Below are 109,799 nucleotides of genomic sequence, written 5' to 3'. Positions count from 1 at the left end.
ACACGCGATCCTTGGCGATGGCGGGAGCGGCGAAAGCGATGGTTGCAGCAGCGGCTGCGAGGAAGAGCTTAGTCACGATCTATCTCCTTCGGAAACTGGAAAGAGCCGGATCGGCATCCTTTGTTACGTCTTGTTCTGTTCTTGCGCATGAAAATGCTGCGCTGCATCAAATTGCGCAATCGCAAAGCGCGTCGGGTATGATTGCAATCGGTGCACGATTCACGACGAAGCGTGCAGATGACAAACTTCTGCGACATCTCGTGCGTATTTGCAGGGCAGGAGGTAATCGCATGGCGAAGGCAGGCATCGCGCTCAATCGCTTCGGCCTGGGTGGCCGCCCGGGCGACGCACCGGGGGCGGATCCCGCCCGCTGGCTGATGGCGCAGCTCGAGCGCTACGAAGCCCGGCCCGAGGTGATCGCAGCGCTCGCGCCCAGTAGCCAGATCGTCGGCGAACTTGCCGACTATCGCCGCGACCTGCGCGAGGCGCGCCGCGACATGCGGGCGATGCCCAGGCCCGAGGCGGATACCGAAGTAGCGATGCGTGGATCCGCAATGCCGCCGCGGCGCCGCGACCCCGACGATCCGACCGCGCAGGTCCGCCGGGACGCCCGTCTGCAGGCGCGTGACCATTATGCCGATGCGATTTCCGCGCGTGCGCTCACCGCGCTCAATTCGCCGGCGCCGTTCGTCGAGCGGCTGGTGCATTTCTGGGCCAACCACTTCGCGGTCTCCGCGGACAAGCTCGAGATGATCGGCCTGGCCGGCAGCTTCGAGTTCGAGGCGGTACGGCCGCACGTGCTGGGGAAATTCGGCGAGATGCTCCATGCGGTCGAGCGGCACCCGGCGATGCTGGTCTATCTCGACCAGGCGCAGTCGGTCGGGCCGAACAGTGCGTTGGGTCAGGCGGCGGGGCGGCGCGGCGGCAAAGCCGGGCTCAACGAGAACCTGGCGCGCGAAATCCTGGAGCTCCACACACTCGGCGTCCGTACCGGCTACAGTCAGGCCGACGTCACCGAATTCGCCCGTGCAATGACTGGTTGGAGCGTGGCCGGACTCGGCCGCGGGGGCGCCGATGACGGGCAGGGCGGCGGTTTCGCCTTCGCGCCGCGCCGCCATGAGCCGGGGACGCGCACGATCCTCGGCAAGAGCTGGCCGCAACAGGGCGAGGCCCAGGCGGCCGCAGTGCTCGACATGCTGGCCACGCACCCCGCCACCGCGCGCCATATCGCGACCAAGCTGGCGCGGCATTTCGCCGGCGACGATCCGCCGCCCGCGCTGGTCGGCAAGCTGGAAACTGCGTTTCTCAAATCGGGTGGCGACTTGCCCAGCGTCTATCGCGCGCTGGTCGAGGCGCCCGAATGCTGGGTGGCGCAGCCGGTCAAGTTCAAGTCGCCCTGGGAATGGACGATCTCCGCGTTGCGCGGTCTCGGCGCGGAGCAATTGCCGCCGATGGCGATGAACGGGCTGATGACCCAGCTCGGCCAGCCGGTATGGAAGCCGGGGTCTCCGGCAGGCTGGGACGATGTCGCCGGCAGCTGGGCCGGGCCCGACGCCGTGATGCGCCGGGTCGAGGCGGCCGAGCGGCTGGCCCAGCGCACCCGCGACACCGTCGATGCCCGCGCCCGCGCCGCCGAACTGTTTCCCGGCGCACTGAGCGAGAGCACCGCCCAGTCGATCGCGCGCGCCGAAAGTCCGGCGCAGGGCGTCGCGCTTCTGCTCGTCGCGCCCGAATTCCTGCGGAGATAGGCTATGCTCACTCGTCGCAATTTCGTCGCCCTCGGTGCCTCTGCGGTGGTCACGTCTGCGTTCGGCGCGCGGATGGCGCTGGCCCGCGCCGCTACCGAGCGCCGCTTCGTGTTCATCATCCAGCGCGGCGCTGCCGATGGGCTCGGCACGCTCGCCCCGGTCGGCGATCCGGCGTTTGCCGGCCAGCGCGGCGTGCTCGCGGAAGATTTCGCTGCGGCACCCAAGCTGGATGGCATGTTCGCGCTGCATCCGGCGATGACCAACACACTCGGCCTGTATCAGGCGAAGCAGGCGTTGTTCGTCCATGCGGTCGCCTCGCCCTATCGCGAGCGCTCGCATTTCGACGGGCAGAACGTGCTCGAGACCGGCGGAGCCTCGGCCTATGCGCAGAAGGACGGCTGGCTCAACCGGCTGCTCTCGCTGCTCCCCGCCGACGACAAGGCGATCGCGCTCGCCGCGACGATCCCGATGGCGCTGCGCGGGCCGGCCGAAGTGGCGAGCTACGCCCCCTCGTCGCTGCCCGACGCTTCGGACGACCTGCTCGCGCGCGTCTCGGCGATGTACCGCGAGGATGCCCAGCTCCACGCGATCTGGGAGCAGGCGACTGCGACGCGGATGCTGACCAGCGACTTGGCCGCCGACAATGGCCGCAACGCCGCGGCCACGGGCACGCTCGCCGCCAAGCTGCTCACTGCGCAAGGCGGCGCACGGATCGCGATGATCGAGACCGGCGGCTGGGACACCCACGCCCAGCAGCGCGGGCGGCTCACCGGGCAATTGAAGGGGCTCGACGCGATGGTTGGCGCGCTGCGCACCGGGTTGGGGCCGCTCTGGGCGAATACGATGGTGGTGGTCGCCACCGAGTTCGGCCGCACGGTCAAGGTCAACGGCACCCAGGGGACCGATCACGGCACCGGCGCGCTGGCGATGCTGATGGGCGGTGCGGTCAATGGCGGCCGCGTGGTCGCCGACTGGCCGGGGCTGGGCGACGCAGCGCTCTACGAGGCGCGCGACCTGCGCCCGACCGCGGGGCTCGATACGCTGCTCAACAGCGCAGTGGCGTCGCATTTCGATCTCCAGCCGGTGCGGACCGCGGCGAAGCTGTTTCCGGAGATGAAGAGTGCGGGGGTGGTGAAGGATCTGGTGCGGGCTTGAGTCGCGCCGGTCCGGGCGTTGGTCGGTTGACGAAGTTGACTCGATGGCGGGTTTCTCGGCGGAAGCGGCGGGTCTACGGCGGGGAAGCGTCTTAGACGCGGCTTGTACACGGCATCTGTGCGCAGGGGCGCGTGCCACTGGCGCTACGGTACGCGTCATCTGCGCGGCAGTAACGCGGCGACTACGCTGTACCCAGGCTGCGGCTACGCGGCGGGTAAGCGCCAGAAAGGCGACGCCGATGCGGCACGGCTGGGAGCGAGAGGCACGCTGATGTGGCATTAGTCTGAACAAAAGCAGAACAAACCCTACTTTACCACCGAAATTCCGATTTTGATTTCGCCCAAATCCCTCTCCGTTTGGGGAGGGAGTGATGGCGTCTAACGCCCCAGTTTCAGGCGTTCACGACCGTTTGACTGTTCCCTGCTTGCGGACACTCGAAGCAGCTGTAAGCTCAGCGAGTTTCAGGCGCCAGGTTGCATGATGGGGGGCTGAGTGAAAGGATGCCTACGCATTGTTGTTCCGATCATAGTCTTAATCACTGTGGCGATATATTGCGCTCTACCGCACCCTACTCTCGACCAAGGGCTAATGAAGGCAGTTGCGGCGGAATCTCAGCATCTCATGGCAACTTATCCGCTTAGCCCTTCAACGCAACGTGCTGACATCCCGAAAGGCAAATGGCCACCTGCTATCGCGCAGCTGAAGCCATATTCTGTGACCGTACTACAGGGGATGGTCGATATTACGACAAAACCATTCTTCGATGGTGGGTTGGGCTATGGCTACGCTCCCGACAAACAGGACCTGACGATGCTTGTCGAATGCTGGTCAGAACTGGGTCACAGCGTATATTGGCACGGCCCCTGCTGATCAGGGCTTCACCGAAGGTGCGCGGTTGCCAGTTGGAGCTCATCGGTGTCCGCCTTGGCCAGCTTTCGCTCCAATCCGGGCAGACCGCAAACCACCCAATAGCCGCCATCCTTTCAGCATCGCGTTCCCCACCCCAATTGTCCCCACGCGCCCCATCCGCTAAGGCGCGCGCTTCCGTTCGCTGTTGGAAGCCCGATGACTCTCTACGTCCGTTTTGCCGCGCACCTGGATGCCGCTCTCGATGCGCTCGTCGCCGCCGGCGACTTGCCCGCCGGGCTGGAGCGACGCGCGGTCACGGTCGAGCCGCCGCGCGATGCGTCGCATGGCGATCTGGCGACCAACGCCGCGATGGTGCTCGCCAAGCCGGCGGGGACCAATCCGCGCGCGCTCGCCGAGAAGATCGCCGCCGAGCTCGAGAAGCTCGACGCGGTCTCGGCGGTGTCGGTCGCGGGCCCGGGGTTCATCAACCTGACGCTGACCGACGACACCTGGCGCGGCGAGTTGACCGACATCCTCGCGGCCGAGGGCGATTACGGGCGCTCCTCGATCGGCGCGGGCGCGACGGTCAATGTCGAATATGTGTCGGCCAATCCGACAGGTCCGATGCACATGGGGCATTGCCGCGGTGCGGTGGTCGGCGACGCGCTTGCCGCCTTGCTCGAATATGCCGGGCACAAGGTGGTGCGCGAATATTATGTCAACGACGCGGGCGGACAGGTCGACGTGCTCGCGCGCTCGGCGCACCTGCGCTACCGCGAGGCGCTCGGCGAGACGATCGAGATCCCCGAGGGGCTCTATCCGGGCGAGTATCTCAAGCCGGTCGGCGAGAAGCTCGCGGCCGAGCATGGCGACGCCTTTGTTGGCAAGCCCGAAAGCGCGTGGCTCGCGCTGTTCCGCAAGGAAGCGGTCGCGTCGATGCTGGTGATGATCAAGGCGGACCTCGCCTTGCTCGGCATCCATCACGACCTGTTCTCGTCCGAGGCCGAGCTGCAGGCGGCCGGCAAGCCCGAGGCCGCCGAAGCGTGGCTGCGCGAACGCGATCTCGTCTATGACGGCGTGCTCGAAGCGCCCAAGGGCGAGACGCCCGAGGATTGGGAGCCGGTCGAGCTGCCGCTGTTCCGCTCGACCAAGTTCGGCGATGACCAAGACCGCCCGATCAAGAAGTCGAACGGACAATGGACCTATTTCGGTGCGGACCTGGCGTATCACTTCCAGAAGGCGCAATCGGCGGACCAGCTGATCGACATCTGGGGCGCGGATCACGCCGGTACGGTCAAGCGGATCGTCGCGGCAGTGGCGGCGCTGACCGACGGCAAGACCAAGTTCGACGTCAAGCTGGTCCAGATGGTGCGGCTGCTGCGCGCAGGCGAGCCGGTCAAAATGTCCAAGCGCTCGGGCAACTTCGTTACGCTTGCTGATGTCGTCAACGAAGTCGGCAAGGACGTGGTGCGCTTCACCATGCTGACTCGGAAGGCCGACGCGCAGATGGACTTCGACTTCGCCAAGGTGGTGGAGGCGTCGAAGGACAATCCGGTCTTCTATGTGAACTATGCCCATGCCCGGATCGCGTCGCTCCATCGCAAGGCCGCGGAGGCGGGAATCGACTGCCCAAGCGCCGATCTGTCCCTGCTTGATACGGAAGAGCTGGCGCTGGTGAAGCTCGCGGCGCAGTTTCCACGCACCGTGGAGGGCGCGGCACTGGCGCGCGAGCCGCATCGAATTGCCTTCTATCTCTATGACTTGGCGGCGGCTCTGCACGCCTTGTGGAATGTCGGCAACGACCGTCCAGACCGGCGCTTCCTCCTGCCCGAGCAGCCCGGGCTGACCTGTGCGCGGCTTTTCTTGGCGCGCGGCGTTGGACAGATTATCCGTAACGGGTTGGGTCTCATGGGTGTCGAGGCCGTGCAGGAGATGCACTGAGATGAATCTGCGTTCGGGCCAGGGCTATGACGAGGATCGCCTTCCCTGGCTGGAGACGGCCGAGGAGGATTATCCGCAGGACCATTCGGTCGCGCGCTTCATGCTGCTTGCAGTGCTGGCGCTCGCGGTGATCGGCACCGCGGCACTTGGCTGGTTCTGGTATCAGCGGACGCAGAATCCGGTGAACGGCAATGGCGAGCTGATCAAGGCGCCGCCGGGCGACTATAAGAGCAAGCCCGACGAGCCGGGCGGGATGAAGGTCGAAGGCGAGGGCGACACCGTGTTCGCCACCAGCCAGGGCGCGGCGAGCAATGCGAGCATCAATGTCGGCGCGGTCGCCGAGGCACCGGTGCAGGGCACCCGCGCCGCTGAGCCCGGCGCTGCTACGCCGGGCAGCAAGAACGTCAAGCTTTCGATCCCCGGGCCGACGATCGTCGATTCGAAGGCACCTGCGGCGAAGCCCGCGGCGGCGCGGCCGGGTTCGGGCTCGCTGATCCAGCTCGGTGCCTTCCCCAACGAGGGGGGCGCGAACACCGCCTGGGCGCGGCTGGCGAAGCGCTTTTCGTACTTGGCGCCGCTTGGCAAGTCGGTCGAGCGCGGCGATGCCGATGGCCGCACGGTCTGGCGGCTGCGCGTCAACGCGGGCAGCAACCCCCAGGCGCGCGAGTTGTGCGGCAAGCTCAAGGTCGCAGGCGAGAACTGCTTCATCGCGAATTGAGGATCGTCTAGAGCGGGCCCATGAAACCCGTCATCTTCGGCATCTCCGGTCACGAACTGACCAGCGACGAGCGCGCTTTCTTCAAGCAGGCCGATCCGCTCGGCTACATCCTGTTCAAGCGCAATTGCGGCGACCGCGCCCAGATGAAGGCGCTGACGGACAGTCTGCGTGACCTCTCGGGCCGTAGCGACGTGCCGATCCTGATCGACCAGGAGGGCGGGCGCGTCTCGCGGATGGTGCCGCCCGAATGGCCGGCGTTCCCGGCGGGGGCGGCATTCGACGCGCTGTACGAGCTCGCGCCGATCTCGGCGATCGAGGCGGCGCGCGCCAATGCGCAGGCGCTGGCGATGATGCTCGCCCAAGTGGGAGTGAATGTGAATTGCGCACCGTTGCTCGACGTGCGCCAGCCCGACGTGACCGCGGCGATCGGCGACCGGGCTTTCGGCGGCGATCCGATGCGTGTCGCGGCGCTGGGCAAGGCAATGCTCGAAGGCATGCGCCGCGGCGGTGTCGTGGGCGTGGTGAAGCACATGCCGGGGCACGGCCGCGCGCTGGTCGACAGTCACTATGACCTGCCGCACGTCAAGGTGGAGGACACCGCGCTCGAAGTCGATCTCGAGCCTTTCACCCGGCTCAGCGACGCGCCGATGGGGATGACCTGCCACGTCGTGTTCGAGGCTTGGGATGCCGCGAACCCGGCGACGCTCTCGGCGGGGGTGATTCGGGATGTGATTCGGGGTCGGATCGGTTTCGATGGACTGCTCATGACCGACGATATCGACATGAAGGCGCTGTCGGGTACCGCGGGCGAGAAGGCGGCGCAGGCGCTGGCGGCAGGGTGCGACGTGGTGCTCGATTGCTGGGCGCGGATGGACGAGATGGTGGAGATCGCCGGGCGGATCGGCGAGGCGACGCCGGAGTGCGTGGCCCGGCTGGAGCGGGCAATGGCGACGATCGCGGGAGGTACGCAAGATGCTGACTTTGATGCGTTAATTGCGAAGCGGGACGAATTGCTGGCGCTGGTCTGAGGGCTCTGCTTAACTCGTCGGCGATGAGCGAGGATGCGACACTCCAGATCGACATCGAGGGCTGGGAAGGACCGCTCGACCTGCTGCTGGCGCTTGCGCGGAACCAGAAGGTCGATCTGCGGGCGATCTCGATCCTCGAACTGGTCGAGCAGTATCTCGGCTATGTGAACCACGCACGGGCGCTGCGGCTGGAGCTGGCGGCGGACTATCTGGTGATGGCGGCGTGGCTCGCATACCTCAAGTCGGCGCTGCTGCTACCGCGCAACCCGGAGGAGACGCCGAGCCCCGAGGAACTGGCGCTGCGGCTCCAGCTCCGCCTGGAGCGACTCAATGCGATGCGCGAGGCCGGGGCGCGGCTGGTGGCGCGCGACCGGCTGGGACGCGACGTGTTTGTGCGCGGGGCGCCGGATGGGCTCAAAGTGGTCCGGAAAGGGCGATACGAGGCCGAAATATACGACCTTATCGCCGCTTATGGGCGGATCAGCGCACGGACGCGACCGGTGATGCACGTCGTCGCGCAGCGCGATGTGATGACGCTGGAGGAAGCGATCGACCGGGTCTCGGCGCTGATCGGCGCGCGGATCGAGTGGAGCACGATCGAGACCTTCCTGCCCGATGGCGCGAGCGGCACCTATCGGAAATCGGCGCTGGCATCGTCGTTCGTCGCCGCACTCGAACTGGCGCGGCAGGGACGGTTGGAATTGCGGCAGCAATCGGCGTTCGCGCCGCTCTATCTCAAGGCCACGGCATGAACCCGGACGACCTCGGCCGCGCCGTGGAGGCAGTGCTGTTCGCGTCCGAAAGCCCGATGACCGTGGACGAAATCAAGGCGCATATCGGGCCCGAGGCCGATGTGCGCGGTGCGCTGGCGCGGCTCGAAGCGCAGTATGCCGGGCGGGGGATCGAATTGGTCCGCCGCGGCGAGCGCTGGCACTTCCAGACCGCCGCCGATCTGGCGCACCTGCTGCGCCGCGACCGCGAGGAGAGCCGGAAGCTCAGCCGCGCGGGGATCGAGACGCTGGCGATCATTGCCTATCACGAGCCGGTCACCCGCGCCGAGATCGAGGCGATCCGCGGGGTGCAGATCTCCAAGGGGACGATCGACGTGCTGATGGAGGCGGGCTGGGTACGCCCGGCGGGACGCCGCGAAGTGCCGGGTAGGCCGCTGACCTATGCGACCACTGCGGGGTTCCTCAGCCAGTTCGGGCTCGCCAGCCGGCGCGACCTGCCCGGAATCGACGATTTGAAGGCGGCTGGACTGCTAGATCCGGTCGATCTTGCGTTCGAGACCGAGATGGAGACCGGGGCAAGCGAAACTGTCACGGAAGCCGAATAGGGCTCGCGCTCCGATTCATGGGGCAGGCCGTTGCCCCGGGCGCGCCACGCGCCTAGATAGACCCCGATACGAGGAGAGTTCCCATGGGTAGCATGAGCCTGATGCACTGGCTGATCGTCGGTGTCCTGGTCATTTTGTTGTTCGGCGGCAGCCGTTTTTCCAACATGATGGGCGACGTCGCGAAGGGCATCAAGCAGTTCAAGAAGGGCATGGCCGAGGATGACGAGGCCGAAACCCCCGCGAAGGCAACGCGCATCGAAGGCAAGCCCGCGCCGACGCCCGACGCCAGCTTCCAGACCGAAGCCGAGCGTACGCGCGAAGAGCGCTGAGCGACCCTTTTCCACCCGTTGATCCGCGCCCCGTTCCGAGGCGCGCCCGAGGCAGTGCCGAATGTTAGACGTAGCGCCGACCGAGTTGCTGCTTGTGGCCGTGGTGGCGCTGCTGGTGATCGGACCCAAGGATCTTCCCAAGGCAATGCGCTTCGTCGGCAAATGGGTCGGCAAGGCGCGCGGCGTCGCGCGGCAGTTCCGCTCGGGATTCGACGCGATGGTGCGCGAATCCGAGCTGGCCGAGATGGAGAAGCAATGGGCTGCGGAGAACGAGCGGATCATGCGCGAGCATCCGCCGACGCCCGCGCTCCCGGCACCCGAGGCCGATCTTGGCGGGCACGACGCGACCGCTTCTGATGCAAGCATGGCGGAGGCGGCGTTCCACGACCCGGCCGATGCCGCCCCAGTGATGGTCGAGCAGCCGGTGCTGTTTCCCGGCGATGCCGAAGCGCCGGCACCCGCCAAGCCCAAGCGGGTGCGAAAACCCAAGCCCGCATCCTCGGACGAGCCACAATCGTGAACGAGATCGACGACAGCCAGGCCCCCTTGCTCGACCATCTCATCGAGCTGCGGCGGCGTCTCCTCTGGTCGCTGGCGGCGCTGGTGCTTTGTTTCGGCGGGTGCCTGTATTTCGCGCGGACGATCTTCGCGTGGCTGGTCCATCCGCTCAAGGCGGCGGGACAGACGACGATCATCAACACCCAGGTGTTCGGCGGCTTCCTGGTCGAGATCAAGATCGCGTTCTTCGCCGCGCTGATGCTCGCCTTCCCGGTGATCGCCAACCAGCTTTGGCAATTCGTCGCGCCGGGGCTGTACCGCAAGGAAAAGAAGGCGCTGCTGCCTTTCCTGCTCGCCACCCCCGTGCTGTTCATCGCGGGCGCGTGCATGGCCTATTTCGTGGCGATCCCCGTGGCGCTCAAATTCCTGCTGAGCTTTCAGGGGCAGCTCGGCGATACCGGGGTGCAGCAACAGGCGCTGCCCGACGTCAACGACTATCTCAAGTTCGTGATGCAGTTCATCTTCGGCTTCGGGATCTCGTTCCTGCTTCCGGTGCTGCTGATGCTGCTCGAGCATGCCGGGATCGTCACGTACGAGCAATTGAAGGGCGCGTGGCGCTATGCGGTGGTCGGCGCATTCGCGCTGTCGGCGGTGCTGACGCCGCCCGATGTCGGATCGCAGCTGCTGCTCGCGGTGCCGCTTTGTGCGCTCTATTTCCTGGCGCTGGTGGCGATCCGGATCACGCACAAGCGGCGCGAGCGCGCGGCCGAGAGCGAAGAACCGGCGACTTGAACGGAAAAACCCCTCCCCGCGCGAGCGGGAAGGGGCCTCTCCTGTAACTTGTAGGGGACGATCTTACTTGGCGTCGTCCGCGGTCTTGGCGACGGTGTCGCCTGCCGACGATACGTCGCGGCCGACGCCCTCGACGGTGTTGCAGGCCGAGACGAGGACGGCAGCGGCAAGCGCGGCACAGGTGAAAATCTTGCGCATTGAAACTCTCCAGCTTGTGGGGCGGGGGAGAAATGCCCGGACAGGCGAAATCGTTCCGCGACAGGCATGAAACTGCCTGGGGGCGGGATCGGAGATTTTCGATGTCGGGAGAAAGTGTTAGGCCCGGAAGCGTCACCGGGGGGGGGGAGGGTTGACGCTTCCGGGCCCATGTCTTGGATAGCGAGAGCGGGGGGGCAAAAGGTCACTATCCGAATAGCAGAACGGTCATTGCGGTCCGGGGTTCCCGGGCTGGTACGTTTTTTTTTGAAATAATTTCGGACGGGTTTGGCGCTCCCTCCCCGGCTTCGCGCGGGGTGGCATCCGACCTCAATACGCTTGAGACCGGAATAGCCGGGTTTGCGCTCGGATGGTGTAGGTCCTCGAAAGCTTGGACGGTTCTCAACTAGCCGCCGCGCTGTTGCTGCGCCTGAACGGCCTCGACCGCGAGAGAGCGCTTGAGGATGCGCGACCACGGGTCGGCCACGACGTGCGCGTCGGCGGGAACGGGGATGGTCGCGGTGCCTCCTGGCATCGCTACGGTCCGCACCTCGCCGTCGACCTGGACTTCGAGCGGAAGCGGGAAGGGGCGGTCGCCCGGCGTCTTCCAGCGCAGCGTCAACCGGTCGCCGGTACGGGTCTCGAGCAGCTCGGGGAGCGCCGCTTCGCGCAGATAGACATCGAAGAACCAGGTCAGGTCCTTGCCCGTCACCTTGTTGACGATCCCGACATATTCGTTGGTGGTGGCGAAGCGCGGCTGGAAATTGCCCGGCTTCGGGTCGGGGCGGCCATAGACGAGGCGCGTGGTGACTTCCTTGAACGCCGCGTCGCCAATCAGATTGCGCAACGTGTGGAGCACCCAGGCGCCCTTGACGTAGATGTCGCCGCCGGGGCCGCCCTTGTCGGCCTCATACACCTCGTCGGAGGTGCGGACCTGGCCCGAGACGATCGGCGCCTGGTTGGTGATCTGGTTGCGGAACACCTCCATCATCGCCGCATAGCGCGCCTCGCCCTCGCGCCAGCGACCGTAGAGCGGCTGCATGTACTGGCCATAGCCCTCGTGGAGCCAGAAATCGTCCCAGTTCGAGGCCGACATCTGGTTGCCGAACCATTCGTGCGCGAGCTCGTGCTGGAACAGCCAGTCGAAGCCGTCGGGGGTCTTCTTGTAGTTGTTGCCATAGGCGTTGATCGTTTGGTGCTCCATGCCGAGATGCGGGGTCTCGGCGACGCCCAGTTTCTCGTCGCTCCACGGATACGGGCCGACATTGGCCTCGAAGAAATCGACGGTCGGGGCGAATTCGGCGAACAGCCCCTTGGCCTTCGCCTCGCGGCCCACGAGGTGCCAATAGGTCATCGGGAATTTGTTGCCGAAGCGGCTGGTGTAGGTCGCGGTGATCTCGCGATACGGCGCGATGTTGAGCGCGATCAGATAGGGGTTCGGACTGCGCGCCTTCCAGTGCCAGGTACTGCGGCCGTCGGGGAGCTTGTCGACCTTCTGGAGCACCCCGTTCGACGGCGCCGAGAGGCCGACGGGCACGGTGATGTGGAGATCGACGGTGGCCGGCTCGCCCGCGGGAAAATCGAGGCACGGCCAGAACAGGTCGCAGCCATAGCCCTGCGCGGTGGTGGCGATCCACGGCGCCCCGCCGGGGGTCTTGGCCCAGACCATGCCGTCGTCCCAGGGCGCGCGCACCGCGACGTGCGGCGTGCCGCCATAGACGATCTTGACCACCGCGCGGGCGCCCGCGGCGAGCGGCCTGGCAAGCGTGATCACCAGCCGCCCCTCGGGGTTGGTCCAGCTGGCGCGCGGCAGCGCGGCGCCGTCGACGCTGACCGCGCTGACCGGCAGGTTCTTGTCGAGATCGATCTGCAGCCGCTTCTGCGGCGATGCGGTGACCAGGGTGAGCGTCGCAGTGCCGGCGAGGCGCTGGGTGTCAGGGAACACTTCGATCGCGAGGTCGACATGCTCGAGCTTGAGGGCCGCGCGCTCGGCGTCGATCGGCCCGCCCGAGGCTTCGGTGAGCGGCGTGATCGGCGGCTCGCCCGGCTTGACCTGGGCAAGGGCGGGGGCGGTGCTCAGCGCGAGTGCGGAAGCGGCGATCAGAAAGCGCGTGGTGATGGGAACCTCCATAAGGCGCTGGCGGACAGGGATTTGCCAGTACGCGTATCGCCAAAGCGGCCGACGCGCCATGCCATGCGTTGCATCGGTCCACAGCCAATCATTCTGCGGAGATTGATGCGGCTGGCGCAGGCACCATATATAGTGGAAAGTGAGGGCCGCTCGGGCCCAGGAGTATCCATGAAGCAGTCCTATCCCGTCCTGCCGCTTCGCGACATCGTCGTCTTCCCGCACATGATCGTTCCGCTGTTCGTGGGTCGTGACAAGTCGGTCGCGGCGCTCGAAGCCGCGATGGCGGACGACAAGGAGATCTTCCTCGTCGCCCAGCTCGATCCCGCCGAGGACGATCCCGGCCGCGAAGACCTGTACGACACCGGCGTCTCGGCCGAAGTGCTGCAGCTCCTGAAGCTGCCCGACGGCACCGTGCGCGTGCTCGTCGCCGGCAAGGAGCGCGGCGCGCTCGACACGGTCGACGAATCGGGGGCGTTCCTTACCGCGACGGTCAGGCCGGTCGAGGAAGCCGAAGTCGAGGGCGCCGAGGTCCAGGCGCTGATGCGCTCGGTGGTCGACCAGTTCGAGAATTACGCCAAGCTCAACCGCAAGCTGCCCGCCGAGACCGCGGTCCAGCTCGCGGAGCTCGACGATGCGTCGCGCCTCGCCGACGCAGTGGCCGCCAATATCGCCGTCAAGGTTGCGGACAAGCAGTCGCTGCTCGTCGAGAAGGATCCTCAGAAGCGCCTCGAGATGGTGTTCGCCTTCATGGAGGGCGAACTGGGCGTGCTGCAGGTCGAGAAGAAGATCCGCAGCCGCGTCAAGCGCCAGATGGAGAAGACCCAGCGCGAATATTACCTCAACGAGCAGTTGAAGGCGATCCAGCGCGAGTTGGGCAATGAGGGCGACGAGGGCGACGGCGACGAGGTTGCCGAGCTCACCCAGAAGATCGCGACGCTCAAGCTGAGCAAGGAAGCACGCACCAAGGCGACGTCGGAGCTCAAGAAGCTCAAGACGATGGCGCCGATGTCGGCTGAAGCCACCGTGGTGCGCAATTATCTCGACGTGCTGCTGGGACTCCCCTGGGGCAAGAAGTCGAAGCTCAAGAAGGACATCGCCGAGGCGCAGGGCGTGCTCGACGAGGACCATTATGCGCTCGAGAAGGTCAAGGACCGGATCGTCGAGTATCTCGCGGTCCAGGCGCGCACCAACAAGTTGAAGGGGCCGATCCTGTGCCTCGTCGGGCCTCCCGGCGTCGGCAAGACCTCGCTCGGCAAGAGCATCGCGAAGGCGACCGGGCGCGAGTTCATCCGCCAGTCGCTGGGCGGCGTTCGTGACGAAGCCGAGATCCGCGGCCATCGCCGCACCTATATCGGCTCGCTGCCGGGCAAGATCGTCACCAATCTCCGCAAGACCGGAACGAGCAATCCGCTGTTCCTGCTCGACGAGATCGACAAGCTTGGCCAGGACTTCCGCGGCGATCCGGCCTCGGCGCTGCTCGAGGTGCTCGACCCCGAGCAGAACAACAAGTTCAACGACCATTATCTGGAGATCGACATCGATCTTTCGGACGTGATGTTCGTATGCACCGCGAACTCGCTCAACCTGCCCCAGCCGCTGCTCGATCGCATGGAGATCATCCGGCTCGAAGGCTATACCGAGGACGAGAAGGTCGAGATCGCCGAGCGGCACCTGGTCGACAAGCAGATCGAGGCGCATGGCCTGAAGGAAGGCGAGTTCACGCTGACCCAGGAAGGGCTGCGTGCGCTGATCCAGAAGTATACGCGCGAGGCGGGCGTCCGCACGCTCGAGCGCGAGATCGCCAAGCTGGCCCGGAAGGCGCTGCGGAAGATCCTCGAGGGCAAGGAGACTTCGGTCACCATCACGCCCGAGAACCTCCACGAATATGCCGGGGTCCAGAAGTACCGCCACGGGCTGGGCGAGGAGGAGAACCAGATCGGTGCGGTTACCGGGCTCGCCTGGACCGAGGTCGGCGGCGAGTTGCTGACGATCGAAAGCGTCACGGTGCAGGGCAAGGGCGCGATCAAGACGACCGGAAAGCTCGGCGACGTGATGAAGGAATCGGTCGAGGCCGCGTTCAGCTTCGTCAAGGCGCGCAGCCCGAGCTACGGGATCAAGCCGAGCCTGTTCGCGCGCAAGGACGTCCATGTCCACTTGCCCGAAGGCGCCGTCCCCAAGGATGGACCCTCGGCGGGCATCGGCCTCGTCACGGCGATCGTCTCGACGATGACCGGAGTGCCGGTGCGCCGCGACATCGCGATGACCGGTGAGGTCACGCTGCGGGGCAGGGTGCTGCCGATCGGCGGGCTCAAGGAGAAGCTGCTCGCGGCGCTGCGCGGCGGCATCAAGACCGTGCTTATCCCGCAGGAGAACGAGAAGGATCTCGCCGAGATCCCCGCGAACATCCGCGAGGGGCTCGAGATCATTCCGGTCAAGCATGTCGACGAGGTGCTGCATCGGGCGCTCACCGAGCCGCTCACCGCGATCGACTGGACCGATGCCGATGAGTTGGCCGCCCAGCCGCCGGTGCACGTCCCGGGGATCGGCGACGCCGTCCATCACTGATCGCGCGTAACTTTTTGATACGCAACCCGCCGCTAGGGGTTTGACAGCGGCGGGGGCTGCGTGCTGTCTGGCAGACCCGGCCTGTGCGCCGCGACTCAATTTTTCGACGTACTAAAAGGGGGAATCCATCAGCATGAACAAGCAAGAGCTGATCGCGACGGTCGCCGACACCTCGGGCCTCGGCAAGGGTGACGCCACCAAGGCCGTCGAAGCCGTGTTCGAAGCGATCTCGGCGTCGCTCAAGAAGGGCGACGAAGTGCGCCTGGTCGGCTTCGGCACCTTCTCGGTGAGCAAGCGCAAGGCTTCGACCGGCCGCAACCCGCGCACGGGCGAGGAGATGACGATCAAGGCGTCGAACCAGCCCAAGTTCAAGGCCGGCAAGGGCCTCAAGGATTCGGTCAACTGATCTGACCGAAAGCGGGGCCTGGGGGCTGGACAGCGCGTTCGCTGCCGCTTAAAGGCCCGCTTCCCATTTCCGCCGCAAGGCGAATGGGCGCGTAGCTCAGTGGTAGAGCACACCCTTCACACGGGTGGGGTCGCAAGTTCAATCCTTGCCGCGCCCACCATGTATTGAGCCCGCCGGTCCCGCGACCGGTGGGCTTTTTGCTGGCCGCAGTTTACCCTTGCTGCCCCGCCTGCTAGGCTTTGCCCGGCATGGCGACTGCATCCGATCCCGTGCGCTTCAGCGTTTTCGACGGCCTGGCCGGACGGTTCGTCCGGCCGTTGCGGCTGGCTGTGGTCGCGTGGCTGGCGGTGTTCACCGTGCTGGTCTGCGCGGTAGTGCCCGCCGGTCTGCCGCTGACTGCGGCGCAGGGTTCCGCGTTCAATCCCGCGACGACGGCCGTCGCGCTCCAGGTCAAGGCGCCGCAGACGCGGCTGCTGGTCAAGCGGTTGATCGAGCCCGATGGCGGCGACGCTCCGATTGCTGCCGTTCCCTACTCGGCCTCGATGTTCGCGGCGGGGCTGGTTGTCGCGCCGCCTGCGCGCGTTGGGTACTTCCACGGCGCGACCGATAGTGGCTCGCTCGCTGCGGCGGCGCTCGATGCGCTGCCCTGGGCACGGGGCCCGCCGGCCGCCTGAGCCGCCGGATGCGGCACGGGCAGCAACGCTCCGCCCGGCGCATCGTTATTTCTCTGACCGGGAAGCCGCGATTACGCGCTTCCGCAAGGAGATCGTCATGAAGAAGAAAAAAACGGGCAAGCGGCCACCCTGGTGGTTCCCGCTTGCCGTCTGGGGCGGGATCGCCGGCGCTGCCGGTCTTCTCGCCGCAGCCGTGGGGATGGCTTCGGCCTGATCCGCCCGGCGACGGGGCTGGTGGGCTCTCCCTCCTGCCGGCCCCGGCGCCATACCGCATTCTGGAGATTCGATGCTGCACCACACCCCGCTGATCGCCACTATCGTTGCAGGCCTTGTCGTCGCTTTCGTGATGGGCGCCATTGCCCATCGCCTGAGGGTGTCGCCGATCGCGGGCTATCTGCTGGCGGGGGTGTTGGTGGGGCCGTTCACGCCCGGCTTCGTCGCCAATGCCGGGCTCGCCAACGAACTGGCCGAGATCGGCGTGATCCTGCTGATGTTCGGCGTGGGCCTGCACTTTTCGCTGCGCGACCTGCTTGCGGTGCGCAACATCGCGGTGCCCGGCGCGATCGTCCAGATCACGGTGGCCACGCTGATGGGCATGGGGCTCGCCTGGCTGACCGGTTGGGGGCTGCTCGCCGGGTTCGTGTTCGGGCTGGCGCTGTCGGTCGCGAGTACGGTGGTGCTGCTGCGCGCGCTCCAGGGGCGCGACATCGTCCAGACCGAGCGCGGGCGGATCGCCGTCGGCTGGCTGATCGTCGAGGATCTGGTGATGGTGCTCGCGCTGGTGCTGCTGCCGGTGCTCGCGGGGATCATGTCGGGCGCCGCAGAATCGGGCAGCGCATCGATCCTCCAGCCGTTGCTCGCGACCTTCCTCAAGGTCGCCGGGTTCATCGCGCTGATGCTGATCGTCGGCCGCCGGGTGATCCCCTGGGCGCTGCAATGGGTGGTGGCGACCGGGTCGCGCGAGCTGTTCCGCCTCGCGGTGCTGGCGATCGCGCTCGGCGTCGCGTTCGGCGCGGCGCTCGCATTCGACGTGTCTTTCGCGCTCGGGGCGTTCTTCGCCGGCATGATCCTGGGCGAGACGTCGCTCAGCCGGCGCGCGACCGAGGAGACGCTGCCGCTGCGCGACGCATTCGCGGTGCTGTTCTTCGTGTCGGTCGGTATGCTGTTCAATCCGTCGGTAGTGGTGCAGCAGCCGCTGGCGCTGCTCGGCACAGTGGCGATCATCGTGTTCGGCAAGTCGCTCGCCGCCTATCTGATCGTCCATGCCTGGGGCTATCCGCGCCAGACTGGGCTCACCGTCGCCGCCAGCCTCGCGCAGATCGGCGAATTCTCGTTCATCCTGGCAAGTCTCGGCACCGAACTCGAGATCCTTCCCGCGGCGGCACGCGACGTGATCCTGGCAGGCGCGATGATCTCGATCTTCCTCAATCCCTTCCTGTTCTCGCTCACCGCCGGACGCCATGACGAGGCCGAACCCGAGCGCGGGCCGATCACGCCCGCGCAAATGCCGCCGGGGCACATCATCCTCGTCGGCTATGGCCGTGTCGGCAGCATGATCGGTGCCGAATTCCAGAAGCTCGGCAAGGCGTTCATCGTCATCGAGGACCAGGGCGACGTCGTCCGCCGCGCGCGCGAGGAAGGCGTTACGGTGATCGAAGGCAATGCGCTCGAGGCGCGGACGTTGGTGTCCGCCGGAATCGGCAGCGCGAGCAAGCTGCTCATCGCGATCCCCGCAGGGTTCGAGGGCGGGGCGATCCTCCAGCACGCGCGGCTGCTCAACGCTACGCTCCCGGTCATCGCCCGCGCGCATTCGCAGGACGAGGTCGAATATCTCACCCGCGCCGGCGTCGATCACGTCGTGATGGGCGAGCGCGAACTGGCCAATCGGATGATGCAACTCTCGGCGACGATGGCGCCGGCGAGCAATGTGAGCGACGCCCCCGGAGCGACTGTCACACCGACGTAACGAAAGCGTCTCGAAAGATTCTCCGTTCTCCAACACTCCCGTCATGCAGCCCGCCTAGCGCGGCGCTGCGGCGACGGGGGTTAAGCCGAGTCGATCCCGCACAAGTTTCGAACCGCGCAACCCGGCATTCCGCCGGAACGGAGACCTTATGGCCAGCTACAATCGCCTCAGCCTCGCCCTCATGACCAGCTGCGCCGCGCTCAGCCTCGCAGCCTGCGATGGCGCGAGCAGCGTCGCCTCGCCCGGCGAAGGCGCTTTCCCGCCGTCCACTCCGGCGCCGACACCGGCTCCCGCAACGCCGACGCCGACCCCCGGCACCGCCGCCGCGGCATGCCCCACCGGCACCGGCCAGGCGCTCACCGACGCGGGCGTGATCGGCGCGTATCGCATCTGCCGCATCCCGACGCTGGTCACCAACCTGTCGCTGCCGAGCAAGGCCGCTGCGCCGGGCGTCGCTTATGAGATCAACGGCCGCGTCGACGTCGGCACCGATCGCGGTTCGCAGGGCCTGATCGGCACTGCAGGCACGCTGAGCATCGGCGCCGGCGCGGTGCTGTTCGCCAACACCACCAACGCCGACAACGATTTCCTGATCGTCAATCGCGGCTCGACGATCAACGCGCAGGGCACCGCCACCGCGCCGATCATCTTCACCGCCGAGCAGAACCTGCGCGGCACCACCACCGAGGACAGCCAGGGCCTGTGGGGCGGCGTGATCCTCGCCGGCCGCTCGCCGGTGGCGAACTGCATCGCCGGCTCGAACGACGCGAACGGCACCAGCACGACCTGCGAAAGCGTCGTCGAGGGTACCGGCAACGCGCTGTATGGCGGCAATGCGCCCGGCGACAGCTCGGGCGTGTTCCAGTATGTCCAGATCCGCTACTCGGGCACCGTCATCAGCCCGAACAACGAGCTGCAGGGCCTGACTCTCGCGGGCACCGGTTCGGGCACCACGATCGATCACGTCCAGGTCCACAACAGCTCGGACGACGGCATCGAGGTGTTCGGCGGCACCGTCAACCTGCGTCACCTGGCGATCACCGGCGCCGATGACGACGGCTTCGATTTCGATGTGGGTTGGCGTGGTCTCGTCCAGTTCCTGATTACTGCGCAGAAGCCGGGCTTGGCTACCACCGACACCTATTCGCTCGAGATCGACTCGAGCCAGAGCACGGCGGGCGCCAACCCCGAAGACGCGCTGCCGCGCACCTGGGGCCGTATCGCCAACGCGACGCTGATCCAGACCAACACCAGCCTCACCAACCCGTTCGCCGCGATCCGCCTGCGCGGTTCGGCCGACCTGACGCTGGTCAACTCGATCCTCGTCACGCCGGGCAACTGCCTCCTCACCGAAGCCGGCACGGCTGCACGCGGCACCGTCCGCGCCGCCGATGCGGCGCTGCAGGACCAGGGTCCGCCGCGCTTCAACTCGGTCTACTTCGCCTGCGGCACTGCGCTGGCGACGCAGAACGCGGTCAACGGCCAGACGATCACCACTGCCGAGCAGGAAGCGTTCTTCACCTCGGGGGGCAGCGCCAACAACATCGTCAACGGCACCGCCGCCGCGGCGCTGGTCAACGGCATCTACCCGGGCACCGGCCCGCAGGCGTTCACGGCGGCCAACGTGTTCAACAACACCCAGCTCAACCCGTCGGGTTCGGCGTTCCTGGTCGCCACCAACTATATCGGTGCGGTCAGCGGCACGACCGACACCTGGTTCCAGGGTTGGACCTGCAACTCGAACCGGGCGAACTTCGGCACCACCAGCGGCGCCTGCACTGGCCTCTAAGACCGGGAATACGGGCAGCGGGGGCGGCGGCATGGCCGCCGTCCCCGGGCCTTTTCCGATGCCCATACCCCAACAGCGGATGTCCCGATGAAAACTCAGCTCGCCTTCGCCAGCCTCCTGGCCCTTACGACCAGCCTCGCTGCACCGGCCGCGCTTGCGCAGACGGCGGGCGCGTCGCCGCCGCCGCCAGCACAGTCCGCGCCGCAGACGGACGAGACCACAGGCGAGCCGGCCGAGCAGGACGTCGAGATCTCCGCACCCGGCGCCGGCGGCGAGAATGAGGACATCGTCGTCATTGGCCGCAACATTCCCAACGTCGTGCGCAGCACCCCGCAGGTGGTCTCGGTGCTCTCCGCCGAAGATATCGCGCGGACGGGCGAGGGCGACATCGCCGGCGCGCTCCAGCGCGTCACCGGCCTCAGCGTCGTCGGCAACGGTTTCGTCTACGTCCGCGGCCTCGGCGACCGCTATTCGCTGTCGCTGCTCAACGGCCTGCCGCTGCCGAGCCCGGAGCCGCTGCGCCGCGTCGTGCCGCTCGACATCTTCCCGACGAGCGTGATCGCTTCGTCGCTGGTCCAAAAGACCTTCTCGGCCAACTATCCCGGCGAGTTCGGCGGCGGCGTGATCAACCTCACGACCAAGGCAGTTCCCGAAAAGTCGTTCTTCGCGATCGGCGGTTCGGTCGGCTTCGATACGGAGACGACCAGCGAGCTCGGCTACACCTATGACGGCGGCAAGCACGACTGGCTGGGCTACGATTCGGGTGAGCGCAAGGTGCCCGGCTTCGTGAAGCAGGCCGGTATCGACCGCACCACGATCCCGACCAGCCAGGCGATCAACCTGACCAACGCCGAGACCTCGGTGCTGTTCGAGAATTATCACATCCCGCCCAATTTCTCGGGCGAGGCCAGCATGGGCACGTCGGTCGATATCGGCGGCACCCGCCTTGGCGTCATCGCAGGCGGTGGGATCAGCAACACCTGGCGCACCCGCGACGCGGTCGCTGGCATCCGCAACATCCCTGCGACCACCTTCCGCCGCGTCACCACCGATCACCGCGCGCTGGTCAACGGCCTGCTCGGCCTGGGCGCCGAGTTCGGCGAGCACCGCATCCGGCTGACCAACCTCTATATCCACGACACGCTCAAGCAGGGCCGCCTCGGCGCGGGCACCGGCGAGAACTTCGAATCGCCGATCGAGGGCAAGGCCCCGATCATGGAGCAGAACACCAACTGGTTCGAACGCCAGCTGTTCACCAGCCAGTTGGTCGGCGAATTCGATTTCGGCGACCTCGATGTCGATGTGCGTGGCGCCTATGCCAACACCAAGCGCAAGTCGCCCTATGAGCGCGCCTTCCGCTACCTCTATGACGCTTCGATCCACGACTATCGCAACACGCTCAACGGTGGCTCCTCGGCCACCATCGCGTTCAGCGATCTCAACGAGAACCTCTGGGCCGGCGGCATCGACCTCGCCTACGATCTCAACCTGGGGCGGCCGTTCACCATCCAGGCCGGGTACGCTTATCAGGACACCGACCGATCGTCGTACCGCTATACCTTCGATTACGTCATGCCGGGTGGCACTGCGCTTCCGAACCCGTTCTCGCAGATGCGCCCCGACTTCCTGCTCTCGGACTATACGCTGCAGACCAACGGCATCGTGCTGCGTCCCTCGACGACCAGCCAGGGCGCGCGCGCCTATGACGCCGAACTGACGATCCACGCCGGCTATGCCCAGCTCGAAGGCGAAATCGCCGACGGCCTGCGCGCCACCGCCGGCGTGCGCTACGAAACCGCCGACCAGTCGGTCATCCCGACGGACAACCAGCCCGCCACCGTGCTCAGCAACGATTACTGGCTGCCCGCGGCGACACTGACCTGGAACTTCGCCCCCGACATGCAGTGGCGCCTCAACGCCTCGAAGACGATCGCGCGTCCGCAGTTCCGCGAACTCGCGCCGCAGCTCTATCTCGATTTCGACTCGGATCGCGTGTTCTTCGGCAACCCGTTCCTCAAGGACAGCAAGCTCACCAACCTCGAGGCGCGCTATGAGTGGTTCTTCGCCAAGGACCAGCGGATAACCGCGGCGGGCTTCTTCAAGAAGATCAAGGATCCGATCGAGACGGTGAGCTTCCAGGTTGCCGGCAGCAACGCCACCCAGCTCAACTTCGCCAACGCTCCCGAGGCGCATCTCTACGGCGGCGAAGTCGAGCTCCAGAAGTACGTCCCGCTCGATTTCATCAACAACGAGCTGTTCACGACGCGCCGCCTCGTGCTCATCGCCAACTACACCTACAGCCATTCGGAAGTGTTCGCGGGCAATCAGCTGATCCGCGATCCGATCAACCCCGCGTCGGTGACGCGTCCGGCCAACCAGGTGTTCACTTCGGGCCAGCCGCTGGTCGGCCAGTCGGACCATCTGGTAAACCTGCAGCTCGGCATCGAGGACACGACCAAGCTCTCGCAGCTCACCTTCCTGTTCAACTATGCGAGCGAGCGCAACGTCGCGCGGGGACTGCTCTCGGGCGGCGGGCTGCCGCCGATCGTCGAGAAGCCGGGCGTCCGCCTCGATTTCGTGCTGCGCCAGGGCTTCGACGTGCTCGGCGGCCAGTGGGAGATCAAGCTCGAAGGGCGGAACCTCACCGGCACGCGCTTCATCGAATATCAGGATTTCGGTGGCGACATCGGCATCGCCGATACCAACACCTTCGATCTCGGCCGCACTTTCTCGATCGGGCTCAGCACCCGGTTCTGATCCCGTCTAAAAGGGGGATCGGGCCTCGGCGGGGTACAACCTGCCGGGGCCCTTTCTATGTCACCAGCCCCAGGGGCGTTCGCGGAACCACTGGGTGATGACATATTTGGTGCCCGCGCGGACCTTCATCGCGTGGTGCAGCGTCGAGGGGTTGGGCGTGCCGTTGGCGCGTAGATTGTTCCAGGCGAGCACCTTGCCGACCTCGGGCTCGACCATCTTGTCGATCGCCTTGAAGCGCGTCACGCCGCCGGCCTCGACCTCGTTGAGATAGAGCATCACCGTCCAGGTGCGCTGGCCCGAGACGCTGCAATATTTTTCGTAGTCGGCGCCGCTGGGCTCGAAATAATCGGTGTGCGCCTTGAACTCCTGACCGACTTCGTAGCGCTGGCCCTGCATCGGCTCGGCATGCGCGGGATCGATGCCCGTGAGCGCGATGATCCGGCGCTTGAGCTCGATCGTCAGGGGATCGTCGGGATCGAGATCGCAGGTCTCGCTGGTCCGGAAGGCGTAGTCGCCGTTGGAGTCGGCGAGGGTCGAGGGGCGGCGCTTGGCGTCGATCTGCTGGATGAGCGACTGGCAGAGTGCGGGCTCGAGGAACTTCTTGCCGATGAACATCGCCACCTTGGGGTTCGGCACGCGCTGGATGCCGGGCTGGTGGAGCATGTGCGCGATCACGGGTTCGGAAGGATTACCGGACCCGAAATTGGGCGGCGCGGGCGCGGGAGCGGTGGCGGTCTGCATCGCGGGCGATTTTGCCAAAGCGCGCCCGATTCCGCCAGTCCGGCGTGGTAAAACGGCAATCGTAACAAAAGTGCAGGCAAGTCGTCACATTGCGCGGGCAGGCGAAAGGGATGGCCGTCGATACCCGGATCGAAGCCGCATCCCCGCCGCCGGCGGGCGCCGATGCCTTGGACCTGCTGGGCCTGCCGGCGCGGCTCGCCGCGGCGATCGCGAGTGCCGCCGAACGCCCGACGGGGCTGATCGCGATTGCCGGGCGCGGTGCGGCGGAGACGGCGACGATCCTGCACCGCCGCCTCGCAATTCCCTATGCCGGCGGGATCACCGATCGGGTCGCCGCCAATCTGGCGGTCGAGGCCGCCGATCGCGGGCTGGTGCTCGCCTGCTTCGATAGCGGCGACGTGGTCTCGACGATCCTGGCGCTGCGCAACCTCGCGACCGACCGCTTCGCGCTCGCCGCGGCGCTGCGGCTGGTGATAGCGCAACGAATCGCACCCGGGCTGTGCGCCAACTGCCGGCGGCCGGTGCAGGCATTCGGATCGACTGCGGCGTTGCTCGGGCTCGATCCGGGGGCGATTCTATGGTCGGCGCCGGGATGCGAATCCTGCGGCGGGCGCGGGCAGGGACCCGAGGTGCGAATCTTCGAGGGAATCGAAGTCGATCCGGCGATGCGGCGGCTGATCTATGACGGTGCCGACGCGCCGATGCTCGCGCGCCACGCCTTTCTGACCGCGCCCAATTTTGCCTCGGCGGCGCGGGCTTTGGCGCGCGACGGCGGGATCGCGCCCGAAGATGCGGTCGCGGCCTCACGCAATGATCTTGCGCTTCGCGAAAGCCCCCGCTAAGCGGCCCTTCGTTCGTGGCGACCGTAGTTCAATTGGTTAGAGCGTCGGCTTGTGATGCCGGAAGTTGCGGGTTCAAGTCCCGTCGGTCGCCCCATTTCCCAACGACCGCTCGCGCCGGACGACGGGCGGCATCGCCGCAGGAAACCGACGCGTGATCACCGACTGGGGCTTCCCCGATTTCGACGACCATGAGGGCGTCCACCTCTTCAGCGACCGCGAATCGGGGCTGAGCGCGATCATCGCGATCCACTCCTCCAAGCTGGGCCCGGCCGCGGGCGGCGTGCGCTTCTGGCACTATGCCGACCACCGTGCCGCGATCACCGATGCGCTGCGCCTGTCGCGGGGGATGAGCTACAAGAACGCGATGGCCAATTTGCCGCTCGGCGGCGGCAAGGGCGTGATCCTGGCCAGCGAACCGGGCGCGACGGTGACCACGGCGCAGCTCGAGGCCTTCGGCCGCGCGGTCGAATCGCTTGGCGGCAAGTATGTCACCGCCGAGGATGTCGGCATGTCCGAAGAGCGGATGAAGGTCGTCGCGACCCAGACGCGCCACGTCTCGGGGCTGCCGGTGGCCGAAGGCGGCGCGGGCGGCGATCCCGGGCCGATCACTGCGCGCGGCGTTTATCTCGGCGTCAAGGCGGCAGCGAAGCGTGGGCTCGGCGCGGACGACATGCGCGGTGTTCGGGTTGCAATTCAGGGTGTCGGCTCGGTCGGCGGGGGGGTCGCGCGGTTGCTCGCGAAGGACGGGGCGAAGCTGGTGCTCGCCGACGTCAACGCCGAGCGCGCCAAGGCGCTCGCGGCCGAGCTGGGCGCCGAGGCAGTGGATGCCGGGGCGATCCTGACGCTCGACACCGACTTGTTCAGCCCGAACGCGCTGGGCGCGATCCTGACCGAACAGTCGATCCCGGCGATCAAGGCCAAGGTGATCGCCGGCGGGGCGAACAACCAGCTGGCGACGCGGGCCGACGGCGCGCGGCTGCACGACCGCGGCATCCTTTATGCCCCCGACTACGTCATCAACGCGGGCGGGATCATCAATGTCGGGCTCGAATATCTCGGCCAGGGCAACATGGCCGAGGTCCAGAGCCGGGTCGACAAGATCCCCGATCGGCTGATCGAAGTGTGGGACGAGAGCGCCCGCACCGGCGATCCCGAGAGCGAAGTCGCCGATCGCATCGCCCAGCGGCTGATCGGGCGCGGCTAGGCAGTTGCCGCCGCGGCGGACCGATCGTAGATCGCCCGATAGCGCGTACAGGAGCGATCGAGGCCGAATGCCTGGACACGGCGGCGCGCGGCGGCTCCCATAGCCTGGCTGCGCGCGGGATCGGCGACGAGCGTCGCGATAGCTTCGGCGATCTTCTTCGGACGCCGTCTCGGCACCCAGAGCGCCGCCTCGCCCAATGCCGCGGGCGTGCCGCCCACGGCAGTGGCGATGCAGGGCAGGCCGCTTGCCGCCGCTTCGAGCAGCGCCAATGGCGTGCCTTCATGATCGGAGGGCAGCAGGAACGCGTCGAGCCCCGCGAGCCAGCGCGGCATATCGGCGACAGGGCCGTCGAAGCGGACGTCGAGGCCGTACGCCGCTGCACGCAATTCGGTGTCGAGCGCGCCTTCCCCGGCGATCCGCAGCCGACAGGGCATGCCCCGCGCCGCCAGTAGCCGCAGCGCGGCGATCGCATCGTGGTGGCGCTTCACCGGATGGAGCCGTGCGGCGATGCCAAGCGTGAAGGCCGTGTCCCGCCCCCGTGCCACGTCGAAGCGCGCGAGATCGAGGCCGGGGAGAACCGTCTCGATGCGCCGGCCGGCAACGAACCGGAAGCGTCGCGCGAGGTCGTCGGACACTGCGGTCAATTGTCGCGCCACGCGCAGTCCGCGGCGGATCGCCGGCAGCCAGCGCCACCCGCTCCCGAGCGCGACATGCAGGGTCGCGACCATCGGCACCGGGATGCCTGCCGCAAGGGCGGCCGGGACATGCCCCTGCGCATGCAGCACGTCGATCCGCTCCGCCGCGACGAGCGCGTTCAGCCGTCCGGGGAGATCGGGCAGGTTCCGGTCGAGCGGATGCACCGGCACGTCCACTGCGATCCGCTGCCCTTCGGCATGCGGATCATAGGCGATCACCTGGGCATCGATCCCGAAATCGGCCGCTCGCGCGCAAAGGTCCGCGACCATGCGCTCGCGACCGCCGGCGAGCAGGTTCGGCACCAGATGCGCGACGCGCAGCATGCTCAGCGCGTCAGGCGCTCGGCGGCCTCTCGCGCATATTTGCGGAACGACGGCGCGTGCTTCTCGACGCGCGCGGCCGACTCGCAGTGGCAGTTCGGGCAATTGAGCAGGAATGCGTCGCGCGCCGCCTGGTGGTGCGTCTCGGTGTAGAGAATCTCGCTCAGCCTCTTCTCGTGGAGGTTCCCGAGCGGGAAGGTGACGTAGCAAAGCATAACCGATCCGTCGGCGCCGATCCACAGCAGCTTCCGGGCGTCGCAGGGGATGCGCATGTCCTCTTGCTTGAGCGCCCAGTCGCCGATCGAGGCGAGCGCGACCGGGCTCGCGGTGAGCAGGTCGGGACGCTTGATCTTGGTTTCGAGCAGATGGTCCACGACGCGGTCGATCGCTGGCTTGTCCTCCGGGCGGAACTGGAGCTCGCGCTCGGGACCTTCCTGGAAATAGGGCAGCGAGTAGTGCAGCACATCGACCTGCACCTGGCCCTGGAAGCGATCGGCAAAGGCGATCATCTCGTCTACTGCCGCGACGCTTGCCGAGCGGCGGCTCAGGAGGAAATTAAACTGGAGCGGCAGCTTGTCGGGGCCGAAGCGGGCGCGGGTATTGGTCAGGCTCTCGACCAGTCGCTCGTAGCGGCCGGGGCGTTGGACATAATCGTCGAACGCGCCGTCCTGGCCGTAATAGCCGATCGTCACCTTGGACAGGCCGGCGCCGTGCAGCGCGTCGATCTTGCGGTCGAGGATCAGCGCGTTGGTGGTCATGTACGCGCCGACGCTATTGGTAGTGGCGATCTCTACCATCTCGACGACGTCGGGGTGGAGCAGCGGCTCGCCGCCATAGAGGCGCACCGCGGGCACCTTCGCCGCGGCGGCGTCCTCGAGCAGCCCGCGAACGATCTCTAGCGGGAGCTGCGCACCGGGCATGAAGTCGCGCCCGTATTTGCAGCCGCGGCAGCGCAAATTGCAATGCGCAGTGATCGCAATGGTGATCTTCTCGGTCCGCGCGCGGATCAGCGAGGGCCAGTGCCCCGCCATCGTGCTCATCATCCGCTCGCTCGCGCGATAGCCGGCCTTGAGCGCAGGTGCCGTCGCAGGAACCGCGCGGGCCAGCGAGCGTGCAACGCTTTCGATCGTCATGAAATGCCCTCCGAGCAACAGGATAGGCAGAGGCCGGTTAAGGAAAGATGCGGAGGCGTGCAGATGCGCGCGAAAAGCGCCCCAGGGAATGGCCTAGCGCCCCGCGGGCACCCAGGGAGCATCGTAGTTCAGCGTCCGCACCGGGCGCGCCGCCAGTTCGCCGAGCTTCTGCCGATCGAGGATCGTCATGTGCTGGCCCTGCTGGGCAATCAGTCCGCGGGCGCGCAGGTCGCGCAGGGTTCGGTTGATATGCACGCTGGTGAGCCCGGTGATGTCGCCGAGCTGCTCCTGGGTCAACGGAAGTCGATACATGCCGTTGCTGGCGAGCCCGATCGCCTCGAGCCGTTCCAGCAGGTCGATCAGCAGCGACGCCACGCGTGCCTCCGCCGAGGTCCGGCCCACCGATGCGAGCTGGTCCATCAGTGCCACGCGCTCGAGCTGGCTGGTCAGCATGAATTGGGCGGCGATACGCGGATGGTCCTCGAACAGCTTTCCGAACCGTTCGAATGGAACCTCGGACACGAAAACCGGGGTGATCGCGGTAAGGATCTCCACCGTCCGGGTGACGCACATGCTGGGCGTGCCGAGCGCATCGCCGGGCAGGTGCACCTTGACGATCTGGCGGCTCCCATCGGGCAGGATGATCGACGCCTTGGCCCAGCCTTCGAGCAGCAGGAAGAAGCTGGTGGGGACGATCCCCTCCGGCCGGATCGTGGCGCGCTTCTCGAACGCGAGCGCGGGGTTCCCGAGTGCGACGATCGCGCGCAGCTCGGTCTGGCTGAGCGCGCCGAATTCCTGGAATCGATTCAATGGCAGACGGTCGGTCAAGCGTATCCTCTCCACCGATACGCTAGCGGTCCGACCCTGGCGCGACCTTAACCTGAATCAGGTTCCGAGCGCTAAGGACTTGGGATCAATTGATGTCCTGGCGCCTGAAGGCGAACAGGCAAAGCGCGCCCAGGCCGACGATCCACAGAGTCAGGGCGACGAGCGAGGTCGTCTGCGAATAGGAAACGATCGTGCCGCTTGCGAGCTTGAGCTGGTAGCCGGTGCCATCGCGCAACCAGCTCGTCCAATTGTCGAGGTGATAGCTCGGCAGGACGCGATAGGGCACTGCCAGCCATTCCACCCCGAAATTGCTGAGCCCGCCGACGATCTTGCCGAGCAGCTCGTCGAGCGTGACGAAAACCAGCGAGATCAGGAACGCGGCGAGCGTCGAGCGAGTGAGCACCGCCATCACGCTGGCATAAGCGGCGGTAATCAGCAGCGGCGCGATGCCGAGCAGCACCAGCTTGCCGTGCGCGGCGAGGATCGCGGCAAGCGTGACGCCCTGGGGGATGGATTCGCCCGCAATGCCGAACTTGGTGAACTGGAGCAGGGCCGCGATCGCCGCAGCGCCAATCCAGGCGAGATAGAGCAGGCCGGTCGCCACCAGATATTTGGCGCCGATCAGCTTCCAGCGCGCCGCGTGCGGCACGACGAGCTTCCAAGTGTTCCAGCCATATTCGCCGGCGAAGACCAAGGCGAAATAGGCGGCGACCAGATAGCGGCCAAGGCTGATCATCGGCACGTACCAGATCGGCGTGGTCTGCTCGATCCATGTCTTTGCGGTGATTGCCGTGGCGGGATCGCGGCTGGCGAGCTTCACGCCGATCGTAATCGCCATGATCAGCCCGACGGCGATCGGATAGAGCCAGACCAGCAGCCAGGTGCCGCGATGCGGGAGCAGCTTGGTCCATTCGGCGGAGACGATGTTACGCATGTCCGGTCTCCGCCTGGCTGGTGATCGCGAGAAAGGCTTCTTCGAGCGAGCGCTGATGAGGGGCGAGGGTAAACACGTCGACCTGCGCGGCGACGAGGCGGCGGAGGATCTCGGGCGCGGCGGCACTGGGCGCGCGGACCTGCAGCGCGTTGCCGGCGATCGTGCAGGGCCAGTCCGGGGCGAGCGCGGCCTGGGCCTTGTCGAGCGGGGTGGCGACGATGCGCAGGCTCTCTTCGGCCTGGAGCAGCCCGGCGACGCTGTCCTCGCGGATCAGCGTGCCGCGATCGATGATCCCGATGCGGTCGCAGACTTGCTGGACTTCGTTGAGCAGGTGGCTCGACAGGAACACGGTCTTGCCGTGCTCGGTCGCGAGCGAGCGGATCAGCGTGCGCATCTCCTGGATGCCCGCGGCGTCGAGGCCGTTGGCAGGCTCGTCGAGGATCACCAGGTCTGGATCGTTGAGCAATGCCGCGGCGACGCCAAGGCGCTGGCGCATGCCGGTCGAATAGCCCTTCACTTTGCGATTGGCGGAACCTGTGAGCCCGACCTGGTCGAGCAGCGCGTCGATCCGCCCGGCGCCGAGGCTCTGGGTGCGTGCGAGCACGTCGAGGTTCCGGCGGCCGGTGAGGAAGGGATAGAAGGCGCCGCCGTCGACGAGCGAGCCGACCTTCCGGGGCGGCTGGCCGTGAGTCACGTCCTGCCCGAACAGCCTGATCGAGCCCGCGCTGGGCGAGATCAGCCCGAGCAGCATCCGGATCGTGGTGCTCTTGCCCGCGCCGTTCGCGCCGAGAAAACCGTATACCTCGCCGGCGCCGACGGTGAGCGACACGTCCTGCACGGCGCGCACGCCGCCGGCGCGCCTGCCGTAGGTCTTGCTGAGTGCTGCAATCTCCAGCACCGGATTGTCACGCATGATCAGGCCCCCGATCTTAGTCGCGCGGTCGGGCGACTGTTATATATTGCTAATACACTTCGGGCGCGGCCGTCAACCCGGCGATGCGAGGTGCGGCTATTGGAGCGAAGGGCGCGCGGCCGCCTCCGCCGCGTCGAGCTGCGCGCAGGTCAGCTCGGCCTTGACGCGCTGGAGCTGGGCGCGGACCTGGTCGATCGTCGCCATCAGCTCGGCGAGGTCGAGCTGCATCGCGGTGATCGCGGCGGCGCTGCGCGGATCCTGGCCTTGGGTCATGCGATGCTCCTTCACGCGTATAACGCCCGTGCGCCACGCTGGATGCGTCGCGGCGCGCTGTCCAGCGGCGTCTGGGCGGTTAACGTTCTTAATGGGATTGACGGACGCATAACCGCACGGTTATGAAAACGCATAACCAGTGAGTTATGAGTCTTATGATGCCGTTGGGTGCCGATATGCTGTTCAAGACGCTTGCCGATCCGACGCGGCGCGCGCTGTTCGAGCGGCTGTGCCGTGAAGGCGAGCAGACCGTGGGGGCGCTGACTGCGCGTGCCGGCGTGTCGCAGCCGGCGGTGTCGAAGCATCTCGGCGTGCTGCGCGAGGCGGGGCTCGTGGTCGATCGGCAGGCGGGGCGGCAGACGCATTACACCGCGCAGCCGGGGGCGCTGGCGCCGCTGATCGACTGGACCGGGCAGATGGCCGGCTTCTGGGAGCGAAAATTCGACGATCTCGAGGATCTGCTGAGGAGGATGGACCAGTGAGCGACAACCAGTGAGCGACAGGCGCAGCGTGGTGATCGAGCGTGAGTTCGCGCATCCGCCCGAGCGGCTGTGGCGCGCGCTGACCCAGCCGCATCTGATCGCCGAATGGCTGATGGCGAACGATTTCGTGCCCGCCGTGGGGCACCAGTTCAAGCTGCGCGGCGACTGGGGCGGGGTGCTCGACTGCGAAGTGCTCGAAGTCGAGCCGTTGCGGACGCTGTCCTATACCTGGAACTTCGCGCACGACGACCCGGCCTATGCGCTGGAAAGCGTCGTGACCTTCACGCTGACGCCGACCGCGGCGGGCACGCATCTGCGGATGGAGCAGGCGGGGTTCGGGGCGAGCCAGAAGGCGGCGTATGGCGGCGCGCATGCCGGGTGGAAGAAGTTCCTCGACCAGCTCGATCAGGTGGCGGGGAACAACGACTGAACGAGCTTTGGGAGGAGGAGTGTCATGCGGTTTGGTCTGTGGGTGCGGCAAGGGCATCGCTGGTTGGCGATCGCGTTCACGCTGGGCGTGCTGGCCTATATCGTCGCGATGCGCGGCGGTGGGCAGCCGCCGGCATGGCTGGGGCTGCTGGCACTGGTGCCGCTGATCCTGCTGTCGGTGAGCGGGCTGTATCTGTTCGCGCTGCCCTATGTCGTGGGGGCGCGGAAGGCGGGGGCGTGACGGTGAAGCTGCTGTCCGCGGGGTTAATCCGCAAATCGCCGAGGCCGGCCCATATCGCGATGCTGCGCGGCTGGATTTCCTGAAAAGGAGGATATGATGACGAACGAGACGCCGTCCGAATTGATCGATGCGCGGATCGCCGAGCTGGGCGACTGGCGCGGCGAGATGCTGGCCAGGTTGCGCGCGCTGGTCCACGAAGCCGATCCCGAAGTGACCGAGGAGTGGAAGTGGAACGTGCCTGCCTGGTATCATAATGGGCTGCTGTTCACCGGCGAGAGCTACAAGAAATCGGTCAAGATGACCTTCGCCAAGGGCGCGGCGCTGGCGGATACCCAGGGGCTGTTCAATTCGAGCCTCGACGGCAATGTGCGGCGCGCAATCGATTTCTTCGAAGGCGATGTGCTGGACGAGGACGCGCTGAAGGCGCTGTTCCGCGAGGCGGTGGCGCACAATCTCGCTAGCAGGGGCTAGAAAATCCTTCTTTCGGCATCCTGGCCTAAGGCCGGCCGGTGATCGCGATCGAGGTTTCGTAGGCGCCGACCAGTGGGTCGTGGTGGAGCTTGGTGCGCAGCTGGCGTGCCAGGCCGGCGATGATCCGGCCATAGCGGTTCTCGAGCTGGGACCCCAACTCGGCGCTTTCGACCAGCGAGGGCGAATTGACGCGCAGGATCGCGCGATCCTCTTCTTCGGCGCCCTTGATCGAGATGCGGATCTGCGCGGCGGGATTGCAGCTCACTGCCAGCTCGACCAGCTCGGTGAGCAGGAAGGCGACGGCGATCGCCACGTCCTGGTTGACCAGCAGCGGCTCGATCTCGAGCGTGATGCCGAGGCCCGCGGCGCGCTCGGGGGCGGTCGCGCGGATATTGGCGGCAAGCTCGCCGATGATCGAGCGCAGGTCGAGCCCGCGATTTTCCTCGAGTTCGGCATAATGGTGGCGATGGACCACCGCGAGCGCATCGACGCGGCGCTGGATCGACGAATAGGCTTCGGTCGCCTCGGCATTCTTCGCACCGCGCGCGTGGAAGTTGATCAGGCTAGAGATGACCTGAAGGTTGTTCTTCACCCGGTGATGAACTTCGCGGGTGAGCTTGGTCTGGCGGACCAGCCCGTCGGCGAGATCGGCTTCGTGCGCCTGGACGGTGCGGGTGATCTGCTGGAAGGTTTCGCCGAGCTCGCGGATTTCCTGTGCGGGCATTGCCCCGAAGCGGCGCATGTCGAGCACTTCGCCGGGCTGGTAGCGCCCGACGCTGGTGCGCAGCTGGCGAAGCGGGCGGATCAGCAGGATGTTGACGACGAACCAGCTCACGACGGCGGCGACGATCCAGATCACGACGAGCAGGATCGTGGTGAGGATCAGCGGCGAGGTGACCGGTGCGCCGGGCATCGACATTTCTAGCGCGAGACGATCGATCGCGAGATCGCTCCGCGCCGTCTCGCGCCGGCCGAGCGGGCCGGACTTGTCGAGATTGCGCAGCACGAGGCGGTCGTCGTCGCGGAGGAGCGCGGCGCCGTAGTCCGGAACGAAGCCACTGGGGCGGGCAAGCGCGGCGAGCGCCGACACCGGATACCAGGCGGTTGCGGTCAGGCTGCCGGAGCCGCCCACGCGCAGCGCGAGTCCGCCGGCGAGGAACGAGGCGCGTACCTCGGCCGCGCGCAACGGATCGGAAGCGGGTAGCGTGAAGCGCTGGCCGCAGAGCACACGCCCCTGTGCATCGGCGATGGCGAAGCGCACGCCGCCCTGGCTGGCGAAGCTGCCGGCCAGCCGCATGCAGCTCTCCGTGTCCTGCGGGTCGCGCTCGAGCGCGGCGAGCGTGTCGCGGAACTGGTTCGCTTCGTTGGTGAGGGTATTCTCGACCACGCCGGAACTCTCATCGGCGATGGCGGAAAGGCGCGCGCGCGCCTCGGTGTCGGCGGTGCGGGTGGTCTGGATCGTCGTGAACAGCGCGATCAGCGCAAGGGGCAGAAGCGCGCCGACAAGGATCAGGAACAGCTTCGCGCCGGTGGGCATGCGCGCCATCGCCGCCGCGACCCTCTTGGCACGCGGCTCGAGATCTGTTCCGTCCATATCGCTTGGCTAGTCGAGCTTCTTCAGAAGGTCGAGCAAATCGTCGGGCACGGTTTCGCGAACGGCCTCGTCATAGGCCTGACGCAGCGCATCGCCCACATTGCGGCTGGGCTTGCTGCTTTCCGACCCGCCCTTGGACTTGGGCGACCTCTTTTTTTCATCCTTTGCGGAATGCACCAATTTCCCCCGTAAGGACCCGAGATGTCCGGGACCCGGACTGTTGAAATACGCGAGCACCGGATGCCCGATTAACGCCGTGACGCCGGAGCGCAAGCGCCTCCTTTTCAGGATGCGCGAGCACGCCTGTGGCTGCTTGCGCGCCACGCGGCTTGGACGATGAAACCAAATAGCGCGTCGATTGTTCCACAGGCGATGCGAAATCCGGGGAGGGGCTCCTTTGGACAGCAGAAACGATTGCAATGCAGGCGTAGGGGCGCGAGATAGCGGCCCGCGCACTCGAAGGAGAATAGTTACCTCATGTCGCTTGGACAGCAACTCGCGCCGCATCTTCCCCTGCTGCGCCGCTATGCGCGCGCACTCACCGGCAGCCAGGCCGACGGCGACCGCTATGTGCGCGCCGCGCTCGAAGCCATCGTCGCCGCACCGGACCAGTTTCCCCGCGAAGTCGATCCGCGCCTCGGTCTCTATCGTACCTTCCAGGCGATCTGGCAGTCGACGCACCTCGAGGAAGAGGATGTGATCGAGGATAGCTCGAACGAGGCTGAATCGATCGCGCGCAAGCGTCTCGCCCGCCTCACGCCGCTGTCGCGCCAGGCGCTGCTGCTGACCACGGTCGAGGGGTTCAGCGTCGAAGACGCGGGATACCTGATCGAGGAGGATCCGGCGCAGGTCTCGCAGCTCGTCTCCGAGGCGGTGGCCGAGATCGAGCGCCAGACGCGCACCCGCGTGATGATCATCGAGGACGAGCCGCTGATCGCGATGGACCTCGAGCAGATCGTCCGCGATCTCGGCCATGAGGTTACCGGCGTCGCCGTCACTCGCGACGAAGCGGTGGCGCTGGCGATGGAGGACCGTCCCGGCCTCGTGCTCGCCGACATCCAGCTCGCCGACGACAGCTCGGGGATCGATGCAGTCAAGGACATCCTCGCCGAATTCTCGGTGCCGGTGATCTTCATCACGGCGTTCCCCGAGCGGCTGCTGACCGGTGAGCGGCCCGAGCCGACCTTCCTGATCACCAAGCCGTTCCAGCGCGAGACCGTGAAGACGACGATCAGCCAGGCGCTGTTCTTCGATCAGGCGACGGTGCCCGCCGCGGCCTGAAAAAATCCGGCGCGGGTTCCACACGATACGGACCCAAAACGGTTTTGGTGGGTTGAAGGGGCATGGCTGAGAACGACGAAACCATCCATGTCTCCACCGAGCGGGCCCGCGCCGGCGCCACGCCGCACATGACGCGCTATGTGCTGGGCTTCGGCCTGGCGCTGGTGATCATCGCCTTCGCCGTCATCCTCTGGTTCTGACGCTTCATTCCGGGGGTTTAAATGCTGGCAATCGCGCCTGTTGCGCCTATCTCCAATCCATGCGGCATTTCGGCACGCACAAGTGAACGGGATCGAATGACTGAGTCCGAACAGCCTGACGATCGCGACGAGGATGCGGCTGCAGAGCCGCCGCGCGAGCACGTTGCGCTCTCCGATCCCGAATTCAAGAAACAGCTCGCCACCGTAATCCCGCATCTGCGCGCGTTCGGGCGTTCGCTCTCGGGCAGCCGCGACCTAGCCGACGATCTGGTGCAGGAGACCTTGCTCAAAGCCTGGGCGGCGCGCCAGCGCTTCCAGGCGGGCACCAATATGCGTGCCTGGACCTTCATCATCCTGCGCAATCTTTATCTTAGCCAGATGCGCCGTGCGCGCTTCAAGGGAGAGTGGGACGATCTGGTCGCCGACCGGCTGCTCGCCGCGCCGGCGAGCCAGGATCGGCATGTCGAATTGAACGACATGCAGCGCGCACTGCTCCATCTGCCCCAGCCGCAGCGCGAGGCGCTGATCCTCGTCGGTGCGGGCGGGTTCGCCTATGAAGAGGCTGCCGAGATCTGCAACGTCGCCGTCGGCACGATCAAGAGCCGCGTGGCGCGCGGCCGGGTGGCGCTCGAATCGCTGCTGACCGAGGGGCAATTGCCTTCGCGGCGCGATAGCCTGCCCAATCCGGGCGGCAAGAGCGCGCTCGACACGATCATGGGCGAAGTCGACGACCTCAGCCGCGAGCGCTGAGCGACCCCGTCAATACCAACTCGTTCGTGCTGAGCTTGTCGAAAGCAGCGTACTTCTCATTCCCATCCCGGGAGAAAGAAGAGCGGCCTTTCGACAAGCGCTGGGCGAACGGGTGTTTCTGTTCTCGGGCTCAGTAGCCCGTCGACATCTCGTGGTTGAGCTGCTGGAGCAACGCGGCCATGTCTTCTGGCAGCGCTGCCTCGCGCTCGAACGCGTCCCGCAGCGACAGCGCAACGGCGTCGCTGGCGTGCGGACGGCCGACGCGATAAGCGCAGGTCTGGGCCTCGGGGGCGGAAGAGGATGACGGTCGGTTCACAATGCAGAAACGTGCAGGATTCACATTTGTTGCTTGACAATTGTAAATCTGTTGTTCTTGCAGCGTATCGATACGGCGTTCCCGCATGATTTCCGGGGATTTGCAGTCCGCCGTTGAACGCTCACGCGCGCATGCGCCGTTCCTGGCGATGCTCCTGGATCGCGAGTCGCAGCTTCTCGACGATCTGGAGGCGGCGCTGGCAGATCCGCTTGCGACGGCGGGGTCGCTGGATGCCGACCTGCCGGAGTCGCGGCGGTTGCGGCTGGCGCGGCGGCGGCTGGCGCTGCTGGTCGCCCTGGGCGATCTTTCCGGCCGGTTCGACCTTACGCAAGTTACCCAACTGCTCAGCGACTTCGCCGACGATGCCCTGGACCGGGCGATCCGCGCCGCGATCCGCGAGCGGACGCCCGATGCCGAGCCGATCGGGTTCGCGGCGATCGCGCTCGGCAAGCAGGGGAGCAGGGAGCTCAACTATTCGTCGGACATCGACCCGATCCTGGTGTTCGATCCGGCGACGCTGCCGTGCAAGCCTCGCGAAGTGCCCGAGGAGGCTGCGGTGCGGATCGGCCGGCGAGTGATCGAACTGCTCCAGTCGCGTGACGCCGACGGCTATGTGATGCGTGTCGACCTGCGGCTGCGGCCGTCGCCCGAAGTCACCCCGATCGCGCTGCCCGTCGAGGCGGCGATCTCCTACTATGAATCGCAGGCTTTGCCGTGGGAGCGCGCTGCGTTCATCCGCGCGCGCGCCTGTGCCGGCGACAGGACGCTCGGCGACTATTTCCTCTCGGCGATCCGCCCGTTCGTGTGGCGCCGTGCCGTCGATTACGGGACGATCCGCGAGATCCGCGACATTTCGCGCCGGATTCGCGATCATTATGCCCAGTCGCAGGCGTTCGGCCCCGGCTACGATCTGAAGCGCGGGCGTGGCGGTATCCGCGAGATCGAGTTCTTCGCGCAGATCCACCAGCTCATCCACGGCGGGCGCGATCCGGCGCTGCGCGTGCCCGCCACCCGCGACGCGCTTGCCGCGCTGGCTGCGGACGGGCGGATCGATGCCGAAGACGCGGCGGCGCTGAGCGCGGCCTATGGCGAATTCCGCACCGTCGAGCATCGGCTGCAGATGGTCGACGATCTTCAGACGCACACGTTGCCGGTGGGGCAGGAAGCGCTCGACAATGTCGCGAAGCTTGCCGGGCTTGCCGATAGCGGCGCGCTGATCGAGCGGCTGCGACCCCATGTCGAGCGGGTAGGGCGCGTTTATGATTCGCTTGCGGGCGACGAGGAACCGCGGCTGCCGTCGAATCCCGAAGCGCTGGAGCCGCGGCTCGCCGAGGCCGGGTTCGAGAGTCCGTCAGGCGCGCTGCGCATTGTTGAGGGCTGGCGCGGCGGCGGCTATCCGGCGCTGCGCAGCCCGCAGGCGCGCGAGGCGCTGGAGGCGTTGCTGCCGGGGCTGATCGCCGCCTTTGCCCAAGCGCCCGACAGCACGCATGCGATCACCCGGTTCGATGCGATGCTCTCGCGCCTGCCGAGCGCGATCAACTTCTTCCGCCTGCTCGAGGCGCAACCCGGGCTGCGCCAGTTGATGAGCGCAATCCTGTGTCATGCGCCGACGCTGGCCGAGCAGCTCGGGCGCCGCGCCGAGCTGCTCGACGGGCTGATCGATGCGAGCGCGCTCGAACCCGTGGCCGAAATCCCCGTGCTGATCGGCGAGATGGCGGCATGCGAGCGCGGCGTCGATTACCAATGGCAGCTCGAGCATGTCCGGCGGCTGGTCAACGAGAAGCGTTTCGCCCTCGGCGCGCAGATCGTCGCGGGGGCGAGTGACCCGATCGAGGTGTCGCACGGCTATGCGCGGATCGCGGAGGCGGCGATCGACGTGCTCGCCGCCGCGACGATCGCCGAGTTCGAGCGCGCGCATGGCCGCGTGCCAGAGAGCGAACTGGTGATCCTCGCGCTCGGCCGGATGGGCGGGCAGGCGCTCACCCACGCCTCCGACCTCGACCTGATCTATCTGTTTACCGGCGCCTACGATGCCGAATCCGATGGGGCCAAGCCGCTCGGTGCGGTGGTCTATTACAACCGGCTGGCGCAGCGGGTGACCGCGGCGCTGTCGGTCGCCACCGCGGCGGGGCCGCTCTACGAAGTCGACACCCGGCTGCGGCCCTCGGGCGCGCAGGGGCCGCTGTCGGTCTCGCTCGACGGCTTCGCGCGGTACCAGCGCGAGGATGCCTGGACCTGGGAGCATATGGCGCTCACTCGCGCCCGGCCCGTGTTCGGATCGCCGACCGCGCGATCGGCGGTACAGGCGATTGTCGACGAGGTGCTTCACGGCGCGCGGCCCGAGCGCGATATCCTGGCCGATGCCGCGAAGATGCGCGACGAGATGGCGGCGCACAAACCGCCCAAGGGACCGCTCGACGCCAAGTTGCTGCCCGGCGGGCTGGTCGATCTCGAATTCGCGGTGCACGTTCTCCAGTTGCGGCATCGCACGGCGTTCACGCCGCGGCTGGGCAGGGCGATCGACCTGCTGGTGGAACAGGGGCTGTTCTCTCCGGCGATGCCCGCCGCATACCGGCTGCTTTCGCGGCTGTTGGTAACGCTGCGGCTGGTCGCGCCGGATGCGCAGCCACCGGGCGAGACGACTCAGGCGCTGATCGCACGCGCGGTCGGGCTCGAATCCTGGGATGCAGTGGTTGCCTCGCTCGAAGCGACCCGGCAGGAGGTGGCCGAATGCTGGGCGGCGATCCGCGTCGGCGACTGACGGAGACCAAGGATGATCGAGCCGGGCGACACGCTGCCGGATGTCACGCTGGAAGGCGCCGACGGACCCTTTCGGCTGGCGGAGCGCAAGGGGCCGCTGGTCCTGTATTTCTATCCCAAGGACGACACGGCGGGCTGCACGCGCGAGGCGCAGGACTTCACGGCGCTGGCGCCCGACTTCTCCGCACTGGGCGTGAATCTTCTCGGTGTCTCCAAGGATAGTGCCACAAAGCACCGGAAGTTCACCGAAAAATACGGCCTGGGCATTCCGCTCGCGACCGACGACGGCCCCGTGATGGAAGCTTTCGGGGTGTGGATCGAGAAGCAGCTCTACGGCCGCAAATATATGGGGATCGACCGCTCGACCTTCCTGTTCGACGCCGGCGGCACACTGGTCCGCGAATGGCGCAAGGTGCGCGTGCCCGGCCATGCCGAGGCGGTGCTCGCCGCGGCGAAGGAGATGCTGAACCCGTGACCCGCAGCGTCGCCGAGGCGGCGCGCGCGGTGCTCACCGCCGCCGAACCGCTCGCCAAGATCAAGGCGGCGCGGGCAGCGGCGCGCGACTGGCGGCTGGGGCGGCTCGACCATCGCTTCGACGTCGCGATGCCCGATCGCCCGGCACGGCCCGACCAGCCCGAACTGCTCCCGCCCAAGCGCATGCCCAAGCGCGGCAAGGGATCGGAACACGGCCGCGTCGCGCTGATCCACGCCATCGCGCATATCGAGTTCGCCGCGATCGACCTGGCGTTCGACGCCGTCGGTCGGTTCGGCGGCGAATTTCCGCGCGGTTTCACCGACGACTGGATGCAAGTCGGTGCCGACGAAGCGATGCATTTCGCGCTGCTCGACCGGCGGCTCAGGCAACTCGGCAGCTTCTATGGCGCGATGCCGGCGCATGACGGGCTATGGGATGCGGCGGCCGCGACGGCGCAGGATTCGCTCGCGCGGCTGGCGGTCGTCCCGATGGTCCTCGAGGCGCGTGGGCTAGATGTAACCCCTTCGACGATCGAGCGTTTTCAGAGAGTGGGCGATGCCGCCACCGCGCGGATCCTGACCCGCATCCTGAACGACGAGATCGGGCATGTCGGCGCGGGCACGCGCTGGTTCGAATCGCGCTGTGCTGAACAAAATATTAACCCCGAAACGACCTGGCACGAACTCGTGCGGACCCATTTTCGGGGCCTGATTAAACCTCCATTCAACGACTCGGCGCGCGACGAAGCCGGTTTGACGCGTGGTTACTACGCGCCTCTTGCAGCTTCCTGATTTCTCAGGCCAAACCCCGCCACGTCCAAAGGCGGAGGGGCTGCTACTTGGACATCGTTATTTTTGGTAGCCGATCACCGGGTCGCATCGGTGCGTGCTTGCCTGACTTGCCGGGGATTCATGGCTGACGCTTCGAACAAGAAAACTGCGAACCTCGGCCAGCGGTTCCGCAAATTTTTCACCACCCGCGATTTTATTTTCCATGACGGCCGCGACCTGCGCCGCTTCAGCCTCGCGGGGCGCACCCAGGCGCTGTTCGCCGGCGTCGCGACGGTGACCGTGCTGTTCTCGGGCTATGGCGTGTCGCAGGCTATGGCCGGCGTGATCGCCGTCAGCGGCGTCGCCGGTTCGCCCGAGGCGCAGGTCGCCCAGATGCGTGCCGAAGTCGATCGCATGCAGGACGAGATCGATGCCGCCAAGCAGGCCGCCAAGCTCCATGCCGCCCGCGTCGAGCAGCGCCAGGCGCTGATCTCCGCAGTGCTTTCGGGCAAGACCGATCCCGGCGCGCTCGATCAGGCGCTTCCCGCGACCGGCGCCAAGACCAGCGGCGTCACGGCCGAGCTGGTCGCGCCGCTGCGCGAAGTCGAGCAGCGCCAGGTCGCGCTTGCCGGCAAGGCCCGCGCCGCCGGCGAGGCGCGCTATCAGCAGACCGCCAGCCAGTTCCGCCGCCTCGGCCTCGCGCCCGAGCGCTATGTCCGCGTCGTCCATGGCGCGATGGGCGGCCCCTTCGAACCGATGGACAGCAACGACACCGCCGCGGGTTCGGATTCGGCCGAGAGTGCCGACGCCCAGTTCCGCGCGCTGTTCCTCACCTGGAAGAAGCTCGACGCGCTCGAGCAGACGGTGATCTCGATCCCGTCGATGCAGCCGGTCGACAAGCTGCTCTTCACCTCGAGCTTCGGCGTGCGCTCGGATCCGTTCCGCGGCACCGCGGCGATGCATGCCGGTGTCGATATCCCCGGTGCGATCGGCACGCCGATCTACGCGACGGCCGATGGCATCATCAGCCACGCTGGCCGCCAGGGCGGTTATGGCAACCTCGTCCAGATCAACCACGGCCGCGGCATCGAGACGCGCTATGGCCACCTTTCGAAGATCCTGGTCAGCGACAATACCCGCGTGCGTCGCGGCCAGATGATCGGCCTGATGGGCTCGACCGGCCGTTCGACCGGCAGCCACCTCCATTACGAGGTCCGCGTCGACGGCAAGGCAGTCAATCCGATCCCGTTCCTGCAGAGCGGCGAGTATCTCGCCTCGCAGGGCGGCACGGCGGGCGGCGTAGGCGGCCCCGCCAAGTAAGAGGCAGGAGAGGAGAGGGGTCGTCCGCGAGGCGGCCCCCACCCGCGTCGCTCCACTTATCTTCCCTGCCAGCCCCGACAGGTGTATCCTGTTCGCATGGCAAAGCTCTCTCCCATCGAGTCGGAATTCGCCACCACCGAAGAGGCTGAGGCGTATGACGCGTGGTTTCGGGCCAAGGTCGAGAGGGCGATGAACTCGACTGAACCTAGCATCCCGCACGAAGAGGTCATGCGCGAGATGCATGCGATCATCGACAGCTATCGCGATGCTCCCGATACGCTGGCGTCCTGAGGCGCGCCTCCAGCTTTCCGCCATCACGCATGACATCGCTCGAAGGAATCCGGCAGCGGCGGATCGCCTCGGTGCAGCAATCAAGCACACCGTATCGCAATTGCCTGGGCATCCTCATATTTATCGCCCGGGCCGCATGGAGGGCACGCGCGAAGCGATCGTCCACCCCAACTATATCCTCGTCTACCGCGTCGGCGACGCGATCGAGATACTCTCCATTCTCCACGCTCGCCAACAATATCCCTGAGGGCGGCGCCGTAGTCGCATTGCTCTCCGTCCCGCCGCGCCCTATCTCCCCCACATGGCCACGATCACCCAGCCGGACATTGCGCTGACTCCCGCCGCCGCCGCCCGCGTCGCCGCGATCGCCGCGAAACAGTCCAAGCCCGCGATCCTTCGCCTATCGGTCGAGGGGGGGGGCTGTTCGGGCTTCCAGTACAAGTTCGGCATGGCCGAGGCGCCCGAGCAGGATGACCTGGTCGCCGAGACCGACGGGGTCCGCCTCGTCGTCGATTCGATCAGCCTCGATCTGGTCCGCGGCGCGCAGGTCGACTTCGTCGACAATCTGGGCGGCGCGCATTTCGCGGTGACCAATCCCAACGCTGCCTCGGGCTGCGGTTGCGGCACCAGCTTCTCGGTCTGAGCGCACCCCTGTGAAAATCGTCAGCTACAACGTCAACGGGATCAAGGCGCGTATGGAGCGCCTGCTTGAATATCTCGCCGAGCAGCAGCCCGATATGGTCTGCCTCCAGGAGCTCAAGGGGGCCGACGAGACGTTGCCGGTCAAGGACATCGAGGCCGCGGGCTATGGCGCGGTGTGGCACGGGCAGAAGGGCTTCAACGGCGTCGCGGTGCTGGCCAGGGGCCAGCAGCCGGTGGAGCGCCAGCGCGGGCTGGAAGGCGATCCCGAGGATGCGCACAGCCGCTATATCGAAGTCGAGGTGGGCGACCTGATCGTTGCCTCGATCTATCTCCCCAACGGCAATCCCCAGCCGGGGCCGAAGTTCGACTATAAGCTCAAATGGATGGACCGGCTCGCCGACCGTGCCCGCGCGCTGCTCGCCGAGGAGCGCCCGGTGGTGCTGGCAGGCGATTACAACGTCATCCCCAATGACGACGACACCTTCTCGGTCCGCGCGATGGCGAGCGACGCGCTGATGCAGCCCGAATCGCGTGCACGTTATCGCGAGCTCCTCGCGCAGGGCTGGACCGATGCGCTGCGCACGCGCTTTCCCGCCGGCGGGATCTGGACCTTCTGGGACTATCAGGCGGGTGCCTGGCAGCGCGACGCAGGGTTCCGCATCGATCACCTGCTGCTCAGCCCGCAGGCGGCTGACCGAATGGTCGGGGCTGGGGTCGACAAGGACTATCGTGGCCGCGAGCGCGCCAGCGATCACGCCCCGACCTGGGTCGCGCTGCGCTGAGCTGACCACTTCCGGACACTCGCTACTGTCCCTTTCCGGACAGTTCTCTGCCCAAAATCCCAACTCTTGGTGTGTGTTGCCGTGTTATAGCGGTGACGCTATGTTGTCATATTCTTAACTAGCTGATTTTCCACGACTCTTCGACTTGGCACGGTCGATGCAATGTTCGAGACGCAGGCGGAACGACGGAGCGCCTGGTGTCTGAATTTAGAGGAGTACAGGGAATGATCAGCACTCGCACCACCGGCCGCGTCTCGAGCTTCGCCGCCGCCATGATCGCCGCCGCGGTTCTCGTCGCAGGCGCCACTGCGCCGGCGCAGGCATCGGATCAGACCGTCGGCGCCGGCTCTGCCGTAACCGCGAAGGTCGAGAAGCCCAAGCGCTACTGTGTCAAGCCGCAGGCGACGACGGGCACGATCCTCGCGCGCAAGACCTGCATGACTCGCGAGGAATGGGTCGCCAAGACTGGCCAGGATCCGGTTGTCGAGCAGAAGTAACCGAGCGGGCGACCGGCGGGCGCAGCGCGCTCGCCGGTTGCACGCACCCGATCAGAGCGGCTTCTGGTAGATCACATATTCGCGATTAATGCGGCTCTCGATCGTATCGGCGATGGCGATCATCCCCTGATTGTCGTCCAGGATCCAGCCGATCTCGCCGCGGGTGGCGCCGTAATTGGGCACTGCCGAGCGGCGGATATATTCGATCATCATGAAGGCGAGCTGGCTCGCCATGCGCGAGCTCTGCAGCCGCTTGACCACGCCCATCAGCGGCACGCGCATCGTCCTTGCCTTGGGGCGTCGCAGCCAGAGCAGCAGCTTGGCCCAACCGAATGGGAAGAGCTTGCCTTTCAAGGGTTTGAGCGGCTCGTTGAAGTCGGGGAGGGTGATCATGAACGCCACCGGCTCGCCTTCGAGCTCGCAGATCATGATCAGGTCCTCGAACACCAGCGGCTTCAATTTCTTGCCGACATCGTCGATTTCGGGCTGGGTCAGCGGCACGAACCCCCAATTGTCCGACCATGCATCGTTGAGGATCGCCAGGATAATCGCGGCCTCCTCGTCGAAGCGGGACTTGTCGACCTGCCGCACGCGGATCTTCGGGTTGCGCTCGCCCGCGGCGATGATCCGCTGGACAAGCGGCGGGAATTCCTGCGTGATATCGAGGTCGTAGGTAAGCAGCTTCTTGGCGGAGGCATAGCCCAGCGCCTCGATCCAGCCCTTATAGGCGGCATTGTGGTGCCCCATCAGCACCGTCGGCGAATGGTCGTATCCCTTGACCAGCAGCCCCGGCTCTTCCCAGATCGACAGGCTGACGGGCCCGAGCGCGCGCGTCATGCCCTTGTCGCGCAGCCATTGCTCGGCCCGGGCGACCAGCACGGCGGCGGTCTCCTGGTCCTCTGCTTCGAACAGTCCCCAGAACCCCGTGCCCGGGCCGAAACCCTGCTCGGGGGGCATTTCGAGCGCGAGCCGGTCGATATGCGCCGAGATGCGACCCACTGGCTTGCCGTCCCGCTCGGCGAGGAACAACTGCGCCTCGGCATGGCTGAACCAGCCGTTCTTCTTGGGATCGATCGTTGCCTTCACTTCATCGCGGAGCGGCGCGACCCAGTGCGGATCGTTCGCGTTCAGGCGATAAGCGAGTTCGACGAAAGCATGGATATCCGCCTTGGAATCGATCGGGCGGACGACGGGTGCGGGCATAAGGGAGGCCTTCCAGAGAGCTGCCGCGAAGTCCGGCCAGACGGGCATGCTTGTCAAGCACAACCTGCGCCGGCCCCGGTCCGCCCCTGTTAACGCCAAGTTCTAGCCACTATCTAGGTGCAATGGACCTAGCCATGAACAGCTCTACCGCACTGGATTTGCGCGAAACTGCGCCGGTCGAACCGGTGGCTGCGGCACAGACGCGTATCGCCGACGACAAGGCGATGCTGCGCGCCGCCGCCGAGATCGCGCGCGACCTCCACAAGCCGAGCAAGGCGATCTTCTGGGCCGACATGCTCGGCTCGGCCGCGCTCGGCTACGCAGCACTCGCCGCGACGATATTGGCGCCGTCGCTCGGCTGGGCGATGCTCGCCGGCTTGGTTGCAGTGCTCGCGCTCTATCGCGCGTTGCTCTTCATCCACGAGATCAGCCATTTGAAGCACAGCAACCTGCCGGGCTTCCGCCTGGCGTGGAATGCGCTTGTCGGCGTGCCGCTGATGGTGCCCTCGTTCATGTACGAGGGCGTGCACAACCTCCATCACAACCGCACGCGCTACGGCACGGTCGAGGATCCCGAATATCTGCCGCTCGCGCTGATGAAGCCTTGGACGCTGCCGGCGTTCGTGGCGATCTCGGCGCTCGCGCCGATCGGGCTGCTGCTGCGCTACGGCGTGCTTTCGCCGCTGGCGCTAATAGTGCCGCCGCTGCGCAAGCTGGTGTTCGAACGCTATTCGGGGCTGGTGATCAACCCAGCTTTCCGCCGCCGCCCGCTCGAAGGCGACGATCGCAGCCGCTGGCTGATGCAGGAAGTCGCGACCAGCGCCTGGGCGATCGCGCTGATGGGGCTGACCGCTGTGGGCGTGATTCCGCTAAAGGCGTTCCTGGTGTTCCTCGCCGTGATCAGCGTCGTCACCGTGCTCAACCAGATCCGCACGCTCGTTGCGCATCTCTGGGAGAATGAGGGCGAGGCGATGACCGTCACCGCGCAGTATCTCGACAGCGTCAACGTGCCGCCACCCAGCCTGCTGCCCGGCCTGTGGGCGCCGGTCGGCCTGCGCTACCATGCGCTGCACCATTTGCTGCCGAGCGTGCCCTACCACAATCTCGGCCAGGCGCATCGCCGCCTCACCGCGATGCTCGAGGAGGGCTCGCCGTACCACAAGGCGAGCTACAAGGGCCTGCCGGTGCTGGTGTCGCAGCTCGCCCGCAGCACGATGGGCGTGCGGCGGTAGGCGAACCGCTCGGTTGGAACGAAAAAAAGGCCGGTCTTTCGCAGGGCCGGCCTTTTTGGTGTGGCGGAGGCATCACGACCCGACGAGGCGAGTCTATTCCTCGGTCCGCAGCAGCACCGCTTCGCCGATCATCAGGAACAGCAGGAACGGTGCCCAGGCGGCGAGGAACGGCGGGTAGGCGCCGAGATTGCCCATCGCCAGCGCGAAATTGTCGGCGACGAAGAAGAGGAAGCCGAGCGCCATCCCGATCACCGCGCGGACGAACAGCTTGCCCGAGCGCGCGATGCCGAACGCCGCCACTGCGCCGAGCAGCGGCATCAGCACCGAAGACAGCGGCCCCGACAATTTGTGCCACAGCGAGCCCTCCAGCGCCTTGGTCGGCCGGCCGGCGAGTTTCAGGTCGTCGATCACTTCGCGCAGGTCACCGAACGACATCCCGTCGGCATTGATGTTGCTGAGCGTGAACTGGTCGGGGCGGACGCCATCGGCGATGCGCATCGGGGCGAGCGGGGTGATCGTGCCCGCCGCGACGTCGAAGCGCTGGACGCCGTCGACGCGCCAGCCCGTGCCGTCGCGCACGCCGTGCTTCGCGGTCAGGATCGTACGGAGCGATTGCCCGCTGCGCCCATAGACGGTGATGTTGTAGAGCTGCGCCGCATCGCCCTTGCCGCGGATCTGGTCGACCACGATCAGGTCGCTGCCGTCCTTGACCCAGACGTTGGAACGGTCCCCGCGATCGATGGGCAAGGGTCCGTAATCGACCTTCTTCCATTGTTCGAGCGTGGTGGTGGCGCGCGCGACGACGCGGTCGTTGAACGTGAAGGACAACGCGGCGACGCCGAACGCCGTAAGCAGCAACGGCGCCAGCACCTGGTGCGCCGAAAGCCCCGACGCCTTCATCGCGATGACTTCGCTGTTCTGGTTGAGCTGCGACAGCGCGAGGATCGTGCCGAGCAGGACTGCGAAGGGCAGGAAGGTGGCGATGAGCTGGGGCGTGCGCAGCCCGACATAGCGCCAGACCTCGGCGTCGCCATTGCCTGCAACCGCCAGGATCTTACCCGACTCGCTCAGCAGGTCGAGCGACTGCAAAATGAGCACCAGCCCCGCCAGGATGGCGAAGGTGCGCACCAGGAACATCTTGCCCATGTAGAGCGACATCGTGCGCGACGGGAAGAAGTTGAGCAGGCTCATGCCGGGATCTCGGTGGTCTTGCGGCGGCGGCCGGGCAGGCGCCTGCGGATCGCGCTCCAGATCTTGGCGAACACCTTTTCGAGCGCACCGATCGGCTGGCCGCCGGGCACATAGGCCAGGGTGTAGTACATCCAGAATATCACCCCCGCGAAGAACGCGAACGGCACCCACAAGGCGATGATCGGATCGATCCGGCCCAGGCTGCCGATCGCCTGCGCATATTCGTTGATCTTGTGATAGGTCACGATCATCACGATCGACAAGAACACCCCGAGCGCCGAAGTCGAGCGCTTGGGCGGGATGCCCAGCGCCGCGGCGAGCATCGGCAGCAGGAACATCGAAACGACTTCGGCGAGGCGGAAGTGGAAGGCGGCGCGGCTGGTGGCGCGCAGCTCGTCGGGGATCGCGTGATCCTTGCCGAGCACGGCGAGCTCGGGAAGCGTGCGCTCCAGGCTCTTGTCGCCGCGCTTGCGGAACTGCTCGTATTTGGGCAGCGGGATCGGCAGATTGTGCGTGTCGAAGGTGAGCACGCGCGGCACGGCCGAGCCCTGGGCGCTATGCACCAGCGTGCCCTTGGTCAGCCGGAAGATGATCGTGTTGGGATCGTCGGCGCGCAGGAACTGGCCCTTCTCGGCAGTCACCGCGACCGGCCCCTCCTTGGTCGCCATCCGCACGAAGATGCCCGAAAGATCGCGCCCCTCATTGGCGCTGCTTTCGATCCGCAGCGTCATCTGCCTGCCGAAATTGGTGAACTCGCCGACCTTGATCGATGCGCCGAGCGCGCCCGAGCGCAGCTCGAAACGGAGCGCCTCGTAATTGTAGCGCGCGCGCGGCTGGACGTAGCCGACGATCGCAAGGTTGAGCGCGGCAAGCACCGCGGCATAGACGAACGGCACGTACAGCAGCCGCGTGTAGCTGATCCCCACTGCGCGCAGCACGTCGAGCTCGGACGAGGTGGCGAGGCGGCGAAAGGCGAGCAGGCAGCCGAGCATCAGCCCGATCGGGATGCCCAGGCCCAGATATTCGGGAAGCAGGTTGGCGAGCATCCGCCAAACCACGCTCACCGGGCCGCCTTCGGTCGCGACGAAGTCGAACAGCCGCAGCATCCGGTCGAGCACCAACAGCATCGCCGCGATCAGCAATGTCGAGATCAACGGCACTGCGATCAGCCGCGCCATGTAGCGATCGATCGAATTCATGCGGTGCGCCGGTCGCCTTGTGTCTCGCCGACGCGAAGCGCGCCGCTCGGTTTAACGCAATAGCCTATACAAGCGGTTCCAGCGCGCGCCACCCAGAAACGACGGTCCGCCCTTGATGGGGTGACGGATCGGCGGCAACCTCTATATGGGCCCCATGCATTTTCTGGATCAGGCGAAGATTTTCGTGCGCTCGGGCGCCGGCGGACCCGGCGCGGTGAGCTTCCGGCGCGAGAAGTTCATCGAATATGGCGGCCCCGATGGCGGCAATGGCGGCAAGGGCGGCGACATCGTGTTCGAAGCGGTGGCGGGGCTCAATACGCTGATCGACTTCCGCTACACCCAGCATTTCCGCGCGCAGCGTGGGCTCGGCGGATCGGGATCGAACCGCACCGGCGGCGGCGGCGACGACTTGGTGATCAAGGTGCCGATCGGCACCCAGATCCTCGCCGACGACGACGATCGCACGCTGCTCGCCGACTTGACCGAGGAAGGCCAGCGCATCGTGTTCCTGCGCGGCGGCGACGGCGGGCGCGGCAATGCCAGCTACAAGACCTCGACCAACCGCGCGCCGCGCCAGCACGGCACCGGCTGGCCGCATGAAGAGGCTTGGGTGTGGCTGCGGCTCAAGCTGCTCGCCGATGCCGGACTGGTCGGGCTGCCCAATGCCGGCAAGTCGACCTTCATCAACCAGGTGACCAACGCCCAGGCCAAGGTCGGCGCCTACGCCTTCACCACCACCCGGCCGCAACTCGGCGTGGTGCGCCACAAGCAGCGCGAGTTCGTCGTCGCCGACATTCCCGGACTGATCGAAGGCGCCGCCGACGGCGCGGGGATCGGCGACCGCTTCCTGGGGCATATCGAGCGCTGCCGGGTGCTGCTCCATCTGGTCGACGCCAACGACGCCGATGTCGCCGAGAGCTATCGGATTGTCCGCGACGAGCTCGAGAATTACGGCGCCGGGCTGACCGACAAGCGCGTGATCGTCGCGCTCAACAAGATCGACACGCTCGACGACGAACTGATCGCCGCGCTCTCGGCCGAATTGGAAGAGGCGAGCGGCGCCGAAGTGATCCCGCTCTCGGGCGCCGCCGGCACCGGCGTCGATTGGGTGCTCGACAAGCTGCTCGAGGCGATCGGGCCGGAGGCGAGCGCGGTGGGCGAGGACGACGAAGGCGAGGACGCGATCGAGTGGTCGCCGGTTTGAAACGGCGTTCCCGCCGCGACTCCCTCGTCATCCCGGCCTTGTGCCGGGATCCACCGTGCCGCGGCGGCTGAACCAGAAACATCCAGGCCATCGTTTGCCTCCCGGTGGACCCCGGCACAAGGCCGGGGTGACGGGGAATTTGGTGCAGCGTTGTCGTTCGATCCGTCTAGCCCGTTGGTGAAAGCCGACCAGACTGCTAAGCTCAGGGCATGTTTGGCGAGCCTGCTTATCGGCTGGTGACGGCAGCCGAATTCCTCGAATTCAGTTTCAGCGATCGTAGGGCTGAGCTGGATCGAGGCGTCGTTCGTGTCCTTGATGGCGTCACGGCTCGGCATGCGATGGTGCAGGGCAATCTGCTGGCATTTTTAAAGCACCAGCTGCGCGGTTCGGATCACGTTGTTTTCCCATCGATGATGCCGATCCAGACTGGTCCCAACTGTGTGCGGATTGCCGACCTGACTATCTCCCGTCGCGACGAACGCTTGTTGAATGAGGATCTGGACGCTCTGACCACCCCGACGACGATATTTGAACTTTACGCCGGAAACACCACGCGAACGAATCTCTTCGTCAAGCTGGAGGAGTACAAAGCGATCTCTAGCGTCGAGATGATCGTGTTCGTGGATGTTACCGGCGAACGGCTCCGTGCTATTCAGCGGACAGGCCCGAATGGATGGAGCGACGTTAGCCATGAGGCTCCGATGGACCTGATCCTGTCGTCGATGGATATCACCATCCCCCACGACGAAATCTTCGCGCGGGACTGATTGGCGTGGAGCGGTCGCCGCGCTAAGCCCGCCGCCAATGTCGCTCTTCCCGCCCGCCTCCTGCCCGCGCATCGTCGTCAAGATCGGTTCGGCGCTGCTCGTCGATCCCGAGGGCGGGGTGCGGCGCGACTGGCTCGCGGGTATCGCCGGCGACATCGCCGAGCGGGTGCGGGCTGGGCAACAGGTTGCCGTGGTCTCGTCCGGGGCGATCGCGCTCGGCGCGCGGCGTTTGAAACTTCCGAAGGGCGGACGTGCCAGCCTGGAAGATGCGCAGGCCGCGGCGGCGACCGGACAGATCGCATTGTCGCAGGTCTGGGCCGAGACGCTGGGTGCCGAGGGGCTCACCGCTGCGCAGATGCTGGTGACGCTCGACGATCTCGAGCATCGCCGTCGCTATCTCAACGCCGCTGCGACGCTCGACCGGCTGCTCGGGCTCGGCGTCGTACCCGTGCTCAACGAGAATGATAGCGTCGCGACCGAGGAAATCCGCTTCGGCGACAACGATCGGCTCGCGGCGCGGGTGGCGCAGGCGGCGGGGGCGCAGGGCGTGGTGCTGCTCTCCGATGTCGATGGCTTGTACGATCGCAATCCGGCATTGTCGGGCGCGCAGCATATTGCGCGGGTCGAGCGGATCGACGGCGCGATCGAGGCGATGGCCGACAAGGGCTCGGCCTCGGGCATGGGGTCGGGCGGAATGATCTCCAAGATCCAGGCGGCGCGGATCGCCAATGCCGCGGGCGCGCATCTCGCCATTGCCTCGGGCCGCGTCGATCGCCCGCTCTCGGCGGACGCGAAGCACACGCTGTTCGTCGCCGAGAAGGCGGCTCCCGCCCGGAAAGCCTGGCTGGCGGGCGGGCTGACCGCGCGCGGCACGATCCATGTCGATGCCGGGGCGGCCAGGGCGCTCGCCGGGGGCAAGAGCCTGCTCGCCGCGGGCGCGACACGGGTCGAGGGCGATTTCGTGCGTGGCGACCTGGTCGTGATCGCCGATCCCGAAGGACGTCCGCTTGCGCGCGGCCTTGCCGAATATCCGGCCGAGGATGCCGCCCGTATCGCCGGCCACCGCAACGACGCGCAGGCGGAGATCCTCGGCTACGCGCCGCGCTCGGCGCTGGTCCACCGCAGCCATATGGCGCTGCTGTGAGGAGCATGGGGATGCGTAGAGGCAATCAAGCCCCTCCCCTTCAGGGGAGGGGTTGGGGAGGGGCAGTGCCCCAGGCCGGAGTCTCTGTGAGACGGACAGACCCCGTCCCTGACGTGGAGGGGCGTTAGCATGGCAGTCCTCGCCATCACCGGCGGCACCGGCTTCGTCGGCTCGCGCCTCATCGCGCTCGCCACCGCGGCGGGACACCAAGTCCGCGCGCTCACGCGCCGCGAGCAGGCCGCGCGCGAGCGCATCGACTGGATCGCGGGCGATCTCCAAGCCACCGACGCGCTCGCGCAGCTCTGCGCAGGTGCCGACGCAGTGATCCACGTCGCCGGGGTGGTGAACGCACCCGATCGCGCCGGTTTCGCCGCCGGCAACATCGAGGGCACCCGGAACATGCTCGCCGCCGCCGAGCAGGCGCAAGTCCGCCACTTCGTCCATGTGTCGTCGCTCGCCGCGCGCGAACCGGGCATGTCGGCTTATGGCTGGTCCAAGGCCGAGGCCGAGCGGCTGGTCGACGAATCGTTGCTCGATACCGCGGTGGTACGTCCGCCGGCGATCTACGGTCCCGGCGACCTCGAGATGCTCGAGCTGTTCAAGCTCGCCCGCAAGGGTCTCGCGTTGCTCCCGCCTGGCGGGCGGCTGTCGGTGATCGAGGTTGGCGATCTCGGCCGGCTGCTGCTTGCGCTGGCGGCCGGCGGCAATGGCGGACGCAGCTATGACTGCGACGACGGCCGCGAGAGCGGTTGGAGCCATAAGGAATTCGGCCTCGCGATCGGCACCGCGGTCGGCAAGCGCGTCGCGCCGATCGCGCTCCCGCGCCCGCTGATGATGGCCGGCGCGCATCTCGATCGGCTGGTCCGCGGCAAGCGCGCCAAGCTCACGCCCGACCGGGTCGCCTATTTCTGCCACGAGGACTGGGTGATCGACGCCGCGCGCCGCCCGCCGGCCGATCTATGGACGCCGCAAGTGAAGACGCCAGCCGGGCTTGCGGCGACGGCTGCCTGGTATCGCGAGCAGGGGCTGCTCTGAATCCCTCCAGGTGCTCCTGCGAAAGTAGAAGCACGGATTAGCTTGAAATGTAGGATTTCACCTGCTTGCCTGAACGCCGGCGTGGCCAAGCCAGCGCCCGCTCTTTGACGGTGTCGATACTGGCAGCCACCCGCGCAAGATAGTTTCGCGCCCGCGCAACTTCTGGAACGATTAAATGCGCAAAGTGCGAAGTTAAGCGCGCCGAATCCAACAAACTATCCTGCGCCCGTCATGCTCCGCGCCATTGCCTCGGCCACCTTGATCCCGTCGATCGCAGCCGAAAGGATGCCGCCGGCATAGCCCGCGCCTTCGCCCGCCGGGAACAGCCGCGCGACATTGAGGCTCTGGAAGTCCCCTCCGCGGGTGATCCGCACCGGTGAGGAGGTGCGCGTCTCGACGCCGGTCATCACCGCGTCGGGATGGTCGTAATTGGCGATCTGGCGGCCGAACACGGGCAATGCCTCACGGAACGCCTCGATCACGAAGCCGGGCAGGCACGCCGACAGATCGGTCATCGTCACGCCGGGCTTGTACGAGGGCACGACTTCGCCGAGTTCGGTCGAGGCGCGGCCGGCGAGCAGGTCGCCGACCTTTTGCCCCGGCGCGTGATAGTTCGATCCGCCGGCGAGATAGGCCAGGTCTTCCCACTGGCGCTGGAATTCGATCCCTGCCAGCGGTCCGCCCGGATAGTCGCGCGCCGGATCGATGGCCACCACCAGTCCGGAATTGGCGTTGAACTCCGCGCGCGAATATTGGCTCATCCCGTTGGTGACGACGCGGCCCTCTTCCGAGGTTGCAGCCACCACGCGCCCGCCCGGACACATGCAGAAGCTGTAGACCGTCCGTCCGTTGGCGCAGTGATGCGACAGGCTGTACGCCGCCGCACCGAGATCGGGATGCCCCGCGCACTTGCCGAAGCGCGCGCGATCGATCCACGATTGCGGATGCTCGATCCGCACCCCGATCGAGAAGGGCTTGGCCTCGAGATGCACGCCGCGGCGGTGGAGCATCTCGAAGGTTGGCCGGGCGCTGTGCCCGACGGCGAGCACGACATGATCGGCCTCGAGGAAGCTGCCGTCGTGCAGGTGCAGCCCGCGGAGGCCGTGCTTGCCGTCGGGCAGGCGTTCGAGTTCGATATCGTCGACCCGGGTTTCCCAGCGATATTCGCCGCCGAGTTCCTCGATCGTCCGGCGCATGCTCTCGACCATCGTGACGAGGCGGAAGGTGCCGATATGCGGATGCGCCTCCCACAGGATGTCGTCGGGTGCGCCCGCCTTGACGAACTCCTCGAGTACCTTCCGCCCGAGGAAGCGCGGATCCTTGACCCGGCAATATAGCTTGCCGTCGGAAAAGGTGCCCGCGCCGCCCTCGCCGAACTGGACGTTGCTGTCGGGGTTGAGCTCGCCGCGCCGCCACAACCCCCAGGTGTCCTTGGTCCGCTGGCGCACCACCTTGCCGCGATCGAGGATGATCGGGCGGAACCCCATCTGCGCAAGGATCAGGCCGGCGAACAACCCGCATGGCCCGGCGCCGATCACCACCGGCCGCAGCCCGCTCCAGTCCTTCGGCGCCTGGACGACGAACGTGTAGCCCATGTCTGGGGTGGGGCGCAGATCCTTGTCGCCGGGGAAGCGTGCCAGCACGGCCGCCTCGTCGGCCAGTTCGACGTCGACGGTATAGACCAGCTGGATGGCATTGCGGCGGCGGGCATCGTTGCCCCGGCGATAGATCGTGAAACCCGTGAGCTCGGCGGGTGCGATGCCCAGCCGCCGGGCGATCGCGGCGGGCAGCGCGTCGAGCGTATGGTCGAGCGGCAGGTAAAGTCCGGAAAGACGAAGCATGGCGCAGCCCTAGTCGTTCGCGCGGGATGCCGCCAGCGGGCGCGACCGTCCTACAATGAAAGCCATGTGGACCGCACCGATCAAGCTCGTCATCTGGGATCTCGACGATACGCTGTGGCGCGGCACGCTTGCCGATGGCGACGCGGTGGTGTTGCACGAAGGGCGCGCCGAGCTGGTCCGTGCGCTCAACGCCCGGGGCGTGGTCTCGTCGATCTGCTCGAAGAACGACTTCGAGGCTGCGAAGGCGAAGCTCGTCGATCTCGGCCTCTGGGACGAGTTCGTGTTCCCGCACATCGCCTTCACGCCCAAGCCCGCGGCGATCCGGGCGATCATCGAGGACATGCAGCTCCGCCCCGCCAACGTGCTGTTCGTCGACGACAATCCGGTGAACTTGGGCGAAGTCCGTCATGTCCTGCCCGAGATCCAGATTCTCGACATCACCGCGCCCGATGTCGACGACCAGCTCGCCGGCCTGCTCGCGCTCCAGGCGGGCACGCGCAGCCGTGTCGCCGACTATCGCATGCTCGAGCGCAAGCAGCGCGACCGCGCCGACGCCGCGCTGTCCAACGAGGATTTCCTGCGGTCGTGCGGCATACAGGCCTGCGCGCCGCATATGATGGACAATCTCGATTTCGCCCCGCGCATCGCCGAGCTGATCAACCGCTCCAACCAGCTCAACTACACCGGCTCTCGCGTCGAGGAGGCGGGGCTCACCCGCGACATCATCGACCTGATGGGGTTCGACAGCTGGTCGATCTTCGCCTGGGACCGCTATGGCCGCTATGGGTTGATCGGCTTCGTCATGGTCGATCGCGCGGCTGGAGCTCTCAAGCACTTCACCTTCTCGTGTCGGGTGATGCACATGGGGCTGGAGGAATATGCGCTGGCCAAGGTGCGCGAGAAATGGCCGGCGCTCGACACCAGCGAATGGGACGGCCGGTTCAGCCGGACTGCGCCCGACTGGATCGCGGATCGCGACTTCAACGATCCCGAGCTTCGCGATTCACTTCGGGGTGAGGAGGCCGTGATCGATCCGGCGATCCGGATCATGTTCGACTGCCAATCGGGCGGGATCGCACATTTCAGCCGCTTCCGCCCAGCGATCGAGTTCGACAACCATCCGCGCGTTTTCTCGATGCGGATGATGACCGATGGCACGCATCTGGAACAGAATTTCCCGCCTTTGCTCGTCTACGGCGCGACGGTGGACTATCTCGACGTGCGCTGGCCCGATCAATGGCACCTGATCGACATCGGCTTGTACGAGACCTGCGTGATCCGCACCTGCATTTTCCTGCTCGAGCGCGGGCTACGCATGCTGGTGGTGCTGCCGCCCGAGGACGCTCCCGAGGAGAAGTATCGACACGGGCTCAACCACACACCCGAGCGCTCCGTCCGTTTCAATGCATTGTGGCGCAAGGCGGCGCGCGAGAATCCCGGGAATGTCTGGGTGCTCGATACCGCGCACCTGATCGATCATGCCGATGAGATGGCCGACGTGACGCATTACCATGCCGGGCTGCTCGGCAAGATCGCCGGGCAAGTCGATTGCTGGGTCGAGCAGCAGGTCGCGCTGGCGCAAGCGGCCTAGTAGCTGCCGTGCGCGCTCTTCGGATACCACCAGGCAAAGCGCGTGCCGAGATCGTTGGTGCTGAACACCACGTTGCCGCGGTTGCGCTCATAGCCCATCGCTGCCTTGCCGTTGATCTGACCCGACCACCAGCCACTGTTCGCGCGGCCGATAAATGTCACCCGAATGCCGGTACCGGTGAAGGTCATCCGGTGGCCGCCGCTGGGCAATGCCTGATCGGCGAATACACACGTGCGTTCGGGCCCGTCGTTGAGCGAGCATCGCACGCTCTCGCGTGAGGTCGTGCCCTGCGCCGTGGCGACGGAGGGGAGGGCGGCTGCGGCAAGCGCGATCAGGATCGAGATTCGCATGGCCCCTCGAACGCAGTGCGTGCCGCAGCGTTCCGTGCTCAGCGTGCCATTTGCGCCGCGGCCTCGCCGCGGCGCGTAGCCTCGCCCGCGGTATCGGCCGGCCGCTCGTAGAGCCGAGTGACGATCTCGGCGGCCGAGCGCGCATCGGTGGCGCCGCGTAGCGCTCGGCCCGCACCGGCCTCGTTGTGCGTCAGCTCGTGCTGGACGAACCGAAGCTGCTCGGCGAACGACGATCCGCGGATGTCGTGGCCGGCCCAGGCGGCAAAGTCGCGCTGGCGCGGCCCTTCCCATTGCGCGAGGCCATAGCCGGGGCCGCCGCCGATCTGGCGGATGCCGGGTTCCATCCGGCTCTCGGCATCGAGGTTGGCGACGAGGCCGATCGCTTGGGCGCGGGTCCAGCCCTGGCCCTCGAAATAGGTGATCGCCTGGTCGATCCGCTCCTGGCGGGTGCCCTGGCCGGTGGGGACGGTGCCGCCGGTGGCCTGGGTACTTTGGGTTTCGCCGCCGCCGGTGCCGCCCGGCGCGCGGAGAATCACCGCGCCCTTGCCTACCGCCCAGCTGAGATTGTTGGTCGAAATGCGCTGGGTGCCGTCGGCATTGACGTTGTTCGATCCGATCATCTTGCCGGGGCCGGAGACGATCTCGGTATGCGAGACACCGCCGCCCTGGATGATGACGACATCGCCGCGCTGGGCCTGGGAAGCGGGGACTGCGGTCCAGCCCTGCGCCAGCAACGTGGTCTTGAGCTGTGCGACCGAGTCGGTGTGCAGCCCGGCCGGGAGCCGGCCGGCCTCGGTCAGCACCGCCGAGACGAAATTGGCGCAACACACGTTCGAGGGAACGCCGGCATTCATCGGCAGATTGTCGTTCTTGTTGACCTTCAACGACGAGGCGTTCTGCCCGAGATACTTCTCGGCGATCGCGGCGACGTCACCCGATCCGCCGCCGACGCCGGTAACCGGCGATGGGCCATCGACCGCGCCGCTGCCGCCGGCACTGCCGGTCCCGTTGGGAATGGTCAGCGTCTGATTGGGGAAGATCAGATTCGGGTTGGACAGATTGTTGGCCTGCGCCAGCGCTTGCCAGGTCGTGCCGAAATGTCCGGCGATCGACGAGAGCGTGTCGCCCGACCGAATCGTGTATTCGCGCGGCGCCTCCGCCGCACCGCCGCCCGCGGGGACATTCACATGCTGGCCGGGGCGGATCAGGTCCTGGTGGAGGATCTGCGGATTGGCCTTGACCAGCGCACTCAGCGAGACGCCCTTGTCGCGCGCGATGCCGCTCAGCGTCTCGCCGCTCTTGACGATATGGCCGCTGTCGCCGCCGCCGCTCGAGGAATTGGTCTGAGACTGCTGAACCGAAGAAACTGCCGTCATGGCCCATACTCCGCCAGAAACGATTGTGTCGCAGTGTGATAGCGGAGGCGGACGGGCGGGTCGCTAATCGGAACGCTTAGGCGTTTGAAGTCCCCCTTCCTGCTTGCAGGGAAGGGAGATTCGCTCAAATCACCGGGTCGAGCGCGACGCGGTAGCGCATCTCGGCGGAGAAGCTGCGCGTCACGGCCTTCAGGTTGGCGTCGGCATCGGGGTCGCGCTGGACCGATTCGAGCGCGGCGAAGGCGGCGGCGCGATGCTGCTTGCTGCGGAACAGCGGGGTCGCCAGTTCGGCGACGCGGCGATCGCCCGCGGGCCAGCTTGCCATGCAGGCGAGATCGGTGGTCAGCCGCCGCATCTGGCCCTGGCTGAACGTGATCTTCTTGAGGCTGCCGGTGCGGCGATAGGCCTTGGGCCAGTCGCGCTCGAAGCCGTCGATCGCCGCCGCCTGCGCCGCTGCGTCGATAGAATGCGCCGGGCGGCACACCGCCGGCGTCGGAGTCGTGGCCGTGCCGGTGATGCCGGCGCCCTGCGTGAGCGTGGCCTGGCGCGGGTGCATCCGGCCATTGGCATAGTGGAATTGGACAAGCGGGCCACCGGCGGGGGAGGCGGGCATCGCCACGGTGAACTCGCCGCGCCGCAGCCGCGGTTGCGCGGCGGTGCTGCACGTGCCGAAGCTCTGTCCGACCTGCGGTGCCTGGCCGGGGCGGGCGACGATCACGGCGTAGCGCGCCGGGCAGTCGCCGGCGCTGGTGCCACGGATGAGATGAAGCTGCGCGCCCTTGACTGGATAGCTGCCCACCACGGCGAGACGATCGACCAGTTCCACGCCGAACGGGCGCGAGATAACGGTCTTGCCGACCCGGATCGCCTGTTCGCTACCGGCGGAAACCACGGTCGCTTTCTGGTCGGCGGCCAATGCCCCGCCGGCCGTCAGCAGAAGTGGGACGGCAAGCATCAACGAGCGGCGCATCGAAAACCTCGTGGCTGGTGAAGGTATCGCTAGCACGCGCGAAATGGCGCGGAGTTCCAGGAAAAGCGAAATCAGCCGCGATTTTGTGCGGAAAGATCGGCCGTCGCGGCTTCGAAGCGCGCAATCACGCCGTCGAGGCCCGCGGGGGCATCGGTATTGGCGGCGCCTTCGAGCGCAGCGCGGACGCCGCCGACCTGCTGATCGCCGGGCGCGCCCGACATGCCGGCGATCTGGACCACCGCCTGGCGGGTGAAATCGTCGAGGGCGCGGCGCAATTCGCCTTCCTGTGCCGGGCTGCCGCCGAAGCGCGCGGAGAGTTCGCTGGTGAGTTCGCTCAAGCCATAGACGTCGCCGCGGCGGGCCAGCTCGCCCATGTCGGGCGCGAAGCCGCTGCCATTGCCGGCGGTCCGGCTCCAGGCCTGCGCGCCGCTACCATTGCCTCGGCTGGCAGCATCGACCCAGGCGAGGACGCGGTGCCCGATTTCACCCATCGTCTCGATCGCCGCACCGCGCGCGTCAGTCGACGCGGCGGTGGTGGTGGGAGCGAGGGGCGAGAGGCCCGAAAGGCGATCGATGCTGGTCATGATCCTGTTCCGTTACTTCGAGAGCCGGTCGAGCGGCGAGGGCGTGTCGAGCAACTGCTCGAGAGGACCCGGCGCTTCGAGCGGCGAAGGGCGGCCGGCGGCGCGGACGGAGTCGCCCGCTTCGTGCTGGCTTTCCACCGCCATGTCGTTCTTCTGCTGCGAGCGCGAGGCGAGCGTCACATCTACATTGACGTTGGTGCCCGGAATGCGCGCGCCGATCTCGATCGACATATCTACCTCCATCTTCCCTGCCTATCTGGGGCCTGAAGGCACCGCGCGCCATAATCGCAATGATTAGCCCGGCTGGTGATGGATGCCGGCGGAGACGGAAATCTCCGCCGGCGTCCTAGACGGTATTGTCAGCCCTGCCGCTCGGCGGCCGACTTGCGCGAGCGCGCCAGCCAGGCACCACCCGCGAGGCCGGCGGCTGCTGCTGCGGCCACGGCATAGATCACGGTATTGTCCTCGCCTTCGTTGCGTGCGGCGGCGACCTGCGCGGTCGGCTCGGCGGTGGGCGGGACTTCCGGTGCCGCGGCGACCTGTTCTTCGCTCGTGCCTTCGGCCGCGCCGACGCCGCCCGGCACGAAGCCGTCGTCGGTAAGGTCCATCGCATCGAGGTTGAGCCCCGAGGCGCGCGCACCCTTGCGGACCGCGGCGGCCAACTGGCGCAGCTTGGTCGGGTTGCCCTCGGCATCATCCATCATCGAGCCGAGCAGCGCAGCCTGGATCAGATTGGCTTCGGCCATTTCCTGCTTCACGGCGTCGCTGGCGCTCGCCATTTCGGGCACCGACGCCATCGCGCGTGCGGCCTGGGCACGCACCGCGGCGATCTGGCGTGCAGGCGGCGTATCGTTCCGCTGGCGCGAGGCGAGCCAAGCGTTGAGCCACCAGATCGCATAGGCGTCGGCGACATTGTCGGCGCGCATGCCGAACTGCCCGATCGCGCCGCCGATCTTTTCGATCACGTCGCTGGAGAGCTCCTTCTGGAGGTCTGCTGCGGCTTGAGGGTTCTTCTTGCGCGTCTTCTCGATGAACTGTGCGAAATTGGCGCGCCGCCGCTCTAGCGACGGCTTGTAGGTCAACCGGACGGCGGGTGCGGGCGCAACGCGTGCGCGTCCGCTGCCGCGGCGGTTGGACGACACCGAACCGCGCGCGGCATCCATCACGCTGTCTTCCATCGCGTAGATGCCCATTCCGGTCATATCCATCGCGGCGAAGTCCTGTGCGGCGGCGGGCGCGGCCACTCCGGTGAGGAGCAGGGCGGTGGCGGCAAGGCGGCTGCGCGTATTCCGGAAACGCATCTTCATTCTCCCAAACAGGTGCTCGCCCCGGGGCGATGGGTCCCCGAGGCGAGCGGTTAATGCGGGTGGCGCGGTTACTGTTTGCGTGCACCCTGGGCCAGCGCCTCGCCCAACGTCTTGATGACGGTGTTGGCCGAGCTGAAGAACTGGCTGAATTCCTGCGACTTGGCGCCGAACTTGAGGTTCTGCGACGACTTGTTCTCGCCCTCGCCGAGGGTCTTGCTCATGCCGTCCATTTCCTTGGCGAGCTTGTCCGAGGTTTCGCCCAGCGATTCAGCGATCGCCATCAGCCAGCTGCGGCCACCGCTCGACTTGGCTTCCTTGGCCTCGCGGCTTTCGGCGAGGTTGGTCGACATCTTGTCGATCACGTCACCCAGTTCGCGCTCGGCCGAGGCGGCTTCGAACGGGCTGGCGCCGGTGCGCTCTGCGATTTCCGACACGACTTCGCCGAGGTTGCGGGTTGCGCCGCGGGTATCGCCGATCGAGGCGCAGAAGGCGCCCTGGGCGAGGTCGATCGTCGACTGCGGCAGGCCCAGCTTTTCACCGAGCTGCTGGATGATCTGCTGGCCGACCGCCGACATCAGCGTCTTCGCCGCGAGACCGGCCCAGCCGCCGGGGCCCATCGCGATCATCGCGAGGCTGCTCGGGTTCACCAAACCTTTTACGAGACCACCAATCATCGCCTTACTCCTACTTCGAGGGCGGCGGCGCCGCCGAAATTGTCAGGTGCCGATGTCCTGATCGACGATGTCCTTTGACCACTTTTCTCTTCGGCTGGCTCTCCGCGAAACGATTAGGTCCGGCTAGTCGATCCGATTAGGTCCTAGTCCGAGGGGTAGAAAAGCAGCCCGGCGAGCGCCGCCAGTTCGCGCATCCCGTCGAGCTCCAATTTCCTCGCGACGTTAGAGAGGTGTACGCGCACCGTGTTCTCCGCCATCAGCAGCAAGGTGGCGATGTCGCCGTTCGAGCGGCCCCATCCGAGGAAGCGGATGCAGGTGATTTCGGTTGGCGTCAGCTTGAGCAGCGTCTCGCGGTGGCGCTTGGGGACGCGCGCCGCCTCGATCATGTGCTCGCCCAGCGCGACTCGCTCGGGCGCGCCCGGCATCGCATCGGCCTTGCGCAGCAACTCGGCGATCGCGGCGAGGCGCTCGTCCTCGGTCATCGGCTGCGGCGCGGGCTGCATGGCATTCAATGCACCAGCCCTTTCAGGATATTGAGGATCACGTCGGGGCGGCTGAGGATGTCGCGGCTGATCGCCTCGACGAACGATCCGATCAGCAGAAGGACGATCGCGGTGGCGGCGAACGCCTTGATCGACATCGAGAGCGTGAAGACGTTGAGCTGCTGGGCGAAGCGGTTGATCAGCCCCAGCCCGATGTCGATCAGGAACAGCACGGTAAGCACCGGCGCGGCGAACAGCGTGGCGAGCACCATCAGCCGGCCGAACTCGGCCTCGAACAGCCCGAGCCCGCGCTGGTCGAGCAACGGCATCGGCGAGGCGACGGGCCACAGCGCATAGCTTTCCATCAGCACATGGACGAGCAGCGACAGCCCGCCGGTAAAGATGAACACGACTCCCGCCAGCCGCGCGAAGAATGCGCCGGTGAGCGAGGTCTGGTGCCCCGAGAGCGGATCGACGATCTGGGCCATCGTCGCGCCGACCTTGGTGTCGATGATCTGCCCCGCCGCCTCGAGCGCCCACAGCACCGATCCGAAGAAGAAGCCGATCACCAGCCCGACGAACACTTCCTTGGCGAACATCGTCGCCCACTGCCCGGGCCCGAGCATCGACACGTCAAGCGACGGCTGAAGCGCGAGCGAGACGATCCCGAGCGAGACAAGGATCGAATTGCGGACCATCGCCGGGATCAGTTCGGGGGAGAACAACGGCATCAACATGAACGCCACCGCGATCCGCGCGGTCGCGACGCCGAGCAGGAGCATGGGGTCGCTCCAGCCGCTCACCGCCGGATCATCGCCGGGAATTCGCTGAAGATGCGGTCGCTGTAGCGATAGAGCGAGGCGCCGATCAGCGACGCGGTGACGAACAACGTCAGCACGATCGCGAAGAACTTCGCGGTATATTGCAGCGTCTGTTCCTGGATCTGCGTCGCCGCCTGGACGATCGCCACCAGCAGCCCCGCCACCGACGCGACGATGATCGGCGGCGCCGACAGGATCAGCACGAGCCACAAGGCGTCGTTGGTCAGGCTGATGAAGTCGCCGTTCATGCGCGTGCCTCAGGCATAGGACAGCACCAGCCCGTGGCTCAGCTTCACCCAGCCGTCGACCAGCACGAACAGCAGCAGCTTGAACGGCAGGGATATCGTGGTCGGGGACAGCATCATCATCCCCATCGCGAGCAATATGTTCGAGATGACGAGATCGATGACCAGGAACGGCAGGAAGATCAGGAAGCCGATCTGGAACGCCAGGCTCAGCTCCTTCACCACGAAGGCGGGAATGACGATGATCAGGTCGCGATCGGTCATCGCCTGGGCGTGCTGCGGATCGCCGACGCGCTGCGCAGTGCGCAGGAAGAAGGCGCGCTCGTTGGCGTCGCTATGCTTGATCAGGAAGGCGCGCAGCGGCTCCTTGCCGGCGTCGATCGCGGTGCTGATCCCCTCAGTGGATTGCATCGCGCTGCCTTCCACCTGCCGCTGCGCGATGGCGTCCTGCACCTGCTGGCCGACCGGATACATCACGTAGAGCGTCAGAATCAGCGCAAGCCCGTTGAGCACGATGTTGGGCGGCACCTGCTGGAGCCCGAGCGCGTTGCGGAGCAGGCTGAGCGTCACCACGATCTTGGTAAACGACGTCACCATCACCGCGAAGAACGGCGCGAGCGCCAGCGCGACGACGACGACGAGCGCCGAGCCGGGCGTGAAGGTCGAGAGTTCCATCACGCGTCCCCGTCGGCAGTGACTCCGGTGATCAGCACGCCGAACCCGTCGCCGACCGCGACGATCTCGCCCTCGGCGATGCATTGCTCGCCGGAAATCAGCCGGACGGGCAGCGTGCCCCCCGCGGCGGGCAGAGGAAGCACGCTGCCCTTGCCCAGCGTCGCCAGCTCGGCGGCGGTCATCCCGGATCCGATGATCTCGATCGTGGTAGGCAGCCGGACATCGGCCCATCCGCCTTCGCCGCCGCCGGCGGCGGAAGCAGACGCATCGTGCACACCGTCCATTGCGGCATCATCCTGCAAAACGAGCACCCCCTCGTTGAACGCAATTCGCGCACGTGGCGCATCGTTTCGACCCGGCAATGACAACTTCGCGACCCGTGCCCCGGTTCCCAGTAATAACAGGTCGCCGCGAGATATTGCTGCAAGGCTGCTGTCGCGCACTGCGGGCCCGTCGAACCGCGCGGTCCAGCGCAGCCGCAATCCGCCGATCGCGGTGGCGGCGAGCGCGATCTCGGCGAGCGGCTCGACGGCCGTGTCGGGCGGGATCGCCAGCAGCAAGCGGTGCTGGATCACGCCGTTGCCGGTGGTCGCATCTAGCCGGAGCAATACGGGATCGCCGGTATAGCTTTTGTGCAGCCCGGCGGGCTGGAGCTCGCAGCCGAGCACCAGCTCGAGCGCGCCGACCAGCGGCTCGATCCGGCCGAGCGTCGCGGCGGCGGCGGCGGCATCGACGCTGCCCTGCGCGCCCGAGACGCGGGCGAGCGCGCCGTCAACGAGCAAGGGCGCGACCTGGACGAGATGCTCGCCGCTGCGGAACTGGATCCATGCCACCGCGGCGCGGCGGTCGCGCTCGGTGGCGATGCGCACGCTGGTCTGGAGCGCGTCGATCAGCCGCCGGTTGAGGGCGCCGATCAGCGTGGTTTGCAACTGCGCCCTGGGCGAGTCGATCGCGCGAAGGTTGGCGCGGAGGTCGGAACGCACGTTCACTGGATCGTCTCCGATGCCGGCGGCGCTGCCTCAACAGGCTGCGCGGGGGAAGCGCCGGTTCCCCAATTACGCAGCAGCGAGATCGATCCCGAGGTGACCCCGACGAGCATCAACTCGCCCTCGGCCTCGACCAGCACGAGCCGTTCGCGCTGACCTACGGGCAACGCGCGGACGAAGCGGATCTGGCGCTCGGCACCGCCGTCGCGACCGCCCAGCCCGCGATCCTGCCATTTCCGGAGCGCGCGCAGGCTGACCCAGGCGAGCCCGAGCACCACCGCGAGCGCAATGATTGTCCCGAGCAGTCCGGAAAGTGCAGCGCCGATCGTCGAATCCATCAATGGGGCCTCGTGAGTTCAGGTTCGGTAAGGTCGGGAGCGGTCTGGCCGTCGCGGACGCGCTTCGCCCAGAGGATGATCTGGGCAATGGCATCGAACATGTCGCGCGGGATCAGTTCGTCGGGCGCGCCGTCCTCATAGAGTTTCCGGGCGACCTGGACGTGGCGGATGATCGGGATGCCGGCTTCCTCTGCCGCGGTGCGCATCGCCGCAGCGAGCGGGCCTTCGCCCTTGGCGGTCATCATCGGCACCGGGCAGTTCGCCTCGTCATAGGCGATCGCGATCGCGATATGGGTGGGATTGACCACCAGCACGTTGGCGTCGCGCGTGGCGCCGACCGCGTTCTGGCTGGCCCATTCCTCGTGGAGCTGGCGGCGGCTCGACTTGATGAGGGGGTTGCCCTCATTCTCCTTCGATTCCTCGCGGATGTCGCGCATGCTCATCCGCAGCTTCTTGATGTAGCTGTGCTTCTGCCACGCCATGTCGAGCACCGCGACGAGCAGGAACACGCCGAAAGTCCACAGCAGGGCGGTGCGCACCAGCCCGCCTGTATAGAGCAGGATCGATGCGGCGGCCGAGCGCCCATCGGTGTCGGCGACGGGAAGCAGGCTGGGACCGGTGCGCTCGATGATGTCGGCCAGCGAACCGCGCAGCACCAGCCATACGACGAACACGATCAGCGCAACCTTGGCGAGCGTCTTGGCCAGTTCGACGAGATTGTCGACGCTGAACATCCGCTTGAAGCCCTCGACCGGGTTCATCTTGTCGAGCGTCGGCTTCATCTTCTCGGTAGTGAACACCCCGCCGGCCTGGAGGAACTCGCTGAGCACTCCGGTAACCGCGGCGGGAATCAGCGCCACCGCGGTGATGCCGAGCAGCGCCCATATCGCGCTCCAGCCGAGCTGGGACAATGCGGTGTGGAAGGGGGCGTTGCCGCTGATCAGCACGAAGCCTTCGTCGAACAATGCGACGACCTGGTTTCCAGCATAGCCCGCGCCGAACAGCAGGACGAGCAGCCAGACGAACAGCGTGGCAGTCGCGGTGATGTCGCGCGACTTGGCGATGTCGCCTTTCTTGCGCGCATCCTGAAGCCGTTTTGGAGTCGGCTTTTCAGTCTTGTCGCCGCCGTTGTTCTTCTCGGCCAATCGCACCTCCGGGCAATACGCACCTCGCCCGAACGACGGACGAGAGGAGAGCGCCGGATGCGCCTGCCGACCGCACCCGGTGAGGCGCGGCAAGCAAAGTTTCTAGCGTTAGGAGCGCAGGACCAAGTGCGTGCCAAACGCGGGCCTTTTCGTGCAAGGCGCGCCTCAGGTCAACTCACCGGCGATGGTAGGAATCGTCACTAAAGCGAAGTAAATTGGTAATGATTTGGTCCCGAATCACTGAAGCTGCGACGGCATTCTGCCGATTGTTTCGAATACGGTATGACCCAGGGCTCCGCGACGAACCGCCATGTCGCCGGGACGGATCGGTTCAAATCCGCGACAACTTGAAGAAATCGGGGGGTGTTCGAAGCGAGTAATCGGGGTAGCCTTTACTGGCCGGATCTAAAGTCCGGATCGCAGGACCGACATGTGCGCCAAACGATCGTCAGCAACGCCCCGATGGGCTTGCAGGGAGATCGTGTATGCGCTTTTCAAATTCTGCCCCGACACTGGGTTTCGCATTGAAACTAGTTGCGTTCGGAGGCGCTGCCATTACCGCTACATCGGCACAGGCAAGTAATTGTAATGCCGGGGCGATCGGCACGCGCTATGTTGAGGCGTTGCGCTTCTGCGGGCCGCAGCCGGCCGACGAAGTGCGTACCGAGGCGCAGCCCGTGGTGCTGCCCGAGCGTAGTTCGGTGAGCATCAGCATGCCGGGCTTCCGGAAGCGGCTGGCGCAGGCGACGCGGGCGGTGCGCTCGCGCGGCGGCAGCGGCGCCAACGACGCGCTGATCCATTCGGTGGCCGCGCAATATCGAATCAATCCGAACCTGCTCGCCTCGATGGTGCATGCCGAGTCGGCCGGGCGCCAGCGTGCCGTGTCGCACAAGGGCGCGCTCGGGCTGATGCAGGTGATGCCGGCGACGGCGCGGGGTCTGGGCGTGCGCAACCCGCAGGCGCTGCTCGACGATCCGGTGCTCGCGATGCACACCGGCGCCAAGTATCTCAAGCAGCTCCAGGGCGAGCTGGGCAACGATGTGACGCTGGTCGTCGCGGCGTACAATGCCGGCCCTGGCGCAGTACGCAAGGCCGGACGCCAGGTGCCGCGCTATCGCGAGACCCAGGCCTATGTGAAGAAGGTCGTCGGCCGCTACCAGGCCGCGCAGTCGGGCAGGGCGCGCTGAGGCGGCCATGAGCGTCGAGCGGTATCTCGCCAGCAGCAACGCAGCCAAGCCGCAGCCGCTTTCGGCGCGGATCGCGGACCTGTTCCTGATCGTCGGCGTGATCGCGATCGTCGGGCTGATGATCCTGCCGCTGCCGACGCTGCTGATCGACATGCTGGTGGGCGTCAACATCACCTTCGGGGTGATGCTGCTGCTGACGACGCTCTACATCAGAGGGCCGCTCGACTTCTCGTCCTTCCCGTCGATCCTGCTGATCTCGACGCTGTTCCGGCTGGCGCTGTCGATCGCCACCACGCGCATGATCCTGGTCGAGGGGCATGCCGGCGACATCATCCACACCTTCGGCACGATGGTCGCGGGCGGCAACATCGTCGTCGGGCTGGTGGTGTTCCTGATCATCACGATCGTCCAGTTCATCGTCATCGCCAAGGGCGCCGAGCGCGTCGCCGAAGTCGCGGCGCGGTTCAGCCTCGATTCGATGCCCGGCAAGCAGCTGTCGATCGACAGCGATCTGCGCTCGGGGCTGATCGACAAGGACGAGGCGCGCCGCCGCCGCCGTACGCTCGAGCTCGAGAGCAAGCTCCACGGCAGCCTCGACGGCGCGATGAAGTTCGTGAAGGGCGATGCGATCGCCTCGGTCGTCATCGTCATCGTCAATTTGATCGGCGGCCTCGCCATCGGCGTGATGCAGCAGGGCATGGAGATCGGCGCCGCCACCTCCAAATATTCGATCCTGACGATCGGCGAGGGCCTGGTTGCGCAGATCCCGGCGCTGCTCGGCGCGATGGCGGCGGGCCTGATGGTCACCCGCTCGACCGACGAGGAGACCGATTCCAATCTCGGCCAGGCGATGCACCGCCAGCTCGTCGCCAATCCGCGCGTGCTGCTCGCGGTCGGCGGGATCTGCTTCCTGATGGCGCTGATCCCCGGCTTCCCCGCCGCGGTGTTCATCGTCCTGGGCTTCGTGTCGCTGTTCTCGGGCGCGGCGCTGCATCCGCGCCTCAAGCCGCATATGGTCCGCCATTCGGGTCCGATGCGGAAGCTGCTGACCGGCGGGCGCGAGGCGCCGCGCGCGGTGACGTTGCTCGCCGAGCCCGAAGCGCCCAAGGCCGTGGTGCCGCTGCTCCTCCAGCTCTCGGGCCCGCAGCCCAGCGTCGAGGACGAGGCCGAGCTGTCCAAGGGCCTCACCGCGATGCTCGAACGGCTGCAATATCGCAGCGGCGTGCCGCTTCCCAAGTTGGCGATCCATTTCCTCGCACCCGATGGTCCGCGTGCCTGGCGGCTGCTCGCGTTCGAGCTTTCGGTCGGCGCGGGCGAAGGCAGCGATGCCGAGACCGTGGTGGCCGCGGTGGAGGGGCTGATCCGCCGCAATCTGTCGCGCTTCCTTGGCGTGCAGGAAGCCGTCGGGCTGCTCAACCGCGTCGGCGACGACTATCCCGAGGTGGTCAAGGAAGCCGTACGCGCGGTTCCTGCTGCCCGCATCGCCGACGTTCTGCGCCGGCTTGCCGAGGAAGAAGTACCGCTGCGCAACATGCGTGACGTGCTCGAAGGGCTCACCGACGCTGCCAATCAGGAGCGCGAGGTCGCGCGGATCGCGGATCTGACCCGCATAGCGCTCAAGCGCTATCTGCTCGACACGGTGTCGCAGGGCGGCGGCATTCGCGCGCTGGTGGTGACGCCCGAGCTGGAGACTTTGGTGCGCGAGGCGACTCGTCTGGTCGACGGCGTCGAGCGGCTCGCGGTCAAGCCGGAGGTGGCGCGCGAGCTGGTCGCGACGATCGGGCGCACTGCAGGCGAGACCGGCGCCAACGCGCTGGTCACCTCGTTCGAGGTGCGCCGCGCGGTGCGGAAACTAATCGAGCCTGACCTGTTTGAGCTGCCGGTGCTCGCTTTCAACGAACTCTCGCCGACCACTTCGGTGGAAATGGTCGGCCAGATCGGACTCCCGCCAGGGGCTTTGGCGGAAGAGTCGCAGGCCGCGCTGGCGGCGGAATAACAACGGAGGGCTGATTGAAGCTGTACAAGAATCCGTCGATGCTGCTCGTGGCCATGGCCGCGCTGCCGGTGCCTTTCGCGGCACATGCGCAGACGCCGCCGCCGGCTGCGCAGAACGCGCAGATATCGATCGTCGCGCGCGACCAGCCGATCGCGGCGTTCCTGCGCGATCTGTTCGGCAAGGTCGGGCGCCCGGTGGTGCCCAGCGCCAAGCTGACGGGTACCGTCAACGGCGTGTTCCAGGGGAGCGTCGAGAAGATCTATGGCGACATCGCCAAGGCGTTCAGCCTGATCTCTTATTATGACGGCGCCGCCATCTATGTGTACGCGCCGACCGAGCTGGGCGTGCAGAACCTGCCGCTCGACCGCGCCTCGGCCGAGCGCGTGTCGCGCCAGGCGCGCGCGCAGCGGCTGCCCGACCGGCGCAACATGCTGCGCGTCACCACCGACGGCCTCGTCGTCAGCGGTACCCCGCGCTTCATCGAGCAGGTGACGACGATGGCGCGCGGCGAGGGCGGGCTGGCCGATGGCGCCCCGGCGGCACCCGGCGGCGCCTATCCCGGTGCCGGCGGCGGCCGGGGCGGCTATTATGATGCGCCGCGCGGGCCAGTGAGCCAGCCGATCGAATTCCGCGTCTTCTACCTGCGCTACGCCCGCGCCGAGGACACGTTGGTCACCGCCGGCGGCCGCGAGACGCGCGTGCCCGGCCTCGCCTCGATCCTTCAGAACCTCGTGCTCGACCAGAAGCCCGGCGGCAGCGCGATCGTCCCGTCGCTCGGCGCGCGGCTCGTCCGCCAGACCCAGCCGCGGCTGAAGGGGCAGGGGCTCGACTCGGTCGCCCCCGACGGATCGCAGGCCGGCGCCTATGCCGCGACCGACGTGCTCGGCGGCGGCGATGGCATGGGCCTCGCCGCGCCGCTCACCCAGGACGTCGTCCGCATCGAGCCGAGCGCGTACCTCAACGCGATCGTGGTGCGCGATGTCCCCGAACGCATGGCAGCGTACGATTCGCTGATCCGCGCGCTCGACGTCGAGCCGCAGATCGTCGAGATCGAGGCGACGATCATCGACATCAACGTCGACAAGCTCCAGCGCCTCGGGATCAACTGGCGCTTCGGCAGCGGCGGCTTCGGCGCGCTGTTCGGCAACGGCTCTGAGTCCGACACGCGGCTGTTCCCGATCCCGGGCTCCAGCCGGCGCAACAATGTCAGCAACATCACGCCCTCGGGCGCGGGCGGGACGATCTCCACGATCATCGGCAGCCAGCGCGAGTTCCTCGGCCGGATCACCGCGCTCGAGAACAAGGGCGCGGCGCGGATCGTCTCGCGGCCGCAGATCATGACGCTGTCCAATGTCGAGGCGGTGTTCGACCGGACGCGGACCTTCTACGTCAAGGTCGCGGGCCGCGAGGAAGTCGACCTGTTCAACGTCACCGCCGGCACGGTGATGCGCGTCAATCCGCACGTCTTCCGCGACCACGACCAGACTCGCATCCGCGTGCTGGTCAACATCGAGGACGGCAGCATCAGCCCCGATTCGATGGTCGAGAACATCCCCGTCGTCGATCGCGCCAGCGTCGCGACGCAGGGCATGGTGCTCGACGGCGAGAGCCTGCTGCTCGGCGGGATGACGATCGATGCCGAGACCAACGACGAGACCAAGGTGCCGCTGCTCGGCGACATCCCGCTGCTCGGCGAGCTGTTCAAGTTCCGCAACAAGTCGCGCGGGCATACCGAGCGGCTGTTCCTGATCACGCCGCGCCTCGTCCCGCTCGCCTCGCGCGCGGTGCCCGCCGCGGCGGCGCCGATGCCGGCTGGGGAGCAGTCCGCCAAGATCCCGGCCACGACCAGCGGGGAGGCTCCGGCCCAATGACCTCGCCTGCCGTTCTTCGCGTGCTCAACGGCCGGCTCGCCGGCACCGAGAAGCAATTGCCGACGAGCGGAACCGTGTCGATCGGCCATCAGTTCTGGCAGGATGTCGTCATCCGCGATCCTGCGACCAAAGGCATTGCCGTCGACCTGCTGGTCGATGGTGATGTCGGAGCGCAGATCACCGTGCTGACGGGGGAGGCGCTGCTGCTCGGCTCGCATGTGGGCGAAGGGCAGACCGCGATCCTCCCGGCGTATGTCCCCTTCTCGATCGGCGGGATCGCACTCGCTTGGGGCGACCCGGAGAGCGCGCGCTGGGCCGAGGCGAGCGGGATCGCCGGCAGCACGCCTGCACCGCCGCTGCCCCCGCCCTCGGCGCAGGACGAGGCGATGGCGCTGCTCGGCAAGGCCGGCGGTCATGTCAGCGGCTGGTTCACCCGGAAGCGCGCGATCGCGATCGGCGCGGTCGCCACGCTGGCAGCGGGCGCGGCGCTCGCGGTGCCGACGATGGACGCGCTCGGGCTGCGCGGCGACGAGGCGGCACGCGCCGAGCATGTCTTGAACGGCGCCGGGCTCTCGGCGCTGCGGACGATGCACGATCCGGCGAGCGGCGCGGTGATCGTCAGCGGTGTCGTCGCCAACGATGCCGAGCGTACCAAGGCACAGGAAGCGCTGCGCGACCGCGGCATTCACGCGACGGTCAACCTCCAGACCAGCGCCGAGCTCGCCCAGGCAGCCGCCGATGTCGCGCGGATCCACGGGCTCGAGGCGGTCGGCCGGCCGATCTCGCGCACCGGGGTCGAGCTCCGCGTCACCCGGATGACCGACGACCAGCGCGGCAAGCTCGCTTCGGCGATCCGCACCGACGTCAAGCAACTCGGCCGGCTCGTCTTCCGCGACGACCTCCCGCCGCGCGACGACACGCCGATCCGCACGATCGCCGATGCCACCAAAAAGGTCTCGACCGTCGTCGCGGGCGACCCGGCGTATATCCAGACCGTCGATGGCGCGCGCTATTTCTCGGGGGCGATCATGCCGAGCGGCCACCGCCTCATCACCATCCAGGGCGACACAGTGTTCTTCGAGAAGAACGGCCGCCAGACGCAATTGAAGTTCTGATCATCGTACGAGTGAAGGAGTAAGAGTCATGTCGAATTCGATCACCAACGGGCTGACCAACATCTCGATGTCGGCGCTGACCGGCAACCGGATGAACAAGGGCTCGGCGCCCGGCACCTGGTTCGAAGCGCTGGCCGACAGCTGGGGCAAGACGCTCGACAGCCAGGCGACCCGGATCGAGCAGATGTCCGACGCCGTCGGCAATGGCGGCAGCGACAATCCCTCGCAGATCACCAAGCTGACCGCCGAATCGATGCGGATGTCGTTCATGGCCAACAGCTCGTCGAGCTCGATCGACAGCGTCGGCAAGGCACTCGAGACGATGGCCCGCAAGAACTAAAGGGAGGCGATCATGTCGATCGAAGCAATTGCAGGGGCGATGGCGAGTTCCGCCTTCGCCCCCATGCCGGCCGACCTCGTTCAGGCTAGCCCGAATGCGTCGGTCTCTGACGTCACCAGCTTCCAGGGCTCGCTTTCGGCGATGAGCCCTGGCGGCGGCGTCGGCGCGGACGCGCTGGGGCCGGCGATGCAGGCGATGTTCAGCCAGATCGAACGCGTCAACGGCGAAGCCAAGAGCGTGTCCGAATATGCCAAGACCGCGCAGGCGAGCGGATCGGAAATGACCCCGGGCGAAGTGGTCGATCTGACCATGAAGTGCCATGAGTTCATGTTCCACTGCCAGCTGACCTCGAACATCGCCAACCGTACCTCGGACGGCATCCAGCAGCTGTTCCGCCAGCAATCGTGAGGCCCGCCCCGGCGGGTTCTCGCGTGGAGAACTGACATGGGCAAGTTTGCCCGCAATATGCGCCCGGCCCTGATCGGGCTCTGCCTGCTGCTCGCCGCGTGCGGCAAGGCGGAGCTCTATTCGAAGCTCACCGAGACCCAGGCCAACGAGATGATCGCGGTGCTTCAGAGCGCCGGGATCAGCGCGACCAAGAGCGAGGCCGGTGACAAGGGCTGGACGCTGCAGACCGAGAAGGGCGATTTCAGCCGTGCGGTCGAGGTGCTCCACAGCCAGGGCTATCCGCGCGAGGAATTCGCCTCGCTCGGCACGGTGTTCAAGCGCGAGGGGCTGGTCTCCTCGCCCACCGAAGAGAAGGCGCGGCTGGTCTATGGCATGAGCCAGGAGCTGTCGCACACCATCTCGGAGATCGACGGCGTCGTCCAGGCGCGCGTCCATCTGGTGATGCCCGACGACAAGCCGCTCTCCGAGACCGGCCAGCCCGCCTCGGCATCGGTGTTCATCAAGTACCGCCCCGGCGCCAATCTGGAGACTCAGGTCGGCAAGGTGAAGGCGCTGGTCGTCAATTCGGTCCAGGGGCTCAAATACGAGAATGTCTCGGTCGAGACCTTCCCCGCCCAGCCGCTGCCCACGGTGGCGCGCAAGGATGGTGGCGACGTGCTCAACGCGAACCTCGTCGGCATCGCGATCGCCGGCCTGCTCCTGCTGGTCGCCGCGCTCGGCTATCCCAGTCTCCGGCGCTGGCAGCAGCGGCGCAGCGCGGTTGCCCGGCGCGAGGGTGGCGCATGAGGGCGGCCGATCAGCGCGCGACGCTCGCGGCGATCGGCAACGATCTCGTCGCGGTCGAGGGCGGCCCGGGCTCGCGCCGTGCCGCATTGTTCCTGAAGCAGCTCAGTGGTTGCGAGGATCCCGCGGCGTGCTTCACCGATCTGCCCAGCGCGCCGGCCTGGCTGCGGTTGCCGGCGGCCGCGCAGCACAAGCTGGCGCTGCGCGTCGCTTTGCTGTGGATGGGCGATGCGCTGGGCGGATCGATCGACGGCGCCTGGCTCGGCAAGCTCGCCGAAGTCGCCGGCGAGGATCTGCTCGACTGGGCGATCGCCACGGTCCCCGAGATGCCGGCAGCGCCGTCGCGCCGGCTCGAGCCGGACGAATTGGAGATCTACGGCTTCTCGCTGCTGCGCGCGCAATTGCCGATGGCGCTGCGCGGCTATCTACCCTGGCGTGCCGACCATCTTGCACTTTCGTGCCCGAGTGAGGCGCTCGACGCGTTCATCGCCGCATCGGTCGATGCCGGGGGACGCGCATGACTTTCCTTGTCCTCCACGCCGATCGGCTCGCTACCGCGCTGACCGACGATCCGCTGGTCCCCGCGCGCGATGTCGGCCGTGTGCAGGATGCGCTTGCCTTGTTCGCCGAGGCGGGCAGCCTGCGCGGCGGCGCCGAGGAGGCGATCGAGGCGGCACGCGCCAAGGCCCAGGCCGAAGGGTTCGAAGCCGGCCGCGAGGCGGGACTCGCTGCGGCCGAGACCGAGCGCCAGGCCGAGCTGTTCCGGATCGCGATGCGCGACAGCGAATTGCAGCGCGAGCGCCAGAAGGACATCGCCCGGCTCGCGCTCGAAGTCGTGCGCCGCATCGCCGGCGATCTGGAGGGCACGATGGTCGCGGGACTCGCCGAGCGCGCCGCTGCGCAGCTCGCGCCGGACAGCGTTGCCGTGGTCCGCGTTGCCCCCGGCGCGGTCGACATGGTCCGCGCGCAACTTGGCGGGCGCACGGGGCTGAGCGTCGAGGCCGATCCGTCGCTCGGCGCACAGGATTGCGTGATCGAGACCGCGCTTGGCCGTACCCATGCCGGGCTCGATACCCAGCTTGCCCAGATCGAGCGGATGTGGGCCGAGACGCTGCATGGCTGATGGCCCGCTCACCACCGTCGACCAACTCCTCGCCGGGCTCCAGCGCAGCCCCACTGTCGAGCGGCGCGGGCGGCTGGTCGAGATATTGGGCACCACGCTCAAGGTGACCGGGATTGCCCCCCGGATCGGCGACTTCTGCGAAGTGATCGAGCCGTCGAGCGGGCGTGTCGTGCCCGTCGAAGTCGTCGGCATCGCGGGGCAGGCGACGATCCTGACGCCGCTTGGCGATGTCCGCGGGCTCTCGGTCGATGCCGAGGTAATCGTGCGCAGCGGCGAGGATTTGGTGCCCTGGGGCGAAGGGTTGCTCGGCCGTGTGCTCGACGGGCGCGGCCGGCCGATCGACGGCAAGGGCGATCTCGCCCCCGATCTCCAGCGCCGGCCGCTCCATGCGCCCGCGCCGCAGCCGATGGAGCGCGCGTTGATCGATGCGCCGCTGCCCACCGGCGTCCGCGCGATCGACACCTTGCTCACCCTCGGCCGCGGCCAGCGGCTCGGGGTGTTCGCTGCGGCGGGCGGCGGCAAGTCGACCCTGCTCGGTATGCTCGCGCGCTTCGCCAGCGCCGACGTCATCGTCATTGCGCTGATCGGCGAGCGCGGCCGCGAAGTGCGCGAATTCATCGAGGATGCGCTGGGCGAGGCCGGTCTTGCACGCGCCGTCATCGTCTGCGCCACCTCGGATCGTGCCGCGATGGAGCGCGTCCGCGCCGCGCATCATGCCACAGCAATCGCCGAGGGCTTCCGCAGCGAAGGCCGTAACGTGCTGCTGCTGATGGACTCGGTTACCCGCTTTGCCCGTGCGCTGCGCGAGATCGGGTTGGCGGCGGGCGAGCCCGCGGTGCGCCGCGGCTTCCCGCCCTCCGTGTTCGCCGAGCTGCCCCGGCTGTTCGAGCGCGCGGGTAACGACAGCGTCGGCTCGATCACCGGCATCTACACCGTGCTGGTCGAGGACGAGGAAGGCGACGATCCGATCGGCGAGGAAGTGCGCTCGATCCTCGACGGCCATGTCATCCTGTCGCGAAAGCTGGGTGCGGCGGGCCATTATCCGGCGATCGACGTGCTGGGCAGCCTCAGCCGGTTGTTCCCGAGGCTTGCCGATCCGGCGCATCGCGACGCGGCGACGCGGGTGCGCGCGCTGCTCGCCAAGCATGCCGAGATCGAGTTCCTCGTGCAGGTCGGCGAATATCGTGCGGGTGCCGATCCGCTGGCCGATCGCGCGATCGCGGCCAAGCCCGAGATCGATACGTTGCTCCGCCAGGACACCAACCGCTCCGAGGATTTCCAGACCTCGCTGATGCTGCTGCGCGGGGTCGCCGGATGACGGCTGCGCGCGATCAGCAGCGCCAGGCCAAGTCGCTGGTCCGGCTGCGCGCGGTGCGGATGCAGAGTGCCGCGGTCGCGCTGGCCGAGGCGCGCGCCGCCACCGCCGCCGCCGAGCGCGAGCGCGCCGATGCCGATGCCGCCGCCGAAGTCGCCGACAGCGCGATGGCGCAGGCGCATGCCGATCTCGCCACCGATCCGGCCGAGGCCGAGCGGCTGCTCGCGGTGGTCGATCGCAGCCATTTCCGCCGTTCGGTCGCCCGCAGCGCGCTCAACGACGCGCGCGAGGCCGAGCGGCTGTGCAGCGAGGCCGAGGCCGATCGGCGCAAGGCGATGATCGTCGCCCGGGCCCGCCACGATCGGCTTGCCGAACATGCCGGGCAGGCATTGCGGCGTTGGGAGCGCCGCCAGGAAGAGCGCATCGCGCTCGACACTCTCGAAGCAAGGAAGTCGTGATGACTCGCGTCAGTTCTTCGGAAGCCAAGCCGATCCGCCAGCTCGATCGCGCGCCGATTCAGGGCCGCAACCAGCCGGCGCCCGACGATGTCCGCGCGATGAAGGATGCGCTCGGCAAGGCACGCAGCCAGTTCCAGGTCAAGGAAGTGCCCGTGAAGGAGCAGGGCACGCAAGCGCCGAAGCTGGGCAAGGGGCTGGCCCAGGCCGATCGTCGCGGCGAAGTGCCGGTCCAGCAGCGCGAGGCAGCGGGCGATTTCCGCGAGGCGTCGCTGCGCCAGGAGCGCGAGGCGCGCGAGCGGCAGGATGGGTTGTTCGGCTTTGCCGGCAATGCCCAGCCCCAGGCAATGCCGATGCCGGCGATGCCCGCCGCGCATGTCGATCCCGGCGCCTTCGCGCAGATGCTCGCCGATCTGTGGACACGCGAGAACGGCAAGGGCACCAAGGAAGTCACCGTCACCTTCGGCGACAGCGCCTGGCCCGCTACCGGCGCGCGGCTGGTTCGAAACGCCGCGGGTGCGCTCGACGTATCGCTGCTGCTTGGCAACGGCGCGCCGCCGTACGATGGCACGATGCGCGAGTTGGAGGCGCAGCTGCGCGAGGCCGGCGTGGCGCTGGGCAGCCTGTCTACCGAGGCGGCGTTCGCTTAAGGCTCACAACCGCGGTTCGTTTCGAGCGAAGGTCAGTTCGCCCGCTGGGCATTCGCCTTGAGGATCGCCAGCACCTCGGCCGGCACCGGCTTCGCACCCGTCCCGGCAGGCGGCCATTGCCCCGCCGCCGCGGCGTTGCGCACTTCGCGAAACGAGGGAACGGGCTCCGGCCATCCCAGCTTCTTGAGCCGCGCTGCCAGCCGCTGCTGCGCCTGCGCTTCCTCGGCGGAGTCGGTAAGCATCTTGGTGGTGGCCGCGGTGCCCAAATTGGCGCCGCCGCTGTCGATCGCCCAGGGATCGGCGCCGCGGTCGAGCAGCAGCTCGACGATGCGGAAATGCTCCATGTCGAGCGCGGTGTGGAGCGGGCGGTTGCCCGTCGCTTCCATCACATCGGGATCGCCGCGGAAATCGAGCAGCATCCGCACCGCGCCCAGCGAATTGAGCGTGACGGCGGTCCGGAACGGCCCGCTCGGATTCCCCTTCGGATTCGGGCTGGCGCCTGCTTCGAGCAACAGATGCGCGAACTTCGGTTCGGTCGCCCGCAGGGCCAGCCGCAAGGGCAACCCCTTGTCCTCGACGCCGTCGAGCGGCGCGCCGCCCTTGACGACGAGATCGACCGCTTCGACTCTGCAACTCGCCAGCGCGACCGACAGCATATCGTATTGCGCGCCTACCCGACGCCGGGCGAGCCCTGGGTCGCCGCGAAGCAGATCGGCCGCCCTGGCGAGATCGCCGTCGAACAGCGCCTCGGCGAAATCGCGTGCTGCGGCGCCAAGGCGTTGATCGGTAAGCGTATTCTTTCGGGTGGGCAACTCGGTGCCAGGCACGAAGCATCCCGCCTGCGCGTCGCCTTCGCAACCTATCGCCATCACCGCCAATACCGGGCTGAAAAGGAGGAATTTCCGCACACGCCGCACCCTCGTCCAGTTACTGGCGGTGCGTCAACCGTTCAGCGCTCTGCCTGTGCCGCAGTGCCGGCGAGCACCCAGTCCATGCTGTGGCGGTCGATCGGGTTGATCGAGTCCCACCAATGCTTGCCCTCGGGCTGGACGTTGGGGAGGTCGTGCTGCGCGCCATAGGCTTCGGGCAGGTCGACCACCGCGCCGCCGATGATCCCGCCGCCGACGCCGCCGGTGACCAGGCTGCCTAGGCCCGCGCCGATCACGCGGTCGCCGCCTTCCTGGATCGACGTCAGGATCTCGCCGGGGACGCGGTAATTGTTGATCGACGACGTCCCGCGGCCCGCTGCCTCGGCGATGGCCTGCGCCTTTTCGATCGTGTTCTGGTGAAGCCCCGCGGCGTTGAACGTATCGGCCGGGCGACCCGAGGCGATCGCCGCCTCGGCCGCGAGCCCGCCGCCCAGCGAATGGCCGACCAGGGTGACATCGGCATCGGTGCGGGCGAGCTTCTTCCCGATCTCGAGCGCATTGGCATAATGGGTCGAATCGAGGCCGATGCCCTGCTGGGCGTTGCTCTTCCAGTCGTCGCCCGACTGGCTGCCGCGGAAGACGACGGTGTATTTCTCCTGCCCCGCTTCGCCGCTCACATACACCCGGGCCCTGAAGCTGCTTTCGCCGGGCTGCTCGAGCATCTCCTGGGTGAGGCCGAGCCTGGCGAGGTCGGCATCGCTCGCGGCGCGATAGCCCGCCGGCGGGCTCGGCACGTCGTTATAGACGTCCTTGGCGAGCAGCGCATTGGTGTGGACCTGGCCGAGATCGGGCGCATCGTTCGCGGCAAGGCGCGGCGCGGACGGGGCCGAGACGCCGGTGACGGCCGAGAGCGTCGCGAGATTCGTCGGCTGGGCCTCGGCGACGGTGCCGCTGCCCGCGACGAAGGGCGTGCCCTGGTCGTTCGCGGGACGCGGCTGGGTCAGGTCGGCGCCATCGGCTCGGGGGGATGAGGATACCGATGGCGCCGAATGCAGTGCCGCAGATACGCGCGGCGACTGCCAGTCCGAACGATATGCCTCTGCCTCGCGTGAGGCAGTGGAGGGGGGCGTCGACGGGGGAGTGGACGCCGTGGTGTTGGGGGCTGCTCTGTTTACTTGCATCGCGCGCCGTCCTTCGTTCGGATGCTGGTTAGATGCCGTTTGTGGGGCGTGGGCGCCATAATCGATCCGATTATCGCGCAGGCGCCGCGCCGCGCGCATATGTCGCGCAAATATTGGGAGAGTCGGCATGCTCGAGGCCGCTGCTAGTGTTGCGTCACGCTTCAACATGGATTCGCTGCTCGCGGGCAGCGCGGTATCGGTTCCGGGATTCCGGATCCCGATCGACGGCGGCGGGACGAGCATCAAGCCTGCCGAAGTCCGTTTCGACGCCGCCGATCTCTACGGCGCGCAGGGCCCGCAGGCGGCGGACATCCGCCAGGATGCGCTGGGCGACTGCTATTTCGTCGCCACGCTCGGCGCAGTGGCGCAGCAGCAGCCCGACGCGATCCGCAACATGATCCAGTTCAACCCGGCCACCGGCAACTTCACCGTCCAGCTCCACGACAGCAGCGGCAATCCCCAGACGGTGACGGTCACCCAGGCCGAGCTGGAGGACAATCTCGCGCGCTCGGGCGGCTCGACCGCCGACAATACCGGGCTCGACGGCCCGATCTGGCCCGCGGTCGCCGAGACCGCCTATGCCAAGATCCACGACAGCAACCCCGCCGACGGGCTGACCGAGGGCTACAACGCCATCGCGAACGGCGGCTGGCCGCAGGATGCGATGCAGGCGATCACCGGTGATCGCGGCGAGGAAATCCGCTATTCCGAAGGCTTCTTCGAGAGCGAGAATTCGGCGCTCGACCGGATGGCCGGGCAAGTCGATGCCGCGCTTGGCAACGATCGCCCCGTGACCTTGTGGACCGTGCCCGAGAATCGCAGCCTGTGGGACAAGATCCGCGGCAACGAAGGCACGCAGGACGGGCTGGTCGACAACCATGTCTACACCGTCGAGGGCATCTCCAAGAATGCCGATGGCGAATGGATGGTCACGGTGCGCAATCCGTGGAGCACCAACATGAATGTCGGCGAGGGGCAGGACACGTCGTCGCCGACGATGGAAGTGCCGCTGCGCACGCTGACCGACACCGGCGGCGCCGAGGCCTTCACCGTCGGCCCGGCACCGCGCTGAACTTCGTGCGTTCTGGGTTGAGCAACCCGCGATAAGCGGGCAAGCTTGGCAATGAAGGACAAACCTTGCTGAAAGCGGCGCTCTTGAGTCTGTTAGCCTTTCTCGGCCTCGTCCGCGGGCTCGACCTCGCGTCGCTGCCCGCGCCTGCCAATGCGCAGCAGGGGGCCGCCGTTGCCCAGCAGCACGCCCTCCACGCGCTGGTTGCCGACGTCTCGGGCGGCAAGGCAACGATCACCGGCGAGCGGCTGTTCACCGTCGACAAGAGCGTGCCCTGGGCTGCGATCGCCAAGCGGATCGACAACATCGCCCGCGAGCGTGGCGCTACCGCGGCGGCGCTTCCCGGTGCCGATCCGGGCAAGAAGCTGGCGCAGGCCTGGCGCGCCAAGGACGGCAGCGGCGTGATGGTCGCGATGGTGCCGTCAGCCAGCGGCGGGACGGTCGGCTATTTCGCGGTCAAGCTCGTAGATTAGGCGTCAGCTGGGGTGCGCAACCGCGCCTCGGGCCCTTGCGCGTTTTCCGCACGTCTATCGGTATTTGATCCGATAATCTCAAAGAGCACGCCAGCAATGCCCGCCCCGAGGCGAGCAGACGAAATCCTCCATTTGCAAGTGGATGCGCGTCGCGCCGGGTCGCCGCTTGAATATCCTTGACTTGTAGGATTGTTCTTGATCTGTTCCGGATGTGGAGGGCAGAGCATGCAAGGACCGGCCCTAGGTTTCGATAGCCCGACGCGATCCGCGTTTCGATTGTATCTGCGAACGGGCCGGAGGGCGCTGGCAGATGGCGTCGAAGTCAAATTCAATCCCTATCACGATCCGCGAAACGGACAGTTCACTTTTGCACCCGGAGGGCCAAGGTCGCTGACTGATGTCATCGTATCTCTTCGAGGCTATGCCGCGGTCCGGCCGGGTGGTCCGACGACAAGGGGCGCCGCCGGGAGAGGCGGGAGCAATAGTGAAGCTTTTCAGGATCCTATGACGCTTCACCGGGTATTTCCGACCTGGCGTGGCGCCGTAGGGGGCGCAGTTCTAGCTCCGTTCGACCATTTTTTCGGGCCAAAGCAGCCCGCCCATGATCTCACGGTTGCTTTAACGCAGAAGTTTGCTGCGACGATCATAGCGCAGACGAAAAGCATAGATCCTAAATATGTCGTGTATGAAAGTTTTCCGACCACCTTCGAAGGTCGGATGAACTATCTGGATGGCTTGCGGATGGACCGAGCGCGCGCATTTTATAACCTGCGCGGCGATCCCAGGCCGCTTCAAGTGGAAACGTTCCGATTTCTGCAGAGAAGGGTCGATGAGGCTTATAGGCAGGGTCTCAAAGCATTGAGAGAGGGGCGTCTGAGGGGAAGATTGTCGGATCAGGAGGCCTTGGGAAACTTCATAGATATTCAGGTTCGAAAACAGCTGCGGCAGCTTTACAGTTTCCCTGCGATCACCAGTAATCCGCGCCACCCCGTGCGGGTGGTTGGGCGAGAATATCAGACTGGTGAGTCGGATAGGACCTACACTATTCCCGATTCCCGTGTGGGGAACGTCGCGTTCGACGCAACGCTTGCTCGAAAGACATCTGGAATGAAGCAGATAAGAGGTTTCTTCGCCAGCGACTTTCAGCCTGACATAGTCATCATCGTACGGCCGACCGAGGCTGGTGGTTCCTACGCCATAACGCGTCCGCGGAGGTAGCAGCGATGCGACCTTACCAGCCTTATATTCCGCAGACCCCAGGTGAAATCCGAGACCAGATCGGCTCGATGATACTCAGCGCACCGAGGTTCATCGACAGCTCAGGTTATTTTCTGGGACAGAACATCGCTACCGAGTTTCACGCCCTCACCGAAGGCTTCGGCGTTATCCGCAAGAAGCTTGGTGAAGAGCGCTATGCGAAGCTCATTGCGTTGGCTGCGCACGCGAAGGCGCATTTCGGCGAGACCTCGGACGACGATCTCGACGGGATTCGGGCGGGGTGCGCGATGCTGTTCGAGATGGAGGATATCATCGACGAACTGCGACGCGGGAAGCAGGCGAGCGCTACCGACCCTGCTTAACTGCCACCACCGCCGCATCCAGCGCCTGCAAGAACCGCGACCTGTCCGCCGTCGCGAACGGCTTGGGCCCGCCCAGCTGGTCCCCGCCCGCGCGCAGGTCCGCCATAATTGCGCGGACGGCGATGGCGCTGCCGATCGAGCTGGTGGTGAAGGGCTTGCCGGTGGGGGAGAGGACGCGGGCGCCGGCCTTTAGCGCGCGGTCGGCGAGGAGGATGTCGGCGGTGATCACGATCGCACCGGGGGCGGACTGCTCGGCGATCCAGTCGTCGGCGGCGTCGAAGGCGTCGCTCACGACCTGGCGGGTGAGGAGCGGGTGCGCGGGAATGCGCAGGTGCTGGTTGCTCACCACCACCACCGGGACTTCGTGGCGCCAGGCGACCTTGTAGATCTCTTCCTTTACCGGGCAGGCGTCGGCGTCGACGAGGATGCGGGGGGTGGGCATGGGTTCTCCTTCGGGTCCGCGGGCGGGCTTCGGTGCCGTGCTCCTGCGAAGGCAGGAGCCCAGGGCCATACGCGAATTGCCCGGTGCCTCTGGGCTCCTGCTTTCGCAGGAGCACTGGAGGGGGCGGTACTTGGTCCTCCCCCGGAGGGCGAGGTGGCAGCCGCAGGCTGACGGAGGGGTATTCTCCGCGGGCGACGTCGCTTGTGGAGACCACCCCTCCACCGCTTCGCGGTCCCCCTCCCCCTCCGGGGGAGGAATTGGGAGGCTTTGTCCACGTTGAGAGGAGGCGCGCGGGCCGGCCTTCAGCGCTGCGGCGGGCCCTTGCGGTGGGGCTTGGCCTTGTAGGGGCCGGCCGGGCGGCTGGGGTCCTGGCGGCGGCGGGGGCGGTCGTCGCCGCCCTGCGGACGCGGGCCGCTGTGGTGCGAGGGGCGTCCGCCGCCGTGGCGCGGGGCGCCGCCGCCACCACCGCCGCCGTGCTGGGGCGGGCCGTCGCGCGAGGGCTCGATATTGACGTCCTCGTCGCCTTCGTGCGTGCGGGCGATCGCGGCGGCGAACTTGGATGCGATGGCGCTGGGGACCTGGAAGAAGGTCTCGTTGGGGCCGATGCGGATCGCGCCGATCTCGTTCTTGGTGATGTGGCCGCGGCGGCAGATCAGCGGCAGGATCCAGCGCGGATCGGCGTTCTGGCGGCGGCCGATATCCATGTGGAACCAGGCGATGTCGTCGAAGCCGGGGCGGTGGCGCTCCTGCTGCGCGGCGCGGCGGCCGTCGGGCGTCTGCTCGATCATCTCTTCGGGCTGCGGCATCGCGGCGCGATGGGCATGGACGAGCGCGGCGGCGATCTCCTGCGGCGTCTTCTCGGCGAGCAGGCGCTCGGCGAGGGCGGCGTCCTCTTCGTCGGTCTCGACGGGGGCGAGGAGGGCGGCGAGCAGGCGCTCGCGATCGTTGGCGCGGATCGCCTCGGGGGTCGGCGCCTCGATCCACTCGGCGTTGATCCGCGCGCCCTTGAGCATCATCTCGACGCGGCGGCGGCGCGGATAGGGGACCAGGAGGACGGCGGTGCCCTTCTTGCCGGCGCGGCCGGTGCGGCCCGAACGGTGCTGGAGCGCCTCGGCGTCGCGGGGCAGCTCGACATGGATGACGAGGCTGAGCGTGGGCAGATCGATGCCGCGCGCGGCGACGTCGGTGGCGACGCAGACGCGGGCACGGCGGTCGCGCAGCGCCTGGAGCGCGTGGTTGCGCTCGGACTGGCTATGCTCGCCCGAGAGCGCGACGGCGGAGAAGCCGCGCTCGACCAGGGTGGCGTGGAGATGGCGGACATTGTCGCGGGTGGCGCAGAACAGGATCGCGGTCTCGGCCTCGTGGAAGCGGAGCAGGTTGATCACCGCGTGCTCGGTGTCCGAGGGCGAGATGGTAACGGCCTGATAGGCGATGTCGCCATGGCCGCGATCCTCGCCGACGGTCGAGATGCGCAGCGCGTCGGTCTGGTAGCGGCGGGCGAGCGCGACGATCGGCTTGGGCATCGTCGCGGAGAAGAGGAGGGTGCGGCGCTCGTTGGGGGTGGCGTCGAGGATGTGCTCGAGATCGTCGCGGAAGCCCATGTCGAGCATCTCGTCGGCTTCGTCGAGCACCGCGGCGCGGAGTGCGGAGAGGTCGAGCGCGCCGCGTTCGAGATGGTCGCGCAGGCGGCCGGGGGTGCCGACGACGATGTGCGCGCCGTGGTTGAGCTGGCGGCGTTCCTTCGAGGCGTCCATGCCCCCGACGCAGGTGGCGATGCGCGCGCCGGTGGGGCCGTAGAGCCAGATCAGCTCGCGGCTGACCTGGAGCGCGAGTTCGCGGGTGGGGGCGATGATCAGGGCGAGCGGCTCGCGGCTGGGGACGACGCGGCCGTCCTCGCCGATCAGGTCGTCGGCCATGGCAAGGCCGAAGGCGACGGTCTTGCCCGAGCCGGTCTGCGCGGAGACGATGAGGTCGCGGCCCTTGGCTTCGTCCTGGATGACGGCGGCCTGGACAGGGGTGGGCGCGGAATATTCACGCGCGGCGAGCGCTTCGGCGAGAAGCGCGGGGAGGTTCTGGAATTCCATGGAGCCGGCCACATGGGCGCGCCGGGGCCCGAGGGCAAGTGAATTCGGGGCTGATTGCGGCAAGTACGGAGGCGGGCGGGTTAAGGCGCGGTTCAGTGGAGGCAAGGGAGGCTGGGGCGTTGCAGGGAGATGGGCATGCGCTGGCTTGCGATCGGAACAGGGGTTCTCGTGGTTTTTGCGGCGCCAGCGTCGGCGCAGATCTCCGGATCGATGCGCGGGCTTTCGGGCAGTCCGTCGTTCCGCGGGGACATCCTCGCCGATGTGCCGGGGGATGCCGCGCGGACCCAGCGGGTGGCGATCGGGCGCGAGCTAGGCGGGCTGCGCGACGATATCCACGATGCGCGCGAGGCGGGGCAGCTCAGCCGGCGCGAGGCGCGGGCGCTGCGACGCGAAGGCTTGCGGATCGAGGCAGTGAGCTCGCGATATGCGCGCGGCGGCTATTCGGATGCCGAGACGGCGATGCTGCGCGGGCGGACCGAGGCGCTGCGCAGCGCGATCGCGGCGAAGCGGACGCAGGGATTGGGCCGATAGGAGGCGCCGCGGGGTGCGGCGCCTCCTGAGGGTCAGAACGACGCCCAGTCGTCGCCGGCGGGGCTGCGCCTGAGGGCGGAGACCGCGGCGGCGGGGAGCGGCTTGACCGGGCCATCGAAGCGCGCCTTGGCGCGGGAGGACCGCGGCGCGGTGCCGTTGCCGACATCGAACCGGGCAGCCTGATCGGCGAGCGCGGCGACTTCGCCCGAGAGGTTGCGCGCGGCAGCCGAGGTTTCCTCGACCATCGCGGCGTTCTGCTGGGTCGACTGGTCCATCGTGCCGATTGCGACGCTGATCTCGGTGATCGCGGTCGACTGCGCCTGGTTGTCGGCCGCCATCTGCCCGAGCAGGCCATGGACCTCGCCGACGTCGCCGGCGATATCGGCGAGCGCGTGATCGACCTTCTGGACCATCTCTACCGCCGCGACGATGTCGGTCTGGGTGGCGGTCAGCTGGTCGCGGGCGCGGGCGGCTTCTTCTTCCGAGCGCATCGCAAGCGCGGAGACCAAGTCGGCGACGACCGCGAAGCCGCGGCCCGCTTCACCCGCCCGGCCGGCTTCGACTGCCGCGTTCATCGCGAGGACGCGGGTCTGGAAGGCGATCTTGTCGAGGCCCTCGATGACGCTGTCGATGCCCTTGGCGCCGTCGGCGACGCGGCTCATCGCCTGCACCGCGTCGTCGGCGACCGCGCGGCCGCCCGAGACCGTGGCGATGGCATCATCGGCGCGCTCGACGGTGCGGCCGGCCGAGGCGGCAGTGGCCTTGAGGCGGCCGTCCATCTGGGTCACCGCTGCCGACGTCTCCTCGAGGCTCGCGGCATTGGCTTCGGTGCGGCGGGCAAGGTCTTCCGACGCTTGGGCGATCTCGCCCGAGCCGGTCTGGATCGACGCAGCGCTTTCCATAACCGAGCCGATCAGCGTGCGAAGCGAGGCAAGTGCTTCGTTGAAGTTGGTGCGCAGCTCGGCATAGCTGGCGGGGAAGTCGTTGCCGATCTCGGCGGTAAGGTCCCCATGGGTCATGCGCTCGAGGCTGGTGCCCAGGCGGCTGACCGCGACCTGTTGTTCGGCGGACAGGCGGTTCTGCTCGACCGCGGCGTCGCGGAAGGCGAGCATCGCCTGGGTCATCCGGCCGACGCAATCCTTATAGTCGGTGAATTCGATCGGCGTGGTCAGGTCGCCCGCGGCAAGACCTTCCATGCGCACCACGGTCGACACATAGGGATCGGCGATCGCGGCGCTGTAGCGCACCAGCTGGATCGCCGAGCCGACGATGATCAGCGCGACGAGCGGGGCCGCAACGAGGGTGGGGGCGAACAGCGCGACGAGCGCGATCGCGACCATCGCGGCGAGGATTGCGTTGCGCGCCACCTGCAGCTTGAGGCGAATGGGCGCGGTGGCCCTGAACCAATCGATGTTCAAAATGCGTCCTCCTTGGATTGGCTCCGGCGGAGGTTCGACCCGAGGAGCCGGCTCCAGCACTTTACGTGCGCGGAACCTTTGATCCTTTGTAGAGGACATGCGGCGGAAACATTCGATGCCGCAAAAAAATCAATAAGGGTTTTTACGAGTGGGAATCCTGCGGGGCGCGAAGACGCTAGGGAAAGCGCGGCAGAGCGTGCTTTATGAAACATTATGCCGGCAGGACGACCGATCAAATTCATGTTGCTGAAGCGTTGCCGGACGGTAAATCAAATGTTTCCTTCTGATTTCAAAGAACCTGTGCGGCTGCCCAGCCGCTGGCCCAGGCCCATTGGAAGTTATAGCCGCCGAGCCAGCCGGTGACGTCGACCGCCTCGCCGATCGCGTAGAGGCCGGGCACCTTCCGGGCCGCCATCGTCTGCGAGGAGAGATCGGCGGTGCTGATCCCGCCGATCGTGACTTCGGCCTTGGCGAAACCTTCGGTGCCGTTCGGGAGGAAGGTCCAGCCGGCGAGGCGGCGTGCGGCCTCGTGGAGCTTGCGATCGGCAAGGTTGGCGATGTCGCCGGGGAGGGCAAGCTGCTCGGCGAGCGTTTCGGCAAGGCGATCGGGCAGCGCTTCACCGAGCAACTTGCGCAGCGTGGTGCGCGGGCGGGCGCGCTTGGCCTCGATGAGCCAGGCAGGGTTTCGGCCGGGAAGGAAGTCGATCGCGATCGGTTCGCCGTGGCGCCAATAGCTCGACACCTGGAGAATCGCGGGGCCCGAGAGGCCGCGATGGGTGAACAGCGCCGCTTCGGGGAAGGCGGCCTTGCCAGCACGCGCGACCACGTCGGTCGATACGCCTGAGAGTTCGCGGAACAGCGCCTGGTCGGGGGGCAAGGTGAGCGGGACGAGCGCGGGGCGGGGCTCCACCACCTTCAATCCGAAGCGGCGGGCGAGGTCATAGGCGAAGCTGGTGGCGCCCATCTTGGGGATCGACGGCCCGCCGGTGGCGATGACCAGAGCGGGGGCCGTGTCGTCGCCGACCCGATACACGCCATCGGCATGATCGATCGCGCCGATGCTGTGGCCGGTGCCGATCGTCACCTCGCCGCGTGCGCACTCGTCGAGCAGCATGTCGACGATCTGGCGCGCCGAGCCGTCGCAGAACAGCTGGCCCAGCGTCTTTTCGTGCCAGGCTATGCCGTGGCGCTCGACGAGGTCGAGAAAGTCCTGCGCAGTGTAGCGGCCGAGCGCCGACTTGGCGAAATGCGGGTTGGCCGAAAGGTAGCGATCGGGCGCGGTGTGAATATTGGTGAAATTGCACCGCCCGCCGCCGGAGATGAGGATCTTCTTGCCGACCCGATCGGCGTGATCGAGCAGCAGCACGCGCCGCCCGCGTTGCCCGGCGACAGCGGCACACATCAGGCCGGCGGCGCCTGCGCCGAGGATGATCGCGTCGTACTGAGGCATGCTGGCGCGTTAGCCGCGGGGGCGGGGTTCGTCACCCCTTGGTGAATTTCGGCTTCTCTCCGGGACTGCAGCCGGCTGACATGTGGCGGCTGCCGTGAACCTTTCGGGCAGGCCCGCGACTACAGAAGGGAAAGGACGGGCGAACCAATGCCGCAAACAGGCGCGAGCGAAGAAATGCAGATCGAGGACGCGTTGCTCGTCGTTCGCTGCCAATTGGGCGAGCGCGACGCGTTCGAAGCGCTGATCGTGCGATGGGCGGGCCCGGTCGCCGGCTATGCCCGCCGAGTTAGCGAGGATTCCGAGGCGGCGGCGGAGCTTTCGCAGGAAATCTGGGTCCGGGTGTTGCGGGGCATCGACCGACTGAAAGAGCCTCGATGTTTTCGCGCGTGGCTTTTCGGTATCGCGCACCGCGCCTCCATCGATGCGCTGCGGCGCCGATACAAGGCGCCGTCACCGGTCCACGATCTCGACCTGCCGGAGGAGGACGAATCCTTCGACGAACAGGACGATATCGAACGCATGGAGGCGGGGCTTGAACGGCTCCCGCCTGTCGAGCGCGAAATACTGACGCTCTTCTACCTGCACGAACTGACGATCGAGGAAACCGCGGCGGCGCTGGCGGTCCCCGCCGGTACCGTCAAATCGCGTCTGCATCGTGCGCGGCGGTTGCTGCGCCGTGAACTGGAAATGGGAGACACGCTGTGAACGCTACTCGAGATGCCGATCATGCCGAGATCGTACGCCGGATCGCGGCGGCGCAGCTGTCGCTATGGCCGCGCATCGCTCACGGAGCCCTGCTGGCGGCGGCGCTTGCCATGACGATCGTCCTGGTCTCGCTATGGCTAACCGAGCCCGACTTGCCGTTGCGCACGCGCACCGCTTTCGCCGTGCTCGCGGCAATCGGCGGCCTGTGGTCGGGATATGCGGCCTGGGTGCTCACCGCGCGCCGGGTGCTGTTCGCTCGCCAGCGGGTCGTCGCCGGCTGGCTGGCACTGGCATTCACGACGATCTTCACGACCGGTGCGTTCGCAATCGCCGCAGTGACCCAGTCCCCTGCGGGGTGGGCTGCCGGCAGCTTGGGGCTAGGGCTGATCGGGGTCTCCACGCTCGTGCTTCTGCAATCCAGGGCACGCCTCGCGGATTTGATGAATAACAAGCGCATGCTCGAGGCCCTGCGTGCCGGAGCTGTTCGATGACGGCGCGGACACTGGCGAAAGCCGTATGCGCAATCCTCGCGATACTGGCTGCCGGCCCCATCAAGGCGCAGAGCACTGACCCGGTCCTCGAGCAGATCCAGGCGCGACCCCGGGCCGCTCCCGATGGGCGGACGATGGAAATCACCACGGGGTTCGTCAGCGTTCCGGAGCGCCGTGCAGATGCCGCGCCGCGACCCCGGCAGATCCGTCTGGCGGTGGTCCGGATTCGCTGGGCAGGGGCGGGGCAGGGGGTGGCCAACATGCTGCTAGCGGGCGGCCCGGGCGATTCCGGCACGCGATTATTGTCGGGCTTGCCTGCGGCGCGTGCCGCTGCGTTGCTGGATCTGATGGGCGGAGACGTGGTCAGCTTCGATCAGCGCGGCACCGGCCGATCGCAGCCCAACCTCGCATTGCCGGACCCCATCATGCTGCCGTTTGAGGTAGCTGGCTCGATCGAGGCATGGCTGCCGCCGATCGAGGCTGCCGCGCGCCGCGCGAGACGGCTTTTTGTCGATAGCGGCGTCAACCTTGCGGCATATAACAGTATCGAGAGCGCTGACGATGTCGATGCTGTCCGGCGCGCGCTGGGCTATGCCAGGATCAGCCTGTGGGGCCGAAGCTATGGCTCGCACCTCGCACTCGCGACGGTGCGGCGCCATCCGGAAGGCATCGCGCGGCTGATCCTGGTTGGTCCAGAGGGGCCCGACCATACGCTTAAGCTCCCGTCTCAGACCGATGCGGTAATCCGCCGCATCGGCGAACGCGCAAGCGCTCCCGAATTGCCCGACGTCATGCGGACCGTCCTCGATCGCCTCCGTCGCCGCCCGGTCCTGCTGACGGTGGCGCAGCCAAACGGGGCGGAGCAGCGCATCACGGTCGGCGCGTTCGACTTGCAACGGCTGACTGCGCAAGCGCTCGGCGACCCTCGGGCATTGGCCACGCTGCCGATAGCGTACCGCGAAATGGCCGCCGGTGATTTCAGCCGGGTCGGCCCGCTCCTCCTTTCGTCGCGTACGTGGCGTCTCGGATCGGCGATGAAGCAAATGATGGATGTCGCATCCTATGCCAGTCCGTCCCGCGTAGAGCGTATCCGACGCGAAGCAAAAGCGGCACTTCTGGGCAGTGCGATGAATTTTCCAACCATGGAATTGCATACCGCCTGGCCCGACGCCGACCTTGGCGCCGACTATCGCATGCCGGTACGCAGCGATGTGCCCGCGCTCATCCTAGTGGGCGACCTGGATGCGCGCACGCCCGTAGAGAATGCACGCGAAATTGCGCTCGGCCTGCCGAATGCGAAGGTTGTGGTTATCGAGAACGGAGCGCACCAGTTCGACATGTTCGGCGAAACCGCGATCCAGCCAGTGCTACGCGCCTTCCTCGGCAACCGGCCAGTGACGGTCGAAAGCATTCGCCTGCCGGCTATCCCGTTCCAGCGATGAACCTGTCTGGAGCGCGCAACCCGCTCAGCGCAGCTTGGCGATGCTCAGCCCGTCGGCCTTGGCGCGTTCCTTGACCGATTCCTCACTGCGGGTGAGCGCCTTGGCGATCGCCTTCAGTGCCATGCCCTTCTTGGCGAGGGTATGCAGCTTCTGGACTTCGTCGGTGCGCCAGGGCTGGCGGTGGCGTTCGAAACGCTCGGACATGGGGATCTCCTGTTCAGCCATGCGCAATGCCAGTTGCGCGAGGCTGTGACCAGACAGGGGAGACGCACCGATGCAAATGCTGCTTGCCGTTGCGCTGATCGCGCAGGCTGCCGATCCGATCTGCGCCGACATCGCGCGGCTGGCCGAGGGCGCGCGCGAGGAAGTGCCGTTCGCCAGCCTGAGTGCTGCAAAGTTCGCGCCGGGGCTGCTCGGTCCGGCGGGCTGCAACGGCTATCCGCGGGTCTATCTCTGCAAGCGCAGCCTGTTGCCCAGCGAGATCACCGAGGCGGGCGTCGCCGCGCAGATCGCCGCGTGCCTGCCCGACGCCAAGATTTCTGTGGAAAAGCGCGACCGCTGGGCGCCGGAGAAGACGATCGTGCGGGGATCGGGGCTCGCCTTCACGCTCGACGAGTCGGGGACTGATCGCTCGCATGTGGGGCGGACGCTGTTCATCACCATCCGATCGGTGGGCGATCCGGGCGACTGAAACGCGAACGGGGCGCGCCTCTTTAGAGACCCGCCCCGCTGCTGTTCGTACGGTGCGCCGGCGGGTGCCGGCAGCGACCTTACTTGACGTGCTTGGAGATGTGCTTGTTCATCTCGAACATCGTCACCTTGTCCGCGCCGAAGATCGGCTTCAGCTTCGCGTCCGCCAGAATTTCCCGCTTGTTTTCAGGGTTCTGGAGGTTGTTCTTCTTGATGTATTCCCACATCTTGCTGACGATCTCGCTGCGGGGCAGGTCGGCGGTGCCGACGATCGCGGCCAGCTCCGGCGAAGGCGTTACCGGCTTGGCGATGCCACCGCGTGCTTTAGTCTCGGCCATTCTGTCTTCTCCTGTTCGCACCCGTTTCCGGGCTATTCCCTCGTCAGCGCCGCCGGCTTGTGCGAAGCCTTCCCGCCGTTGTCGCTCTCGACGATGTACTGTGGTTCGTGCTCGGATGCACGGACCTGATGCCCTTTGATCGTGGTATCGCGCGTCTGTCTAGAGAGCACTTTGCCATGCGCAGTGCCGCCGTGCGATTTCCAGGTGACCCGATCGCCGCGTTTCAGCCCTTGCGCCATGCAATTTCTCCTTGGTTTGCAAGGTGTAAGCGCGGCTGGACGCGGATGGTTGCCCCTGCGCAACACTTCGTCGTGTTCGTGCGCCGCCTCGGCGGAAAGCGCGGCATAGCGCCTCCGCGCGCCGGCTTTTGCCGTGCGGCGGGGAGGGCGGCGTGCTATCGCACTCCCTCTTCGTGGGAGGGAAACGATGCGGTTGCTGCTGTTGGTCGGGGTAGTGGGCTTGAGCGGATGCGGCGGTGGCGGCACCACGGGCACCAATTATTCGGACGCCCCCCCGATGGCCGAGATCGTCGCCACGCCCAGCCCCAAGGCGAGCGAGACCCCGGAGCCCGAGGCGACCCCCGAGGCTGCGAACGACAGCGCGCCCGTCGAGGAGAATGTCGCCGACGCCGTCGTGAGCGACAACGCGGACGAATAGGCGTCAGGCCGCGCGACGTACCTTGGCGAAGCCCTCGAACGTGGCGCGGACGTCGGCGGCGGCATCGGCGGCGAGTTCGCCGATGCGCGCGATGAAGCGTTCGGCATCGGTGCCGGCGGTGCGGTGCGCCATCGACCACTCGCCGAACTCGCGCGCCTCGATCGTGCGGCGCGAGAGCAGGACGATCGCGCGGTGGCGCGGGTCCCGGCGGATGCGCTCGAACGCCGCCTCGACCTGCTCGGCCGGTCCCTCCAGCGCCTGGAGGAAGCGGGCGCTGTCTGAATAGAGCAGGCCGGTGATGCCGTCGCGGGCGTTGTTGGCGCGCGATGCGGCGAGGATCGCGGCCGCATCGATCGGCCCGGCATTGGGGCTGACGCTGCTGACATAGACGAGCTGAAGCATGCCAAATCCTTGGGTGTGCGCGCAGTGGCATCGGCTATGCCGATCAAATATGAGGATTTTCTTGATGTGGTGGACAAGCCCCGTAGGCCGCGCCATTATCGCGCCGTGACCGACGCGCTGTGCCTTCTGCGACTTATCCGCCCTTAGGGGCCGATCGCGTCACGCGCACGTCCCTAAGGGCAAGACTTCCAGCTTGAACGGGCTCGCGCTACGGCGCGGCCGCGACTCCCTTGAGAGGCTACCCATGTTGCGCGATCCGAGCGTCAAATACCGTCCCTTTCCCCAGGTCGACCTGCCCGATCGGCAATGGCCCTCGAAGACGATCACCCGGCCGCCGCGCTGGCTCTCCACCGACATGCGCGACGGCAACCAGGCGCTGATCGACCCGATGGACAGCGAGAAGAAGCAGCGCTTCTTCGACCTGTTGTGCAAGGTAGGGATCAAGGAGATCGAAGTCGGCTTCCCGAGCGCAGGGGCGACCGAGTTCGACTTCATCTCGGGGCTGGTCCGCGAGGGCCGCATTCCCGACGACGTCACCGTCCAGGTGCTCACCCAATCGCGCCAGGACCTGATCGAGACCAGCTTCCAGTCGCTGAAGGGCGCCAAGCGCGCCATCGTCCACCTCTACAACGCCGTATCGCCGGCGTGGCGCGAAGTGGTGTTCCGGATGTCGCGCGACGAAGTGCGCGAGATCGCAGTGGCGGGCGCCAAGGTGCTGCGCGACGAGGCGGCCAAGCAGCCCGACACCGACTGGCATTTCGAATATTCGCCCGAGACCTTCTCGACCGCCGAGCTCGATTTCTCGGTCGAGGTGTGCGAGGCGGTGATGGATATCCTGCGCCCGACGCCCGAGCGGCCGCTGATCCTCAATCTGCCCGCGACGGTCGAGGCGGCGACGCCCAACATCTATGCCGACCAGATTGAATGGTTCTGCCGCAACATCCGGAACCGCGACAGCGTCGTCATCAGCCTGCACACCCACAATGATCGCGGCACCGGGGTGGCGGCGGCCGAGCTCGGGCTGATGGCGGGGGCCGACCGCGTCGAGGGCTGCCTGCTCGGCAATGGCGAGCGCACCGGCAATTGCGACCTGGTGACCGTCGCGCTCAACCTGTACACGCAGGGGATCAGCCCGGGGCTCGATCTTTCGGACATCGACGAAATCGTCAACACGGTGAACTATTGCACCAACATCCCGGTGCACCCGCGCACGCCCTATGCCGGCGACCTGGTGTTCACCGCCTTCTCGGGCAGCCACCAGGACGCGATCAAGAAGGGGTTTGCGGCGCAGGAGGCGCGCAACGACGAATATTGGAACGTGCCCTATCTGCCGATCGACCCCAAGGATCTGGGGCGCGATTACGAGGCGGTGATCCGAGTCAATTCGCAGTCGGGCAAGGGCGGTGTCGCCTGGGTGCTCGAGCAGGATCGCGGGCTCAAGCTGCCCAAGCGGATGCAGGCAGACTTCTCGAAGCATGTCCAGCAACTGGCCGACGAGACCAGCCGCGAGCTCAATGCCGCCGATATTCGCGCGAAGTTCGAGGCGGTGTACCTGCCGGGAGAAGGCGACCGCATCGCGCTGGTCGATTACGAGGAGACCGGCGCCGCGGGGAGCCGGGTGTTCGTCGGGCGGATCGCCGTCGATGGCGTCGAGCGGTCGATCTCGGGGCGCGGCAACGGGCTGATCTCGGGGGTGATCGACGCACTCGCCGGGACGACCGGGCCGAGCCTCGACGTGGTCGATTATAGCGAGCACGCGATCGGGCACGGCGCCGACGCCCAGGCCGCCGCCTATGTCGAATGCCGCACCGATGACGGGCGCACCGTGTTCGGCGTGGGGATCGACGCCGATATCGCCACCGCATCGGTGCGCGCGGTGCTCAGCGCGGCGAACCGGGCGGGCTGAACAGGTGAGCCGCTTTGTCGTCGTCTCCGGTTGTTCGGGTGGCGGCAAATCGACCTTGATCGAGGCTCTGGCAAAGCGAGGCTTCTCGACCATCGAGGAGCCAGGGCGCCGGATCGTGCGCGAGGAACTTGCCGGGGACGGGCTCGCGCTTCCGTGGGTCGATCTTGCGGCATTTGCGCGGCGGGCGGTCGCGATGGCGATCGCCGACCGTGCGGCCGCCGAAGCGATGCCGGGCCCGATATTCTTCGATCGCGGCCTGATCGATGCGGCGATTGCGCTCGAGCATGCGACCGGCGAGGCCGTCGCCGCGCCGATGGCGGACGCGCATCGCTATCATCGAAAGGTGTTCCTCGCGCCACCCTGGCCCGAGATATGGGTGAAAGACGAGGAACGGCGGCACGACCTGACGAGCGCCGAAGCAGAGTATGACCGGCTTGCCCGGGCCTACCCAGCGTTCGGCTACGAAACCCTCGTCCTGCCAAAGGTCGATGTCGAGGCGCGGGTCGCGTTCGTGCTTGCCGCGCTGGGCTAGCGCGCCGGGTCGATCAGGTATTTCTCGCCGGTGGCCTTCTTGGCATAGGCGGCTACGACATCGGGCTTGAGCACGTCGGCGAGCGAGATCGTCGCGGTGTAGTTGCTCGCGAAGGTGGTGGTCAGCTCGGCCGCGACGCGGGCGCGGAGACGCAGATTGCCCTCCATGCCGAGCTTGATCAGGAACGGCGTGAGCAGGAAGCCGCTGACGCCCCAGGCGAAGCCATAGCCGCGATCGAGCTCGGTCGGCCCCAGATCGAGCGCGCCGTAGATATAGACCTGCTTGAAGGTCGACGAGCCGTAGCGGCTATATTCGGTCGCGGTGCGGTTGGCCGCGGCTTCCATCGCGTGAAGGATCGTGTTGGCAAGCTTGCCGCCGCCGATCGCGTCGAAGGCGAGGGTGGCACCGGTCTCGGCGATCGCGTCGGTGAGCTTCTCGCGGAAGTCCTCGGCGGTGCTGTCGACAATGTATTTCGCGCCGATCTCGCGCAGGATCGCGGCCTGCGCCTCGCTGCGGACGATGTTCACCAGCGGAATGCCGTCGGCGATGCAGATACGGTTGAGCATCTGGCCGAGGTTCGACGCGGCGGCGGTATGGACCAGCGCCTTATGCCCCTCGATCTTGAGCGTCTCGACGAAGGCGAGCGCGGTCAGCGGATTGACGAACATCGACGCGCCGTCGGCCGCGCTCGCGCCGTCGGGGAGCGGGATGCAGTCCCGTGCGGCGATCTTTCGATATTGCGTGAACATCGCCCCGCCGATCATGCCCACGCGCTTGCCGAGCAGTTCCGCCACGTTCTCGCCCGCGGCGACGACGGTGCCGGCACCCTCGTTGCCGACCGCCATCGACTGGTCGAGCCGGGTCTTCAGTCCGGCAAGCCGGCCCTGCGGCACGTCAGCGGTCAGGGTCGGGCGCTCCGCCGTCCCACCCGCCTGCAGCGTGGAAAGATCCGCCGGTCCGAGCAGCAGGAACAGATCGGACGGATTGATCGGAGCGGCTTCGACGCGAACGATCAGTTCGTCGGGGCCAGGCGGGGAAAGCGTCACGGGCTCGAGCGAGAGCGTGAGCTTCGCGTCGCTGGAAATGGTCGAGCGCAGCTCGAGCCCGGTTACGGTGTCGGTCATGGCAGCTCTCCTGTCAGCGGCGGCGGATGATCTCGCAGCCGATTTTGGCGTCGGGATAGATGTCTAGCTTCATCGAGCGGACGCGGACCTGCGTCACGCGCGGGTCGGCAAGGGCGAGTGCGGCGACGTGGTCGCACAGCACTTCCTGAAGCTCGAAGTGGCGCGAGGCGGCGAGCGTGCGGATCTGTTCGCGAAGGAAGTCGTAATCGACAACGTCTTCGATGCGGTCACGCGGCGCGTCGTCGTAGTGGCAGGTCATCGCGACATCGAGCACCACGCGCTGCGGGGCGGCGCGCTCCACTTCGTGGATGCCGAGGCCCATCGCGACTTCGAGCCCTTCGAGGTGGATGGCGTAGTCAGGCATCGGGGCGCTCGCGGCCTTCGAACATCACGTCGCCGTCGCGCGGCAGGAAGCGCTGGCCGCAATCGACGAAGACATTCTGCCCGGTGATGCTGCGCGTGACGAGCAGATACTCGACGCTAGCGGCGATGTCGTCGAGCGCGACGGGCTGCTGGAGCAGGTTCTGGCGGGCGTGCTGCGCGAATTCCTCGGGGCTCTGGTCGAGGCTGGGGAGGGTGAGGCCGGGCGAGACGGCATTGACCCGGATGCGTGGGGCGAGGCCGCGGGCGAGCAATTCGGTGGCGGTGGCGAGCGCGGCCTTGCTCAGCGTGTAGGTGAGGAAATCGGGGTTGAGGTTGGCGAGCTTCTGGTCGAGCAGATTGACCACCGCGCCGGCTTCCAGATCGTCCTGCGCGGCCATCGCCGAGGCGAGCGCGACCGGGGCGCCGCAGTTGATGCGCATGTGGCGGTCGAGCAGCGCGAAGTCGGTGAGCGGCAGCGCGTCCCAGGCGAATTGCGAGGCGTTGTTGACGAGGCCGTCGATCGCGCCGCCCAGCCCTTCGCGCGCCACCTCGATCAGCGCGGGGGCGGTGCCGGCGTCGGCGAGTTCGCCCGAGACCACGCATGCCGTGCCACCCGCGGCGGTGATCGCGCTACGCAGCGTTTCGGCTTCGTCGGGAGCGCGGTGATGGTGGATCGCTACGGCATGGCCGCGCAGCGCGAGCCGGCGGGAGATACCCGCGCCGATCCGCTTGGCGCCGCCGGTGACGAGAACGCGCATCTAAATGCTCCCCCGGAGGGGGGGGTGGCAGCGACGCTGACGGAGGGGTAGTCTCCACGAGCGACATCGCCTGTGGAGACTACCCCTCCACCAAGCTGCGCTTGGTCCCCCTCCCCCTCCGGGGGAGGAATGAGAAAACCCCGCCACTCAATACCCCATCAGCTTGAGCACTTCCTGGCGGCTGCGCTCGTCGTCGCGGAATACGCCCATCATCCGGCTGGTGACCATGCCGACGCCGGGGGTGCGGACGCCGCGCGCGGTCATGCAGGCGTGGCTCGCCTCGATCACCACCGCAACGCCGACGGGCTTTAGGCCGTTCCAGATGCAGTCGGCGACTTCGGCGGTGAGCCGCTCCTGGACCTGGAGCCGGCGGGCGAAAGCGTGGAGCACGCGCGCGAGCTTGGAGATGCCGACGACATGGTCCTTGGGAAGATAGGCGATCGAGGCCTTGCCGATGATCGGCGCCATGTGATGCTCGCAATGCGACTGGAAGGGGATGTCCTTGAGCAGCACGATCTCGTCATAGCCGCCGACTTCCTCGAACACGCGACCAAGGTGATATGCGGGATCCTCGCCATAGCCCTGGCAATATTCCTTCCAGGCGCGGGCGACGCGGTGCGGCGTGTCGATCAGCCCCTCGCGGTCGGGATCGTCGCCAGACCAGCGAATCAGCGTGCGGATCGCGTTGGCGACCTCCTCCGGCACGGCGATCTTGGCGGGGCCGGCGACGAGATCGCCGTCTTCCGCAGGATCGTGAATTTGTGCCATTGCGTATCCTTCCAGCCTTAACCCGATTTACGTTACGGCAACTGCGATGTTGCCGTGCCCTACCTGTTGCATCTTCGACCCGCCTGGCCAAAAACGACGGGAAACCGCGGTGTTCCGCACTTTGCCCCCGTTGACGGGCTAAGAAATGCAGCGTTAGTTTCGAACGCAATAAAAGCAACGCCGACACCGAACCATAATCCGGCGACGATCCAGGAGGGAACGAACCCCATGAAGAAGCTCGATCTGCTTGCGGCTACCGCGCTGAGCCTGCTGCTCGCGACCCCGGCCTTCGCGCAGGACACCGCCGATCCCGCCGCCCGGGCGGGCGACGAGACCCAGACCGAGGAATATCAGGGTGCGAACGACATCGTCGTCACCGCTACCCGGCGCAACGAGACCGTGCAGGACATTCCAGTCGCGGTGACCGCGCTGGCCGCCGAGCTGCTCGCCAATTCAGGCGTGCAGGACATTCGCGGGCTCGAGCAGATCGCGCCTTCGGTGCAGACCTCGACCGGCCAGTCCTCGGCGACGGGCACCACGCTCTATATCCGCGGCATCACCACCGCGGGCGACAATCCCGGCTTCGAGCCCGCGGTCGGCGTGTTCATCGACGGCGTCTATCGTGCGCGTGCGGGCGTCGCGGTGGCCGAGCTTCCCGAGCTCGAGCGGATCGAAGTGCTGCGCGGGCCGCAGGGCACGCTGTTCGGCCGCAACACCTCTGCCGGCGCGCTGTCGATCGTCACGGCACAACCCAAGTTCGAATTCGGCGGGTTCGGCGAGTTCACTTATGGCAATTACAACGCGATCGAAGCGCGCGGCGGGCTGACCGGGCCGGTCTCCGAGCAGCTCGCGCTGCGGCTCGACGGCGGCTATCGCAAGCGCGACGGCTACATCGAGGACGTCAACAGCGATCGTTCGATCAACGACGTCAATCGCTGGTACGCGCGCGGCCAGGCGCTGCTCGATACCGGCGACATCACTTTCCGGCTGATCGGCGACTATTACGAGACCGACGAGCAGTGCTGCGGCGCGGTGAGCGTGATCCGCGGGCCGACCGCGGCGGCAATCGAAGGCATCGCCGCGGCGCAGGGGCTCGACGGGCTCTACACCGGTGCGCCGCGCGAGCGCCGCATGGCGATCTCGCCCAATCGCGATTTCAGCGAGCGCGTGCGCGATTGGGGCGTCTCGGGCGAGCTTAACTGGGATCTGGGCGACGTGTCGTTCACCTCGATCACTGCTTATCGCGACTGGCGCGCGCGGCGGAACCAGGACATCGATTTCTCCGGGATCGATCGCGCCTATCGCGACGGCTATCTCACCGAGATGACCGACTTCACCCAGGAAGTGCGGTTCAACGGCAAGGCGTTCGACGGCAAGCTCGACTGGCTGATCGGCGGCTTCTACCTCAACGAGACCAACAAGCTGCGTGACACGGTGCGGCTGGGCAACGACGCCAACCGCTATGTCGACACGCTGCTCGGCGCTGCGATCGCTGCGCCGCCGGCGCAAGGCGGGCTTGGCGTGCGCGCTCAGTTCTTCGGCACCTCGACGGTGCCGACCTTCGGCCAGCTTGCCGCTTCGTTCCAGGGCGGTCCGGCGCTGCCCGCAGGTACGGTGCCGCTGGCGAGCCAGCTCATCTATCTCCAGAACCCGCTGATCCCGGTGCCCGGCGTCGGCAATGTCCGGCTCCAGACGCTCGCGCCTCCCGGATCGCCGCTGTTCGCCTATCTCAACACGCCGCTGACCCAGAACGCGGCGGGGCAGGGCAATACCGATAATTTCCGCGTGAAAACCAACGCCTTCGCGCTGTTCACGCACAATGTGATCAACCTGGCGGACAATCTGTCGCTGACGCTCGGCGCGCGCTGGAATCATGAGAGCAAGGATCTCGACGCGTCGATCAGCAACAACACCGCGGCCTGCGCCTTCTTCTACAGCCAGGATCCGCGCGCGGCGACGCTGCGCGCGCTCTACCAGGGGGCGAGTTCGGCGCTGTACAACAACCTGTTCCTGCTGAGCTGCAACCCGGTGGTGAACACCTCGGTCAACGGCAACTACACCGACGACCGTTCGGAGAACGCGCTGACCGGGACCGCCAAGCTGGCGTTCAAGATTACCCCCGACGTGCTGCTCTATGGCGGCTATGACCGCGGCTACAAATCGGGCGGGTACAATCTCGACCAGTCGTACTTCGCGATTCCGGCGCCGGGGACGACGACCAACACCGCACGCGGATCGGACCTCCAGTTCGACAAGGAGACGGTCGACGCATTCGAGATCGGGCTCAAGACGCGCTGGGGCCGCGCCTTCACCTTCAACATCGCGGGCTTCTACCAGACCTTCCACGGGCTGCAGTCGCTGATCTTCAGCGGCAACAACTTCGTCGTCCAGAACATCGACAAGACGGTGAGCAAGGGCGTCGAGGTCGAATCGATCATCCAGCCGGTGCGCGACCTGACCTTCCGCCTGGGCTACAGCTATATCTCGGCGACGTACGACAAGAGCAACGACTTCACCGGCACGCCGCTTCAGGGCCAGGAAGGCTTGCAGCTCAACAACCAGCCCGAGCATACCGTAGCGGTCTCGACGACCTGGACGCCGACGATCAGCGGCGACATCAAGGGGCTCGTCCATGTGGACATGCGCTACAACAGCGAAGTCAACATCCCGTCGAGCAGTCCCAACCCGGTCACCGGGCGTACGGCGCTCTACAACCAGGGCTATCCGCTGATCAATGCGCGGATCGGCGTGCAGAGCGCCGACCGGTCGAAGAGCCTCGAATTCTTCGTCGAGAACCTGACCAACGAATTCTACTATGTCACCGGCTTTGCGGTGCCCGAGCAGACCGGGACGTACGCCGGCTATCCGGGGATGCCGCGCTTCTATGGGGTAAAGGCGCGCTTCGGGTTCTGAAGCTTTGATTCCCCTCCCTGCTTGCAGGGAGGGGAGTATAAGGCGTTACTTCTTGAGGAAGGCCGCGACGATCTTGAGCTTCACTTCGTCCGACACCATCGGGATGCCATAGCCGACATTGAACTCGCTGCGCTTGATCGAACCCGTGGCTTCGAACCCGACCTGCTCGCCGCCGCCCATCTGCTGCGGCGCCTTGCCCGCGCCGTAGAAGGAGACGTCGAGCGTCACCGGCTTGATAACCCCGTTGAGCGTCAGATTGCCGGTCACCTTGGCGGTGGTGCCCGAGGCGACGACCTTGGTCGAAACGAAGCGCGCGTCGGCGGGGGCGGCGCCGAAGAAGTCGGCGGTGCCGCCGGCTTCCTTGGGCGCGCGCAGCAGATGCGCAGTGAGCCCGGCGCTGGCAGTGGTGACCTTCGAGACGGGGATCGTCACGTCGACCTGGGCGGCCGAGAGGTTCTTGGGATCGAGCGTCAGCGTGCCCGCGACGTCGCCGAAGATGCCGAAATAGGGGGTGAAGCCGAGGTGATCGACGGTCCATTCGACCAGCGAGTGGCCGGGATCGGCGGTATAGGTGCCGGCGGTGACGAGCGCGGCATTCTTCTGGCCCGGGATCTGCATCGCCTGCTGGGCGACGAGCGGGGCAGCGACGGCAAGCGTGGCGGCAAGGGCGAGATAGCGGACGCGCATGGAAACCTCCTGTTTGGGAGGCGAGGTGTCGGCAGAAATGCGCGCCGGGTCAAACGGCAAGTTGGAAACCGAGTGTTTCCGCAGGGTCGAGGAGGCGGCGCGCCTTTCTGCGGTGTCAGCCTGCACCCTCTAACTTCCGTCACCCCGGCACAAGGCCGGGGTGACGAAGGGAGCGACCTGCGCTGGCCTCAGTTCTTGTCCTTGTCGACCAGCTTGTTGGCGCCGATCCACGGCATCATCGCGCGGAGCTCGCTGCCGACTTCCTCGATCTGGTGGCGCTTGGCGGCGATGCGGCTGGCCTTGAGCTCCGGCTGGCCGGCGCGGTTGTCGAGCACGAAGTCCTTGACGAAGCGGCCCGACTGGATGTCGGCGAGGACGCGCTTCATTTCCTTCTTGGTCTCTTCGGTGATGATGCGCGGGCCGGTCTTGATGTCGCCATATTCGGCGGTGTTCGAGATCGAGTAGCGCATGTTGGCGATGCCGCCCTCGTACATCAGGTCGACGATGAGCTTGAGCTCGTGCAGGCACTCGAAATAGGCCATTTCCGGCGCGTAGCCGGCTTCCACCAGCGTCTCGAACCCGGCCTGGACCAGCGCCGTGGCGCCGCCGCAGAGCACGGCCTGCTCGCCGAACAGGTCGGTCTCGCATTCCTCGCGGAAGTTGGTCTCGATGATGCCCGAACGGCCGCCGCCGACGCCCGAGGCATAAGCGAGCGCGACGTCATGCGCATTGCCGCTGGCGTCCTGATGGATCGCGATCAGGCAGGGCACGCCGCCGCCGCGGACATATTCCGAGCGGACGGTGTGGCCCGGGCCCTTGGGCGCGATCATGATCACGTCGATGTCCGCGGGCGGCTCGATCAGGCCGAAATGGACGTTGAGGCCGTGCGCGAAGGCGAGCGCGGCGCCGGGCTTGAGATTGCCCTTGAGATCGGTTTCGTAGATCGCGGCCTGGTGCTCGTCGGGGGCGAGGATCATCAGGATGTCGGCCCAGCCGGCAGCCTCCTTGTTCGACATCACCTTGAAGCCGGCATCCTCGGCCTTCTTCGCCGAGGGCGAGCCGGGGCGCAGCGCGATCGCGACGTTCTTGACGCCGCTATCCCGGAGATTCTGCGCATGGGCATGGCCCTGCGAGCCATAGCCGAGGATGGCGATGTTCTTGCCCGAGATCAGGTTCAGATCGGCGTCGCGATCGTAATAGACTTTCATTGCTAGCTTCCCTTTCAGCAATTTCCGTCATGCTGAACTTGTTTCAGCATCCATCGCGCAACGGGCGACCTAATCGCCAGTGGAGAAATGGGCCCTGAAACAAGTTCAGGGTGACGGGTGGTTCAATCAGGCGGCCTCGCGGCCCCGTGAAATTGCGACGACGCCGGTGCGGGCGACTTCGACCAGCCCCAGCTCGCGCATCAGTTCGACGAACTTGTCGATCTTTTCCGAGCCGCCGGTGACCTCGAACACGAAGCTGCTCGTGGTCGCGTCGACGACGCGCGCGCGGTAGACCTCGGCGAGGCGCAGCGCCTCGATCCGGTGGTCGCCGGTACCCGCGACCTTGACCAGCGCCAGCTCGCGCTCGACATGCGGACCGAACGCCGTGAGGTCGGTCACCTTGTGCACCGGCACCAGCCGCTCGAGCTGCGCGATGATCTGCTCCATCACCGCGGCGCTCGCCGAAGTGACGATCGTGATCCGGCTGATCCGGTTGTCCTCGGTGATCTCCGAGACGGTCAGGCTCTCGATATTGTAGCCCCGCGCCGTGAACAGCCCGGCGATCCGGGCGAGGATGCCCGGCTCGTTGTCGACGATCACGGCAAGCGTGTGCCGTTCCTTGTTTTCTTCCTTGATGTGCATGGGATCAGACCAGTGCCTTGGCTTCGTCGTCCATTTCGCCGGAGACTTCGGCGGCCTGGAGCAGCATTTCGGTATGGGCGGCGCCCGATGGGATCATCGGGAAGCAGTTGGTGAGCTTGGCAACACGGCAATCGACGATCACCGGGCCGTCATGGTCGAGCATCGCCTGGATGCCGTCCTCGAGCTCGCCACGCGCGTCGATGCGGATGCCCTTCCAGCCATAGGCCTCGCCCAGCTTGACGAAATCCGGGAGCGCATCGCTGTAGCTCTCCGAATAGCGCGACTGATAGGTCAGCTCCTGCCACTGGCGGACCATCCCCATATATTCGTTGTTGAGGATGAAGATCTTGACCGGCAGCCGGTATTGGGTGGCGGTCGCCAGCTCCTGGATGTTCATCTGGATGCTCGCCTCGCCGGCGATGTCGATCACCAGCGCGTCCGGATTGCCGAGTTGCGCGCCGATCGCGGCGGGCAGGCCATAGCCCATCGTGCCGAGACCGCCCGAGGTGAGCCACTTGTTGGGATCCTCGAAGCCGAAGTGCTGCGCGGCCCACATCTGGTGCTGGCCGACTTCGGTGGTGATGATCGGCGCGCGCGCCTTGGTCGCTTCGTAGAGCGAGCGGATCGCCTGCTGCGGCATGATGACGTCCGCCTTGTCCTCGAAATCGAGGCACTTGGCCTGGCGCCAGCCGTCTATCCGGCTCCACCATTCGGTGAGGTCTGGCTTGGGATGCTGGCGCGTCTTCCAGCAATCGATCATCTCGCGCAACGCGATGCCGACATCGGCGATGATCGGCAGGTCGACGCGGACATTCTTGTTCACCGACGACCGGTCGATATCGATGTGCACTTTCCGGCTATTCGGCGCGAAGGCGTCGAGCCGGCCGGTGACGCGATCGTCGAAGCGCGACCCCAGCGCGATGATCAGATCGGCCTTGTTCATCGCCCAATTGGCTTCGTAGGTGCCGTGCATGCCGAGCATGCCGAGCCACTTGTCCGACGAGGCGGGGAGGGCGCCGAGACCCATCAAGGTCGACGTGACCGGCGCGCCGGTGATCTCGACCAGCTCGCGCAGCAGCCGCGACGCCTCGGGCCCCGAATTGATGATCCCGCCGCCGGTGTAGAAGACGGGACGCTCGGCCGCGGCGAGCATGTCCACCGCTTCCTGGATCTTCGCAGCGTCGGGCTGGGTCTGCGGGCGATAGGTTTTGTGCTGGATCGGGCCGGGCGCCTCGTAGCGCGCCGTGGCGACCTGCACATCCTTGGGAATGTCGACGACCACCGGGCCGGGGCGGCCCGAGGTAGCGATATGGAATGCCTCGTGGATCACGCTGCCCAGCGTCTCGGGCGCCTTCACCAGGTAATTATGCTTGGTGCAGTGCCGCGTGATGCCGACGGTATCGGCTTCCTGGAACGCGTCGGTGCCGATCAGTGCGGTCGGCACCTGGCCGGTGATCACGACCATCGGGATCGAGTCCATCAGCGCGTCGGTGATCCCCGTGACGGCGTTGGTCGCGCCCGGGCCCGAGGTAACGAGGACGACGCCGGGCTTGCCGGTCGAACGCGCATAGCCCTCGGCAGCATGGGTCGCGGCCTGCTCGTGGCGGACGAGGATGTGCTTGATGCGGTTCTGCTTGAAGATCGCATCGTAGATCGGGAGTACCGCGCCGCCCGGATAGCCGAAGATGACTTCCACGCCGAGGTCGGTCAGCGCCTCGATCAGGATGTCTGCTCCGCTCTTCTCGGTCACGTCGGCCTCCTATGTTGCGATGCGCCATAGCACCGCCGGAGGGGCGCTGCTACTGGCAAGAAAATGGCTCGTCAAGCACTATATAGGAAATTTAGTTTCAAATATAGCTAGCCTAATGTCTTTTTCTGTCTCGACTATCCGCGCCCACTCAGGCGGAGGCTGGCGACGGAACCAGGTATATTGCCGCTTGGCATATTGCCGCGTGGCGAGCGCGCCGGCTTCGGCAGCCTTTGCCACATCGGTCTCGCCGGCAAACAGCGCGCGGTGCTCGGGGACGCCGATCGCGCGGAGCACCGGCGCGTCGTTGGGGATGTCGGTGCGCGCCAGCAGCGCGGTCGCCTCGGCGCGGCCCTGGTCGAGCATGTCGGCAAAGCGGCGGTCGATGCGTTCGCCGAGCCAGTCGCGGTCGGGAAGCAGGATCGCCGCCGCAAGGCGGATATCGTTCGCGATCCCGCCCAGCGTGCGCGCCTGCCAATGCGCCAGCGGCTTGCCGGTCGCGCGGACGACTTCGAGCGCGCGAGCGACGCGGGTCGTATCTCCGGGATTGAGCCGGGCGGCCGCCTCGGGATCGGCCTCGGCGAGCTGGGCATGCGCCTCGGCGACGGGGAGCGCGCGCACGGTCTTGCGGACCTCGGGATCGATCTCGGGGACCGGGGCGATCCCTTCGAGCAGAGTACGCAAATACATGCCGGTGCCGCCGACCAGGATCGGCAGGCGGCCCTCGCCATGCGCTTCGGCGATCGCACCCCGCGCCTCGGCCGCCCAGCGCGCTGCCGAATAGGCGTCGGCGCCGTCGACATGGCCGAACAGGCGGTGCGGGACGCGCGATTCCTCCACCTGCGTGGGACGCGCGGTCAGGATGCGGAGATCGGCATAGACCTGCATCGAATCGGCGTTGATCACGGTCCCGCGGTGCTTTTCCGCCAGCGCGAGCGCCAGCGCGGACTTGCCGCTCGCCGTCGGCCCTGCGATGAGCGCCACCGTTGGGAGGGTCGCCACCTGCCTTACCTCCGTTTGCCCTGAGCTTGTCGAAGGGCCGTTCTTCTTTGCCACCTAGCAAGAAAAGGACGGTGCTTCGACAAGCTCAGCACGAACGGGGAGGGGGTTGCCCGCCGTAATGAGGGGTTGAACGTGTACATCGCAACGCTTGTAGCAGACGGTCTCAGCACAGGGCAGCTTTCCGAAGCGACGGATCGCCTCGCTGGCACCGATTGTGCGCCGGGCGGCTGGGAATGGCTCGACTCGGGCAAGGCGGCCGACCTGCGCTTCGCTGCGAGCCCCGATGCTGCGCGCACCGCGCTCGAAGGCGCGCTCGCCGCGACCGACGTGATCGTTCAGCCCGAAGCCGGGCGCGCCAAGAAGCTGCTCGTCGCCGACATGGATTCGACGATGATCACGGTCGAGTGCATCGACGAGCTTGCCGACTATGCCGGGATCAAGGCGCAGATCGCCGAGGTCACCGAGCGGGCGATGCGCGGCGAGCTCGATTTTGCCGAGGCGCTCGATGCCCGCGTGGCACTGCTCAAGGATCTGGAGGAGGCGGCGATCGACCGCTGCCTCGCCGAGCGCGTGCGGCTGATGCCGGGCGCGAAGGCGCTGGTGCGGACGATGAAGGCGCGCGGCGCGACGACGATCCTCGTGTCGGGCGGCTTCACGCGCTTCGCCGAGCCGGTGGGCAAGGATATCGGCTTCGATCGAGTGATCGCCAATGTGCTCGAGATCGGCGAGGCGCGGCTGACCGGGCTGGTCACCAAGCCGATCGTCAACAGCGGCACCAAGGAGACGACGCTGCTGGGTGCGCTGGCCGAGCTGGGGCTGGAAGCGGCGCAGTCGATGGCGGTTGGCGACGGCGCCAACGACCTCGCGATGATCCGCCAGGCCGGGCTGGGAGTCGCGTATCATGCCAAGCCGATCGTCGCGGCGGCGGCAGGCGCGCGGATCGATCACGGCGACCTGACGACGCTGCTTTATGCGCAGGGGATTGCCCGGTCGGAATGGACCGAAGAGTGAGTCGAGAGTCTTCGTCACCTCGGCCTTGAGCCGGGGTCCCGCTGCCTTCGACCGAGCAGAAGCGGGATCCCGGCTCAAGGCCGGGATGACGGCGATCTACAACGACTTGGAGGCCTTACTTCGCCGTCTTCGCCTTGGTCCAAGGCACGAACTTGCCGAGGATGACGAACCCCCGCGGAAAGCGGCTGGTCCGGTCGATCAGGTTGACCGTGTCGACGCTGCACAGCTGCGAACCGAACATCTTGGTCACAAGCACATCGTCGTCGTTGAGCGACTCGGCGCCCGAGCGCGGCTCGTTGACGTAGAGCTTGGAGCCGACGCGATAGACGATCGCCTTGCCGTCGATCACCTGGCTCGAATTGCCCGGCGGAAGGCTGATGCAATTGACCGGCTCGCCGGCGACTCGCCCCTCGAGCAGCTTCTGAAGCTTGATCTCGGGCGTGTCGCGCGGGGCGGCGAGGGCGGGGACCGCGATCAGGCTCGCGGCGACGAACAGGGTCTTTACGAGGCTAGGCATGCGAAGGTCCTAGCACATCGCGGCTGAACCTGCGCTGACGGATGTTAGCTGTCGAAATTGATTCGGATCGAGTCGCTGCTGCGCTGGTGCGGGCCGTGGAAGACCGCCTCGATATTGTTGCCATCGGGATCGAGGAGGAAGGCGGCGTAATAGCCGGGATGATAGGGCCGCTCGCCCGGCGCGCCATTGTCGGTGCCGCCCGCGGCGAGGCCCGCCTTGTGGAAGGCCTCCACCGCCGCCCGGTCCCTGGCCTGGAAGGCAAGATGGTGGCGGCCGGTGAGGTTGCCTTGCGCCGCATCGCTGTCCGCAGTGGAGACGAACAGCTCGTCCGCCCAGAAATAATCCTCGGCGGCGCCGCCGATCGGCACGCCGAGGACTTCGAGCAAGGCTTCGTAGAAGCGCCGGCTTGCTGCTAGATCGCGGACGACCAGATGGAGGTGGTCTATCAGCCGCCCGCGATGCAGTTCCTGCGCTTCCACGACGGCGCTACCGGCTGCCGCCGAAGGTGAAGGTGAGTGCGGCGCCGCCCGAGAACTGATTGCGCGAGCCGATCGACCGGACGATCGGCGAATCGGCGGCGTCCTGCACCAGGCGGTCGTACTTCGCGAAGCCGTAGATGCCCCAGCGTTCGTCGAACTGGTAGAGCGCGGTCGCGGCGGCGCCAGCCGCCTGGAGCCCGCCGCCCGGCGAATAGACCGGCAGGCCGGTGCGCGCGGCCGCGTTGGTGTTCACGCCGAAATAGGCGCGCTGGTACTTGCTGTCGGAGAGGGTGACGCGCGGCCCGAGCGAGAAGAGCCACTTATCGCCGTCCCGCGCGACATAATCGAGGCTGACATTGCCCACCAGCGCCTTGTGCCCGGTGATGCCCTGCCGGATTTCACCGCGCGCGCGGATCGACGAGCCGAGCCACACATCGGCGAACGCGCCTGCTTCCACCGAAATGCCGACTTCGTCGACCGGCAGGTCGGTTTCCTTGCGGCGGCGGCTGCCTTCGATGTTGAACGAGGGGCCGATCGCGAAGCGCGGGGTGTTGACCAGTGCGATCCCCGCGCTCTGGTCACCCGACTTGTAGCGGAATTCCTCCAAACGCGTGCTCGAGACTTCGATGAGCGGCGTGACGATCATCTTGTCCGC

120 protein-coding genes and 2 tRNA genes (2 of these 122 running past the window's edge) are annotated in these 109,799 nt (G+C 66.9%); 69 read left to right on the top strand and 53 right to left on the bottom strand.

Going from position 1 to position 109,799, the window contains the following annotated elements; translation table 11 throughout:
- A protein-coding gene (locus tag RZN05_RS09885) for a hypothetical protein (RefSeq protein WP_317226448.1) crosses the window boundary here: on the bottom strand, window positions 1–76 show its 5' portion. It extends 197 nt beyond the left edge of the window; 76 of the gene's 273 nt are visible here — the first part of the coding sequence; its start codon is at window positions 74–76; the stop codon falls past the left edge of the window.
- A gap of 214 nt (window positions 77–290) precedes the next feature.
- On the opposite strand from RZN05_RS09885, the gene RZN05_RS09880 reads away from it, so the two are divergent.
- The 11 genes from RZN05_RS09880 (at window position 291) to tatC (ending at window position 10,394) form a co-directional block, all read left to right on the top strand.
- Window positions 291–1,748, top strand: a complete 1,458-nt coding sequence (locus RZN05_RS09880; RefSeq protein WP_317226447.1) for a DUF1800 domain-containing protein — start codon at window positions 291–293, stop codon at window positions 1,746–1,748.
- Window positions 1,749–1,751: 3 nt separating this feature from the next.
- On the top strand, window positions 1,752–2,903 hold the full coding sequence (locus RZN05_RS09875; protein ID WP_317226446.1) for a DUF1501 domain-containing protein: 1,152 nt from the start codon (window positions 1,752–1,754) through the stop codon (window positions 2,901–2,903).
- A 588-nt stretch (window positions 2,904–3,491) separates the two neighbouring features.
- Entirely contained in the window at window positions 3,492–3,773 is a 282-nt protein-coding gene (locus tag RZN05_RS09870) for a hypothetical protein (RefSeq protein WP_317226445.1), read from the top strand.
- Window positions 3,774–3,968: 195 nt separating this feature from the next.
- Window positions 3,969–5,693, top strand: a complete 1,725-nt coding sequence (argS, locus tag RZN05_RS09865) for an arginine--tRNA ligase (RefSeq protein WP_317226444.1) — start codon at window positions 3,969–3,971, stop codon at window positions 5,691–5,693.
- 1 nt (window position 5,694) lies between these two features.
- Window positions 5,695–6,411, top strand: a complete 717-nt coding sequence (locus RZN05_RS09860) for an SPOR domain-containing protein (protein ID WP_317226443.1) — start codon at window positions 5,695–5,697, stop codon at window positions 6,409–6,411.
- A gap of 20 nt (window positions 6,412–6,431) precedes the next feature.
- The gene (gene nagZ / locus RZN05_RS09855; protein ID WP_317226442.1) at window positions 6,432–7,439 is read left to right on the top strand and encodes a beta-N-acetylhexosaminidase; all 1,008 of its coding nucleotides are present in this window, start codon (window positions 6,432–6,434) and stop codon (window positions 7,437–7,439) included.
- A gap of 23 nt (window positions 7,440–7,462) precedes the next feature.
- Window positions 7,463–8,191: a segregation and condensation protein A gene (locus RZN05_RS09850; protein ID WP_317226441.1), complete on the top strand. Its 729-nt coding sequence runs from the start codon at window positions 7,463–7,465 to the stop codon at window positions 8,189–8,191.
- Entirely contained in the window at window positions 8,188–8,775 is a 588-nt protein-coding gene (gene scpB / locus RZN05_RS09845) for an SMC-Scp complex subunit ScpB (RefSeq protein ID WP_317226440.1), read from the top strand. The genes RZN05_RS09850 and scpB overlap by 4 nt, the downstream gene beginning before the upstream one ends.
- A gap of 83 nt (window positions 8,776–8,858) precedes the next feature.
- Window positions 8,859–9,104, top strand: coding sequence for a twin-arginine translocase TatA/TatE family subunit (locus tag RZN05_RS09840; RefSeq protein ID WP_317226439.1), 246 nt, complete (start codon window positions 8,859–8,861; stop codon window positions 9,102–9,104).
- A 61-nt stretch (window positions 9,105–9,165) separates the two neighbouring features.
- Entirely contained in the window at window positions 9,166–9,624 is a 459-nt protein-coding gene (tatB, locus tag RZN05_RS09835; RefSeq protein ID WP_317226438.1) for a Sec-independent protein translocase protein TatB, read from the top strand.
- Window positions 9,621–10,394: a twin-arginine translocase subunit TatC gene (tatC, locus tag RZN05_RS09830; RefSeq protein ID WP_317226437.1), complete on the top strand. Its 774-nt coding sequence runs from the start codon at window positions 9,621–9,623 to the stop codon at window positions 10,392–10,394. Before tatB ends, tatC begins: the two co-directional genes overlap by 4 nt.
- Before the next feature lie 63 nt (window positions 10,395–10,457).
- On the opposite strand, the gene RZN05_RS09825 is transcribed toward tatC, so the two are convergent.
- Entirely contained in the window at window positions 10,458–10,592 is a 135-nt protein-coding gene (locus RZN05_RS09825) for an entericidin A/B family lipoprotein (RefSeq protein ID WP_317226436.1), read from the bottom strand.
- A 403-nt stretch (window positions 10,593–10,995) separates the two neighbouring features.
- On the bottom strand, window positions 10,996–12,720 hold the full coding sequence (locus tag RZN05_RS09820) for a M1 family metallopeptidase (RefSeq protein WP_317226434.1): 1,725 nt from the start codon (window positions 12,718–12,720) through the stop codon (window positions 10,996–10,998).
- A gap of 168 nt (window positions 12,721–12,888) precedes the next feature.
- Here RZN05_RS09820 and lon point away from each other — a divergent pair, with 168 nt between their 5' ends.
- The 7 genes from lon to RZN05_RS09785 all read left to right on the top strand — a co-directional run bounded on the left by lon (window position 12,889) and on the right by RZN05_RS09785 (window position 22,877).
- Complete coding sequence (gene lon, locus RZN05_RS09815; protein ID WP_317226433.1) at window positions 12,889–15,285, top strand: endopeptidase La; 2,397 nt, start codon at window positions 12,889–12,891, stop codon at window positions 15,283–15,285.
- Between the two features lie 133 nt (window positions 15,286–15,418).
- Window positions 15,419–15,691 carry an HU family DNA-binding protein gene (locus tag RZN05_RS09810; RefSeq protein ID WP_317226432.1) on the top strand — a complete coding sequence of 91 codons (273 nt, stop codon included), beginning with the start codon at window positions 15,419–15,421 and terminating at the stop codon, window positions 15,689–15,691.
- 85 nt (window positions 15,692–15,776) lie between these two features.
- A tRNA-Val gene (locus RZN05_RS09805) sits at window positions 15,777–15,851 on the top strand.
- A gap of 88 nt (window positions 15,852–15,939) precedes the next feature.
- Window positions 15,940–16,365, top strand: a complete 426-nt coding sequence (locus RZN05_RS09800) for a hypothetical protein (RefSeq protein WP_317226431.1) — start codon at window positions 15,940–15,942, stop codon at window positions 16,363–16,365.
- A 286-nt stretch (window positions 16,366–16,651) separates the two neighbouring features.
- Window positions 16,652–18,331 (top strand): YbaL family putative K(+) efflux transporter, encoded by a 1,680-nt coding sequence (gene ybaL, locus RZN05_RS09795; RefSeq protein ID WP_317226430.1) that lies wholly within the window; start codon window positions 16,652–16,654, stop codon window positions 18,329–18,331.
- A 148-nt stretch (window positions 18,332–18,479) separates the two neighbouring features.
- On the top strand, window positions 18,480–20,120 hold the full coding sequence (locus RZN05_RS09790) for a hypothetical protein (protein WP_317226429.1): 1,641 nt from the start codon (window positions 18,480–18,482) through the stop codon (window positions 20,118–20,120).
- 87 nt (window positions 20,121–20,207) lie between these two features.
- On the top strand, window positions 20,208–22,877 hold the full coding sequence (locus tag RZN05_RS09785; RefSeq protein WP_317226428.1) for a TonB-dependent receptor domain-containing protein: 2,670 nt from the start codon (window positions 20,208–20,210) through the stop codon (window positions 22,875–22,877).
- Window positions 22,878–22,937: 60 nt separating this feature from the next.
- Here the strand turns inward: RZN05_RS09785 and RZN05_RS09780 are convergent, their stop codons facing one another.
- Window positions 22,938–23,618 carry a prolyl hydroxylase family protein gene (locus RZN05_RS09780; protein ID WP_394804822.1) on the bottom strand — a complete coding sequence of 227 codons (681 nt, stop codon included), beginning with the start codon at window positions 23,616–23,618 and terminating at the stop codon, window positions 22,938–22,940.
- 110 nt (window positions 23,619–23,728) lie between these two features.
- Here RZN05_RS09780 and RZN05_RS09775 point away from each other — a divergent pair, with 110 nt between their 5' ends.
- From RZN05_RS09775 to RZN05_RS09765, 3 genes are all read left to right on the top strand, one after another.
- A complete protein-coding gene (locus RZN05_RS09775) occupies window positions 23,729–24,460 on the top strand; it encodes an ATPase, T2SS/T4P/T4SS family (RefSeq protein WP_317226427.1) in 732 nt (243 codons plus the stop codon).
- Window positions 24,461–24,477: 17 nt separating this feature from the next.
- Window positions 24,478–24,554, top strand: a tRNA-His gene (locus RZN05_RS09770).
- 57 nt (window positions 24,555–24,611) lie between these two features.
- Window positions 24,612–25,664, top strand: a complete 1,053-nt coding sequence (locus RZN05_RS09765; protein WP_317226426.1) for a Leu/Phe/Val dehydrogenase — start codon at window positions 24,612–24,614, stop codon at window positions 25,662–25,664.
- On the opposite strand, the gene RZN05_RS09760 is transcribed toward RZN05_RS09765, so the two are convergent.
- The 6 genes from RZN05_RS09760 to RZN05_RS09735 all read right to left on the bottom strand — a co-directional run bounded on the left by RZN05_RS09760 (window position 25,661) and on the right by RZN05_RS09735 (window position 30,761).
- Window positions 25,661–26,683 (bottom strand): glycosyltransferase, encoded by a 1,023-nt coding sequence (locus tag RZN05_RS09760; RefSeq protein ID WP_317226425.1) that lies wholly within the window; start codon window positions 26,681–26,683, stop codon window positions 25,661–25,663. The genes RZN05_RS09765 and RZN05_RS09760 overlap by 4 nt on opposite strands.
- 2 nt (window positions 26,684–26,685) lie before the next feature.
- Window positions 26,686–27,813, bottom strand: a complete 1,128-nt coding sequence (locus tag RZN05_RS09755) for a radical SAM protein (RefSeq protein WP_317226424.1) — start codon at window positions 27,811–27,813, stop codon at window positions 26,686–26,688.
- A gap of 93 nt (window positions 27,814–27,906) precedes the next feature.
- Window positions 27,907–28,641, bottom strand: a complete 735-nt coding sequence (locus RZN05_RS09750; RefSeq protein ID WP_317226423.1) for a Crp/Fnr family transcriptional regulator — start codon at window positions 28,639–28,641, stop codon at window positions 27,907–27,909.
- 85 nt (window positions 28,642–28,726) lie between these two features.
- A complete protein-coding gene (locus RZN05_RS09745) occupies window positions 28,727–29,575 on the bottom strand; it encodes a hypothetical protein (RefSeq protein WP_317226422.1) in 849 nt (282 codons plus the stop codon).
- Window positions 29,568–30,488, bottom strand: a complete 921-nt coding sequence (locus RZN05_RS09740) for an ABC transporter ATP-binding protein (protein ID WP_317226421.1) — start codon at window positions 30,486–30,488, stop codon at window positions 29,568–29,570. Before RZN05_RS09740 ends, RZN05_RS09745 begins: the two co-directional genes overlap by 8 nt.
- Window positions 30,489–30,584: 96 nt before the next feature.
- On the bottom strand, window positions 30,585–30,761 hold the full coding sequence (locus RZN05_RS09735; RefSeq protein ID WP_317226420.1) for a hypothetical protein: 177 nt from the start codon (window positions 30,759–30,761) through the stop codon (window positions 30,585–30,587).
- Between the two features lie 155 nt (window positions 30,762–30,916).
- Between RZN05_RS09735 and RZN05_RS09730 the strand changes: the two genes are divergently transcribed.
- From RZN05_RS09730 to RZN05_RS09715, 4 genes are all read left to right on the top strand, one after another.
- Complete coding sequence (locus tag RZN05_RS09730) at window positions 30,917–31,243, top strand: ArsR/SmtB family transcription factor (protein ID WP_317226419.1); 327 nt, start codon at window positions 30,917–30,919, stop codon at window positions 31,241–31,243.
- A gap of 10 nt (window positions 31,244–31,253) precedes the next feature.
- Entirely contained in the window at window positions 31,254–31,673 is a 420-nt protein-coding gene (locus tag RZN05_RS09725; RefSeq protein WP_317226418.1) for an SRPBCC family protein, read from the top strand.
- A gap of 24 nt (window positions 31,674–31,697) precedes the next feature.
- Complete coding sequence (locus tag RZN05_RS09720; RefSeq protein WP_317226417.1) at window positions 31,698–31,913, top strand: hypothetical protein; 216 nt, start codon at window positions 31,698–31,700, stop codon at window positions 31,911–31,913.
- Between the two features lie 96 nt (window positions 31,914–32,009).
- Window positions 32,010–32,384 carry a DUF1801 domain-containing protein gene (locus RZN05_RS09715; RefSeq protein WP_317226416.1) on the top strand — a complete coding sequence of 125 codons (375 nt, stop codon included), beginning with the start codon at window positions 32,010–32,012 and terminating at the stop codon, window positions 32,382–32,384.
- Window positions 32,385–32,409: 25 nt separating this feature from the next.
- Here RZN05_RS09715 and RZN05_RS09710 read toward each other — a convergent pair whose 3' ends face one another.
- Window positions 32,410–33,978, bottom strand: coding sequence for a sensor histidine kinase (locus RZN05_RS09710; RefSeq protein ID WP_317226415.1), 1,569 nt, complete (start codon window positions 33,976–33,978; stop codon window positions 32,410–32,412).
- A 9-nt stretch (window positions 33,979–33,987) separates the two neighbouring features.
- Window positions 33,988–34,302: a NepR family anti-sigma factor gene (locus tag RZN05_RS09705; RefSeq protein ID WP_317226414.1), complete on the bottom strand. Its 315-nt coding sequence runs from the start codon at window positions 34,300–34,302 to the stop codon at window positions 33,988–33,990.
- Window positions 34,303–34,455: 153 nt separating this feature from the next.
- On the opposite strand from RZN05_RS09705, the gene RZN05_RS09700 reads away from it, so the two are divergent.
- From RZN05_RS09700 to RZN05_RS09690, 3 genes are all read left to right on the top strand, one after another.
- Window positions 34,456–35,259: a response regulator gene (locus tag RZN05_RS09700; RefSeq protein ID WP_317226413.1), complete on the top strand. Its 804-nt coding sequence runs from the start codon at window positions 34,456–34,458 to the stop codon at window positions 35,257–35,259.
- 62 nt (window positions 35,260–35,321) lie between these two features.
- Complete coding sequence (locus RZN05_RS09695) at window positions 35,322–35,459, top strand: hypothetical protein (protein WP_317226412.1); 138 nt, start codon at window positions 35,322–35,324, stop codon at window positions 35,457–35,459.
- Window positions 35,460–35,555: 96 nt separating this feature from the next.
- Window positions 35,556–36,209: a sigma-70 family RNA polymerase sigma factor gene (locus RZN05_RS09690; RefSeq protein WP_317226411.1), complete on the top strand. Its 654-nt coding sequence runs from the start codon at window positions 35,556–35,558 to the stop codon at window positions 36,207–36,209.
- A gap of 130 nt (window positions 36,210–36,339) precedes the next feature.
- Here the strand turns inward: RZN05_RS09690 and RZN05_RS09685 are convergent, their stop codons facing one another.
- The gene (locus tag RZN05_RS09685; RefSeq protein WP_317226410.1) at window positions 36,340–36,612 is read right to left on the bottom strand and encodes a hypothetical protein; all 273 of its coding nucleotides are present in this window, start codon (window positions 36,610–36,612) and stop codon (window positions 36,340–36,342) included.
- Window positions 36,613–36,673: 61 nt separating this feature from the next.
- Here RZN05_RS09685 and RZN05_RS09680 point away from each other — a divergent pair, with 61 nt between their 5' ends.
- The 9 genes from RZN05_RS09680 to RZN05_RS09640 all read left to right on the top strand — a co-directional run bounded on the left by RZN05_RS09680 (window position 36,674) and on the right by RZN05_RS09640 (window position 44,062).
- Window positions 36,674–39,286, top strand: a complete 2,613-nt coding sequence (locus RZN05_RS09680) for a bifunctional [glutamine synthetase] adenylyltransferase/[glutamine synthetase]-adenylyl-L-tyrosine phosphorylase (RefSeq protein ID WP_394804798.1) — start codon at window positions 36,674–36,676, stop codon at window positions 39,284–39,286.
- Window positions 39,287–39,298: 12 nt separating this feature from the next.
- Window positions 39,299–39,760 carry a peroxiredoxin gene (locus tag RZN05_RS09675; protein ID WP_317226408.1) on the top strand — a complete coding sequence of 154 codons (462 nt, stop codon included), beginning with the start codon at window positions 39,299–39,301 and terminating at the stop codon, window positions 39,758–39,760.
- Entirely contained in the window at window positions 39,757–40,551 is a 795-nt protein-coding gene (locus tag RZN05_RS09670; RefSeq protein ID WP_317226407.1) for a ferritin-like domain-containing protein, read from the top strand. The genes RZN05_RS09675 and RZN05_RS09670 overlap by 4 nt, the downstream gene beginning before the upstream one ends.
- A gap of 120 nt (window positions 40,552–40,671) precedes the next feature.
- Window positions 40,672–41,850 carry a M23 family metallopeptidase gene (locus tag RZN05_RS09665; RefSeq protein WP_317226406.1) on the top strand — a complete coding sequence of 393 codons (1,179 nt, stop codon included), beginning with the start codon at window positions 40,672–40,674 and terminating at the stop codon, window positions 41,848–41,850.
- 96 nt (window positions 41,851–41,946) lie between these two features.
- Window positions 41,947–42,141 carry a type II toxin-antitoxin system RelB family antitoxin gene (gene relB / locus RZN05_RS09660; RefSeq protein WP_317226405.1) on the top strand — a complete coding sequence of 65 codons (195 nt, stop codon included), beginning with the start codon at window positions 41,947–41,949 and terminating at the stop codon, window positions 42,139–42,141.
- Window positions 42,092–42,388, top strand: coding sequence for a type II toxin-antitoxin system RelE/ParE family toxin (locus RZN05_RS09655; protein WP_317226404.1), 297 nt, complete (start codon window positions 42,092–42,094; stop codon window positions 42,386–42,388). The genes relB and RZN05_RS09655 overlap by 50 nt, the downstream gene beginning before the upstream one ends.
- 54 nt (window positions 42,389–42,442) lie before the next feature.
- Window positions 42,443–42,784, top strand: a complete 342-nt coding sequence (gene erpA / locus RZN05_RS09650) for an iron-sulfur cluster insertion protein ErpA (RefSeq protein WP_317226403.1) — start codon at window positions 42,443–42,445, stop codon at window positions 42,782–42,784.
- Between the two features lie 10 nt (window positions 42,785–42,794).
- Complete coding sequence (gene xth / locus RZN05_RS09645; RefSeq protein ID WP_317226402.1) at window positions 42,795–43,565, top strand: exodeoxyribonuclease III; 771 nt, start codon at window positions 42,795–42,797, stop codon at window positions 43,563–43,565.
- 224 nt (window positions 43,566–43,789) lie between these two features.
- Window positions 43,790–44,062: a hypothetical protein gene (locus tag RZN05_RS09640; RefSeq protein WP_317226401.1), complete on the top strand. Its 273-nt coding sequence runs from the start codon at window positions 43,790–43,792 to the stop codon at window positions 44,060–44,062.
- 51 nt (window positions 44,063–44,113) lie between these two features.
- Here the strand turns inward: RZN05_RS09640 and RZN05_RS09635 are convergent, their stop codons facing one another.
- The gene (locus RZN05_RS09635) at window positions 44,114–45,265 is read right to left on the bottom strand and encodes an N-acetyltransferase (RefSeq protein WP_317226400.1); all 1,152 of its coding nucleotides are present in this window, start codon (window positions 45,263–45,265) and stop codon (window positions 44,114–44,116) included.
- 134 nt (window positions 45,266–45,399) lie between these two features.
- Between RZN05_RS09635 and RZN05_RS09630 the strand changes: the two genes are divergently transcribed.
- Window positions 45,400–46,497 (top strand): fatty acid desaturase family protein, encoded by a 1,098-nt coding sequence (locus RZN05_RS09630; RefSeq protein ID WP_317226399.1) that lies wholly within the window; start codon window positions 45,400–45,402, stop codon window positions 46,495–46,497.
- A gap of 93 nt (window positions 46,498–46,590) precedes the next feature.
- Here the strand turns inward: RZN05_RS09630 and lptG are convergent, their stop codons facing one another.
- Together lptG and lptF are read right to left on the bottom strand one after the other, a co-directional pair.
- The gene (gene lptG / locus RZN05_RS09625) at window positions 46,591–47,688 is read right to left on the bottom strand and encodes an LPS export ABC transporter permease LptG (protein WP_317226398.1); all 1,098 of its coding nucleotides are present in this window, start codon (window positions 47,686–47,688) and stop codon (window positions 46,591–46,593) included.
- The gene (lptF, locus tag RZN05_RS09620; protein ID WP_317226397.1) at window positions 47,685–48,887 is read right to left on the bottom strand and encodes an LPS export ABC transporter permease LptF; all 1,203 of its coding nucleotides are present in this window, start codon (window positions 48,885–48,887) and stop codon (window positions 47,685–47,687) included. The genes lptG and lptF overlap by 4 nt, the downstream gene beginning before the upstream one ends.
- Window positions 48,888–49,041: 154 nt before the next feature.
- Here lptF and obgE point away from each other — a divergent pair, with 154 nt between their 5' ends.
- From obgE to RZN05_RS09600, 4 genes are all read left to right on the top strand, one after another.
- Window positions 49,042–50,091, top strand: a complete 1,050-nt coding sequence (gene obgE, locus RZN05_RS09615; RefSeq protein WP_317226396.1) for a GTPase ObgE — start codon at window positions 49,042–49,044, stop codon at window positions 50,089–50,091.
- Window positions 50,092–50,300: 209 nt separating this feature from the next.
- Complete coding sequence (locus tag RZN05_RS09610) at window positions 50,301–50,858, top strand: Uma2 family endonuclease (RefSeq protein WP_317226395.1); 558 nt, start codon at window positions 50,301–50,303, stop codon at window positions 50,856–50,858.
- A 37-nt stretch (window positions 50,859–50,895) separates the two neighbouring features.
- Window positions 50,896–52,002, top strand: a complete 1,107-nt coding sequence (proB, locus tag RZN05_RS09605) for a glutamate 5-kinase (RefSeq protein ID WP_317226394.1) — start codon at window positions 50,896–50,898, stop codon at window positions 52,000–52,002.
- 129 nt (window positions 52,003–52,131) lie between these two features.
- Window positions 52,132–53,037, top strand: a complete 906-nt coding sequence (locus RZN05_RS09600) for an NAD-dependent epimerase/dehydratase family protein (RefSeq protein WP_317226393.1) — start codon at window positions 52,132–52,134, stop codon at window positions 53,035–53,037.
- Window positions 53,038–53,252: 215 nt separating this feature from the next.
- Here RZN05_RS09600 and RZN05_RS09595 read toward each other — a convergent pair whose 3' ends face one another.
- On the bottom strand, window positions 53,253–54,878 hold the full coding sequence (locus tag RZN05_RS09595; RefSeq protein WP_317226392.1) for an NAD(P)/FAD-dependent oxidoreductase: 1,626 nt from the start codon (window positions 54,876–54,878) through the stop codon (window positions 53,253–53,255).
- 64 nt (window positions 54,879–54,942) lie between these two features.
- Here RZN05_RS09595 and RZN05_RS09590 point away from each other — a divergent pair, with 64 nt between their 5' ends.
- On the top strand, window positions 54,943–56,469 hold the full coding sequence (locus RZN05_RS09590; RefSeq protein WP_317226391.1) for an HAD-IIIC family phosphatase: 1,527 nt from the start codon (window positions 54,943–54,945) through the stop codon (window positions 56,467–56,469).
- Here the strand turns inward: RZN05_RS09590 and RZN05_RS09585 are convergent.
- The 14 genes from RZN05_RS09585 to RZN05_RS09520 form a co-directional block, all read right to left on the bottom strand.
- Complete coding sequence (locus tag RZN05_RS09585; protein ID WP_317226390.1) at window positions 56,466–56,819, bottom strand: hypothetical protein; 354 nt, start codon at window positions 56,817–56,819, stop codon at window positions 56,466–56,468. The genes RZN05_RS09590 and RZN05_RS09585 overlap by 4 nt on opposite strands.
- A gap of 38 nt (window positions 56,820–56,857) precedes the next feature.
- Window positions 56,858–58,195, bottom strand: a complete 1,338-nt coding sequence (locus RZN05_RS09580; RefSeq protein WP_317226389.1) for a phage tail tip lysozyme — start codon at window positions 58,193–58,195, stop codon at window positions 56,858–56,860.
- A gap of 124 nt (window positions 58,196–58,319) precedes the next feature.
- Window positions 58,320–59,111, bottom strand: coding sequence for a hypothetical protein (locus tag RZN05_RS09575; RefSeq protein ID WP_317226388.1), 792 nt, complete (start codon window positions 59,109–59,111; stop codon window positions 58,320–58,322).
- Window positions 59,112–59,236: 125 nt separating this feature from the next.
- On the bottom strand, window positions 59,237–59,749 hold the full coding sequence (locus RZN05_RS09570) for a hypothetical protein (protein WP_317226387.1): 513 nt from the start codon (window positions 59,747–59,749) through the stop codon (window positions 59,237–59,239).
- A 12-nt stretch (window positions 59,750–59,761) separates the two neighbouring features.
- A complete protein-coding gene (locus RZN05_RS09565; RefSeq protein WP_317226386.1) occupies window positions 59,762–59,980 on the bottom strand; it encodes a hypothetical protein in 219 nt (72 codons plus the stop codon).
- Between the two features lie 128 nt (window positions 59,981–60,108).
- Entirely contained in the window at window positions 60,109–61,050 is a 942-nt protein-coding gene (locus RZN05_RS09560) for a DUF6683 family protein (RefSeq protein ID WP_317226385.1), read from the bottom strand.
- 74 nt (window positions 61,051–61,124) lie between these two features.
- Complete coding sequence (locus tag RZN05_RS09555; RefSeq protein ID WP_317226384.1) at window positions 61,125–61,730, bottom strand: hypothetical protein; 606 nt, start codon at window positions 61,728–61,730, stop codon at window positions 61,125–61,127.
- A gap of 143 nt (window positions 61,731–61,873) precedes the next feature.
- On the bottom strand, window positions 61,874–62,212 hold the full coding sequence (locus RZN05_RS09550; protein WP_317226383.1) for a LuxR C-terminal-related transcriptional regulator: 339 nt from the start codon (window positions 62,210–62,212) through the stop codon (window positions 61,874–61,876).
- Window positions 62,213–62,238: 26 nt separating this feature from the next.
- Complete coding sequence (gene sctT / locus RZN05_RS09545; protein ID WP_317226382.1) at window positions 62,239–62,994, bottom strand: type III secretion system export apparatus subunit SctT; 756 nt, start codon at window positions 62,992–62,994, stop codon at window positions 62,239–62,241.
- Between the two features lie 17 nt (window positions 62,995–63,011).
- Window positions 63,012–63,281, bottom strand: coding sequence for a type III secretion system export apparatus subunit SctS (gene sctS, locus RZN05_RS09540; RefSeq protein ID WP_297386658.1), 270 nt, complete (start codon window positions 63,279–63,281; stop codon window positions 63,012–63,014).
- 9 nt (window positions 63,282–63,290) lie between these two features.
- A complete protein-coding gene (gene sctR, locus RZN05_RS09535) occupies window positions 63,291–63,953 on the bottom strand; it encodes a type III secretion system export apparatus subunit SctR (protein WP_317226381.1) in 663 nt (220 codons plus the stop codon).
- Window positions 63,953–64,942 carry a FliM/FliN family flagellar motor switch protein gene (locus tag RZN05_RS09530; RefSeq protein ID WP_317226380.1) on the bottom strand — a complete coding sequence of 330 codons (990 nt, stop codon included), beginning with the start codon at window positions 64,940–64,942 and terminating at the stop codon, window positions 63,953–63,955. Before RZN05_RS09530 ends, sctR begins: the two co-directional genes overlap by 1 nt.
- Window positions 64,939–65,277, bottom strand: a complete 339-nt coding sequence (gene fliO, locus RZN05_RS09525; protein ID WP_317226379.1) for a flagellar biosynthetic protein FliO — start codon at window positions 65,275–65,277, stop codon at window positions 64,939–64,941. Before fliO ends, RZN05_RS09530 begins: the two co-directional genes overlap by 4 nt.
- Window positions 65,277–66,422, bottom strand: coding sequence for an EscU/YscU/HrcU family type III secretion system export apparatus switch protein (locus RZN05_RS09520; protein WP_317226378.1), 1,146 nt, complete (start codon window positions 66,420–66,422; stop codon window positions 65,277–65,279). The genes fliO and RZN05_RS09520 overlap by 1 nt, the downstream gene beginning before the upstream one ends.
- A gap of 524 nt (window positions 66,423–66,946) precedes the next feature.
- Here RZN05_RS09520 and RZN05_RS09515 point away from each other — a divergent pair.
- From RZN05_RS09515 to RZN05_RS09460, 12 genes are read left to right on the top strand one after another with little or no spacing between them, the layout of a single operon-like run.
- Window positions 66,947–67,609 carry a lytic transglycosylase domain-containing protein gene (locus RZN05_RS09515; RefSeq protein ID WP_317226377.1) on the top strand — a complete coding sequence of 221 codons (663 nt, stop codon included), beginning with the start codon at window positions 66,947–66,949 and terminating at the stop codon, window positions 67,607–67,609.
- Between the two features lie 7 nt (window positions 67,610–67,616).
- On the top strand, window positions 67,617–69,605 hold the full coding sequence (locus RZN05_RS09510) for a flagellar biosynthesis protein FlhA (RefSeq protein ID WP_317226376.1): 1,989 nt from the start codon (window positions 67,617–67,619) through the stop codon (window positions 69,603–69,605).
- Window positions 69,606–69,619: 14 nt separating this feature from the next.
- The gene (sctC, locus tag RZN05_RS09505; protein WP_317226375.1) at window positions 69,620–71,476 is read left to right on the top strand and encodes a type III secretion system outer membrane ring subunit SctC; all 1,857 of its coding nucleotides are present in this window, start codon (window positions 69,620–69,622) and stop codon (window positions 71,474–71,476) included.
- A complete protein-coding gene (locus RZN05_RS09500; protein WP_317226374.1) occupies window positions 71,473–72,591 on the top strand; it encodes a SctD/MshK family protein in 1,119 nt (372 codons plus the stop codon). The genes sctC and RZN05_RS09500 overlap by 4 nt, the downstream gene beginning before the upstream one ends.
- A 28-nt stretch (window positions 72,592–72,619) precedes the next feature.
- Window positions 72,620–72,931, top strand: coding sequence for a hypothetical protein (locus RZN05_RS09495; RefSeq protein ID WP_317226373.1), 312 nt, complete (start codon window positions 72,620–72,622; stop codon window positions 72,929–72,931).
- 12 nt (window positions 72,932–72,943) lie between these two features.
- Window positions 72,944–73,339, top strand: a complete 396-nt coding sequence (locus tag RZN05_RS09490; protein ID WP_317226372.1) for a hypothetical protein — start codon at window positions 72,944–72,946, stop codon at window positions 73,337–73,339.
- Between the two features lie 36 nt (window positions 73,340–73,375).
- Complete coding sequence (gene sctJ, locus RZN05_RS09485; protein ID WP_317226371.1) at window positions 73,376–74,125, top strand: type III secretion system inner membrane ring lipoprotein SctJ; 750 nt, start codon at window positions 73,376–73,378, stop codon at window positions 74,123–74,125.
- Window positions 74,122–74,643: a hypothetical protein gene (locus RZN05_RS09480; RefSeq protein ID WP_317226370.1), complete on the top strand. Its 522-nt coding sequence runs from the start codon at window positions 74,122–74,124 to the stop codon at window positions 74,641–74,643. The genes sctJ and RZN05_RS09480 overlap by 4 nt, the downstream gene beginning before the upstream one ends.
- The gene (locus RZN05_RS09475; RefSeq protein WP_317226369.1) at window positions 74,640–75,245 is read left to right on the top strand and encodes a FliH/SctL family protein; all 606 of its coding nucleotides are present in this window, start codon (window positions 74,640–74,642) and stop codon (window positions 75,243–75,245) included. Before RZN05_RS09480 ends, RZN05_RS09475 begins: the two co-directional genes overlap by 4 nt.
- The gene (locus RZN05_RS09470; RefSeq protein WP_317226368.1) at window positions 75,238–76,563 is read left to right on the top strand and encodes a FliI/YscN family ATPase; all 1,326 of its coding nucleotides are present in this window, start codon (window positions 75,238–75,240) and stop codon (window positions 76,561–76,563) included. The genes RZN05_RS09475 and RZN05_RS09470 overlap by 8 nt, the downstream gene beginning before the upstream one ends.
- Complete coding sequence (locus RZN05_RS09465) at window positions 76,560–77,018, top strand: hypothetical protein (RefSeq protein ID WP_317226367.1); 459 nt, start codon at window positions 76,560–76,562, stop codon at window positions 77,016–77,018. Before RZN05_RS09470 ends, RZN05_RS09465 begins: the two co-directional genes overlap by 4 nt.
- Window positions 77,018–77,665: a hypothetical protein gene (locus RZN05_RS09460; protein WP_317226366.1), complete on the top strand. Its 648-nt coding sequence runs from the start codon at window positions 77,018–77,020 to the stop codon at window positions 77,663–77,665. The genes RZN05_RS09465 and RZN05_RS09460 overlap by 1 nt, the downstream gene beginning before the upstream one ends.
- A 32-nt stretch (window positions 77,666–77,697) precedes the next feature.
- Here RZN05_RS09460 and RZN05_RS09455 read toward each other — a convergent pair whose 3' ends face one another.
- Entirely contained in the window at window positions 77,698–78,573 is an 876-nt protein-coding gene (locus RZN05_RS09455; protein WP_317226365.1) for an ankyrin repeat domain-containing protein, read from the bottom strand.
- Between the two features lie 41 nt (window positions 78,574–78,614).
- Window positions 78,615–79,715 carry a hypothetical protein gene (locus tag RZN05_RS09450; RefSeq protein ID WP_317226364.1) on the bottom strand — a complete coding sequence of 367 codons (1,101 nt, stop codon included), beginning with the start codon at window positions 79,713–79,715 and terminating at the stop codon, window positions 78,615–78,617.
- Between the two features lie 166 nt (window positions 79,716–79,881).
- Between RZN05_RS09450 and RZN05_RS09445 the strand changes: the two genes are divergently transcribed.
- The 4 genes from RZN05_RS09445 to RZN05_RS09430 all read left to right on the top strand — a co-directional run bounded on the left by RZN05_RS09445 (window position 79,882) and on the right by RZN05_RS09430 (window position 82,837).
- Window positions 79,882–80,787, top strand: a complete 906-nt coding sequence (locus tag RZN05_RS09445) for a C2 family cysteine protease (protein ID WP_317226363.1) — start codon at window positions 79,882–79,884, stop codon at window positions 80,785–80,787.
- An 83-nt stretch (window positions 80,788–80,870) separates the two neighbouring features.
- On the top strand, window positions 80,871–81,257 hold the full coding sequence (locus RZN05_RS09440; protein ID WP_317226362.1) for a hypothetical protein: 387 nt from the start codon (window positions 80,871–80,873) through the stop codon (window positions 81,255–81,257).
- A gap of 504 nt (window positions 81,258–81,761) precedes the next feature.
- Window positions 81,762–82,475 (top strand): hypothetical protein, encoded by a 714-nt coding sequence (locus tag RZN05_RS09435; protein WP_317226361.1) that lies wholly within the window; start codon window positions 81,762–81,764, stop codon window positions 82,473–82,475.
- 5 nt (window positions 82,476–82,480) lie between these two features.
- Window positions 82,481–82,837 (top strand): hypothetical protein, encoded by a 357-nt coding sequence (locus RZN05_RS09430; protein WP_317226360.1) that lies wholly within the window; start codon window positions 82,481–82,483, stop codon window positions 82,835–82,837.
- On the opposite strand, the gene RZN05_RS09425 is transcribed toward RZN05_RS09430, so the two are convergent.
- The gene (locus RZN05_RS09425) at window positions 82,821–83,279 is read right to left on the bottom strand and encodes a YaiI/YqxD family protein (RefSeq protein WP_317226359.1); all 459 of its coding nucleotides are present in this window, start codon (window positions 83,277–83,279) and stop codon (window positions 82,821–82,823) included. The two genes, RZN05_RS09430 and RZN05_RS09425, sit on opposite strands and share 17 nt — an antisense overlap.
- Before the next feature lie 302 nt (window positions 83,280–83,581).
- Window positions 83,582–85,363, bottom strand: coding sequence for a DEAD/DEAH box helicase (locus RZN05_RS09420; RefSeq protein ID WP_317226358.1), 1,782 nt, complete (start codon window positions 85,361–85,363; stop codon window positions 83,582–83,584).
- Window positions 85,364–85,498: 135 nt separating this feature from the next.
- On the opposite strand from RZN05_RS09420, the gene RZN05_RS09415 reads away from it, so the two are divergent.
- On the top strand, window positions 85,499–85,894 hold the full coding sequence (locus RZN05_RS09415; protein ID WP_317226357.1) for a hypothetical protein: 396 nt from the start codon (window positions 85,499–85,501) through the stop codon (window positions 85,892–85,894).
- Between the two features lie 32 nt (window positions 85,895–85,926).
- Here RZN05_RS09415 and RZN05_RS09410 read toward each other — a convergent pair whose 3' ends face one another.
- Window positions 85,927–87,312: a methyl-accepting chemotaxis protein gene (locus RZN05_RS09410; protein WP_317226356.1), complete on the bottom strand. Its 1,386-nt coding sequence runs from the start codon at window positions 87,310–87,312 to the stop codon at window positions 85,927–85,929.
- A gap of 289 nt (window positions 87,313–87,601) precedes the next feature.
- A complete protein-coding gene (locus RZN05_RS09405) occupies window positions 87,602–88,762 on the bottom strand; it encodes a BaiN/RdsA family NAD(P)/FAD-dependent oxidoreductase (RefSeq protein WP_317226355.1) in 1,161 nt (386 codons plus the stop codon).
- Between the two features lie 174 nt (window positions 88,763–88,936).
- Between RZN05_RS09405 and RZN05_RS09400 the strand changes: the two genes are divergently transcribed.
- Genes RZN05_RS09400 through RZN05_RS09390 form a run of 3 tightly spaced genes read left to right on the top strand, consistent with a single transcriptional unit; the run spans window position 88,937 to window position 91,400 of the window.
- Complete coding sequence (locus RZN05_RS09400; protein WP_317226354.1) at window positions 88,937–89,467, top strand: RNA polymerase sigma factor; 531 nt, start codon at window positions 88,937–88,939, stop codon at window positions 89,465–89,467.
- Window positions 89,464–89,958, top strand: a complete 495-nt coding sequence (locus RZN05_RS09395; protein ID WP_317226353.1) for a hypothetical protein — start codon at window positions 89,464–89,466, stop codon at window positions 89,956–89,958. Before RZN05_RS09400 ends, RZN05_RS09395 begins: the two co-directional genes overlap by 4 nt.
- Window positions 89,955–91,400, top strand: a complete 1,446-nt coding sequence (locus tag RZN05_RS09390; RefSeq protein ID WP_317226352.1) for an alpha/beta fold hydrolase — start codon at window positions 89,955–89,957, stop codon at window positions 91,398–91,400. The genes RZN05_RS09395 and RZN05_RS09390 overlap by 4 nt, the downstream gene beginning before the upstream one ends.
- Window positions 91,401–91,424: 24 nt before the next feature.
- Here the strand turns inward: RZN05_RS09390 and RZN05_RS09385 are convergent, their stop codons facing one another.
- Complete coding sequence (locus RZN05_RS09385; protein ID WP_317226351.1) at window positions 91,425–91,604, bottom strand: hypothetical protein; 180 nt, start codon at window positions 91,602–91,604, stop codon at window positions 91,425–91,427.
- A gap of 70 nt (window positions 91,605–91,674) precedes the next feature.
- On the opposite strand from RZN05_RS09385, the gene RZN05_RS09380 reads away from it, so the two are divergent.
- On the top strand, window positions 91,675–92,091 hold the full coding sequence (locus tag RZN05_RS09380) for a hypothetical protein (RefSeq protein WP_317226350.1): 417 nt from the start codon (window positions 91,675–91,677) through the stop codon (window positions 92,089–92,091).
- A gap of 79 nt (window positions 92,092–92,170) precedes the next feature.
- Here the strand turns inward: RZN05_RS09380 and RZN05_RS09375 are convergent, their stop codons facing one another.
- The gene (locus RZN05_RS09375) at window positions 92,171–92,428 is read right to left on the bottom strand and encodes an SWIB/MDM2 domain-containing protein (RefSeq protein WP_317226349.1); all 258 of its coding nucleotides are present in this window, start codon (window positions 92,426–92,428) and stop codon (window positions 92,171–92,173) included.
- A 32-nt stretch (window positions 92,429–92,460) separates the two neighbouring features.
- Window positions 92,461–92,667: a hypervirulence associated TUDOR domain-containing protein gene (locus RZN05_RS09370; protein WP_317226348.1), complete on the bottom strand. Its 207-nt coding sequence runs from the start codon at window positions 92,665–92,667 to the stop codon at window positions 92,461–92,463.
- Window positions 92,668–92,854: 187 nt separating this feature from the next.
- Between RZN05_RS09370 and RZN05_RS09365 the strand changes: the two genes are divergently transcribed.
- On the top strand, window positions 92,855–93,085 hold the full coding sequence (locus tag RZN05_RS09365; RefSeq protein WP_317226347.1) for a hypothetical protein: 231 nt from the start codon (window positions 92,855–92,857) through the stop codon (window positions 93,083–93,085).
- Between the two features lie 3 nt (window positions 93,086–93,088).
- On the opposite strand, the gene RZN05_RS09360 is transcribed toward RZN05_RS09365, so the two are convergent.
- Window positions 93,089–93,487: a BLUF domain-containing protein gene (locus RZN05_RS09360; protein ID WP_317226346.1), complete on the bottom strand. Its 399-nt coding sequence runs from the start codon at window positions 93,485–93,487 to the stop codon at window positions 93,089–93,091.
- Between the two features lie 244 nt (window positions 93,488–93,731).
- Here RZN05_RS09360 and leuA point away from each other — a divergent pair, with 244 nt between their 5' ends.
- Together leuA and RZN05_RS09350 are read left to right on the top strand one after the other, a co-directional pair.
- Entirely contained in the window at window positions 93,732–95,393 is a 1,662-nt protein-coding gene (gene leuA / locus RZN05_RS09355) for a 2-isopropylmalate synthase (RefSeq protein WP_317226345.1), read from the top strand.
- Window positions 95,394–95,397: 4 nt separating this feature from the next.
- Window positions 95,398–95,925: an AAA family ATPase gene (locus RZN05_RS09350; protein WP_317226344.1), complete on the top strand. Its 528-nt coding sequence runs from the start codon at window positions 95,398–95,400 to the stop codon at window positions 95,923–95,925.
- Here RZN05_RS09350 and RZN05_RS09345 read toward each other — a convergent pair.
- From RZN05_RS09345 to folE, 4 genes are all read right to left on the bottom strand, one after another.
- Window positions 95,922–97,049, bottom strand: coding sequence for a zinc-binding dehydrogenase (locus RZN05_RS09345; RefSeq protein WP_317226343.1), 1,128 nt, complete (start codon window positions 97,047–97,049; stop codon window positions 95,922–95,924). The genes RZN05_RS09350 and RZN05_RS09345 overlap by 4 nt on opposite strands.
- A 13-nt stretch (window positions 97,050–97,062) precedes the next feature.
- Window positions 97,063–97,413, bottom strand: coding sequence for a dihydroneopterin aldolase (locus tag RZN05_RS09340; RefSeq protein ID WP_317226342.1), 351 nt, complete (start codon window positions 97,411–97,413; stop codon window positions 97,063–97,065).
- Window positions 97,406–98,170 carry an SDR family oxidoreductase gene (locus RZN05_RS09335; RefSeq protein WP_317226341.1) on the bottom strand — a complete coding sequence of 255 codons (765 nt, stop codon included), beginning with the start codon at window positions 98,168–98,170 and terminating at the stop codon, window positions 97,406–97,408. The genes RZN05_RS09340 and RZN05_RS09335 overlap by 8 nt, the downstream gene beginning before the upstream one ends.
- Before the next feature lie 147 nt (window positions 98,171–98,317).
- Complete coding sequence (folE, locus tag RZN05_RS09330) at window positions 98,318–98,938, bottom strand: GTP cyclohydrolase I FolE (protein WP_317226340.1); 621 nt, start codon at window positions 98,936–98,938, stop codon at window positions 98,318–98,320.
- A gap of 228 nt (window positions 98,939–99,166) precedes the next feature.
- Between folE and RZN05_RS09325 the strand changes: the two genes are divergently transcribed.
- Window positions 99,167–101,851, top strand: a complete 2,685-nt coding sequence (locus RZN05_RS09325) for a TonB-dependent receptor (protein ID WP_317226339.1) — start codon at window positions 99,167–99,169, stop codon at window positions 101,849–101,851.
- Between the two features lie 45 nt (window positions 101,852–101,896).
- Here RZN05_RS09325 and RZN05_RS09320 read toward each other — a convergent pair whose 3' ends face one another.
- The 5 genes from RZN05_RS09320 to miaA form a co-directional block, all read right to left on the bottom strand.
- Window positions 101,897–102,538 (bottom strand): YceI family protein, encoded by a 642-nt coding sequence (locus RZN05_RS09320; RefSeq protein WP_317226338.1) that lies wholly within the window; start codon window positions 102,536–102,538, stop codon window positions 101,897–101,899.
- Between the two features lie 188 nt (window positions 102,539–102,726).
- Window positions 102,727–103,746 (bottom strand): ketol-acid reductoisomerase, encoded by a 1,020-nt coding sequence (gene ilvC / locus RZN05_RS09315; RefSeq protein WP_317226337.1) that lies wholly within the window; start codon window positions 103,744–103,746, stop codon window positions 102,727–102,729.
- A gap of 126 nt (window positions 103,747–103,872) precedes the next feature.
- Complete coding sequence (gene ilvN / locus RZN05_RS09310; protein ID WP_317226336.1) at window positions 103,873–104,388, bottom strand: acetolactate synthase small subunit; 516 nt, start codon at window positions 104,386–104,388, stop codon at window positions 103,873–103,875.
- 4 nt (window positions 104,389–104,392) lie between these two features.
- A complete protein-coding gene (locus tag RZN05_RS09305) occupies window positions 104,393–106,138 on the bottom strand; it encodes an acetolactate synthase 3 large subunit (RefSeq protein WP_317226335.1) in 1,746 nt (581 codons plus the stop codon).
- A gap of 78 nt (window positions 106,139–106,216) precedes the next feature.
- Window positions 106,217–107,137, bottom strand: a complete 921-nt coding sequence (miaA, locus tag RZN05_RS09300) for a tRNA (adenosine(37)-N6)-dimethylallyltransferase MiaA (RefSeq protein WP_317226334.1) — start codon at window positions 107,135–107,137, stop codon at window positions 106,217–106,219.
- A gap of 132 nt (window positions 107,138–107,269) precedes the next feature.
- Between miaA and serB the strand changes: the two genes are divergently transcribed.
- Entirely contained in the window at window positions 107,270–108,148 is an 879-nt protein-coding gene (gene serB, locus RZN05_RS09295; RefSeq protein ID WP_317226333.1) for a phosphoserine phosphatase SerB, read from the top strand.
- 115 nt (window positions 108,149–108,263) lie between these two features.
- On the opposite strand, the gene RZN05_RS09290 is transcribed toward serB, so the two are convergent.
- The 3 genes in view from RZN05_RS09290 to RZN05_RS09280 are tightly spaced (at most 44 nt apart) and all read right to left on the bottom strand, a layout consistent with a single transcriptional unit that may run on beyond the window.
- A complete protein-coding gene (locus tag RZN05_RS09290) occupies window positions 108,264–108,665 on the bottom strand; it encodes a hypothetical protein (RefSeq protein ID WP_317226332.1) in 402 nt (133 codons plus the stop codon).
- 44 nt (window positions 108,666–108,709) lie between these two features.
- Window positions 108,710–109,144 carry a VOC family protein gene (locus RZN05_RS09285; RefSeq protein WP_317226331.1) on the bottom strand — a complete coding sequence of 145 codons (435 nt, stop codon included), beginning with the start codon at window positions 109,142–109,144 and terminating at the stop codon, window positions 108,710–108,712.
- 7 nt (window positions 109,145–109,151) lie between these two features.
- Window positions 109,152–109,799: the 3' portion of a MipA/OmpV family protein gene (locus RZN05_RS09280; RefSeq protein ID WP_317226330.1), read on the bottom strand. 138 nt of this gene lie beyond the right edge of the window; only the last 648 of its 786 coding nucleotides appear in the window; the start codon falls outside the window, past its right edge; the stop codon is at window positions 109,152–109,154.

This window comes from Sphingomonas sp. HF-S4, assembly GCF_032911445.1.
Taxonomy (GTDB): domain Bacteria; phylum Pseudomonadota; class Alphaproteobacteria; order Sphingomonadales; family Sphingomonadaceae; genus Sphingomonas; species Sphingomonas agrestis.
Note: the sequence above shows the minus strand (reverse complement) of the source record. Positions and strands in the feature narration are given on the sequence as shown.

Bases quoted from the DNA above. Each gene is read 5' to 3' on its own strand.
- RZN05_RS09880 (WP_317226447.1), top strand. From the start codon at position 291: ATGGCGAAGGCAGGCATCGCGCTCAATCGCTTCGGCCTGGGTGGCCGC.
- RZN05_RS09875 (WP_317226446.1), top strand. From the start codon at position 1,752: ATGCTCACTCGTCGCAATTTCGTCGCCCTCGGTGCCTCTGCGGTGGTC.
- RZN05_RS09870 (WP_317226445.1), top strand. From the start codon at position 3,492: ATGAAGGCAGTTGCGGCGGAATCTCAGCATCTCATGGCAACTTATCCG.
- argS (WP_317226444.1), top strand. From the start codon at position 3,969: ATGACTCTCTACGTCCGTTTTGCCGCGCACCTGGATGCCGCTCTCGAT.
- RZN05_RS09860 (WP_317226443.1), top strand. From the start codon at position 5,695: ATGAATCTGCGTTCGGGCCAGGGCTATGACGAGGATCGCCTTCCCTGG.
- nagZ (WP_317226442.1), top strand. From the start codon at position 6,432: ATGAAACCCGTCATCTTCGGCATCTCCGGTCACGAACTGACCAGCGAC.
- RZN05_RS09850 (WP_317226441.1), top strand. From the start codon at position 7,463: ATGAGCGAGGATGCGACACTCCAGATCGACATCGAGGGCTGGGAAGGA.
- scpB (WP_317226440.1), top strand. From the start codon at position 8,188: ATGAACCCGGACGACCTCGGCCGCGCCGTGGAGGCAGTGCTGTTCGCG.
- RZN05_RS09840 (WP_317226439.1), top strand. From the start codon at position 8,859: ATGGGTAGCATGAGCCTGATGCACTGGCTGATCGTCGGTGTCCTGGTC.
- tatB (WP_317226438.1), top strand. From the start codon at position 9,166: ATGTTAGACGTAGCGCCGACCGAGTTGCTGCTTGTGGCCGTGGTGGCG.
- RZN05_RS09825 (WP_317226436.1), bottom strand. From the start codon at position 10,592: ATGCGCAAGATTTTCACCTGTGCCGCGCTTGCCGCTGCCGTCCTCGTC.
- RZN05_RS09820 (WP_317226434.1), bottom strand. From the start codon at position 12,720: ATGGAGGTTCCCATCACCACGCGCTTTCTGATCGCCGCTTCCGCACTC.
- lon (WP_317226433.1), top strand. From the start codon at position 12,889: ATGAAGCAGTCCTATCCCGTCCTGCCGCTTCGCGACATCGTCGTCTTC.
- RZN05_RS09810 (WP_317226432.1), top strand. From the start codon at position 15,419: ATGAACAAGCAAGAGCTGATCGCGACGGTCGCCGACACCTCGGGCCTC.
- RZN05_RS09800 (WP_317226431.1), top strand. From the start codon at position 15,940: ATGGCGACTGCATCCGATCCCGTGCGCTTCAGCGTTTTCGACGGCCTG.
- ybaL (WP_317226430.1), top strand. From the start codon at position 16,652: ATGCTGCACCACACCCCGCTGATCGCCACTATCGTTGCAGGCCTTGTC.
- RZN05_RS09790 (WP_317226429.1), top strand. From the start codon at position 18,480: ATGGCCAGCTACAATCGCCTCAGCCTCGCCCTCATGACCAGCTGCGCC.
- RZN05_RS09785 (WP_317226428.1), top strand. From the start codon at position 20,208: ATGAAAACTCAGCTCGCCTTCGCCAGCCTCCTGGCCCTTACGACCAGC.
- RZN05_RS09780 (WP_394804822.1), bottom strand. From the start codon at position 23,618: ATGCAGACCGCCACCGCTCCCGCGCCCGCGCCGCCCAATTTCGGGTCC.
- RZN05_RS09775 (WP_317226427.1), top strand. From the start codon at position 23,729: ATGGCCGTCGATACCCGGATCGAAGCCGCATCCCCGCCGCCGGCGGGC.
- RZN05_RS09760 (WP_317226425.1), bottom strand. From the start codon at position 26,683: ATGCTGCGCGTCGCGCATCTGGTGCCGAACCTGCTCGCCGGCGGTCGC.
- RZN05_RS09755 (WP_317226424.1), bottom strand. From the start codon at position 27,813: ATGACGATCGAAAGCGTTGCACGCTCGCTGGCCCGCGCGGTTCCTGCG.
- RZN05_RS09745 (WP_317226422.1), bottom strand. From the start codon at position 29,575: ATGCGTAACATCGTCTCCGCCGAATGGACCAAGCTGCTCCCGCATCGC.
- RZN05_RS09740 (WP_317226421.1), bottom strand. From the start codon at position 30,488: ATGCGTGACAATCCGGTGCTGGAGATTGCAGCACTCAGCAAGACCTAC.
- RZN05_RS09735 (WP_317226420.1), bottom strand. From the start codon at position 30,761: ATGACCCAAGGCCAGGATCCGCGCAGCGCCGCCGCGATCACCGCGATG.
- RZN05_RS09730 (WP_317226419.1), top strand. From the start codon at position 30,917: ATGATGCCGTTGGGTGCCGATATGCTGTTCAAGACGCTTGCCGATCCG.
- RZN05_RS09720 (WP_317226417.1), top strand. From the start codon at position 31,698: ATGCGGTTTGGTCTGTGGGTGCGGCAAGGGCATCGCTGGTTGGCGATC.
- RZN05_RS09715 (WP_317226416.1), top strand. From the start codon at position 32,010: ATGACGAACGAGACGCCGTCCGAATTGATCGATGCGCGGATCGCCGAG.
- RZN05_RS09710 (WP_317226415.1), bottom strand. From the start codon at position 33,978: ATGGACGGAACAGATCTCGAGCCGCGTGCCAAGAGGGTCGCGGCGGCG.
- RZN05_RS09700 (WP_317226413.1), top strand. From the start codon at position 34,456: ATGTCGCTTGGACAGCAACTCGCGCCGCATCTTCCCCTGCTGCGCCGC.
- RZN05_RS09695 (WP_317226412.1), top strand. From the start codon at position 35,322: ATGGCTGAGAACGACGAAACCATCCATGTCTCCACCGAGCGGGCCCGC.
- RZN05_RS09690 (WP_317226411.1), top strand. From the start codon at position 35,556: ATGACTGAGTCCGAACAGCCTGACGATCGCGACGAGGATGCGGCTGCA.
- RZN05_RS09685 (WP_317226410.1), bottom strand. From the start codon at position 36,612: ATGCGGGAACGCCGTATCGATACGCTGCAAGAACAACAGATTTACAAT.
- RZN05_RS09680 (WP_394804798.1), top strand. From the start codon at position 36,674: ATGCTCCTGGATCGCGAGTCGCAGCTTCTCGACGATCTGGAGGCGGCG.
- RZN05_RS09675 (WP_317226408.1), top strand. From the start codon at position 39,299: ATGATCGAGCCGGGCGACACGCTGCCGGATGTCACGCTGGAAGGCGCC.
- RZN05_RS09665 (WP_317226406.1), top strand. From the start codon at position 40,672: ATGGCTGACGCTTCGAACAAGAAAACTGCGAACCTCGGCCAGCGGTTC.
- relB (WP_317226405.1), top strand. From the start codon at position 41,947: ATGGCAAAGCTCTCTCCCATCGAGTCGGAATTCGCCACCACCGAAGAG.
- RZN05_RS09655 (WP_317226404.1), top strand. From the start codon at position 42,092: ATGCGATCATCGACAGCTATCGCGATGCTCCCGATACGCTGGCGTCCT.
- erpA (WP_317226403.1), top strand. From the start codon at position 42,443: ATGGCCACGATCACCCAGCCGGACATTGCGCTGACTCCCGCCGCCGCC.
- RZN05_RS09640 (WP_317226401.1), top strand. From the start codon at position 43,790: ATGATCAGCACTCGCACCACCGGCCGCGTCTCGAGCTTCGCCGCCGCC.
- RZN05_RS09635 (WP_317226400.1), bottom strand. From the start codon at position 45,265: ATGCCCGCACCCGTCGTCCGCCCGATCGATTCCAAGGCGGATATCCAT.
- RZN05_RS09630 (WP_317226399.1), top strand. From the start codon at position 45,400: ATGAACAGCTCTACCGCACTGGATTTGCGCGAAACTGCGCCGGTCGAA.
- lptG (WP_317226398.1), bottom strand. From the start codon at position 47,688: ATGAGCCTGCTCAACTTCTTCCCGTCGCGCACGATGTCGCTCTACATG.
- lptF (WP_317226397.1), bottom strand. From the start codon at position 48,887: ATGAATTCGATCGATCGCTACATGGCGCGGCTGATCGCAGTGCCGTTG.
- obgE (WP_317226396.1), top strand. From the start codon at position 49,042: ATGCATTTTCTGGATCAGGCGAAGATTTTCGTGCGCTCGGGCGCCGGC.
- RZN05_RS09610 (WP_317226395.1), top strand. From the start codon at position 50,301: ATGTTTGGCGAGCCTGCTTATCGGCTGGTGACGGCAGCCGAATTCCTC.
- proB (WP_317226394.1), top strand. From the start codon at position 50,896: ATGTCGCTCTTCCCGCCCGCCTCCTGCCCGCGCATCGTCGTCAAGATC.
- RZN05_RS09600 (WP_317226393.1), top strand. From the start codon at position 52,132: ATGGCAGTCCTCGCCATCACCGGCGGCACCGGCTTCGTCGGCTCGCGC.
- RZN05_RS09595 (WP_317226392.1), bottom strand. From the start codon at position 54,878: ATGCTTCGTCTTTCCGGACTTTACCTGCCGCTCGACCATACGCTCGAC.
- RZN05_RS09590 (WP_317226391.1), top strand. From the start codon at position 54,943: ATGTGGACCGCACCGATCAAGCTCGTCATCTGGGATCTCGACGATACG.
- RZN05_RS09585 (WP_317226390.1), bottom strand. From the start codon at position 56,819: ATGCGAATCTCGATCCTGATCGCGCTTGCCGCAGCCGCCCTCCCCTCC.
- RZN05_RS09580 (WP_317226389.1), bottom strand. From the start codon at position 58,195: ATGACGGCAGTTTCTTCGGTTCAGCAGTCTCAGACCAATTCCTCGAGC.
- RZN05_RS09570 (WP_317226387.1), bottom strand. From the start codon at position 59,749: ATGACCAGCATCGATCGCCTTTCGGGCCTCTCGCCCCTCGCTCCCACC.
- RZN05_RS09565 (WP_317226386.1), bottom strand. From the start codon at position 59,980: ATGTCGATCGAGATCGGCGCGCGCATTCCGGGCACCAACGTCAATGTA.
- RZN05_RS09560 (WP_317226385.1), bottom strand. From the start codon at position 61,050: ATGCGTTTCCGGAATACGCGCAGCCGCCTTGCCGCCACCGCCCTGCTC.
- RZN05_RS09555 (WP_317226384.1), bottom strand. From the start codon at position 61,730: ATGATTGGTGGTCTCGTAAAAGGTTTGGTGAACCCGAGCAGCCTCGCG.
- RZN05_RS09550 (WP_317226383.1), bottom strand. From the start codon at position 62,212: ATGACCGAGGACGAGCGCCTCGCCGCGATCGCCGAGTTGCTGCGCAAG.
- sctT (WP_317226382.1), bottom strand. From the start codon at position 62,994: ATGCTCCTGCTCGGCGTCGCGACCGCGCGGATCGCGGTGGCGTTCATG.
- sctS (WP_297386658.1), bottom strand. From the start codon at position 63,281: ATGAACGGCGACTTCATCAGCCTGACCAACGACGCCTTGTGGCTCGTG.
- sctR (WP_317226381.1), bottom strand. From the start codon at position 63,953: ATGGAACTCTCGACCTTCACGCCCGGCTCGGCGCTCGTCGTCGTCGTC.
- fliO (WP_317226379.1), bottom strand. From the start codon at position 65,277: ATGGATTCGACGATCGGCGCTGCACTTTCCGGACTGCTCGGGACAATC.
- RZN05_RS09510 (WP_317226376.1), top strand. From the start codon at position 67,617: ATGAGCGTCGAGCGGTATCTCGCCAGCAGCAACGCAGCCAAGCCGCAG.
- RZN05_RS09500 (WP_317226374.1), top strand. From the start codon at position 71,473: ATGACCTCGCCTGCCGTTCTTCGCGTGCTCAACGGCCGGCTCGCCGGC.
- RZN05_RS09495 (WP_317226373.1), top strand. From the start codon at position 72,620: ATGTCGAATTCGATCACCAACGGGCTGACCAACATCTCGATGTCGGCG.
- RZN05_RS09490 (WP_317226372.1), top strand. From the start codon at position 72,944: ATGTCGATCGAAGCAATTGCAGGGGCGATGGCGAGTTCCGCCTTCGCC.
- sctJ (WP_317226371.1), top strand. From the start codon at position 73,376: ATGGGCAAGTTTGCCCGCAATATGCGCCCGGCCCTGATCGGGCTCTGC.
- RZN05_RS09480 (WP_317226370.1), top strand. From the start codon at position 74,122: ATGAGGGCGGCCGATCAGCGCGCGACGCTCGCGGCGATCGGCAACGAT.
- RZN05_RS09475 (WP_317226369.1), top strand. From the start codon at position 74,640: ATGACTTTCCTTGTCCTCCACGCCGATCGGCTCGCTACCGCGCTGACC.
- RZN05_RS09470 (WP_317226368.1), top strand. From the start codon at position 75,238: ATGGCTGATGGCCCGCTCACCACCGTCGACCAACTCCTCGCCGGGCTC.
- RZN05_RS09465 (WP_317226367.1), top strand. From the start codon at position 76,560: ATGACGGCTGCGCGCGATCAGCAGCGCCAGGCCAAGTCGCTGGTCCGG.
- RZN05_RS09460 (WP_317226366.1), top strand. From the start codon at position 77,018: ATGACTCGCGTCAGTTCTTCGGAAGCCAAGCCGATCCGCCAGCTCGAT.
- RZN05_RS09450 (WP_317226364.1), bottom strand. From the start codon at position 79,715: ATGCAAGTAAACAGAGCAGCCCCCAACACCACGGCGTCCACTCCCCCG.
- RZN05_RS09445 (WP_317226363.1), top strand. From the start codon at position 79,882: ATGGATTCGCTGCTCGCGGGCAGCGCGGTATCGGTTCCGGGATTCCGG.
- RZN05_RS09435 (WP_317226361.1), top strand. From the start codon at position 81,762: ATGACGCTTCACCGGGTATTTCCGACCTGGCGTGGCGCCGTAGGGGGC.
- RZN05_RS09430 (WP_317226360.1), top strand. From the start codon at position 82,481: ATGCGACCTTACCAGCCTTATATTCCGCAGACCCCAGGTGAAATCCGA.
- RZN05_RS09425 (WP_317226359.1), bottom strand. From the start codon at position 83,279: ATGCCCACCCCCCGCATCCTCGTCGACGCCGACGCCTGCCCGGTAAAG.
- RZN05_RS09420 (WP_317226358.1), bottom strand. From the start codon at position 85,363: ATGGAATTCCAGAACCTCCCCGCGCTTCTCGCCGAAGCGCTCGCCGCG.
- RZN05_RS09415 (WP_317226357.1), top strand. From the start codon at position 85,499: ATGCGCTGGCTTGCGATCGGAACAGGGGTTCTCGTGGTTTTTGCGGCG.
- RZN05_RS09405 (WP_317226355.1), bottom strand. From the start codon at position 88,762: ATGCCTCAGTACGACGCGATCATCCTCGGCGCAGGCGCCGCCGGCCTG.
- RZN05_RS09400 (WP_317226354.1), top strand. From the start codon at position 88,937: ATGCAGATCGAGGACGCGTTGCTCGTCGTTCGCTGCCAATTGGGCGAG.
- RZN05_RS09390 (WP_317226352.1), top strand. From the start codon at position 89,955: ATGACGGCGCGGACACTGGCGAAAGCCGTATGCGCAATCCTCGCGATA.
- RZN05_RS09385 (WP_317226351.1), bottom strand. From the start codon at position 91,604: ATGTCCGAGCGTTTCGAACGCCACCGCCAGCCCTGGCGCACCGACGAA.
- RZN05_RS09380 (WP_317226350.1), top strand. From the start codon at position 91,675: ATGCAAATGCTGCTTGCCGTTGCGCTGATCGCGCAGGCTGCCGATCCG.
- RZN05_RS09375 (WP_317226349.1), bottom strand. From the start codon at position 92,428: ATGGCCGAGACTAAAGCACGCGGTGGCATCGCCAAGCCGGTAACGCCT.
- RZN05_RS09370 (WP_317226348.1), bottom strand. From the start codon at position 92,667: ATGGCGCAAGGGCTGAAACGCGGCGATCGGGTCACCTGGAAATCGCAC.
- RZN05_RS09365 (WP_317226347.1), top strand. From the start codon at position 92,855: ATGCGGTTGCTGCTGTTGGTCGGGGTAGTGGGCTTGAGCGGATGCGGC.
- RZN05_RS09360 (WP_317226346.1), bottom strand. From the start codon at position 93,487: ATGCTTCAGCTCGTCTATGTCAGCAGCGTCAGCCCCAATGCCGGGCCG.
- leuA (WP_317226345.1), top strand. From the start codon at position 93,732: ATGTTGCGCGATCCGAGCGTCAAATACCGTCCCTTTCCCCAGGTCGAC.
- RZN05_RS09345 (WP_317226343.1), bottom strand. From the start codon at position 97,049: ATGACCGACACCGTAACCGGGCTCGAGCTGCGCTCGACCATTTCCAGC.
- RZN05_RS09340 (WP_317226342.1), bottom strand. From the start codon at position 97,413: ATGCCTGACTACGCCATCCACCTCGAAGGGCTCGAAGTCGCGATGGGC.
- RZN05_RS09335 (WP_317226341.1), bottom strand. From the start codon at position 98,170: ATGCGCGTTCTCGTCACCGGCGGCGCCAAGCGGATCGGCGCGGGTATC.
- folE (WP_317226340.1), bottom strand. From the start codon at position 98,938: ATGGCACAAATTCACGATCCTGCGGAAGACGGCGATCTCGTCGCCGGC.
- RZN05_RS09325 (WP_317226339.1), top strand. From the start codon at position 99,167: ATGAAGAAGCTCGATCTGCTTGCGGCTACCGCGCTGAGCCTGCTGCTC.
- RZN05_RS09320 (WP_317226338.1), bottom strand. From the start codon at position 102,538: ATGCGCGTCCGCTATCTCGCCCTTGCCGCCACGCTTGCCGTCGCTGCC.
- ilvC (WP_317226337.1), bottom strand. From the start codon at position 103,746: ATGAAAGTCTATTACGATCGCGACGCCGATCTGAACCTGATCTCGGGC.
- ilvN (WP_317226336.1), bottom strand. From the start codon at position 104,388: ATGCACATCAAGGAAGAAAACAAGGAACGGCACACGCTTGCCGTGATC.
- RZN05_RS09290 (WP_317226332.1), bottom strand. From the start codon at position 108,665: ATGCCTAGCCTCGTAAAGACCCTGTTCGTCGCCGCGAGCCTGATCGCG.